Origin of the sequence: Streptomyces sp. NBC_00178 (assembly GCF_036206005.1) — a bacterium.
Classification (GTDB): domain Bacteria; phylum Actinomycetota; class Actinomycetes; order Streptomycetales; family Streptomycetaceae; genus Streptomyces.
Genome location: NZ_CP108143.1, coordinates 5985378 through 6098605 on the forward strand (window position 1 = coordinate 5985378; position 113228 = coordinate 6098605).

A 113228-nucleotide genomic window follows, 5' to 3' on the forward strand; every position below is an offset into this window, starting at 1 on the left:
GGGCGCGCACACCCCGATCCACCACGAGGACGGACGGCCGCTCGTCCGAGTCGCCTGAACCCGCTCGCGCACGGCGGACCACGCGGGGCGGGTTGCCGCCACGGCGGTTTCACGCCAGGGGTACGGCCGTCCGCGGCCATGGATTTACCGGTAAATCAGGTGCATGACATTCTCCCTCTCCTCCGTACCCGGTCGGGCGAGACCCGCTCGCGCGGGACGCAGGGCTCTGCTCCTGGCGACCTCGGTCGCACTCGTGAGCGGCGTCGTGCTTCCGGCGGCGGGCTCCGCCACCGCCGCCTCCCAGCCGCCGTCCGCCGCGGCCCGCCACGGCGCCGAGGTCCGCGACCACACCGTCACCCTGATCACCGGTGACGTCGTCCACTACGCGGACGGACCGGGCGACCGGGACACGGTCACCGTGGACCGCCCGGACGGCGCGCAGGGCGGCGTGCACGTGCGGCAGGCCGGCAAGGACATCCACGTCATCCCCGACGAGGCGGCTCCGCTCCTCGCGGCGGGCAAGCTGGACCGCAGGCTGTTCGACATCACCGCCCTCATCGCGATGGGGTACGACGACCAGCACGCGTCGGGCATCCCGCTGATCGCCACCTACCCGCCGGGCAGGGCCCGTTCGCTGCCCGCCGCCCCTGACGGCAGCAGCACGGTCCGCCGGCTCGAATCGATCGACGGCACGGCACTGAGGGCGGCCAAGGGCGAGGCCCGAGCCTTCTGGAGTGCCATCTCCCGGACGGAGAAGAGCCGTTCACTGGACGGCGGGATGACGAAACTGTGGCTCGACGGCAAGGTCGAGGCCACGCTCAAGGACTCCGTGCCCCAGGTCAACGCCCCCCAGGCGTGGGCGGCCGGCTTCGACGGCAAGGGCACCACCGTCGCCGTGCTGGACACCGGCATCGACGCGGACCACCCCGACGTGAAGGACCGCGTCAGGCAGTCCCGGAGCTTCGTCCCGGGCGAGGAGGTCGACGACGGGAACGGCCACGGCACCCATGTCGCGTCCACCATCGCCGGTTCGGGCGCGGCGTCGGACGGGGTCAACAAGGGGGTCGCCCCCGGCGCGGACCTCATCGTCGGCAAGGTCCTGAGCAACGAGGGGTCCGGCGCGGACTCGGGCATCATCGAGGCCATGGAGTGGGCGAAGGCAGAAGGAGCCGACGTCGTCTCCATGAGCCTCGGCTCCAGCGTCCCCGACGACGGCACCGACCCGATGGCGCAAGCGGTGGACGCACTGTCGGCCGACGGGGGCCCGCTGTTCGTGATCGCCGCCGGCAACGCCTACGGCGCGGGCACGATCGGATCGCCCGGCTCGGCCGCACAGGCCCTCACCGTCGCCGCCGTCGACAAGAGCGACGAACGCGCGGCCTTCTCCTCGATGGGACCGCTGGTCCGGTCGCACGGCCTGAAGCCCGACCTGTCCGCACCCGGCGTGGACATCAACGCCGCGGCGTCGCAGTCGGTCCCGGGCATCGAGGGCATGTACCAGCAGATGTCCGGCACGTCGATGGCGACCCCGCACGTGGCGGGAGCCGCGGCCATCCTGAAGCAGCGTCACCCCGACTGGCCGGGCGGGCGCATCAAGGACGCGCTGATGAGCACGTCGAAGGAACTGCCCGGCTACACGCCGTACGAGCAGGGCACCGGCCGGCTCGACGTGAAGGCCGCGGTCGACACGACGATCGAGGCCACCGGCTCCGTCGCGGTCGCGTCGTACGACTGGCCGCACAGTGCCGACGACGTGGTCGCGGAACGTACCCTCACCTACCGGAACACGGGCGACGAGGACGTCACACTGGACCTGGCGACCGACACGGACGCCGCCGCCTACACCCTGTCCACGCCCGAGCTGAACGTCCCGGCCGGCTCCACCGCGGAGGCCGTCCTCTCGATCGACCCGTCGAAGCTCGCGAACGACACCCGCTTCTCCGGCCAGGTCGTCGCCACCGACGCGTCCGGCGCGATCGCGGCCCACACGGGTTTCGCCGTGAACAAGGAGCAGGAGCTCTACGACCTGACGCTCCGTCTGCGAGACCGCGCGGGGCGGCCGATGGACGGAACCGTGGTCCTCGCCGCGCTCGGCGACACCCAGCTCGGGCTCGTCCAGGTCGCCGGTGAGACGACCCTGCGGCTGCCCCCGGGCAACTACACCGCCTGGACGTCGGCGGACGTCGACGGCGACCGTCCCGACTCGAAGGCCGTCGCGTTCCTCTCGGCCCCCGAGACGATCCTGGACAAGGCCACCACGGTCACCCTCGACGCCTCCAAGGCCCGAAGGATCGCCGTGCGCACCCCGAAGGAGACCGAGACCCGGCAACTGCGCTACGACATGGCCCGCACCTCCCCCGACGGCGTGGTCCAGCGGGACGCCTACCAGATCCCGCTGACCTACGACCAGCTGTGGGCGAGCCCGACGAAGAAGGTCACCCGGGGCGGCTTCAGCTTCCTGACCCGCTGGCGCCAGGGCGAGGAACTGATCGACCTGACGGCCGACGGCCACGACGTCCCGGTCACCGCGCAGGGCGGATCGGCCGTCGCCGAGGACAGCGAGCAGAGACTGACGGCCGTCTTCGCGGGCGACGGCGCCGCCGCGGACTACAAGGGCCGCAGCGCCAGGGGCAGGGCGGTCGTGATCACGCGCAGCGACGCGGTGCCGCCCGCGGACCGCCTGGCGAACGCCCTCGCCGCCGGTGCGAAGGCCCTCCTGGTCGTCAACGACGGCCGCGGGGTCGCGATGGAGTCCTACGCCCCGTGGGGCGAGCAGACCACCATCCCGGTCGCCTCGGTGCAGAGGCTCGCGGGCGCCACCCTCATCGAGGCGGCGCGGCGAGGCAGGCAGGTCACCCTGGACCAGAAGGAGTTCGCGGACTACGTGTACGACCTGGTCGACCGGCACGACGGCACGATCCCGGACCGCCCGCTGACCTTCGCGCCCTCGGCCCGGCAGCTGGCCACCGTGAAGAACACCTTCTACGGCCACAGGGCGACTCTCGGCGGCGGCTACCGCTACGACATCCCGGACTACGGCCCCGGCATCGGCTTCGAGGAGTACGAGAAGTTCCCGGGCACCCGCACCGAATGGGTCACCCCGCTGCCCGGCGCGTCCTTCTGGTACGAGAACCACTCGGTCCTGAACGCCGACGCGAGCGACACCGCCCAGGAGATGCGGAGCGGCGAACTCGACTACGCGGCGGGCCGCACCTACCGCGACGACTGGTTCGCCCCGGTGGTCGCTCCCCGGCTCGGCACCGCCTACTGGGGGCCCTTCCGTACCGCGTACAACGACGTCCAGTTCAACATCACCCCGTGGACCGACTCGGGCGAGGGCCACTCCGGCTCGATGCCCGCCGACGAGTACGACACCACGTCGTACGCCTTCTACCAGGGTGGGAAGCTGGTCAAGAAGGGTGCGGGCAGGGCGGGTAACGCCTGGGACCTGCCGGCCGAGAAGCTGCCGTACCGGCTCGTCATCGACTCGGCGCGGGACGAGGCCACCTGGAAGACCTCGACCCGGACGCACACGGAGTGGAACTTCCTCTCCGGCGCCCTGCCCGAGGGCACCGAACGGGCCGACATCCCGCTGCTCCAGCTCGACTACGACGTGGACACCGACCTCGCGGGCGACGTCAGGGCCGGCACACGGGTCGCGCTCGGACTCGGCTCCGGCACCCAGGCGTGGCTGGACGGCGCGGTCAGGGCCACCGGCGCCACGCTGTCCGTCAGCTACGACGAGGGCCGCACATGGAGCGCGGCGGAGCTGCGCGGGAACTCCCCGGGTCAGTGGACCGCCAAGCTGCGGACGCCCGCGAAGGGCGCCTCCTCGGTGTCGCTCAAGGTCCGTGCCACGGGCCCCGGCGGCCTGGCCGTCGACCAGGAGATCATCAGGGCCTTCGGCCTGAAGTGACCCGCCCGGCGGGCTGATCGAGGGGGTCGCGCGTCCCGGCAGGGGACACGCGACCCCCTCCCTGCCGTGCCGGGCTCACCGGCCGAAGCGCGCTAGACAGTGCCACACCCTCTTGAGGTCCTGCGGGTCGTAGCGGTTCCGGCGGGCGGCCTCGCCTATCACCCGCGCGTCGAGCCGGCCGTCGACCGCGAGCGAGGTGCCCAGTTCGACGTACTGCCGGCCCCGGTACTCCGGGTGACGCTCCAACTCCTCGACGGAAAGCCGGAATCCGCCGTGCCACTCCACCGGACACGGCAGCCGTGACGCGGCCTCCTCCCCTCCGTGCCCCGGAAGCACGGATCCAGGACCAGGGCCTCCACATCGCCGTCGAGCCGCACGGGGCCGTGCACATGCGCCTCGACGTAGTCGTCGAGGGCATCCCGGCCGTCCGCCTCGGCGAGCGTGACGAGCCTGCCGCCGGTGGCCGCCACGCCGAAGTCGGACGGCTCGGCGGCGCTGTCCGGGTAGCAGTAGGTGGACCGAGCCAGCGCCGGGGCGGTCAGCCTCAAGTGAGCGGAGCCGAACCGCGGGGCAGCGCCGAAGGCGTGGCGCCGGAAGTTCAGCGCACCGTAGACCGGACGCTCGTGGGGTGGCGCGGCGTCGTAGGCCCCACGGAAGATGCGGCTCTCCCAGCGCCACCGGTCGCCACCGGGGCGGGCGGTGAGACCGCCGTTGCTCGTGCCGGTCACGAACTGGGACACGTAGAAGCCGTCGCCGGCGAGTCCGTCCAGGACCGTGCGGCCACCGCTGACACGGTCGGGGTGGAAGTTCAGCGTCACCCGCAGGGACGGGTCGAGCGGTTCTCCCCTCGACAACGACGCCACGTGGTCGAGGGCGCGGGCCCGCGCGGGCGGATCGTCGGCGCTCATCGGCACAGTCTGCCCGAGGTCCGGATCCGCCCGCACCGGCCCCCGTCAGCCCCGGCGGGCCGCCCGCGCCTTCGCCTTGCGGCGGGCCACGGTGTACGTGGACCAGTCGCCCCGGTGCCGGTCGCACCGGGACGCGTCGATCATCGCCAGCCGTCGGCAGCGCGTGCCCTTCTGGGTGATTGCTCCGCATGCGGACTGCGTACGAGCCATGTGCGACCGCCCCCTCGTTGCCGCCGGCCCGGTGCCGGCAGGGCCACGATTCCCGAGGACGGGCACGGGCGGAAGGCGCACCCGGGGCGTCCGGGCGCGCTCCGGAGCGCGGGGGCGGGCCGAGAGTGTCGTCGGGGCGGGTCCCCGGGTCAACGGCCGGACTGCAGCGCCGCCCAGGTCTCGGGACCCACGCTGCCGTCGGCGGCGAGACCGCGTGCGCTCTGGTAGGCGCGTACGGCCGCGTCCGTCGCGGCGCCGAAGGCCCCGTCGACGCTCACCGTCCTTCCCAGCGCAGCCGTCAGGGCCCGCTGCACCCGCTTCACGGCGTCCCCGGAGCCGCCCTTGGCCAGCGTCTCGGTGGTGCCGGCGGAGAGCAGGGCGGTCCAGGTCTGCGCGCCGACCACGCCGTCGGCGGTGAGACCGCGCGCGGTCTGGAAGGCCCGGACGGCGCTCGTGGTGGCGGCCCCGAAGGCGCCGTCGACGGCCCCCGCCTCGTAACCCTGCTGGTTGAGCAGTGTCTGGACGGCCTTGACCTGGGCGCCGGCCGAACCCGCCGACTGCGGCGTGTAGGAGCCGAACGTCAGGCCGTCGCTCCCGCTGCTGCCGGCGGCCCCGCCGACCAACTGCATGTAGTAGGTCCAGTTCCAGTGGGCACCGGGGTCGGTGTGGTCGTTCCCGGGGGCCTCGCTGTGCCCGATGACGTGGGACCGGTCCTTGGGGATGCCGTACCGGTCGCAGAGGTACGCGGTCAGGGCGGCGGACGAGCGGTACATCGGGTCGGTGAACCAGGACGCGTCGTCGATGAAGCCCTCGTGCTCGATGCCGAGCGCCGAGGGGTTCGCGGTCTTCGCGTGGTAGGCGGTGTCCTTGTCCCGCACCATCTGGGTGACCTGTCCGTCCGAGGAGCGGACGACGTAGTGGGAGCTGACCTTGGACGTCGCGTTCTGGAACCAGCTGATGGTCCCGGCGTACGAGCCCTGGGCGACGTGGATGACCACCTTGTCGATCGTCGCCGTACGGCCCGTCGCGTAGTTCGCCGAGTTGGCGGCCACCCACAGGGCCGTGGGGTAGTCGGGGCTCTGGGCGGTGACGTCGGCCTTGGCCAGCGGGCCCTTCTCGGGGGCGACCGGGCGCGAGGTGACCGAGACCCGCTCGCCGCCGGGTACGGTCGTCCGCAGGCCCTCGGCGAGGAAGGTGTAGACGGTGTCCGCGTAGAGGGCGGCGATGGAACCCTCGGCGCCGCTGTAGCGGGCGACCGCCGGGTACCAGGCGTTGATGTCGGCCCGCTCGGCCTTGTCCAGGCCCAGCGCGTCGGCGTGGTCCCGCAGCACGGCCGCGCCGCCCAGGATGTTGGTCCCGGTGTCCCGGCGCAGGTCCGCGGTGGACTCGCCCGTCAGCGCGGCGGCCTTTTCGAGCGAATGGCTGACCGGGTTGCTGACGAGGTGCATCACCCCGTAGCCGTTGTCCTGGCTGGGGCGTCCGGCGTGCCCGTCGAGGTGGGATTCGCCGTAGCCGACGGCGGCGAGCAGGTCGCGCGGTACGCCGTACGCCTCGGCCGCCCGGGTCAGGGCGGTGTTCATGGACGTGCCCGCGGGGGCGGCGGTCGCCGGGTGGCCGGTGGCGAGGAGGACGGTGGCCGTGAATGAGGCCAGTACGGCTGCGCGTCCACGGGTGTGGCCGGCGGGACGTCGGGGCATACCTGCTCCTGGTTCGTGGGGGCGACGGGCGACCGCCGGACCGGGGTGGGGTGGGCCGGGGCCGTCGAGCCCGCACAGGCTATGCAGCTGGCCAGGGCATGACAACGACACGGCAGCGTGTCCAACACCCCTTCACTCCAATGGAGTTGAGTGCATCTGAAAGCACCACTCACCCCCGGTGGGCCGCGCCGCTCCGGCGGGGCCGTCACCCTTCTGGAAGGTGACGGTCTCCGTCTGCCCCTACCAGCGGTTCCGGTGCACGACGTCCGCCACGGGGCGGCGCCGGACCGGTCCGAAATTGCCCACCGGCCACCCCACCGGGATGGCGGCGAAGGTGTGCGTGTCCGACGGGATGCCGAGCACCTTCTTCCACTCCTGCTCCAGCATCAGGTGCCAGATGGTCACATTGGCCGCCAGCCCCAGGGCCCGTGCCGCGAGCAGGACGTTCTGGACGCCCGGGTGGACGCAGGAGCCCTCCGCGAGCGCCTGGAACCGTTCCTGCGTGCCGGCCATGTGCTCCAGGCCCGCGGGCCGAGGGACTCGGCGTACGCCGCGAGTCCCTCCTCGCCGAAGCTCGGCTCCGGGAACTCGTAACAGGGGATGATCAGGGCGGGGGTGTCCGCGAAGTGGTCACGCTGGTACTCGATCGCCGCCACCATGCGCCCGTACGCCGCCTCGTCCATGCCGTCCGGTCCGTGCTTGCCGGTCGTCGCGAGATAGGCGTCCACGCACCGCTTCCACAGCGGGGCGAGATCGGCCATCACCGCGCGGTCCGTGACGACGACGTACTCGTAGGCCTGCATGTTGCCGCCGCTCGGAGCCCATACGGCGGCCTGTATGAGCCGGTCGAGCACCTCGTCCGGCACGGGGTCCGGCTTGAGGCGGCGCATGGCGCGCATCGTGGACATCGTGGGGAAGAGGGCGGGCCCGTCCGGGGAAGGCGCGTCGGCGTACACCGTTTCGAAGGTCATGATCGCGGAGTGTACGGCTCAAGGTCCGTTACGGGGAGGGGTGTTGGAGGCGCTCTCCGCCGGTTCCGGAACCGGATTCAGCGGCGCCGCAGCCGTACCACCGGGATCTCGCGGTCGGTCTTCGCGCGGTACTCGGCGTACCGGGGGAAGACCTCCACCAGGTGAGGCCACACCCGTTCCCTCTCCTGGGGCGTGAGCGCCACGGCGAGTGCCGGGAAGCGCTCGGTGCCCACCCGGACACCGACCGCGGGGACGGCCAGGAGGTTCAGGTACCACAGCGGGTGCCGGTCGGAGCCGCCGTTCGACCCGACGATCAGATAGTCGTCCCCGTCGCGCCCGTACATCAGGACGGTGCGCCGCAGGGCGCCCGTGCGCCTGCCGGTGTAGTCCAGCAGCAGGCAGGGCACGCCGAGTTGGGTGGTGCCCTTCGTCCCGCCCGAGGACTCGTACAACTCGGCCTGCCTGGCCACCCAGTTGGCCGGGCTGACCTGTACCTCTTCGTCGTTCCGCGGCTGCGTCATCGCTTCGCCGTCCTCCGGTGCCGTCGTCGTGTCCGTACGTCCGTGCCCATCGTGTCACCCGTCCCCGCCGCGCGTCGGAATCGCACACCTGCCCGCCCTCCCTCCTCACGGGGGAACGGGGGGCGGAGAACCGGCCGCGAAGGCGTATAAAGGGTCCCTCCCGAGCAGCCGGCGTCCCCCGATGGCCCTCACCCACCACGCGGCCGGCGTCACCGCGTACCGAGAGCGGAGGAGCGTCCCCATGAGCACCTCGGAAGAGATCAGCGCCTTGCTCGTCACCAGGTTCGGAACCGATCCGCAGGACATCCGGCCGGAGGTGCCGCTGCGTCAGCTGCGCCTGGACTCCCTCGCCCTGGAGGAGCTCAGGCTGCTCATCGAGGACCGGATGGACATCGACCTGGAGGACGTCGTCCTGTCCTCGCGCGACACGGTCGGCCATCTGGTGGCGGCCGTCACCGGCAAGGCCGGCGCGTGACGGGGCGGGTTCCGTCCGCGCGGCGGCCCGCCAGGCCGGGGAGCGAGCCGTTCAGCGCCGCCGTCACCGGTGTCGGGCTGGTCACCGCCGCCGGAGTGGGAGCCGAGGCGGCCTGGCGCGGGGTGTGCGACACCGCGCTCGCCCCGTCGGTCCCGCACCTCCCCGAACTCGCCGGTCTGCCCTGCGACTTCATGTACACCGTGACCGGCCTGGACACGAAGGCGGTCCTGGGCGTCGCGGTGCAGAGGCTGATGGACCGGTTCTCGCAGCTCGCGGTCGTCGCGGCCCGCGAGGCGGTCGCCGACGCGGGCCTCGACCCATCGGCCTGGGACAGCGGCCGGGTGGCCGTCGTCATCGGTTCCGCCCACGGCGGCCTGCCGTTCTACGACGAGCAGCACACCCTCCTCACCGAGCGCGGCGCACGGCGGGTCTCGCCGAAGCTCGCGCCGCTCAGTGTCGTCAACGGCGCCGCCAGCAGCGTCGCCATGGACCTCGGGGTGCACGGCCCCAGCCAGGCGGTCTCCACGGCCTGCTCGTCGGGGACCGTGGCCATCGGCACCGCCCACCAGATGCTCCGCACCGGTGCCTGCGACATCGTCGTCGCGGGCGGCGCCGAATCGGTCCTGTCCCGCCTGCTGATCGCCAGCGCCTGCCAGATGCGCGCCGTCTCCACCCGCCGCGACGACCCACAGGCAGCCTGCCGCCCCTTCGACACCCACCGTGACGGGTTCGTCGTCGGTGAGGGCGCCGGCCTCCTCGTCATGGAGCACCCCGAGCACGCCCGCGCCCGCGGTGCCACGGTCCGCGCCCACGTCGCCGGCTACGGGGCGTCCAGCGACGCCCACTCCGCCGTCGCCCCGGATCCCGACGGGCTCGGCATCGAGCGGGCCCTGCGCACCGCGCTGGCCGACGCGGACATCGACGCCCCCGAAGTGGGACACGTCAACGCCCACGGCACCTCGACCGTCGCCAACGACATCATCGAGACGACGATGCTCCGCCGGGTCCTCGGCGAAGGCGCCCTCGTCACGTCGACGAAGGCCATGACCGGGCACACCCTGGGGGCCGCCGGAGGCATCGAGACGGCGCTCACCGTCCTCGCGCTGCAGCACCAGACCGTCCCGCCGACCGCCAACCTCGACGCCCCGGACCCCGCGATCCCCGTCGAGGTGGTGAGCAAGGAGGCCCGGCGCGCCACGTTCGAGTGCGCGGTCAAGACGTCGCTGGGCTTCGGCGGCCACAACGCGGCACTCGTGCTCACCAGGGCCTGACAGGAGACGAGGAGCACCATGCCCGAAGAGATCATCCGGTCCTTGACCGTGGACGGAGTGCGCTTCGCCTACCGGGTCATGCCCCGCGATCCGGCCGCGGGCCCACGGCCGGGCACCGAGCCGGTCCTCGTCATCGGAGGGGCGCTGCAGGGCATGTTCGGGTGGCCGCAGATGGACGACCACCTGGGGCCGCTGGCCGACGTGGTGACCGCCGACCTGCCGGGCATGGGCACGGCGGACCCCCTGCCGCCCGGACCCAGCGCCCCGGTCCTGCGCGCGGCGGTCGGCGCGATCGTCGACGACCTCGGGGCGCCGCGGATCAACCTCTTCGGCTTCTCCTACGGGGCCGCCATCGCCTTCGGCTACGCGCAGCACCATCCGGGGCGGGTCGCCCGGCTCGTCCTCGGGGGAGTGCCGGTCCACATCGGTGAGGAGCGCCGCGGCTACTGGCACCGCGCCACAGCGGCCCTGGCGGAAGGTGACGCGGAGCGCTTCGCCTCCCTCGCCGCCGACGGCCTGATGTGCCTGGACCCCGAGCGTCCCGTGCACCGGCGGGAACTGGCGCGGCGTTACGTCCGCCGGTCCTTCCTGCACGCGCTCACCCACTCCGCGCACGCCGCCGACTCGCTGCGGCGGGCGCTGGGTGACCGGCCGGACTTCTCGGGGGGACTCTCGGGCGTACCGGCCCTGGTCTTCGCGGGGGAGCACGACACGGTCACCTCGCCGGCCCTGCAACGGGAGTTCGCGGCCACGATCGAGGGCAGCCGCTTCCTCACCCTGCCGGAGTCCGACCACTGGGTGGTGCTGGAGCGGTCCGACGAGGTCGCCGCCCTGGTGACCCGCTTCTTCACCGGCCGGCCGCTCGAACACGCCGCGGCGCTTCTCCCGCACCAGCACGGCGCGCCCGCCGGCGTGGAGGCGTCCCCCGCGTGACGTCCTGCCACGGGGCCGGAGAGGGTGGCGGCCCCGAGGAGGCCGCCACCCCGGGCATCAGTGCCGGTGCCCGTGGCCCTTCACGTCGATCCGCACGATCTGCGGGTCGTGGTCGCTCGCCTGGTCGGCGAACTCCGCGTTGATGTGCACCACGTCGTAGTCGAAGCGACGCACCGCGGGGCTGGTCAGGATGTGGTCCAGCGTCTGCGAGTTGCCGTCGTACACGTAGCTGTACTGCTCGCCCGCCGGCAGTGTCGTGATCAGCGGCTTGAGCACCTTGCCGGTGGTCAGCGCCTTCATGGTGGGGGAGAACGCGAAGTCGTTCAGGTCGCCCAGGGCGACCACCCGGGCCGACCTGTCCGCCTTCAGCAGTGAGGTGACGAAGGTGTTGACCTCCGCCGCCTGCCGTACGCGCTGCGTCTCGGAGCTGCGTACCGGCTCCTGGTAGCGGCCGTGCAGGGACTGGTCGCCGCCCTTGGACGCGAAGTGGTTCGCGATGACGAAGACCGTCTCACCGCGGAAGCGGAACTCGCCCACCAGCGGCTTGCGACTGCTGTTCCAGGCCGTGTTCGCGGGGTCGATCCGGCCGGGGGAGACGGAGAGGGCGGCGCCCTTCCTGGTCCTGACCGCCGACACCGCGGTCGTGGCGTCACCGCCCGGACGGTCCACGAAGCCGACCCGTCCGGGGTTGAAGAGGAAGACGTTACGGATGTTGCCACCGGGCTCACCGCCGTCCTTGCCGTCCTGCGGGGCCACATAGCGCCAGGAGTAGCGGGGACCGCCCGCCGCGACGATCGCGTCCGTGAACCGCTTCAGCGTCGCCTCGGAGCCGACGGTGCCGTCGTCGACCGCCCCGTTGTCGTCCTGGATCTCCTCCAGCGACACGATGTCGGGGCCCGCGAGAGAGACGGCGACGCCCCGGGCGAGCGTGTCGAACTTCTCCTGCGCGTCGCCCGCGTCCAGGTTCTCCACGTTGTACGTGGCGACGGCGAGTTCCTTGCGCTTCTGCTTCCGCGTCACCTCGCGCTTCAGGCCGTTGTCCTTCAGCGCGCCGAGCTCGGTGGCCTGGACGTTGTAACCGCCGAAGGAGGCGTAGTCGACGACCCCGGTGGTGCTGCCGGTCAGCACGTCGCCCACGTCCGCGACCGGGACGGGCCGGGCCGCGTCCAGCGACATCACCTTGAGACGGCCGGTGTTCTGGTCCTCGTAGGAGGAGTAGAGCGTGCCGCCGCGCCGCGTGGGGTTCTCCCGGGGCTTCACCGTCACCCACACCTCGGCGTAGGCGGTCGTCGCCCCCGTCACCCGGGTGTCGGCCATCGTGACGCGGGCGCCCTCCAGGGACTCGTAGAGGTCCAGGGCGTACGCCGACGGGTCCAGGGCCAGGGCCTCGATCGACCCGCCGCCGGCCGTGGGCACGTAGGCGTCCGGTACCGAGGAGGCGTCGAGCCCGACCGCGGCCGGCAGCGCGTTGCCCGAGGAGAGGACCGTGACGAGCGGGGCGGTGATCTGCGTCAGGGACTGCGCGCCGGTGGCCGGGTAGTACTCGGCGACCTTGCCGCTGACCAGGACCGAGTCGCCGACGGCGACCGAGGGTGCGGCGGAACCGGTGTAGACGAACACGCCCTCGCTGGTGCGCGGGTCGGCGTCCGGCGCGGTGTCCTGGATCCAGAATCCGCGCGAACCGGTGGTGCGTACGCCGGTGACGACGCCGGGCACGCCGGTCACCGGCTGTCCCGCGAGCGGGGAGAGGCGGGTCGTGCCTTGGATGTCGTGCACCCGCACGGTCCCCGGCTCGGTCGGTCCGCCGGGCTCGCCGGGATCCGTGCCGCCGGGGGTCTCGCCGGCCGCGTTGACCGGCGTCGGGGTGCCCGCGGTCAGGTCGGCGGCATTGTCGTCCGTGTCCGCCAGGGACGTGCCGCGTGCCACGGAGGCGGTGGCGGAGGCGCCCGCCGCCGGGCCGCTGCCCTCGCGGACGACCGCGGAGCCGTAGCCCACGAGGTCGACGACGCGGGTGTCGGCCGCACACTCCGCCTGGGTCTTGCAGGTCAGCGGCGTGGTGCCGGAGACGAGCGCGACGGTGCCGCTCGCCGCGGACATCGCGACCGTGCCGGTCGCGTCGGGGGCCGGAAGGGCCACGGTGCCGCCGGTGCCCGCGGCCTGGGCCACGAGGTAGCGGCCGCCGGGTGCGACGGCACCGGACAGTGCGGAGACCTGCCACAGCGAGCCGGCGGAAGGCGTCCCCGGCAGGTACTGCACGCTGAAGCCCGACAGGGCGAAGGTGCTCCCGCCGGCGTTGGCCAGCTCGATGTAGTCACGGGTCAGCGTCGCACCGGAGTTGCCTCCGCCGCCGTACACCTCTGAGATGACGGCCGACGACGACGGTGCCGCGAAGGCGGCGGGCAGGGCGGTCACCGAGAGGGTCACGGCGACGGCGGTGGCCAGCAGGGCGGAGCCGGGTCTGGCTATGTACACGGGAACTGCCCCCAAATGTGTAGTGAGGGGCCAAAAACTATGCGCGTAGACCGGTCGTGGCAAGAGACCCGAGGTTAATTCCGGACGTCATCGCCCGGCTTTCGGACGGGAGTTCGGTCTCGCGTGGTGCCGTCCCGGTGCCCTGGCCGGTGTCGCCCCCGTGTTCACGGGAGCGTCCCCGTGCCCCGGCCGGCGGCGCTCCCCTGTTCACGGGAACGCGCGTGCGCCCTGACGTCACTCGTATGACCAGCGGCGCGCGCCGCGCGGTCGACGGCCGCCCGCTCGACGGCCGCCCGGGGCGGCGGCTGTCCGGTCAGCGGCTCTCGGGGACGCGCGCCGGGTAGACGGCCAGGGAGAACGAGTGCCCGGCCGGGTCGGTGTAGACGCGGACATCGCGCGGGCCGCTGTTGGTGTCGCCCGTGTCCACGGGCCGCGCTCCGAGTCCTATCGCCTCGCGCTCGGCCTCGTCCATGTCGCCCGCGTCCACGAGGATGCGCAGATGGGCCTGCTGGGAGTCCTCCGGGCGCGGCCAACTCGGGGGCGCGTAGCCGTGGTCGCGGCGCACGGCGAGGTGTGTCCCGCTGTTGCCGACGATCTCGACGAAGTCGGGATCGCTGCCGATGCGCGTCTCCGCTTCGAGGAGGGACGCATAGAAGTCCGCGAGCTCCAACGGCTCGGCGCAGTCCAGGACCAGAACGCTCGTTTTCCCGACAGTCATGCTTCTCCGCTACCCCCGATGAGGCGTCACACGCCAGGTCGTCGCCACAACCTGCTTGTCAGATCGCAGAGTTGAGGAGACCAGGGCGGAAAGGGCTGGACGGGCACATCTGATCGTCTTCGCGACTTCAACCCATCGACTTCACCATATCTTCACTGGCAGCATGAAGGGATGACCCCTATAACCAAGGGCGCCAACACCCCCGTGCCCGCGGCCCCGCTCCGTGTGGCGGTCTGCCGCCGTCACGTGCCCGGCGGCCCGGTGGTGGACGCGTCCGTCCTGCTGCTCGACGCGAACGGGAAGGTCCGCGGCGATCGCGACCTGGTCTTCTACAACCAGCCGGTCCATCCGTCGGGCACGGTCCGGCACATGGGCACGGTGGAGGGCGACGGGCGGATCGCCGAGTGGCTGGAGATCGACCTCCCGCGCATCGAGCGGGCGGTGCGGCGACTGGTGGTGGCGGGCTCCTGCGAGGGCGGCGCCTTCGGGCAGGTGGCGGACCTCACCCTGCAGAGCATGGCGCCGGACGGGTCGCCGGTGGTGTCCTACGCGGTCACGGGCGCCTCCACGGAGACGGCCTTCGTCCTGGGTGAGTTCTACCGGCGCGACGGCGGATGGAAGTTCCGGGCCGTGGGCCAGGGGTATGCGTCCGGACTCGCAGGCCTCGCCACGGACTTCGGGATCGCCGTGGCGCAGAGCACCCCCGTGCGGCCCCCGGAACCACCGGCTCCGGCGTCCCCGGCGCCGTCCCCACACGTCCCTGCCCCGCCCCCGCACATCCCGCCTGCGCCCGCCGCGACCCCGCGGCAGTACCCGCCGCAGGTCCCGGTCCCGTTCGCCTTCGGGCCGGAGTTCGCTCCCGTCGTACGCCGGGGCAGCGGCGGCGACGTCGTCACCGTCCACGAGCCCATCGGCCGCGGACCGGTCGTGGTCGAGGCCTGGTACGAGGGCGAGGGCTACTTCGCGGCCCACACACTGGACGCGCGCAACAGGGAGGACGAGCTCCTCTTCAACACGACCGTCCCGGGATTCCGCGGACGGGTGCTCGTCCACCACACGGGTGACCGCGCCCTGCGTCTGCGGGTCGAGGCCGATGCCGCCTGGACCCTGGTCGTCCAGCCGGTGTCCGCCGCCCGGCACCTCACCGACGGCATCCAGGGCAACGGCCCCGAAGTGCTGGTGCACCACGGGACCGCCGCCGACCTGGACGCGGCGCACTTCGGGGACGAGGACGAGGGAGGCTGCTTCGCCCTCTGGTGCGTCGAACCCGCACGGACCCCCGGACCCGACATCGGGGACCTGCTGGTCAACGAGACAGGGGTGGTGCACCACACCGTGCCGATCCCCGACGGCCCGCTGCTGCTGCGGGTCGAGGCGGACGGCCCCTGGTCCTTCGGCCTCCGGCCCCTGCCCGCACCCGACCCGGCCGCGCAGGCGGCGGGCGTCCACACCGGCCGTGGCCGCGGCAAGGTCACGCTCTCCAACCCGGTCCCCGGCCGGCCCGCCCTCCTCGACTACTCCATCGAGAGCGACGGATCGGTGTTCGGCCACACGGTCCGGATCATCGACGAGTACGGCGACGGCGAGCAGCTCCTGCGCGGCAGCGAGGACGGGGCACGGGGCAGGACCCTGCTGTTCCGCAACGGCGAGAGCGAGGTGGTCCTCGGCGTCGAGGGCGCCGGCGACTGGCGGCTGAGCCTGCTCCCCGTCGAGACGGCCCCCGTGCTCACCGGCCCCGCCCAGGGCACCGGCAGCGAGGTGTTCCGCTACGCGGGCCCGCCCGCCCTGCTCGGGCTGCGACGGCTCACCACTGACGAGGGCCGGCTGGCCACCCGCACCGTGCAGGCACACGGCAGGACCGTCGTGTGCGCCGACACCGGCGGCCGCCGCCGCCCCGCCGTCGGACCCCTGTGGGTGTCAGGCGCGGGCCACTGCTACGTCCTGGTCGGCGCCGCGGACCACACCGGCTGGCACATCGAGCCGACGGCCCTTCAGGAGACCCCGGCGTTCGGCCGCTCGGTGTCCGGACACGGGTACGGCGTCGTCCACCACTCCGGGCCGGAGACCGAAGTCATGCTCACGCATGAACCCCGCGGAGGGCTCGACGCGCTCGTCGTCTGGGCACTCGACGAGCGGCTCGAACCCGTGCGCAGGGTGAGCATCGGCGGCGGCCTCCAGCGGCTGCCCACCGGCTACCTCCAGATCAGGACCATGGGCCGCTGGACGTTCGAGGCACGCGGCTGACGGAAGCACGGCGGCGCGGCCCGCGGGCATGACCGGCGTACCGCGCGCTCGGGGCCGTCCCGTCATTCCTGGCCGGCGCGCGACGACGGCTGCGGCACCTCGCCGCGGTGCCGGCGGGACGCCCGGACGGATCCGGTACGCGGACGTCCCTCCGCCGTGCGACGCACCGCGTCCGACGCCGCGCGCTGATCCACCGCGGATCACGGGACATCCCTTAGGGTGCGGACCATGGCAGCGAGCGCGGGGGACCGGGACACCGCCGATTCCGGGCCCGGCCCCTCCGACCCCCGTCGCTGGCGCGCCCTCGCGGTCTGCCTGGTGGCGGGCTTCATGACGCTCCTGGACGTGTCCATCGTCAACGTGGCGCTGCCGTCCATCAAGGAGGGGCTCGACACCCCGGAGTCCGACCTCCAGTGGGTGCTGTCCGGCTACGCCCTCGCCTTCGGGCTGGTCCTCATCCCCGGTGGACGGCTCGGCGACGCCCGGGGCCGCCGCGCCGTGTTCATGGCGGGGCTGACCCTGTTCACCCTGGCGTCGGCCGCCTGCGGCGCCGCCCAGTCCAGCCTGTGGCTCGTCGTCGCACGGCTGCTCCAGGGTGCTGCCGGCGGACTCCTCTCGCCGCAGATCTCCGCGTTGATCCAGCAGATGTTCTCCGGTCGCGAGCGGGGCCGTGCCTTCGGGATGTTCGGGACCGTCGTCGGCATCTCCACCGCGGTCGGCCCCCTCCTCGGCGGGCTCCTGATCCAGATGGCCGGACCGCAGGAGGGCTGGCGGTGGGTGTTCTACGTCAACCTGCCGATCGGAGCCGTCTGCCTCGTGCTGGCCCGGCGGCTGCTTCCGGACACGCCGTCGGCGGGCCGGGTGCGGCCCCGCGACCTGGACCCCGTCGGCGTCCTGCTGCTCGGCAGCGGAGTCCTCGTCCTGCTGCTGCCCTTCGTCCAGGCCCAGCAGTGGCCGGGCGACGGCAAGTGGCTGCTCGTGCCGGTGGCCCTCGTCCTGCTCGCCGCCTTCGTCGCCTGGGAGTCCCGCTGCGCCGGCCGCGGCGTCCAGCCGGTCCTGGATCTGGCGCTGTTCCGGCTGCGGTCCTTCTGGCTCGGCTGCCTGATGATCCTTCTGTACTTCGCGGGATTCACCTCGATCTTCTTCATCAGCACGCTCTACCTCCAGTCCGGGCTGCGCTACAGCGCACTCGAAGCCGGACTCGCCATCACCCCGTTCGCCCTCGGCGCCGGCGGCTCCGCGACCATCGGCGGCCGGCTGGTCGGCCGTTTCGGCCGGCCCCTCATCGTCGTCGGACTCACGATGGTCGCGGCCGGGCTGGGACTCACCGCGCTGGCAGCGCACCTCGTCCCGGGCCGGGGCGCCGGGCTCGCCATGGCCGCGCCGCTGCTGCTGGCGGGCCTGGGCAGCGGACTCGTCATCGCCCCCAACCAGACCCTCACTCTCTCGCGGGTCCCGGTGCGCAACGCCGGAAGCGCCGGCGGCACCCTCCAGACCAGTCAGCGCGTCGGATCGGCCATCGGGATCGCCGCGGTCGGCTCGGTCTTCTTCGCCCGTCTCGGCCCGGGCGACTGGGCGTCGGCGTACGACCACGGGCTCCTCGTCTCGGTCGCCTTCGTGATCGCGGCCCTGATCGTGGCGCTGGCCGACGTGGGAGCGGGCAGGCGGGAGAGGAAACGCGCGGCGGAGCCCGAGGCCCGACACACCGACCAGTCGAGGAGCACACCATGAACGACACGAGCGCCGGGGAGAAGGACGGCAACACCTCGTACGGCCGCAAGCCCTTCAAGCGGTCCCGCAGCCACTTCGCCGACCGGATCACCGCAGACGGCCGCGACGGCTGGCCCGTCGAGGCCGGGCGCTACCGGCTCGTCGTCAGCCGTGCCTGCCCCTGGGCGAGCCGCGCGCTGGTCTCCCGGCGCCTGCTCGGGCTGGAGGACGCCCTCTCACTGGCCGTCACGGACCCGATCCAGGACGACCGCAGCTGGCGCTTCACCCTCGACGAGGGCGGCAGGGACCCCGTGCTCGGGTACCGCTATCTGAGCGAGGCCTACGACGCGCGGGAGCAGGAGTACCCCGGCGGGGTCAGCGTGCCCGCGATCGTCGACGTGCCGACCAGGTCCCTGGTCACCAACGACTTCCAGCAGATCACGCTGGACCTGGCCACGGAATGGACCGCCCTGCACCGGCCCGGCGCACCCGACCTCTACCCGGAGCCGCTGCGCGACGAGATCGACACGGTGATGGAGGGCATCTACCGGGACGTCAACAACGGCGTGTACCGCACCGGGTTCGCCAGCGGACAGGAGGAGTACGAGGCCGCGTTCACCGGCCTGTTCCGGCGCCTCGACCTGGTCTCGGAGCGGCTCGCGGACCGGCGCTACCTCGTGGGCGACACCATCACCGAGGCGGACATCCGGCTGTTCACCACGCTGGTGCGCTTCGACCCCGTCTACCACGGCCACTTCAAGTGCAACCGCGCGAAGCTGGCCGAGGACCCCGTCCTGTGGGCGTACGTCCGCGACCTCTACCAGACCCCCGGCTTCGGCGACACCGTCGACTTCGACCACATCAAGCGGCACTACTACGAGGTGCACACCGGTATCAACCCGACCGGCATCGTGCCCCTCGGGCCGGACCTGTCGGGCTGGCTGACACCGCACCACCGGGAGCAGCTGGGCGGCCGGCCGTTCGGCGACGGGACCCCGCCCGGGCCCGTGCCGGCCGGCGAGGAGGTTCCGGCCGCCGGGCGGCCCTGACCGCGTCACTTCACCCGGGGCGGGGGCTGCGGAGTCCCCGTCGCCAGCGGGCAGCGCGCCAGGACCACACAGCCGACGGCGATCAGGGCCAGCCCGGCCAGCTCGGGCACCAGCCACCACCCGGTGCGGATCGTCTCCCCGAACAGCGTCAGGCCGTACGCCACGCTGATCAGCGCGTCCCCCAGCGTCAGCATCGGCTGCACCGCCACGAGAGTGCCGGCCTGGAGGGCGTTCTGCAGGAGGAACAGGGCGCCCACTCCTGCCACCGCCGTGGCGTAGAGCTGCCACGCGGAGAGCAGGCCGGGTACGCCGTCGGCGTCGAGCCTGCTCATGGCGTCCTTCATCAGCGCGGCGGTCAGGGCGTAGGCGCACGCTGCGGAGAGCCCCAGGAGCGCGCCTCTGGTGTTGCCCGACGTCCTGAGCGCGGTGGCGATCAGGACGGCCTCGAAGACCAGGGTCGCCACGAGGGCGGGGATCCAGGCCGTGTCCCGGACATCCTCGCTGCCGCCGACTGGGGACGCGGAGATCATGCCGATGGCGAGCCCGACCGTCACGGCGGCCACGCCCGCCCAGACGGCACCCGAGAGCCGGCTCCGCAGGACGAAGCCGGCGATCAGCAGGGTCGCGGGCAGCTCGATCACGAAGATCGGCTGGACGACGGCGATGGGCCCCGTGGCCAGCGCCACGGCCTGGCAGATGGCCGCGACGACCACGAGGGCGATCCCGGCCAGCCACACCTTCTGGCGCAGCAGGTGCCGGATGAGTGACAGGTGCATCGCCTCGCTGTCGGGCACGTCGAGGGCGGCACGGCGTTGGAGGACCGAGGCGGAGCCGTTGCTGAGCGCGGTCAGGACGGCGAACAGGACACTGATCACCGCCCCATCATGCGGGCCAGGACCCTCATGTCCGCGGCGCCGCGGACCGCGCGAGTGTCGCCGTTCGCGGACCGCCGCCCCGCGGTCCGCGTAACCTGCCGTCCATGGCCGCCCCCCTTGCTCCCGTGCTCTCCGACCGCGCGCTCAACAGGGCCACGCTGGAACGCCAGTTGCTTCTGAGGCGTTCGCCCGTGCCCGTGAAGGAGGCCGTCGGCGCGCTCGTGGGCCTGCAGGCGCAGAACACCCGGCCCCCGTACTTCCAGCTGTTCGCTCGGCTGGAGGGCTTCGACCCGGCGGAGCTCTCGGGCCTGATGGAGTCCCGCGAGCTGGTCCGGATCGTCACCCTGCGCTCCACCATCCACACCCACACCGCCGAGGACGCGCTCACCCTGCGGCCCCTCGTCCAGCAGGCACGCGACCGGGAGCTGAGCGTGTTCCGGCGCGGGCTCACCGGGGTGGACCTGGACCGGCTGGCGGCGCTCGCCCGCGAGCTGGTCGAGGAGCGGCCGCGCACCATGAAGGAGCTGCGGGAGGCCCTGCTCCGGTCCTGGCCGGACGCCGACCCCAGGGCCCTGGCGGTGGCCGCGCGCTGCCGCCTCCCGCTGGTCCAGGTCACCCCCCGCGGACTGTGGGGTCGCAGCGGCCAGGTCGCCCTGACGACCGCCGAACACTGGCTCGGCAGACCGTCGGAGCAGGCGGCGTCGCCCGACGCCACGGTGCTGCGCTACCTCGGCGCCTTCGGACCGGCGTCGGTGAAGGACATGCAGTCGTGGGCGGGCCTCACCCGTATGCGGGAGGTCTTCGAGCGGCTGCGCCCCCGGCTCGTCACCTTCCGCGACGAGCGCGGAACCGAGCTCTTCGACCTGCCCGACGCCCCCCGCCCCGACCCGCGCACCCCGGCGCCGCCCCGGTTCCTGCCCGAGTTCGACAACGTGCTGCTCGGCCACGCCGACCGGACCCGGATCATCCCGCCCGCCTTCAAGGGGCGCAACGGCGTGGGCAACCAGTCCTACGGGACCGTCCTGGCCGACGGCTTCCTCGCGGCCCTGTGGCGCCTGGACGAGACGGCCGAAGACGCGATCGTCACCGTGCAGGCGCTCGGCCCCCTCACGCGGGCGGTGCGCGAGGAGATCACGCAGGAGGCCGTGGAGATGCTGACGGTGATGTCCACGACCACCGCGTACGACATCCGCTTCGGTACCTTCGTCGACTTCGGCGACTGACACCCGCGAGGGCCCGGCCCGGCACCCGAGAGGGCACCTTGCGCGGAGCGCACGCTGCCGGGGGTGGGCCGGAGGCCGCTCTCAGGGCAGCAGCCCCGCGCGACGCGCGGCCACCACCGCCTCCAGCCGGGTGTGCGCCCCCAGCTTCCGCATCGCCGACCGCAGGTAGCTCTTCACCGTCTCCGGGCGCAGCCCGAGCCGTTCGGCGGCCGCACCGTTGGTCGTGCCCGAGGCGACGCACGCGATCACGTCGATCTCGCGCGGCGCCAGGCGTACCCGCCGGGCCGCGGAGTCCGTGTCCGCCCCCGCCCCGCTCGCCGAGGCGAGCCGGCCGCACACGGCGAGCAGTTCGTCGCGCAGCGCCGGGTCGTGGACCTTCGGGGCCAGCGCACGCAGGTCGCGGTGGGCCTCGCGCACGTCCTCCCAGGTGCCGGGCCGCTCGTCGGGGTCGGAGACCCGCTGACGGGTGGAGGCGAGGAGCCGCCGCACCTCGTCGCGGACGGCCAGGGCCTGCTCCACGTCACGGGCGGCCGACACCGCGACGTCGAACGTGCGGTCCCCGAGGGCGAGGGGCTCGCGCAGCGCCCCGTACAGCACGCCCCGCACCGTACGGCCCACGACGACGGGCACCGCGACGACCGAACGCAGCCCCTCGGCGGCGACCGCCGTGTCGTACTCGTGGCTGATGTGACGGGACGACCGGTAGTCGGTGACCGCGCACGCCCTGGACAGGGCCATCGCCTTGCCCCCGAGCCCGCTGCCCGCCGAGATGACGAGCCCGCGCAGCGCGGGGGTCTGCGCCCCGCTCAGCTCGGCGATCCGCGCGTGGCGGGTGTCCGACAGCAGGCCGCCGAACACCACCGGCAGACCGCTGGCGCGGCGCAGCCTCAGCAGGGCCGCCCGCAGCTCGGTCGCCTCGCCCGTGTCCGGCACGCCGCGCCCCCGCCCTTTCGGCCGTACCCCCGTTCGGGGGTGGTGAGATACAGGTCACTGTTTGCATGATGCTAGAGGACGCGTCCGCGACGAGGAGGGCACATGCCGGCAACGAGTGCGACGGAGACGTTCCGGGCGGCCCGGGACTTCCTGATCGAGCACCGCGAGGACTACACCGCGGCCTGCGAGGGCTTCAGCTGGCCCCGGCCCGACCAGTTCAACTGGGCACTCGACTGGTTCGACGTCATCGCCGAGGGCAACGACCGCACCGCCCTGCACATCGTGGAGGAGGACGGCGGGCGCACCGAGGTCTCGTTCGCCCGCATGGCGACCCGCTCCGCCCAGGCCGCGAACTGGCTTCGTGAGCAGGGCGTGTCCGAGGGCGACCGGATCCTCGTCATGCTCGGCAACCAGGTCGAGCTGTGGGAGACGGCGCTCGCCGCGATGAAGCTGCGCGCCGTCGTCATCCCGGCGACCCCGCTGCTGGGGCCGCTCGACCTGCGCGACCGGGTGGAGCGCGGCCGGGTCCGCCACGTCCTCGCACGGGCCGATGACACCGCGAAGTTCGACGAGGTGCCGGGCGGTTACACGCGGATCGCCGTGGGCGCGGACGTCGACGGCTGGCTCTCCTACGGCGGTGCCGACCACGCGCCGGAGGACTTCACGGCGGACCGGCCCACGGACGCCGACGAGCCCCTCATGCTGTACTTCACCTCAGGGACCACGGCGAGCCCGAAGCTGGTCGAGCACACCCATCTCTCCTATCCGGTCGGCCACCTGTCCACGATGTACTGGATCGGCCTCCGGCCCGGTGACGTGCACCTGAACATCTCCTCGCCCGGCTGGGCGAAGCACGCCTGGTCGAACCTCTTCGCGCCGTGGAGCGCCGAGGCCACCGTCTTCATCTTCAACTACACCCGGTTCGACGCCACCCGGCTGATGGCGGAGATGGACCGCTCGTCCGTGACCAGCTTCTGCGCCCCGCCGACGGTCTGGCGGATGCTCATCCAGGCCGATCTCGGGCAGCTGAAGACACCGCCGCGCGAGGTCGTCGCGGCCGGTGAGCCGCTGAACCCCGAGGTCATCGAAAGCGTCCGGCGGGAGTGGGGTGTGACGATCCGGGACGGTTTCGGCCAGACGGAGACCTCCGTGCAGGTCGCCAACACCCCGGGACAGCTGCTCAAGGCGGGTTCCATGGGGCGGCCCAGCCCCGGCTTCGACGTCGTGCTGCTCGATCCGGTCTCCGGAGAGCCGGGCGCGGCCGAGGGCGAGATCGCGCTCGACCTCTCGCACGCGCCCGTCGGGCTGATGACGGGCTACCACGGTGACCCGGAGCGCACCGCCGAGGCGATGGCGGGCGGCTACTACCGCACCGGCGACATCGGTTCCCGGGACGAGGACGGGTACATCACGTACGTGGGCAGGGCCGACGACGTCTTCAAGGCCTCGGACTACAAGATCTCGCCGTTCGAGCTGGAGAGCGCCCTGCTGGAGCACGAGGCGGTGGCCGAGGCCGCGGTGGTGCCCGCCCCCGACCCCGTCCGGCTCTCCGTCCCGAAGGCGTACGTCGTGCTGGCGGAGGGCTGGGAGCCCGGGCCGGAGACGGCCAAGGCGCTGTTCGCGCACTCGCGGGCGGTCCTCGCCCCGTACAAGCGCGTCCGCCGGCTGGAGTTCGCCGAACTTCCCAAGACCGTCTCCGGAAAGATCCGCAGGATCGAGCTGCGGGAGCGCACCGCCCGGGGCACCGGCACCGAGTACGACGAGGGAGACCTGCGATGAGCGAGCCGTCCTACGCGCACGGCACCGGTGACACCCCGCTGCTCGGCGACACGATCGGGCGGAACCTGGACCGCGCCGTCGCAGCCTTCCCCGAGCGGGAGGCCCTGGTCGACGTGGTGTCCGGACGCCGCTGGACCTACGCGGAGTTCGGGGCCGCTGTGGAGGAACTGGCCCGCGGGCTGATGGCGTCCGGGGTGGCCAAGGGCGACCGGGTGGGCATCTGGGCGGTCAACTGCCCGGAGTGGGTCCTCGTCCAGTACGCGACGGCCCGCATCGGCGCCGTCATGGTCAACATCAACCCGGCCTACCGGGCCCACGAGCTGAAGTACGTGCTCGAACAGGCCGGGATCTCCCTCCTGGTCGCCTCGCTCACCCACCGCACCAGCGACTACCGGGCGCTCGTCGGCCAGGTCCGCGCCGACTGCCCCGCGCTGCGGGCCGTGCACTACATCGGCGACCCGTCCTGGGACGAGCTGACGCGTGCCGCGGACGGGGTGACCGTCGAGCAACTCAGGTCGCGTGAAGCGGAGTTGTCCTGTGACGATCCGATCAACATCCAGTACACCTCCGGCACCACGGGCTTTCCCAAGGGGGCGACGCTCTCCCACCACAACATCCTCAACAACGGTTACTCCGTGGGGGAGATGGTCGCCTACACCGAGCACGACCGGGTCTGCCTGCCGGTGCCGTTCTACCACTGCTTCGGCATGGTCATGGGAAACCTCGGCATCACCTCGCACGGTGCCTGCATCGTGATCCCCGCCCCGTCCTTCGAGCCGGCCGCGGTGCTGGCCGCCGTGCAGCAGGAGCGGTGCACCTCGCTCTACGGGGTGCCCACCATGTTCATCGCGGAGCTGGACCTCCCCGGCTTCTCCTCGTACGACCTCTCCTCGCTCCGCACCGGGATCATGGCCGGATCGCCCTGCCCCGTCGAGGTGATGAAGAGGGTCGTCGCGGAGATGCACATGGAGGAGGTGTCGATCTGCTACGGCATGACGGAGACGTCACCGGTGTCCCTCCAGACGCGCCGGGACGACGATCTGGAGCGCCGTACGGGCACGGTCGGCCGGGTGATGCCGCACATCGAGGTGAAGGTGACCGACCCCGCGACCGGGGTGACGCTGCCGCGCGGTGAGGCCGGGGAGCTGTGCACCCGCGGGTACAGCGTCATGCTGGGTTACTGGGGTCAGCCCGAGCGGACCGCCGAAGTCGTCGACGCGGGGCGGTGGATGCACACGGGGGACCTCGCGGTGATGCGGGAGGACGGATACGTCCAGATCGTCGGCCGGATCAAGGACATGATCATCCGCGGCGGTGAGAACGTCTATCCGCGGGAGATCGAGGAGTTCCTGTACGGCCATCCCAAGATCGCGGACGTGCAGGTGGTGGGCGTGCCCGACGCCGTGTACGGCGAGGAGATCCTGGCCTGCGTGATTCCCCGCGACCCGGCCGACCCGCCGACGCTGGACGAGGTGACCGCCCACTGCCGCGAGCAGTTGGCCCACTACAAGATCCCGCGCGCCCTGCGGATCATGGACGCGTTCCCGATGACGGTGAGCGGGAAGGTCCGGAAGGTCGAACTGCGGGAGGGCTACGGAGCCTGAGGGCCGTCGGGCCGAGGGGTCAGGCGGCTTCGATGACGCCGGAACCGATGCCCTGGGTGGCCGCAGCCCACTCGATGAGCAGTACCTCGTACTCCGCGGCCTCCACCGGCGTCCAGTCCTGGCCCGCTCGCGCGTCGACGAGTGCGCGGATGGCGTCGTTGGCGTCGACGGCGGACGGGTGCGCGGGCTGGGTCAGGAAAACGGGGGTGGAGTGGGTGGCATGCCGAGGAGTTAAGACCATGCCTTCACTCTACGTCCTCACACTGACAACAGACCGAACATATGAGGCCCCGAGGGGTACAGGTGACCGAAATCATCCTGCGGGAATCCGGCGGGTCCGCCGGAAGGCGCGTGGCCTGACGTCTCGTCAGGGACCGGTGCTGATCAACTCGTCGGCCGAGCCGTTCACGGGCTGAGGCGTACCGGTGAGATCCAGGACGAACAGGGGGATGGCGAGCCCGTCGGCCCGTGAGCGCGCCTCGTCGGTGTAGCCGGCCAGCGAGAACAGCACACCGGAGACGGACGAGTTGAGGGCGTTCAGCCATAAGCACTCGACGTCCCGCAACGGGGTCGGCCGGGTCGTCGCGTCGACCTGGGCGATGAGGCCGGCGGCCCTGAGGTCTATCCGGGAGCTGGAGCTGGGCCGCGCTTCGGGCTGCATCACGTCGCGGTAGCCCAGCCACCGCAGGTACAGCGCGGCCGTGCTCACCGCGTCCCTGGCGGTGCGTATCACCAGGGGCCGGAACGACGGACGCGGATGTGCGGCCGTGCGGGGCAGCGGTATGTGCGACGGCCCGGGAGCGGCGGGCGGGGCGGCCCCGTGCGTGGCCACGGGGCGCACGGGGATCCGCAGGACCGCGCCGCAGGGGCAGCAGAGTTCGGGGTGCGGCCACTGGTCGCGCCGCCCGCAGGAGTGGCAGCGCACGTTCACCCAGTCGTCGTCCCAGGTGCGGTGCGTGATGGGCACGGCCGGGGCGCCGCGCATGAGCGGCGGGGCGGTCGGGGCGCCGCAGGGGCAGGGGTAGACCGGCGTGATGTACGCGTGGTCCCGGCGGCAGACGGGGCAGCGCACCGGTACGGACTCCACGTGTGGCCCCTTCCTTCACCGCTTCCGCGGCGGTTGCGTTCCGTACTCCCATCGTCCACCAGGAGCGACCCTCCGGGCAGGGGAACGGCGTACTCCGACGCACCCGGGAGGCCGCGTTCCCGCCCTCTCTTGACGGTTGCGCGAGCCGCCTCTAAGTTGATTCCGTATAGCAGAAGTAAGTTTCCATAATACGGAATTGGCGCTCTCAGGTGGCGCGACAGAGCCCGACTCCACCAGGTCCGAGCAGGAGCACTCATGCCTCGTATGACCGCTGCCCGAGCGGCAGTTGAGATCCTCAAGCGCGAAGGCGTCAGCAACGCGTTCGGTGTGCCCGGTGCGGCGATCAACCCGTTCTACGCGGCTCTCAAGGCGTCCGGCGGGGTGCACCACACCCTCGCCCGCCACGTCGAGGGCGCCTCCCACATGGCCGAGGGATACACGCGTGCCGCGGCCGGGAACATCGGCGTCTGCATCGGCACGTCGGGGCCCGCGGGCACCGACATGATCACCGGCCTGTACTCCGCCATCGCCGACTCCGTGCCGATCCTCTGCATCACCGGCCAGGCGCCGACCGCCGTCCTCCACAAGGAGGACTTCCAGGCCGTCGACATCGCGTCGATCGCCGCGCCGGTGACCAAGGCCGCGACGACCGTCCTGGAGGCCGCGCAGGTCCCGGGCGTCTTCCAGCAGGCCTTCCACCTGATGCGCACGGGCCGGCCCGGACCGGTCCTCATCGACCTGCCGATCGACGTGCAGCTCACCGAGATCGAGTTCGACCCCGAGCTGTACGAGCCGCTGCCCGTACACAAGCCCGCCGCGAGCCGCAGGCAGATCGAGCGGGCCGTCGAGATGCTCGACGCCTCCGAGCGGCCGCTCGTCGTCGCCGGCGGCGGCATCATCAACGCAGACGCCTCCGCACTGCTCGTGGAGTTCGCGGAACTGACCGGTGTGCCGGTCGTCCCCACCCTGATGGGCTGGGGCATCCTCCCCGACGACCACCCGCTGAACGCGGGCATGGTCGGCCTCCAGACCTCGCACCGCTACGGCAACGCGAACTTCCTGGAGTCCGACTTCGTCCTCGGCATCGGCAACCGCTGGGCCAACCGCCACACCGGCAAGCTGGACGTCTACACGAAGGGCCGCACCTTCGTCCACGTGGACATCGAGCCCACCCAGCTGGGCAGGATCTTCGCCCCGGACCTCGGCATCGCCTCCGACGCGAAGGCGGCCCTGGAGCTCTTCGTCGAGGTCGCCAGGGAGCTGAAGGAGGCCGGCCGGCTGAAGGACCGCTCGGCGTGGGCGGCCTCCACACAGGAACGCCGGGCCACGCTCCAGCGCCGTACGCACTTCGACGACGTGCCGCTGAAGCCCCAGCGCGTGTACGAGGAGATGAACCGGGCGTTCGGCCCCGAGACCCGCTACGTCAGCACCATCGGCCTCTCCCAGATCGCCGGGGCGCAGATGCTGCACGTCTACCGGCCGCGCCACTGGATCAACTGCGGCCAGGCCGGCCCGCTCGGCTGGACGATCCCGGCGGCACTGGGTGTCGCCACCGCGGACCCCGACGGCTCCGTCGTCGCCCTCTCCGGCGACTACGACTTCCAGTTCATGCTGGAGGAGCTCGCGGTCGGGGCCCAGCACCGCATCCCGTACGTCCACGTGCTGGTGAACAACTCCTACCTGGGGCTCATCCGGCAGGCGCAGCGCAACTTCGACATCGACTTCCAGGTCAACCTGGAGTTCGAGAACCTCAACTCCCCGGAGCTGGGCGTCTACGGCGTGGACCACGTCAAGGTCGTCGAGGGCCTGGGCTGCAAGGCGATCCGGGTCACCGAGCCCGACCAGCTGCTGCCGGCCTTCGAGGAGGCGAAGAAGCTCGCGGCCGAGCACCGGGTGCCGGTCGTCGTCGAGGCGATCCTGGAGCGGGTCACGAACATCTCGATGAGCGGGACGGACATCGCGTCGGTCAACGAGTTCGAGGACGTCGCGACCGAGCCCGGGCACGCCCCCACGGCGATCCGCCCGCTGACGGTCTCCTGACTCCCCGGCCACCACCGGGCCCGGGGCCCGGTCCGCCCGTCCCCGCGAGGGGCGGAGCGGGCCGGGCCCCGGTGCGTCGACGAGGCAGCCCCGCGGACCGGACGGTCCCGGTGGGGCTCACTCCCAGTCCCGCACGGTCCCGCCGTCCTTGGACACGCTGTAGTAGTCCACCGAGGACAACTCCAGGCGGAACACCATGCCGTGGCGTGCCCGGACATCCGCCACCGTCGTCGACGCCGGCTCGCGCAGGTGCCTGCTCAGCGGAGGATCGCTCGCCGCGGGCGGGCCCGGTTCCTCCGCCCGCGTCGGCGGGTCGCTGCGCGCGGTGTCCCAGGACAGGGTCTGCGAGGGGTCGGACACCTGGACGGGCTCGGGCGTGCCAGGGCCCGTCGGGTTCGGGCCGCGCCCCGCGTAGTACGCGACGAGGCTTCCGCGGTACTCGTCGTGACCGAACGGGACCGTGCCCGCCGCGCCGCCACCGGCGGCCGCCTCGCGGTCGCCCGCCGTGAAGACGCCGTCCAGCACCTGCGCGATCCGCTTCGGGTCCGCCCCGTAGTACGCGGTCACGCGCAGCGTGCACCGGATCCTGTAGCGGTCGTCCTCGGAGGACGAGAGCCAGTCCGCGGCCGTACCGCCCGCGCACGTGTCGTCCAGGGACACGAGGCCGAGCGTGAGGGGCGTCTCCTCGTCGTACGCCCGCACGACGGACCTCAGATGCGCCTCGGCCCCCTCGCGTGAGTGCCTCGCCTGTGTGCTTCCGGCGAGTTCGCGCACCTCCGCGGGATCGGTGGCACGGTCCTGCGCGGAGCAGCCGGTGAGGGCGACGAGGAGTCCGAGCGGGAGCGATAAGGCGGCAGGGGCACGCGTCTTGGTCATGCGGCCAGTCTCGTCGCGGGAGCGGCGGTGTCCATCCGTCCGCGTACTCATCCGGCCGGGCGGGGGCCGGTGAGTCCGCACGCGGAGAGGTCGCGGACGACGACCGGCCGAGCCGTCCGGGAGGCGGGTGGCCCGGTGCGCCTCGTGGAGTACCCCTCGGCACACGGGCGTTCTCGCGCACCACGCGGCGCGGCCGGATCGCGTCCTACCGGACGCGCGTGGGACGGCCTGATCCTGGGCCCATGGGGGACACCGAGAACACTGCGTCCTGCGCGGACCCGCCCGACGACGACTCCGGCCGGCTCACGGCGGCCTGGCAGGTGCTCCTGGAAGGCGCCACCGCCCCGCGGCCCCCGGCGCCGCCCGAGTGCCCGTTCTGCGAGCTGCCGCAGGACCGGTACGCCACGTCGTACACCGGGCACTGGGTTCTCCTCGAACCCGGGATCCGCGTCCCGGCCCACACGGTGCCCCCGCGCCGGCGCTGGATCATCACGTCCACCGGGACGGCCGTGAACCTGTGGGACGCCGAGCCGCTGCCGGGCGCCACGTGCCGCATTCCGCACCGCATCGCATGCCCCCGGCTGGAGCCGGAGGACCACTGGCCCTGGGTGACGGCGCTGCGGCGGCACAATCTGGAGCGCACGCAACGCCTGTTCGAACTGCCCGAGGAGGGTCTCCCGGACGCCGGGTGACCTCGCAGGCGGGCGAACACGAGGACAGGGGTGCGGTGCACGCCGACCGGCGTCCACCGCACCCCTGCCGTTCCCGTTCACAGCGACCGCGGCGGCGGGCCGTGGGCGGGGCGGCCGGCTCCTTCAGGTCTGGAGCGGGCCGCCCGGCCCTTCGCCACCGCACTGGCGTCGTCCGCCGCCGCGGTCCCGTCCTGCCGGTGCCGCGCGCTGCCCCTCATCCGGGTGCGCGGCACGGGCAGGGCCCGGAAAGGAGGCTCAGTCCTCGCGCAGGGCGCGGACCGCCTCCTCCACGCGCTTGCCGTAGTCGGCGTCCGCGGCGTGGAAGTGGGCGAGGTTCTTCTCGATGACGTCGTCACGGGTGACCTGGGAGAGGCCCCCGGCGATGTTGGCGACGAGGCGGTCCTTCTCGTCCGCCGACATCAGCCGGTAGAGCTCGCCGGCCTGGAAGAAGTCGTCGTCCTTCGTGTGGGCCGGCGCCTCGTGCGTGCCCGTCCAGCCGTGGACGGCGAGCGGGGCCGCCAATGCCTGCCCGGTCTGCGCGGGGCCGGCGTACGAGTTGGGCTCGTAGTTCTTGTCCTGGCGCGATCCGCGGCGCGTCGCGTGCAGGCCGTCGCGGCCGTAGTTGTCGACGACCGCCGCCTTCGGCGCGTTGACCGGGAGCTGGGTGTGGTTGATGCCCAGGCGGTAGCGCTGCGCGTCGGCGTAGGCGAACAGCCGGCCCTGGAGCATCTTGTCCGGGGACGGGCCGATGCCGGGCACGAAGTTGTTCGGCGAGAACGCCGCCTGCTCCACCTCGGCGAAGACGTTGTCCGGGTTGCGGTCCAGGACCAGGCGGCCGACGCGCTGGAGCGGGTAGTCGGCGTGCGGCCACACCTTCGTCACGTCGAACGGGTTGAAGCGGTAGTCCGCGGCCTCGGCGGCGGGCATCACCTGGACGTGCAGCGTCCAGGACGGGTTGACGCCCCGCTCGATGGCCTGGAGCAGGTCCGTCTGGTGCGAGTTGGCGTCCTTGCCGACCTGCTCGGCGCCCTGCTCGGCGGAGAGCGAGCGCACGCCCTGGTTGGTCCTGAAGTGGTACTTGACGAAGAAGGCCTCGCCCTTCGCGTTCGTCCACTGGTAGGTGTGCGAGCCGAAGCCGTTCATGTGGCGGTAGGAGGCGGGGATGCCGCGGTCGCCCATGAGCCAGGTGATCTGGTGGGTCGACTCGGGGGAGTTGGCCCAGAAGTCCCAGACGTTGTCCGGCTCCTGACGCCCCGTGAAGGGGTCGCGCTTCTGCGAGTGGATGAAGTCGGGGAACTTCACCGGGTCCTTGATGAAGAAGACCGGCGTGTTGTTGCCGACGAGGTCGTAGTTGCCCTCGTTCGTGTAGAACTTCAGCGCGAAGCCGCGGGGATCGCGTACGGCGTCGGCACCGCCCAGCGAGTCGGCGACCGTGGAGAAGCGGATGAACGTCTCGGTGCGGCGGCCCACCTCGGCGAGGAAGTCGGCGCGGGTGAAGCCGGTGACGTCGTCCGTCACCTCGAAGTAGCCGTACGCACCGGAGCCGCGGGCGTGGACCACGCGCTCCGGGATGCGCTCACGGTTGAAGCGGGCGAGCTTCTCCAGCAGGTGCTGGTCCTGGAGGAGGACCGGCCCGCCGGCACCGGCCGTGGCGGAGTTCTGGTTGTCGGCGACCGGGGCGCCTGACTCGGTCGTGAGCACACGCTGGGACATGGAGGCCTTCCGTACGGGGCTGCTGACGGCTCCAGGAGCGTAGATAGGCCAGGAACGGCGCGTCAACAGTTTGTTGAAATTGGAGGAGTGGATTCCGGGTCGCGGCGGCGCCTGGGCGCGACAGGACAGGTGTCAGCGCCGCCGCGACCCGGAGTTCAGGGGGCCCGGGAGGGGCCGGGGGTCAGACCTGGGGGCCGGAGAGCCGCTCGACCGAGCGCAGCAGTGCCGAGTGGTCCAGCCCGCCGTCGCCCTGGGCGCGCAGCGAGGCGACCAGCTGGGCCACCACGCCGCCGACGGGCAGGGCCGCGCCGACGTTGCGCGCGGCGTCCGTCACGATGCCCATGTCCTTGTGGTGCAGGTCGATCCGGAAGCCCGGAGCGAAGTCGCGCTTGAGGAAGTTGTCCTTCTTGCGCGTCAGGACCGTGGAGCCGGCGAGCCCGCCGTTCAGGACGTCCAGGGCGGCGCTCAGGTCCACGCCCGACTTCTCGAGGAAGACCACGGCCTCCGCGCAGGCCTGGATGTTGACCGCGACGATCAGCTGGTTGGCGGCCTTCACCGTCTGGCCGGAGCCATGGGGGCCGCACAGCGCGATGGTCTTGCCGAGCGCGTCGAGCAGCGGCTTGGCGGCGTCGAAGTCGGTCTGCTCGCCGCCGACCATGATGGACAGGACGGCCTCGATCGCACCCGCCTCGCCGCCGGAGACCGGGGCGTCCAGCACGCGGATGCCCTTCTCCTTCGCCCGTGCGGCCAGGTCCACGGAGGTCTGCGGCGTGATCGACGACATGTCGATCAGCAGGGCGCCCTCGCGGGCGTTCTCCAGGATGCCGTCGGGACCGTACGCGACGGCCTCGACCTGGGGGGACGCCGGGACCATCGTGATGACGACGTCGGCGTCGCGCACCGCCTCGGCGATCGACGCGGCTCCCCGGCCGCCCGCCGCGACGAGCCGGTCGATCTTGTCCTGCTCCAGGGTGTGACCGGTGACCTGGTATCCGGCCTCGACCAGGTTCTCGGACATGGGGGAGCCCATGATGCCGAGCCCGATCCAGGCGACCTTGGGGAGGTTCTTGCTCATGAGGGTGCCTTCCGGTAAGCGTGTGTGCGTGGGGCGGGCGGCGGCCTCAGCGGGCCGGCCGGGCCTCGGCGGGGAGCCAGTCGAAGGCCTCGGCGCTCGGGCGGTCGCCGGGCTTGTACTCCAGGCCGACCCAGCCGTCGTAACCGGCTTCGGTCAGCTCGTCGAGGAGCCGCTCCAGCGGGAGCGAGCCGGTGCCGGGCGCGCCGCGCCCCGGGTTGTCGGCGATCTGGACGTGACCGGTCTTCGCGGCGTACGCCTTGATCACCTGGCTGAGGTCCTCGCCGTTCATCGAGAGGTGGTACAGGTCGAGCAGGAACGCGGTGTTGCCCAGCCCCGTCGCCTCGTTGACGCGGTCGGCCACCTCGACGCCGGCCGGCGCGCTGACCAGCGGGTAGAGGGGCGACTCCGTGTCGTTGAGGGTCTCGATCAGGAGGGTCGCCCCGATCCGGTCGGCCGCGCGGGCGGCCAGGACCAGGTTCTCCAGGGCGAGTTCGTCCTGCGCGGCGGGGTCCACGCCTTCGACGCGGTTGCCGTACAGCGCGTTGAGCGCCCTGCAGCCGACCGAGGCCGCGAAACCGGCCGCCACCTCGATGTTGGCGCGGAAGCGGTCCGACTCCTCGCCGGGCACCGAGGCCGCGCCGCGGTCGGGGCCGGGCAGCCGGCCCGCGTAGAAGTTCAGCCCCACCAGCTGCGTTCCCGCGTCGTCGAGCGCCTTCTTCAGGGCGTCGAGCTCGGCCTGCGCCGGGGTGGGGGTCTCGATCCAGGGCCACCACAGCTCGACCGCGGTGAAGCCAGCCGCGGCGGCGGCCGCCGGGCGCTCCAGGAGCGGGAGTTCGGTGAAGAGGATCGAGAGGTTCACATCGAAGCGCTGGTCCGAGTAACCCATTCTGCGCTCCTTCCGTATCGCGGAAGTTAGTTTCTGCTTAACGGAAGATTGCCCGGCCGGTGGTCCGGCTGTCAAGAGGCCACCCGAATTTCCGGACACACCGGAGCGGGGTGGAGGCCGCCCGGCCCTCCACCCCGCCCCCGCTCACACCTGCCTGGTCAGACGCCCGGCACCGTGTCCCGGAAGGTCGTCCCGGCCGCGCGGTATCCGCTCACCAGAGCCGACACCTGCGCGGGGGAGAGGACCTGGTCCTTGACGTGCAGGACGTAGTCGACCTGCTGGTCGTACGCCCGCGGAGTGGTGCTGCTCTGACCCGCCAGATCGATGAGCCACTGGTTGAAGTTGATCGACATCGGCCGCTCCGGGAGGTAGGACGCCCCGTGCGTGCCGAAGGGCTGCCCGTCCACGTAGTACGTGATCGCGTTGTTGTCGATCGTCACCACCAGGTCGTGCCACCCGGCGTAGCTCTGGCGCGCCTCGCTGTGCTGGTTCACGGCCTCCCACGGGTCGGGCCGGTAGGTCTCCCAGGACGTGGTGTAGAGGATGTTGGACGGCTCGCCCCAGCCGCCGTTGGGCAGGTACTCGAAGTCGTACTCGGCGTAGTCGTCCGCCATCGGCGCCTTGAGGTCGTTGATCGTGAAGAAGGTCTGCACGAGGTGGTCGCCGTCCGGACCGGACTTCGGGGCGTCGCTGAACTTCACCCGGGCCGCGTAGGTGCCGTTGCGGAACTTCGAGGAACGGGTGAGGATCTCCGTCTGCACGGTCGAGGCCCCCGTGCCCGCGGTCGACGTCTCCAGGTTCATGATGGAGTTGCCGCTCTGGTTCGCGAAGGTGACCTTCTCGGGTGCCCACACGGCACCCGGGACACCGGGGCCGCCGGAGTTGGAGCGGACGCTCCAGCCGTTCGCCGCGATCTTCGGATCCGCGTGACCGGAGTAGTTGAAGTCGTCGAACAGCGTGGGCCCGTCGGCCGGCGGGTCGGTGGGCGGATCCGTCGGATCCGTCGGGTCGTTGCCCCCGGGCGCCTCGCCCCACGCCGTGGCGCCGCCCAGCTGGGCGGTGATCCGGGACCAGTCGCCGTAGGTGCTCCGTTCGGGGCCGAAGGAGTAGTCGTCGCTCTGCCGCAGCGTCTGCCAGTCCGCGCGATGGAAGCGCAGCTGCATGTCCCCGGTGTCCGCACCCGGGGCGAGACTGCCCGCACCGCCGGTGAAGGCGATCTCCAGGTAACGGTCAGCGGTGGCCGTCGGGTTGGGCAGGGTCTTGAAGGTCCCGGTGATGTTCCCGCAGCCCTTGACCGCCCACGAGCAGGCGAAGCGGTAGGCGGCCGAGGCCGAATCGGCCTTGAAGTAGTACCGGACCTTCACGTCGGCGAGCGACACGCTCGTGCTGCCGGTGTTGCGGACCTTGAGCCAGGGTTCGCTCTGGTCGGCGGTGGCCCCGGACGCGCTCGTGCGGTACTGGACGGCCAGCCCGCCCGCCGCCGCGGCGGCACCCGCCGTCGTGGGCAGTGCGGCGAGGGCCGTACAGCCCATGGCCAGGGTGACGGCGGCGGCCGCCGCCGCGCGGATACGGCTCCTGCGGAACGTACTCATGGCGATGTTCCTCTCCGGAACGGTGGGAGATCGGGTTAAAGAGGGGGTCGCGCTGTACCCGTCGACGCGGTCGCCAGGGACCGCGCGGTCAGAGGCCGGTACCGGACACCGAGGGCGTCCAGCCGGGCGGTGTGATGGCGCAGGCGCTCGACGAAGCCGGACCAGTCGCCGTGCCCGCCGGACCAGGCGCGGTCCGCCAGTGCGCACAGCCGGGGGTAGGTGAGGTACTCGATGCGGTCCGGCGTCGTCACGTACTCGGTCCACAACTGCGCCTGTGTGCCCAGGACCCGGGACGCCTCGTCGGCCTCCCAGTCCAGCGGCACGGGTTCGTTGGCGTGGACCGCGTGCAGGGGGACCGGGTCGCCCGGCTGGGCCGGGGGCTCGTCCGGATCCGTGGACTGGGCGTAGTCGAGGTAGGTGGAACGGTGGTGCGCGGTCACCACGCGGTGCCCGCGCCGGGCGGCGGTGCGGGCGTGGGCCGGGTCGCGCCAGGTCATCACCGTGAATTCGGGCGGCAGTTCGCTGCCGCTCTCCGCCCAGCCCGTGGGCCGGCGGCCGTGCTCCACCAGGAACGCGCCGATGCGGCCCATGAACCAGCCGTGCAGCTCACCGGGGCCGGCGAGCCCCTCGGCCGCGGCGCGTTCCCGGGCCGCCGGACTGTGCTCCCACTCCGTGGTGGGGCACTCCTCGCCGCCGATGTGGATGTAGGGGGAGGGGAAGACGTCCATGACCTCCTCCAGCACGGCGCGGCAGAAGTCGAAGACCTCCTCGTGCACCCCGAGCACGGTGTCGCAGACACCCCACCTGGTCCAGACGTCGAGCCGGCGCTCCGGGTCGTTGCCCAGCGACGGGTAGGCCGCCAGGGCCGCGCGCACATGACCGGGCATCTCGATCTCCGGCACGACGGTCACCCCGCGCTCCGCCGCGTGGCGGACCAGGCCGCGCAACTCGTCCTTGGTGTACGACCCCCCGTGCGGCACCCCGTCGGACAGGGACTCGGCGCGCAGGCCGCCCACCGAGGTGAGCCGGGGGTACTGGTCCACCGGCATCCGCCAGCCCTGGTCGTCCGTGAGGTGCAGATGGAGGACGTTCAGTTTGTGCAGCGCCATCAGGTCGACGTACCGGTGCAGGTAGGACACCGGCTGGAAGTGCCGGGCGACGTCGAGCATCGCACCCCGCCAGGGGTAGCGGGGCACGTCGCTGATCTCCACGCACGGCAGCTCCCAGGTGGGACGGCACACACCGCCCGACAGCGCCTCCGGCGGCAGAAGCTGACGGATCGTCTGCACCCCCCGGAGGAGCCCGGCGGGCCGGGCGGCGCGCAGCAGAAGGGCCTCGGGTCCGACGGTCAGGCCGTACCCCTCGTCACCGAGCCCGCCGAGGTCCGGGTCGAGGGCCAGGACGACGCGGCCCTCCGCCGACGGCGGCAACGGCAGCCCGGTGGTGGGGCCGAGGAGCGCGCGCAGCAGGTCCGCCGCCCCCTGCGCCCCCGGCAGGGCGCGTACGGACGTGTCTTGGCCGAGGACGAAGCGGCCCGGCCGTGGTGAGACCTTGTGGGGGCGGGGGAGGAGTGAGAGCTCGGGGCGTGCGGGCACGGGGGCCTCCGGTTCGGGGGGTCGGGCGGTTCGCGTGTACGGGTTCGCGGGGGGACGCCCGGCGGGCTCAGCCCTTGACCGCGCCGGCGGCGAAGCCGGAGGTCACATGGCGCTGGAGCAGCAGGAAGATGACGAGCGCGGGCAGGGCGAACAGCGTCGAGGCGGCCATGGTGGCGCCCCAGTCGGTGCCGAAGGTGTTCTGGAACGAGGAGAGCCAGACCGGCAGGGTGCGGTTGTCCTGCTGTTTGATGATCAGGAAGTTGGCGTACGCGAACTCGTTCCAGGCGGTGATGAATCCGAAGAGCGAGGTCGCCATCAGGCCGGGGGCGAGCAGCGGCAGTGCGACCCGGGCGAAGGCGCCGGTCCGGGTGCAGCCGTCGACCTGGGCGGCTTCCTCCAGCTCGGGCGGGATGGTCGCCAGGAAGCCCCGCAGCACCACGATCGTGAACGGCAGGGTGATCATGAAGTAGACGAGGGTGAGGGTCGGCAGCCGGTCGAGCATGTCCGTGTCGCGGGAGATGATGTAGATCGGGATGATCAGCGACTCCCAGGGCGCCATCTGGGCGATGAAGACCAGCAGCATGAACTGCCGCCGGCCCTTCCAGCGCAGCCGGGCGACGGCGAACGACGCCCCGAGGGCCACGACGAGCGAGAGCAGCACCGCGCCCAGGGTGACCAGGACGCTGTTGCGCCAGAAGAGTTCGAAGCCGTCCGCCTGCACGGCCCGCCGGAAGTGGTCCAGTGTCCAGGTGTAGGGCACGAGCCGCGGCTCCGGGGACTGGATGTCCTTGCTCGGTTTGAAGGCCGTGGACACCATCCAGTAGACCGGGAACAGGCAGACCACGACGGTCACGACGGCGGCGGCGTTCAGCGGGATCCGCCGGACGCGGGGACTGAGCTGGGTCATCGCGGGTCGTCCTCCTGGCGGAACATCTGGCGGAAGTAGGCGACCAGCACCCCCGACATCAGCACGACGGTGATCATCGACGCGGCGGAACCCAGGTCGTAGCGCTGGCTCGAGAGTGCCGTCTGCACCGCGTACACCGGCAGGATCGTCGTGGCGTCGCCCGGTCCGCCGCGGGTCATCACCCAGATCTGGACGAAGGCCTTGAAGGTCCAGATGACCTCCAGCGACAGGACGAGCATGAAGATCGGCCGCAGCATCGGGAAGGTGATGGACCGGAAGATCCGGGAACCCGACGCTCCGTCCAGCCGGGCCGACTCGTACAGCTCCGCCGGCACCGTGGTCAGGGCCGAGTAGAGCGTCACCGCCGCGAACGGCACGGACTGCCAGACGATCAGGGCGACCAGGATCGTGAAGGCCGCCGTGCCGTTCGCGAACCACGGGTAGCGGTCGAAGGACTCGAAGCCGAGCGCGGTCAGCAGCTGGTTGACGATGCCGAACTCCGAGTGGAACAGCCACTGGAAGACGGTGGTGGCCGCGACCACCGGCATGGCCCACGCCAGCACCAGCGAGCAGAGCACGACGGTGCGGCCGGCCCGGCGCAGCCGCTCCGTCATCAGCGCGACCAGGGTGGAGATGACCATGATCAGCACGACGTTGACCGCCATGAAGACGAAGGTGCGGCCGGTCACCTCCCAGAAGCGCGGGTCGGACAGCAGCGTCCGGTAGTTGCGCAGCCCCACGAACTCGGCGTCCCCGCTGATCAGCTGACGGAGCCGGAAGTCCTGCAGGGAGATGACCACGGCCCGCACCAGCGGGTAGACGAGCAGGTAGAGCATGCCGCCGATCGCGGGCGCGATCAGCGCGTACGGCCAGAAGCCGTGCGCGGGCCGCGCTGGGCGTCGCCGCGGCGGTTCCGGTGCGGGGTGCCGGACACGTGGCGCGGTCCGTTCACGGACGACCTGCACGGCCGACCTCCTCTCGTCGGTGGAGACCATCGGCCGGGATCAGGAGCCGGCGTTCATGGCGCGGGTGATGTCCTCGGAGGCCTTCGCCGCCTCCTTCGCCGCGTCCCCGCCGGTCAGGACCGCGGTCATGTAGTCCTTGATCGGGTTCTCGGCCTCGACGGCGGCCCAGCCCGGTGTGTTCGGCGTCGCGTGCCCGTTCGCCGCACCGACGGCCATCGCCGACGCGCCGGGGTCCTTCGCCACGGCGGGGGCGAGGGTCGTCCGGTTGGGCACGTAGCTCATGGCCACCGCGAGCTTCTGCTGCCAGGCGTCGCCCGTCAGCTCCTTGATGAACGTCAGCGCCGCCTCCGGGTGGCCCGCCGCGGCGGGGACGACCAGGTCGGAACCGCCCGTGAACACCGCGCCCGGAGTGCCGGCCGTCTTCCCGGGGATGGGGAAGAAGCCCAGCTTGTCCGCGAGCCCGGGATTGTTCTCGGCGACCACCTTGGCCCCGCCCGGCGTGGAGATGACCTGGGCGACCTGCCCCTGCGCCATCACCTCGGCCTGCGGCGGGTCGTCCTCGTCGGAGTCCTTGGGGCCCTTGCCGAGGGCCTGGAGCTGCGCGTAGAAGGCCATGCCCCTTTGGGCCTCCGGCGTGTCGAGCGCACCCTTCCACCGGTCCCCGGACTCCGTGGCGAGGTCGCCGCCCTCGTCCCAGATGAAGCCCGCGAGGGCGTACCAGAGCTGGCCCGGCAGGTAGATGCCCTGCGTACCGCCCTTGTTGAGCTTCGTGGTGGCCGCGATCCACTGCTCGCGCGTGGTGATCGCGGCCGGGTCGACTCCGGCCTTCTCGAACAGGTCCTTCCGGTAGATCACGACGCGGTTGGCCGCGTAGTACGGGATGCCGTACTGCTTCCCGTCGTACGCGCCCGGCTCGGCCAGGCCCTTCAGCCAGTCGTCGCCGTTCAGCTCGTCCTTCTTGTCGCTGAGGTCCAGCAGACCGCCGCTCTCCGCGAACTGGGCCACCTGGGTGTTGCCGGCCTCGATCACGTCCGGGGCGTCGTTGCTCGCCAGGGCGGCGGTGATCTTCTGGCCGATGCCGTCCCACTCCTGGATCTGGATGCGCACGTCGATGTCGGGGTGCGCGGCCTCGAACCCCTTGGTGAACTCCTCCTGGAACGCGGCCGACACGCTGTCGCGCATCAGCCAGACGTCGACCTTCGTGACGCCTCCGGCCTCGTCGGCGGTGTCCCCACCGGAACTGCAGGCACTGAGCGCGGCGGCCGTCACGAGCGCGGACACACCGGCAAGCAAGCGGTACTTCACGGTTCACCTCAACGGGAGCAGGACCTGACCACCTGACCAGTGAAGTCCACTGGACAGCTCACCTCTTGGTGGTGGATGAAGGTGGCATAGACCAATGAGGCCGTCAACCCCCTGTGTAGGAAGGGGATTTCGCGATACCTTGCCGACTGGCGCTGGGCTTCGGAGCGCGGCTGGTTACACTTTGCCTGACCAGTGGCCGTATGGAGCTCAACTGGTAAAGGGAGCGGAACACCGGAAAGGGCCTGCATGAAAGCCGATGTGCCGGGGACGGTGCTCAAGCGTGAACGGACCCGCGACGCGGTCCTCGAACTGATCGAGAGCCGCAGCCCCGGTGACGCGATCCCGTCGGAGCGGGCCCTCTGTGCCCTGCTCGGCGTGTCCAGGCCCACCGTGCGCGCGGCCGTCGACGAGCTGGTCGCGGCCGGACTGCTGGTCCGCGAGCACGGGCGTGGGATGTTCGTCGCGCCGGAGAAGATCACCCAGGAGCTGGTCTCCGCCGACCTCTCCCTGACCCTTCCCAAGGCGGCCGGGGCATGGTCCAGCCGGCTGCTGGAGTTCACCACCCTCCAGGCCGGCGCCCGGGTCGGCCGCAAGCTGCGGATGTCGCCGGCCGAGGAGATCGTCTACGTCGCACGGCTGCGCCTGGTCGACGGCACCCCGATGGCGATCGAGCACCTGCACATCAGGGCCGCGCTGGTGCCGGGCCTGTCGGCCCAGGAGCTGGAGGACGGAGATCTCTACGAGCACCTGCGCCACACCCACGGAGTCCACGTCCGGGAGGCGGTCCAGGCCATCGAGCCCACCGTCGTCACGCGCGCGGAGGCCCAGCTCCTGGAGGTGCCCGAACTGTCGCCGGCGCTGCTCTTCGAGCGTCTGACCTCGGACACCGGCGGGCTGCCCGTGGAATACGTCCACTCGCTCTACCGGGGCGACCGCTACCGGATCGTCTCCCGGCTCGCCCTCGGTCCGGCGGCCGGCGGAGCCCCGCTGGTCAGGGACGGGCACCACCCGGGCATCCCGCCCGGGGACTTCGCGCACGGCGACCCGATCACATCGTCCACCAGGGGGGACATCCAGGCGGCGCCGTGAGCTGCCGGGTGCCCGCGCCGGGCCCCGCGGGGGAGGGTGCTGAGCCCCGGAGGGCCGTGTGGCGGCCGACGGAGCGGGCGGCCCGCACCCGCCCGGACGCCGTTCGCCCACCCCCGGGCCCCAGGCACACGTGACCCTCTGGCCCCCTGCACACGTGCCATAGGGTCGGACCGAGCCGTGCGAGCCGACGGACACGGCGGACATGAGGGAGGCACCGTGCGCTTGAGGGTGGAATTCACCACCGAGCCCTTCGATCTCGACGAGGCACCCGCCCACGCGGTCGTGGCCCGGGAGGTCATCCAGGCGGCCGACCTCGACGCCGTGGACGTCGGCCCCTTCGGGAACACGGCCGAGGGGAGCGCCGACCAGGTCCTCGCGGCCGTGGACTCACTGCTGCGCCGGGCGCTGGCCTCGGGCGCCACCCGGGTGTCCCTCCAGGTCAACGTGATCGGGGAGGACACCCCGTGACCCAGCCGGCCGACCATCCGCTGGTCTCCGCGGTGAAGCCGCTCGTCGACGCCATGGGCGCCGAACTGCTGGATCCCGGGCAGGCCGCCGCCGACGACGTGGTCCTCGCCTGGGAGGGGACGGACGTCGTCGCCGTACGCCTGCCGCAGCTCTCGGAATCGCTGGACCACATCCTCGCCGCGATGGAGCGGCGGCACGGAATGCCGCTCGCCGACCTGGACCGGAAGACCAAGCAGGGTGTGGTGCGCACGCTGGAGGCACGCGGTGCCTTCTCCGTGCGGCACGGTGTCGAGACGGTGGCCGGAGCCCTCGGCGTCAGCCGTTTCACCGTCTACAACTATCTGAACCGGGACAACTCGACCAAGGGCGAGTAGCCGAGCGCAATGCGGGTCGATGCCGTCGTCCGGGGACTCGGGCGGCGGCATCATCTGTTCGTGGAATTTCAACAAACTGTTGACGTGGTGTTGCGAAGGGCGTTAGCTATCCGCAGCCCGACAACGCACAGCGAAAAACAGCCACGGAGGCTCCCGTGACTTCGAGCTCCACACCGGGCCTGGCCCGGTTCAACACCCTGGCGGCCGGCGAGGCCACAGCCGCGCTGCACGAGGTGTGTGCCAGTGCGGCGTGGGGGGACTTCGTCCTCGCCCACCGGCCCTACGCCGACGTGGACGCCCTGCTCCTTGCGAGTGACGCCGCAACGGCCGACCTCTCGGCGCAGGACCTGGCCGAAGCGATGGCGGGCCACCCGCCGATCGGCCGCCCGAAGCCCGGGGACCCGGCCTCCGCCCGTGAGCAGCGGGGGATGGCCGGTGCGTCCGAGGAGCTCAGGACCGAGATGCTCGAACTGAACCTGGCCTACCAGGAGAGGTTCGGACACGTCTTCCTGATCTGTGCCACCGGAGCCACCGGTGAGCAGATGCGCGACGCGGTGAAGTCCAGGATCGGGAACTCGCCCGGTGAGGAGCGCGGACACGTCCGCACCGAACTGGGCAAGATCAACCGCATCCGCCTGACCCGCCTCGTGCAGGACCCCCCAGAACAAGGAGCGTGACGGTCGTGAGCACCGACACCACCGCATCCGTGTCCACCCACATCCTGGACACCAGCACCGGCCGCCCCGCCGAAGCCGTCACCGTCTCCCTCGCCGCACGCGGCGGCGGCGACTACGTGACGCTCGGCGGATCCGCGACCGACGCGGACGGGCGCTGCAAGGACCTGCCGGCCCTGCCGGAGGGCACCACCCACGTACGGCTCGCGTTCGACACCGAGTCCTACTTCACAGCCAAGAAGCAAGCCGAGGCGCAGCAGGACGCCCCCCGCGTAAGGGACAGCGGCGCGTTCTTCCCGGAGGTGGCGATCACGTTCGCCGTCACCCCGGGCGAGCATTTCCACGTACCGCTGCTGCTCAACCCGTTCGGCTACTCCGTTTACCGAGGGAGCTAGCAGACAATGCCCACGATTCTCGGCCAGAACCAGTACGGCAAAGCAGAGAACCGCGTCGTCAGGATCACGCGGGACGGCGACACCCACCACATCAAGGACCTCAACGTCTCGGTCGCCCTCTCCGGCGACATGGACGACGTCCACTACTCCGGCTCCAACGCCAACGTCCTGCCGACGGACACCACCAAGAACACGGTGTTCGCCTTCGCCAAGGAACACGGCATCGAGTCGGCCGAGCAGTTCGGCATCCACCTCGCGCGGCACTTCGTCACCTCGCAGGAGCCGATCGAGGTCGCCCGGATCCGGATCGAGGAGTACGGCTGGGAGCGCATCGCGACCTCCGACGGCAACTCGAAGTTCATCGGCGCGGACGAGGTCAAGCACTCCTTCGTCCGCAAGGGCCAGGAGACCCGGGTCACCCAGGTCACCTTCGACGGGACGAGGTGGGAGGTCGTCTCCGGCCTCAAGGACCTCACCGTCATGAACTCCACCAACTCGGAGTTCTGGGGTTACGTCAAGGACAAGTACACGACGCTGAAGGAGGCGTACGACCGCATCCTCGCGACCGACGTCTCCGCCCGGTGGCGCTACAACTGGACCAGCGACGAGGAGCGCATGCCCAACTGGGAGAAGTCCTACGAGCAGACGCGCAAGCACATGCTCCAGGCCTTCGCCGAGACGTACTCCCTCTCGCTCCAGCAGACCCTGTACCAGATGGGTTCGCGCATCATCAACAACCGCAGCGAGATCGACGAGATCCGATTCTCCCTGCCGAACAACCACCACTTCCTCGTCGACCTGGAGCCCTTCGGCCTCAAGAACGACAACGAGGTCTACTTCGCGGCCGACCGGCCCTACGGCCTCATCGAGGCGACGGTGCTCCGGGACGGCGTCGAGCCGAAGATCCCGGTCGACATGACCAACCTCTGACGCGGAACTGAACCGGCCCCCGCCCGCAGCCGGGCGGGGCCCGGTCATCCCGGAGGGAACTCCCATGGCACAGCCTGCAACGGGGCCGGCGAAAGGCCCGTGTACCGCACCACCGACCGCTGCCGACAGGGCAGTTCACCCGGTCGACGAAAAGCTCCCCCTCGCGCGGCTCGTCCCCGCCGCGCTCCAGCACATCGCCGCCATGTACGCGGGCGTCGTCACCCCTCCGCTCATCATCGGGCAGGCCGTCGGCCTCGGCACGGCCGGCATGACCCGGCTCATCGCGGCGAGCCTCCTGGTCGCCGGGCTCGCCACCCTCCTGCAGACCATCGGGGCCCGCCACTTCGCCGGGAACCGGCTGCCGTTCGTCAACGCGGCGTCCTCCGCGGGCATCGCGCCGATGCTCGCCATCGCCGAGACCAGCGCGCCGGGCCACCAACTCCCCTCGATCTACGGGGCCGTGATCGTCGCCGGTGTCTTCTGCCTCGCCGTCGGACCCTTCTTCGGGAGGCTGCTGCGCTTCTTCCCGCCGCTCGTCACCGGCGTCGTGATCACCCTCATCGGCGTCACTCTGATGCCCGTACCCGTCGGCTGGGCGCAAGGGGGCGACGCGACCGCGGACGACTTCGGTGACATGAAGTTCCTGGGCCTGGCCGCCTTCACCCTCGTCGTGATCCTGCTGATCCAGCGCTTCGGGCGGGGCTTCGTGAAGCAGACCGCCCTGCTGGCCGGCATGTTCGCCGGCACCCTGGCCGCCGTACCCTTCGGACTCGCCGACTTCTCCGCCCTCGGGTCCGCCCCCGTGGCCGCCCTGCCCACCCCCTTCGCCTTCGGCGCGCCCGAGTTCCGTCCCGCCGCGATCCTCTCCCTCTGCATCGTGATGCTCGTGCTCATGACGGAGTCCTCCGCCGGCATGCTCGCCCTCGGCGAGATCTGCGACCGGCGCACCGACGGGGCCACCATCACGCGCGGGCTGCGCACCGACGGCATCGCCACCCTCCTCGGCCCCGTCTTCGGAGGCTTCCCGACCAGCGCGTTCGCGCAGAACGTCGGCGTCGTGTCCCTGACCCGGGTGCGCAGCCGCTACGTCGTCGCCGCGGCCGGGGGTGCCCTGCTGGTGCTGGGGGCCTTCCCCGTGCTCGGAGCGGTCGTCTCGCTCGTGCCGATGCCCGTGCTCGGCGGCGCCGGCATCGTCCTGTTCGGCTCGATCGCCGTGAGCGGCATCCGGACCCTGGCCGAGGCCGGGCTCGACGACAGCTCCAACATCGTCCTCGTGGCGGTGGCACTCGGCGCGGGCATCATCCCGCTCGCGGCCCCCGCCTTCTACGCCGGATTCCCCTCCTGGGCACAGACCGTGCTGGGCTCGGGAATCAGCGCGGGAGCGCTCGTCGCGGTCCTGCTCAACCTGTTCTTCCACCATCTCGGCACCCACAGCCGTCCCGCTGTGGCACTCAAATCCTCCTAGGGTCCTGCCGTGCCCACATCGCCGCAGACAGAAGAAGGAAGCGCCATGGCAGCCTCGGCAGACCCCAGGCCCACGCAACGCATCGTCATCGAGAACTGCTCGATCGCCACGGTCGACGCCCACGACACGGAGTACGCCTCGGGGCACGTCGTCGTGGCGGGCAACCGCATCGAGTCCGTCGGCGCGGGGAACGCGCCGCAGCAACTCGCCGACGTCGTACGCCGGATCGACGGCACCGGGCACCTCGTCACACCCGGTCTGGTCAACACCCACCACCACTTCTACCAGTGGATCACCCGGGGCCTCGCGACCGACCACAACCTCTTCGACTGGCTGGTCGCGCTCTACCCGACGTGGGCGCGCATCGACGAGCCGATGGCCCGGGCCGCCGCACAGGGCTCCCTCGCCATGATGGCCCGAGGCGGTGTCACCACCGCGATGGACCACCACTACGTGTACCCCCGCGGTTCCGGCGACCTGTCCGGCGCGATCATCGGCGCGGCCCGCGACATGGGCGTGCGCTTCACCCTCGCCCGCGGCTCCATGGACCGCAGCGAGAAGGACGGCGGCCTGCCGCCGGACTTCGCCGTCGAGAGCCTCGACGGCGCCCTCGCGGCGACCGAGGCGACCATCGACGCGCACCACGACGCCTCCTTCGACGCGATGACGCGGATCGCCGTGGCGCCCTGCTCGCCGTTCTCCGTTTCGACCGAACTTCTGCGACAGGGAGCCGAGTTGGCGCGCCGCCGCGGGGTGCGGCTGCACACGCACGGTTCGGAGACCGTCGAGGAGGAACAGTTCTGCAAGGAACTGTTCGGCATGGGCCCGACCGACTACTTCGAGTCCACCGGCTGGCTCGGCGACGACGTGTGGATGGCGCACTGCGTCCACATGAACGACTCGGACATCGCCGCCTTCGCCCGCACCGGCACCGGCGTCGCCCACTGCCCGTCCTCCAACGCCCGCCTCGCCGCCGGCATCGCGCGCGTCCCCGACATGCTCGCCGCCGGTGTCCCGGTCGGACTCGGCGTCGACGGCACCGCCTCCAACGAGTCCGGCGAGCTGCACACCGAACTGCGCAACGCCCTCCTCATCAACCGCCTCGGCGCCCACCGCGAGAAGGCCCTCAACGCGCGCCAGGCGCTGCGGCTGGGCACCCACGGCGGAGCCAGGGTCCTGGGCCGCGCCGACGAGATCGGCTCGCTGGAGCCGGGCAAGCTCGCCGACCTGGTGCTGTGGAAGCTCGACACCCTGGCCCACGCCTCGATCGCCGACCCGGTGACCGCGCTCGTCTTCGGCGCCGCGGCCCCCGTGACCCTCTCCCTCGTCGACGGCAGGCCCGTGGTCGAGGACAACCGCCTCGTCACCGCCGACGAGGACGCGATCGCCCGTGCCACCCGCGACGAGGCCAGGCGCCTCGCGCAGATCGCCGCCGGGGCCTGACGCCCCGCACCCCCATGAACAGGCCGGCCGAGGGGGACGGCCCTCGGCCGGCCGCTGTGGACCGCACCGGCCCGCAGCAGCCCGGTCCGGTACGCGTACGAGCCGTACGCGCACCCGGCCGGGTGTGCCCGAAGCTGCCCGCACCAGCTGCACGACCTGCACCAACGCACCACTCAGCACCACCTCCCTGACACCCACGTCGCCGACGTGTACCCGACCGGAGGAAGCCGTGGCAGCTACGCCCAGGTTTCGCAAGAACGCAGTCGAAGGAAAAGCGGCCGGAGCACGCGCGGCCGACGAACCCGGCCGGAAGCATCCGGTCGACGAGAAGCTCCCACCCGTCAGGATGTTCACCAGCGGCCTCCAGCACGTGGCCGCCATGTACGCGGGCGTGGTGGCCCCGCCCATGATCGTGGGTCCCGCGGTCGGCCTCAGCACCAAGGAGACCGCCTTCCTGATGGGGGCGAGCCTCTTCACCGCGGGGATAGCCACCCTGCTCCAGACCCTCGGCTTCTGGCGCATAGGCGCGCGGCTGCCGTTCGTCAACGGCGTCTCGTTCGCCGGGGTCACCCCGATGGTCGCGATAGGCAAGGACCGGGGGCACGACGGCATCGCCGTCATCTTCGGCGCGATCATCGTCGCCGGCCTGCTCGGCTTCCTGCTCGCCCCGTACTTCTGCAAACTGGTGCGGTTCTTCCCGCCCGTCGTCACCGGAACCGTGATCACCCTGATCGGTGTGTCGCTGCTGCCGGTGGCCTTCAACTGGTCGCAGGGCGGCAACGCCACCGCCGACGACTACGGCTCGATGACCAACATCACCATGGCCGCCGTCACCCTCGTGATCGTGCTCGCCCTGCGCAAACTGCTGCGCGGCTTCCTCCAGCAGATCGCGATCCTGCTCGGACTCGTCGTCGGCACCCTGATCGCGATCCCTGCGGGCATCACCGACTTCGGGGCCCTCGGCGACGCCGACGTGGTCGGATTCCCGACGCCCTTCCACTTCGGCGCGCCGCAGTTCGAGATCGCGGCGATCGTCTCCATGTGCATCGTGATGCTCGTCTGCATGACCGAGTCCACCGCCGACATGCTGGCTCTCGGCAAGATCGTGGGCCGCCCGGCCGACGAGCGGACCATCGAGGGCGGCCTGCGCGCCGACACCCTGGGCAGCGCCCTCAGCCCGCTCTTCAACGGCTTCATGTGCAGCGCGTTCGCCCAGAACATCGGGCTGGTCGCCATGACCAAGGTCCGCAGCAGGTTCGTCGTCGCCGCGGGCGGGGTCATCCTGGTGCTGCTGGGGCTGGTCCCCGTCGCCGCGTCCGTCATCGCCCTCGTCCCGCTGCCCGTCCTCGGCGGCGCCGGGATCGTGCTCTTCGGGTCGGTCGCCGCGAGCGGCGTCCAGACCCTCGCGACCGCGGCCCTGGAGAAGGGCGAGAACGCCCTGATCGTCGCCGCGGCCGTCGGCGTCGGCCTCATACCGATCGCCGCGCCGGACTTCTACCACGCCTTCCCCGAGGACATGCTCGTGGTCCTGGACTCGGGCATCTCCACCGGCTGCGTCGTGGCGATCGTCCTGAACCTGGCCTTCAACCACTGGGGCCGGAAGCCGGAGGAGGAGCCGGAGGCGGAAGCGGGGGCCGGCGCCCAGCCGAAGGACCCGATGGCGCTGCCCGTGGCCCACTGACCCGCCGGCGTCAGCCGATGGGGAAGGCGTCGCCACTGACCCACCGGCGCGCGTGCACGGACCCCGGGTGGGGACCGCGCACGCGCGCCGGGCCGCCGGCGTCAGCCGATGTGGAAGGCGTCGCCGTAGACGTGCCAGTCCAGCGGCGGGTCGAGGTTCAGATTGCCCGCGCGCAGGAAGACGCGCTGGGCCGTGTCCACCCGGCTGGTGTCCGAGTGGGCCTCCTCCTGCTTCATCGCCCAGACCCGCGCGTCCAGGAACGCGTCGAGGTAGGCGACCTCGTCACCGCCCTGCGACGGCGGCCGGGCCTGAGCCGAAGCCCTCTGCCGGATGGCCCAGAATCCCGTGCTGTCGCCGCCGCCCCCGTGCATGACGATGGCGTCGTAGTACGCGAACTGGCCCAGCGTCCCGATGCCGTCGGCCTTGCCCTGCTGCACCGCAGGGTCGAAGTACACCCGGTCGCGCTCGTCGTTCTGCGCCTGCTGGAAGGCGGGGTCCGAAGCCGCCCTGGCCCATGCCCCGGTGAACCCGGGGTCGAGACCGTCGTGCGAATCGGTGCCGTCCACCTCGCGCAGGGCCGGCAGGTAGCGGGCCAGGGGGTTGCCGGGGACGCGCTGGGTGTACAGCTCGACCAGGTCGAGCATGTCTCCGGTGCCGGAGCAGAAGCCGATGATGCCGGCGGTGTATCCGCGGCCGTCGTCGATGTCCTCGATGTAGCCGTACTGGCCCTTCCAGTCCAGCGACGAGTTCTCGGCGCTGGACACCAGCTGCATGGCGATGTCCTTCTTCGCGGGGTCGTCGAGTCCGGTCGCGGCTGCCTCCAGGTGTGATGCGGCCAGATGTGACACCGCCGGCGTGGGGGCGCCGGCCTGGGCGCTCGCCGGGATCGCGGTGAAGGCCAGCCCGAGGGCCAGCGCGGCGATTCCGGCGCTACGGGTGAGTCGGGTGGTGCGACGCGAGGTGCTGGCGTGGGGGTGATGCACCGGTCCTCCAACAGGAGTTCGTCGTTCCGATGGTCTGTTAGGAAACTTTCCTACCAGAGGTCGGAGCGCGTGGTAACCCCCTGCGCACGTACGGACTTCGGTGGTCAGTTCCCGTCGATGTGGAAGCGCTCCCCGTAGACCTTCCACGTCAGTGGGGTCTCCAACTGCAGTTTCCCCTGACGGACGAAGACGCGTTGCGCGGTCTCCACCCTGCTGGTGTCACTGTGCGAGGGTTCCTTGCGGATTGCGTCCACCCGGGCGTCGAGGAAGGCGTTCAGATACGCCTCCTCGTCCCCGCCCTCGGCCGGTGTGTCCCGCACGGCGAGGGCCCGCGCGCGTATCGTGCGGAAGCCGACCGTGCCCGCGGAGTCGGCGCCGCCGTGCATCACATAGGCGTCGTAGTAGATGAACTGCCCCAGCGCGCTGAGCCCGTCGGCCTCGGCCCGTTCGACCGCGGGGCCGAAGTAGGAGTGGTCCCGCTCGGCGTCCTGGGCCGCCCGGAAGAGCGGATCGCCCGCCGCCTTCGCCCACGCGGCGGTGTAGGCGTCGCCCAGCCCGTCGTGCGAGTCGCTGCCCCGGACCGCGCGCAGGGCGGGCAGGAAGGGCTCCAGCGCGTTGCCCGGACGCTTCGCCGTGTACCGCTCGACCACCTTCAGCATGTCTCCGGTGCCGGAGCAGAAGCCGATGATGCCGGCGGTGTAGCCGCGGCCGTCGTCGATGTCCTCGATGTAGCCGTACTGGCCCTTCCAGTCCAGCGTCGAGTTCTCGGCGCTCGACACCAGCCGCATCGCGATGTCCTTCTTCGCGGGGTCGTCGAGCCCCTTCTCCGAGGAGCCGGGGCCGGGGGCGGAACAGCCGGCCAGGACGAGGGCCGCGGCCGCGGCGAGGACGAGACGTCTGTGCTTCACACACCAAGCGTGCCAGGTCGGGGGGCCGGGGCCGTCCGGGGTCCGGCGCCTGTAGCGTTCGGGATATGGAAGATCAGTCTGTTGTGGACGTCGGCGACGTACGGCTGGCGTACCGGACGTGGGGCGACCCGTTCGGCTCACCCGTCGTCCTGTTGCACGGCCTGGGCGGCTCGTCCCTGAGCTGGGAGGCGGTGGGCGGCCTGCTCGGCGAGGAGTGGCGGGTGTACGCCGTCGACCTGCGCGGCCACGGCGGGAGCGACTGGCCCGACGAGTACGGCCTCGAGCAGATGCGGGACGACGTCCTGGAGTTCCTCGACGCCTGCGAGCTCGACCGCGTCGGCCTCGTCGGCCACTCGATGGGCGGGGTGGTCGCCTACCTGCTCGCGGAGGAGTACGCGGACCGCGTCGAGCGGCTGGTGCTGGTGGAGACCCCGCCGCCGTTCCCGGGACGACCGGCCGACGGCGGTCGCCCGGGCGGGCCGGTGGACTACGACGAGAACGCCGTGGACGAGGTCAGGGCCCAGGTCGCCGACCCCGATCCCCGGTGGGCGGAGGAGCTCGGCCAGATCGTCTCCCCGACGATGATGATCGCGGGTGGCCCGGAGAGCAGCATGCCGCAGGACAGGCTCGCGGACATGGCCTCGCTCATCCCGGACTGCCGGCTCATCACCCTGGGTGGCGGTCACCACGTGCACAAGGCGCATGCCGACCAGGTGGCCCAGCAGATCAGCGAGTTCTTCACCAGCTGACGGCTGCCCCGGGGCGCACCGGCTCGTCCGCGGCCACCCGGGCCGCCGGCGGGTTCGCCGACGGCCCGGGTCCGGCCGCGCCAGGGCGCGTCCTCAAGGGCGACGCGGCGCGCGGCACGCCCTGCCCGGCCGGTGTCACGTCGTGGTTGCCGGCCTGGAAGCCGGTGTCACGTCGGTGCCGGGCGGGGGACCGGGGGCACGGCGTCGTGCCGTGCCGGTGTCACCTCCCGGCTCCGTGCGCGCCGGTGTCACATCGTCATGCCGGAGTGCATGCCCTTCTTCCCGCCCGCGCCCATGGCCCCGTTCATGCCCATCGACATGGCGTGGATCTCGTGGACCGCCGGCGGCATGATCACGAACGGCCGCATCATGCCCTCGTCCTCGTGGGAGAGGATGTGGCAGTGGTACATCACCTTGCCGGTCTGGTCGGCGAGGCGCCCGGCCACCGTGACGAGGCTGTTGGCGGTCACCGTGATGGTGTCCTTCCAGCCCGACTCCTCGGGTGCGACGGGCATCTGCGCACCGAGGGTCAGGGGCTTCCTCGTCCGGCCCGCGGAGACGTCCAGGCCCGAACCGTCCACGGCCCGGCGCTCGATGACCTGGAAGTTCATCAGGTGGATGTGCATCGGGTGGTAGATCGGCAGATCCGCCGGACCCGCGCTGATGAAGTGCCACTTCTCCCAGGTGCCGGCGGCCGCGAAGAAGGTGGTGGTGTCCTCGAACACGGCACCGGTGCGGCGCAGCGTCCGGGTCCCGCCCGCCATCTCGATCTGCACGATGCCGTCCCCGGACGGAGTGTCCGACGCCACCTCCTGCATCTCCCAGAGCTGGGGCATCCCGCCGGTGCTGTCGAAGGCCGTCATGACGAACCGCTCGGTGGCGTCCGGCGGAACGTCGGACGCCTTGAGCCGGCGGAACGTCGGACGCCTTGAGCCGGCGGAACGATCCTGACAACGTTGTCGGAACGCGGGTCGGCGCGTGCCGCTTCCTGTCGACACGGAACTGCATGACCTCGGGGTGCGGAATGGCGAAGTCCGGAAGGGGTGCTCCGGCCTGCTGTCCCGGGATCGTGTTGACGAGCTTGAGCCGCTTCCCGGGGAACGCGGCGAAGTCGATCACGATGTCCGCTCGCTCCGCGGGGGAGAGGGAGATCGCTTCTTCGACGGTCTGCGGCTTACCCAGCAGGCCCATGTCGGTGCCGATCAGCTTCATGGCGCCGGGCACGGCCTTGCCGGTCTCCTCGTCGACGACGACGAGCCGGAAGATGCGGGTGTCCGAGGTGTTGACGACCCGGAAGCGGTAGGCGCGGGCCTCCACGTCCAGGTGCGGCCAGACCACGCCGTTGACCAGGGTGAAGGGGGCGAGGACGGACAACGCCGAAGGCAGCGTGCCGGGTTCGGGGGCTGCGGGCCCGCCGATGATCCGCTTGAAGATGACCTGGCCGTTGAGGCGTCCCCCGGCGTCCGTGTCGAAGTTGACGTCCTGGATCGCCAGCGGGATCTCGTAGTCGCCGCGGGGCAGGTCCAGCCGGGACTCCTCCTTGTCGCGGACGATGTAGTTGCCCACCAGGCCCGCGGTCACGTTGAGTGCGGTCACCGCCATGGCATGGTCGTGGTAGAAGAGGTGCGTCGCCGCCTGGTCGTTGGCGTATTCGGCCAACTGCGTGGATCCGGGGCCGACTCCGTACTCCGCGGCGCCGTCATTGATGGCGTTCTGGTGTCCGCCGTGCAGGTGCACCGTCGTCCACGCGGTGAGCTTGTCGATCTCGGGGCGGGGGTACGAGCCCTGCGTACCCGGGCGGTTGTAGGGCAGCAGGCCGGGGCCGGGGCCCTCGCCGTGCACCCAGACGGCCTTCACGGGCATGGTGCCGGACAGCTTGTTGTTCCACGCGATGCGGAACGTGTGTCCGCGCCGTGCCTCGATGGTCGGGCCGGGGAAGTGCCCCTTGTAGGTCCACAGGCGCGTGGTGGGCATCTGCGAGTGCAGCCGGACCCGGGCCTCGACGAGGTCGATCTCGGTGATGCTCTTCTTCCCCGGTCTCAGCGTCGGGGGTATGCGCAGCGGGTCCTTGAACGGGGTCAGCGTCGGGTGCGTCGGCTCGTTCACCCCGGGAAGGGTGTTGGCTGCCAGCACCGCGTCGTCGCCGGTGTCGTTCGAGCGGAGGATGCCGGTTCCGGCTACGGCGACGGCTGCCGTAGTGAAGCCGGCCATGCCCAGAATGGACCGCCTGGACGTGCCAGTCATCTGTGTACGTGTCCTAGATCAATAGTCGGTGCGTGTGAACGCACCCGTGCGGTAGCCGTCATGGGCGCAGCGCCGGGCTTGGCGGTGCGGCAGGGAAGGGGCGGCTCGCGTCACCACAGGGGTGCGTGGTGCGGCCTGCCCGGCGAACGATGCCGGATTTGCGCGTTGATTATGCGATTTTCCGGGTTCCGTTCGGGGGGAAGTAGAACACAGTGATGTTGAACGTGCAAATAAAGTGCGGCTTTCGTGGAGCCGGCCCCGTGCCTCCCGTGCCCCCGGTGGCGGCGGGGTGGCCGGGGTCCGGACGGGTCTGGGGAACGTTTCGATCCGCCCTCTTGTCCGCACCCCCGCCCGCATGGGATATAGGTCTGGACCATTGCTGTCGGATGGAAGGCATCACCGTGCAACGCCCCCACGCACGCACCGCGTTGACCTGTTCCACCGCGCTGCTCATAGCCGCGCTCACCTCCTGCTCGGGGTCCGCCGAAGCGGACACCCGGAAGCCGACCGCCCCCCGGGGGGTGACCGCGCAGGCCGGCAGCGCGACCACCGCCCACGTCATGTGGGAGCGCGCCTCGGACGACAAGGGGATCACCGGCTACGACGTGTACCGCGAAGGCGAGAAGGTCGCCACGGTGCCCGCCGCGAAGCTGATGACCGACGTCGACGGCCTGACCGCCTCGACCGCGTACACCTTCACGGTCCGGGCCCGCGACGCCGCGGGGAACCTCTCCGACCCGAGCGTCGCCGTCCCCGTCACCACGCCCGCCCCGACCCCCGCGGACGAGGAACCCCCCACGGCACCCGTCACGTTGCGCGGAAGGGCGGACGGCAGCCGGACGGTCACGCTCTCCTGGGGTGGTTCGACCGACGACGTGGGCGTGACGTCGTACGACATCTATCAGGAGGACGCCAGGATCCACAGCGTTTCCGGGACGCGGACGACGGCCCGGCTCACCGGGCTGCGGCCCGGCACGGTCTACACGTTCACCGTGCGGGCCCGGGACGCGGCGGACACCTCGTCACCGGACAGCGACGCCCTCGACCTCACCACCCCGTCCGCCCCCGGCGCCCCCGCCAGTACGGCGCCCACCGGCCTGCGCGCCGGGACGAAGCCGCACGGCAAGGAGTTCCTGGTCGACCTCTCCTGGGACCAGCCGGACACGGGCGGCACGATCCCCGCGTACCAGCTGTTCCTGAACGGGAGGATGACGACCACGATCGTCTGGGGCGGCACACCGCCCGTGGGGCGGGCGGCCTACCGGCTCACCCTCGCCGACCCGCCGGGCACCCGCTACTCCCTCAAGATCCGCCCCAAGCTGCCGGACGGGACGTGGGGGGACTTCTCGGCACAGCGCACGGTGGTGCTGCCCGGCTGAGGCCGGCCGGGGCGGCCGGGTGGTGACTACCGGTGCCGGTTCCGCAGCACTCCCGCGAACAGGAAGGCGAGCAGTCCGGCGAGCGGAACCACGAGCAGTCCCACCCGCAGGCTCGTCGCGTCCGTGACCAGGCCGACGACCGGCGGTGAGGCGAGGAAGCCCAGGCGCATCAGCCAGGACACGATCGCCAGCCCCGAACCGGGCTTCAGGCCGGGCAGTTCGTCGGCCTCGTGCATCGCCGCGGGCACCAGGGTCGCCACGCCGAATCCGGCCGCGGCGAAGCCGAGCACGGTGCCGGGCACCGTCGGCACGGCCAGGGCCAGCCCCATGCCGCCCGCGGCGACGATCCCGCCGGCCCGTGCCACGGTGCGCTGGCCGAACCGGTCGACGAGCCTGTCGCCGATGCTGCGGCCGATGAACTGCGCCCCCACCAGGGCGATGTAGCCGAAGGCGGCCAGGGTCACCGACGCGTGCAGCGAGCCGGACAGGTAGAGCGTCGCCCAGGAACTGCCCGCGTCCTCGACCAGAGTCCCGGCGGTGGCGATCAGGACCAGTGCGGTCAGCACCCACACGGTGCGTCCCCGCGTGGCGACCGCCGTCGTCGCCGGCTCCGGGGAGCCGTCGGTGGCGGGCTCGGACACCGGCTCGGTGTCGGGGCCGGAGAGGCAGTACCGCAGGGCCACGCATGCCGCGACGGCGAAGACGACGGCCGAGAGGGTCAGGTGCTGCCCGCGCGAGAGGCCGAGGGCGATGGCGGCCGCCGCCATGGAACCGCCGGTGACGGCGCCGATGGACCAGATCGCGTGGAACGAGTTGATGATGGAGCGCCCGTAGCGGCGCTGCACGCGCAGGCCGTGGGCGTTCTGCGCGACGTCCGTGATCGCGTCCATCGCACCGGCCACGAAGAGCGCCCCGGCGAACAGCACCACGGAGTCCGCCAGGCCGGCCGCCAGGATCCCGGCCCCGGTCACGAGCGTCCCGGCCACCGCGGCCCGGGCCGACCCGAGCCGCCGGACGACCACTCCGGCGGCCAGCCCCGCGGCGATGGCCCCGGCGGGGAAAGCGGCGACGGCCAGCCCGTAGGCGGCGTTGCTCAGACCGAGGTCCGCCTTGATCTGGGGATACCGGGGCAGGAGGTTGGCGAACAGGGCCCCGTTGGTGAAGAACAGCACGGCAACGGCGATGCGGGCATGCCGATCGGCCGTGGCCGGCCGACTCAGTACGTCGACAGTCATGCGGGGAGCCTATAGGGCGAGCGTACGAACGTACACTCCAGGTCGCACACCATTGTCGGGGCGGTCCGTACGGGCGCCGTGGTCTGGGGCGCCGTGGACCCGCGGGGCGCCGCGATGCCTGAGCGTCCCCTTCCCCTGTACGTCGGAATCCCGGAACGCCGGAGCCCCGCACACGGGAGCGCCGCACCTCCGCCCGTCGCCCGGCGGTGATGCGGCGCTCCGTGCCGTGTGGGTCAGCGCAGCTGCTCGTACGCCGGCAGCGTCAGGAAGTCCGCGTAGTCCTGGTCCAGGGAGACCTGGAGCAGGAGGTCGTGGGCCTGCTGCCACTTGCCGGCCTCGAAGGCCTCGTCGCCGATCTCCGCGCGGATCGCGACCAGTTCCTCGGCGGCGACCTTGCGGGCCAGGTCCGCCGTGGCGTGCTCACCGTTCTCGAAGACCACGTCCGCGTTGATCCACTGCCAGATCTGCGAGCGAGAGATCTCGGCGGTGGCCGCGTCCTCCATCAGGTTGAAGATGGCGACCGCGCCCATGCCCCGCAGCCACGCCTCGATGTACCGGATGCCGACCGCGACGGCGTTGCGCAGACCGTCGTACGAGGGCTTCGCGTCCAGGGTGTCGATGGCGATCAGGTCGCCGGCCGCCACCGAGACGTCCTCGCGCAGGCGCTCCTTCTGGTTCGGCTTGTCGCCGAGGACCGCGTCGAAGGAGGCCATGGCGATCGGGACGAGGTCCGGGTGGGCCACCCAGGATCCGTCGAAGCCGTCGTTCGCCTCGCGGTCCTTGTCGGCCCTGACCTTCTCGAAGGCGACCTTGTTGACCTCGGCGTCGCGCCGTGACGGGATGAAGGCCGCCATGCCGCCGATGGCGTGCGCGCCGCGCTTGTGGCAGGTGCGGACCAGGAGTTCGGTGTACGCCCGCATGAAGGGGGCGGTCATCGTGACCAGGTTGCGGTCCGGCAGGACGAACTTCGCGCCGCCGTCGCGGAAGTTCTTGACGATGGAGAAGAGGTAGTCCCAGCGGCCCGCGTTCAGCCCGGAGGCGTGGTCGCGGAGCTCGTACAGGATCTCCTCCATCTCGTACGCGGCGGTGATCGTCTCGATCAGGACCGTCGCGCGGACCGTGCCCTGAGGGATGCCGACGTAGTCCTGGGCGAAGACGAAGATGTCGTTCCAGAGGCGTGCCTCCAGGTGTGACTCCGTCTTCGGCAGGTAGAAGTACGGGCCCTTGCCGAGGTCGATCAGGCGCTGGGCGTTGTGGAAGAAGTAGAGGCCGAAGTCGACCAGCGCGCCGGGCACCGGGGTGCCGTCGAGCTGGAGGTGGCGTTCGTCCAGGTGCCAGCCGCGCGGGCGCGTGACGACGGTCGCGAGCTCGTCGGCGGGCTTCAGCGCGTAGGACTTGCCCGACTTCGGGTCGGTGAAGTCGATGGTCCGGTTGTACGCGTCGATCAGATTGAGCTGGCCGGTGATCACATTCTCCCACGTGGGGGCGGACGCGTCCTCGAAATCGGCGAGCCAGACCTTGGCGCCCGAGTTCAGGGCGTTGATGGTCATCTTGCGGTCGGTCGGGCCGGTGATCTCGACCCGGCGGTCGTCCAGCGCGGCCGGGGCCGGGGCGACCTTCCAGGTGTCGTCCACTCGGACCGCTTCCGTCTCCGGCAGGAAGTCCAGGGTGGAGGTGCGGGCGATCTCGGCCCGGCGCTCGCCCCGGCGGGCGAGCAGCTCGTCACGCCGGGGCGTGAACTGCCTGTGCAGCTCGGCCACGAACGCGAGGGCCGCATCGGTCAGGACCTCGTCCTGCCTCGGCAGGGGCTCGGCGTCGACGATGGCCAGCGGGGACGGCGCTGGTGCGGACATGAGCTGTCACTCCTTCAGCGGGGCGGCGCGGGCGACGTCCCACGGCCGCCGGGTCGCCTGATGTGGCACGGAGTGCCATGGCTCCGGGATACGGCCGTGGGTGCCGTCCTGGTGCGGAAGCGGCGCGTCATCGGTGTCGCGTGCTTCTGATCAGTGGATATTAGTTTCCTCATGGTGGAAGTTCAATGGTTTGTTGATGTCGAGATTCTCCGGGTCGACAGAGATGCCGGTCGGGCGCGGCCCGATGGCGCGCCGTGCCAGGCCGTGCGCGGTGTGCTCCCGCACGCCGCGCCGGGCTCCACGGGGCTGCGCGAGATGCCCGGCGTTCTCGGTCGCGGTGCTCACGCGAGGTGTCTGAGGTCCTCGGTCGTGTCGATGTCGTACGCCTCGGCCACGTCGGAGCACTCGACGAGGGTGAGGGCGTCGCGATGCGCCTGCAGGTAGGTCCGCGCTCCCTGGTCGCCGACCGCGCCGGCCGTGATGTCCGCCCATCGGTCGGCACCGAACAGCACCGGATGGCCGCGCTTCCCGTCGTACGAGGCGGCCGCCAGGGTCATCCGTGAGCGGTAGGCCGAGAGGACCCGGGCCACCGCCTCCGGTCCGATGCCGGGCTGGTCCACGAGGAGCACGAGTGCCGCGTCCGCCTCCAGTCCGCCGAGGTCGCCCAGTCCTGCCCGGAGGGACGATCCCATGCCCTCCTCCCAGAGCGCGTTCACCGTCACCGAGCACGCGGACAGGTCCGCCCGCGCCCGCACCTCCTCCGCGGCGGCGCCCAGCACCACGCGGACGGGTCCGCACCCGCCGTTGCGCAGGGAGCGGACCGCATGCTCGACGAGGGGGCGGCCGCGGTGTTCCAGCAGCGCCTTCGGCCGTCCGCCCAGGCGCCGCCCGCCGCCCGCCGCGAGCAGCACCCCGGCGATCACGGGAATCCGTTGTGTGTGAGCCATGCGCCCTGGATACCACTGTGCCGCTCGGGTCCGCGTAAGGGGCGTCACCCCTCAGGGGGACTGGTGATCCGCGTCAGGAGAGTGGCGCGCGTCACCTTTCATAGCGTTAACTGACGGACACGCCCAGGCATTTGGCCACGGTGGGGGGCGGTTCGACACACCGGCACGAAGATGTGCGAGGGGGAGTGCTTTGTTGCGAAGCGTGGGGCAGGAGCGGTTGACCGGTAGCGGTGGGGACCCGAGGGCCGTGGAGTTGCGTACCGCCGTCTCCAGGCTCCGCCGTGAGCTGGCCGGCCACCGGGCCGAGTTCCCGGACCGGGGCATCGCCGAGGACGAGCTGGCCGCGCTGGACTCGATGGCGGCCGGCGGCGCACCCGAGGTTCCCCGGTTACGCCGCTCCCTGCTGCTGGTCGCCGGGGCCATCGGCTCGGTCAGCGCACTGGCCCCGGGGCTGCGCGATGTACGGAACGCCGTCGATCTCTTCGGGGAACCCCCGAGGAGCTGACCGGCGGTCGACGCCTTGGGAGTCCCCGGGATCTGACCGGCGGTCGACGACTTCGGGGACTCCCCGGGATCTGCCGCCTGACGCCGTCCGTTGCCCGGGAGCGCCGTGAGGTGGCGTCAGGAAGTGGGTCCGCTGCTCGCCAGGGCCTCGGACAGCTCCTTCGCGATCTGCTGCAGGATCGGCACGATCCGCTCGGTCGCCGTCTCGGTCACCCGGCCCGCGGGCCCCGAGATCGAGATGGCCGCCGAGGTGGGGGAGTCGGGCACCGGGACCGCGAGGCAGCGGACCCCGATCTCCTGCTCGTTGTCGTCCACGGCGTAACCCGCCCTGCGCACCTGCTCCAGGGCGTCGAGGAAGCCGTCCGGCGTGGTGATCGTCTTCTCGGTGGCGGCCGGCATGCCCGTGCGGGCCAGCAGGGCGCGCACCTCGTCGGCCGGGGTGTGCGCCAGGAGCGCCTTGCCGACGCCGGTGGAGTGCGGGAGCACCCGGCGGCCCACCTCGGTGAACATCCGCATCGAGTGCTTCGACGGCACCTGGGCGACGTACACGATCTCGTCGCCGTCGAGCAGTGCCATGTTCGCCGTCTCGCCGGTCTCCTCGACCAGGCGCTGGAGGTAGGGCCGTGCCCACGTGCCCAGCAGGCGTGACGCGGACTCGCCGAGCCGGATCAGGCGCGGGCCGAGGGCGTAGCGCCGGTTGGGCTGCTGGCGTACGTATCCGCACACGACGAGGGTGCGCATGAGCCGGTGGATGGTGGGCAGAGGCAGGCCACTGCTCGCGGAGAGCTCGCTGAGTCCGACCTCGCCCCCGGCGTCCGCCATGCGCTCCAGGAGATCGAAGGCGCGCTCGAGGGACTGGACCCCGCCACTGGGACCGGCGGGCTTGGGGTCGGAAGTGCTGGCGTGGGACGGCGGCACGTCAACGGTCCTTTCGAAGCGGAGGCAAGGCAGCAGCCTACCGGGCCGTTCCCGATCGGCCCACTGCTCCCGGTGCGGCGTCCTTGCCGGTCAGGACCTGTTTTGTCCTGGTGTCGACGGTCCGGCGCGCGTTCGGTCCGAAGCCGGGTGACGCCTCTCCTGGCCCATTCTACGTTCCGTCTGGCGAAAATGAACTTCTACTTCGTGGAAATATCCAATCGGTGCGGTGCGCCTCCCCGGCCGCCGCCCGGCGGGGGCGGCAAGGTCTTGACGGGTCGCCTCCCCGAGTGAAGACTCCTTCAACAGTTCGTTGAAATTCTTGCGTGAGGAGCACAGGTGCCCGGTGTGGACACGAAGCTGGTACTCCGCTCGACGCGTGTCGTCACCCCCGAGGGAACCCGCGCCGCGTCGGTGACCGTCGCGGACGGCGAGATCGAGGCCGTCCTGCCTTACGACGCGGTGGTGCCGGACGGTGCCCGCGTCGAGGACTTCGGTGACCACGTCCTCCTGCCGGGGCTGGTCGACACGCACGTGCATGTGAATGATCCTGGTCGTAGTGAGTGGGAGGGTTTCTGGACTGCGACGCGTGCGGCTGCCGCGGGCGGTGTCACGACGCTCGTGGACATGCCGTTGAACTCGCTTCCGCCGACCACCACCGTGGAGCACTTGAGGGTGAAGCGGGAGGTCGCCCGGTCGAAGGCGCACGTCGATGTCGGTTTCTGGGGTGGTGCGCTGCCGGGCAACGTGAAGGATCTGCGCCCGTTGTCCGAGGCGGGGGTCTTCGGGTTCAAGTGTTTCCTGTCGCCGTCGGGGGTGGAGGAGTTCCCGGAGCTGGATCAGGAGCAGTTGGCGCGGTCGATGGCCGAGATCGCGGGGTTCGGTGGTCTGCTGATCGTGCATGCCGAGGATCCCCGCCATCTGGCGGATGCCCCGCAGAAGGGCGGGGGGAGGTACGCGGATTTCCTGGCGTCGCGTCCGCGTGAGGCGGAGAACGCGGCGATCGAGGGGCTGATCGGGCACGCGAGGCGGTTGAACGCCCGGGTGCATGTGCTGCACCTGTCCTCCAGTGACGCCCTGCCGCTGATCGCGGCCGCCAAGAGTGAGGGTGTGCGCGTCACGGTGGAGTCGTGCCCGCACTTCCTCACCTTGACCGCGGAGGAAGTCCCGGACGGGGCGACGGAGTTCAAGTGCTGCCCGCCCATCCGTGAGGCCGTCAACCAGGACGCCCTCTGGGACGGGCTCGCCGACGGCACCATCGACTGCATCGTCTCCGACCACTCCCCGTCGACCGTGGATCTGAAGACACCCGACTTCGCGTCGGCCTGGGGCGGGATCTCCTCCCTCCAGCTCGGCCTGCCGGCCATCTGGACCGAGGCACGCCGGCGCGGACACACCCTGGACGACGTCGCCCGCTGGATGTCCACCGCACCGGCCGCAATCGCCGGACTGACCCGCAAGGGCGCCATCGAACCCGGCCGGGACGCCGACTTCGCCGTGCTGGACCCCGACGCCACCTTCACCGTCGACCCCGCCGGACTCCACCACCGCAACCAGGTCACCGCCTACGCCGGACGGACACTCCACGGTGTCGTCACCTCCACCTGGCTGCGCGGGGAGCGCATCGTCGCGGACGGCGAACTCGCCGCACCGGCCGGCCGTCTCCTGGAGAGGAACCACTGACCATGACCGCGACACCGCGCTTCACCGGCGACGCGAACCCGTACGCGGGCGGCGACCCCTACGCCGACTACCGCACCGCCGACCTCCCCTTCACCGCGCTCGTCGACCTCGCCGACCGGCGCCTGGGCGGCGGCGTCATCGCCGCCAACGACGAGTTCTTCGCCGAGCGCGAGAACATGCTCAAGCCGGAGCCGGCGGAATTCGACCCGGAGCGCTTCGGGCACAAGGGCAAGATCATGGACGGCTGGGAGACCCGCCGCAGGCGCGGTACCAGCGCCGCCGAACCGCACCCCACCGACACGGACCACGACTGGGCCCTCGTGCGCCTCGGAGCGCCGGGCGTCGTACGCGGAATCGTCATCGACACCGCTCACTTCCGCGGCAACTACCCGCAGTCCGTCTCCGTCGAGGCGGCCTCGCTGCCCGGCTCCCCGTCCCCCGAGGACCTCCTGGCCCCCGGAGTGGAATGGACCACCCTGGTGCCGCGTACGCCCGTCGGCGGACACGCGGCCAACGGCTTCGCGGTCGACGCCGGCAGGCGCTTCACCCATCTGCGCGTCAACCAGCACCCCGACGGCGGCATCGCCCGGCTGCGGGTCCACGGTGAGGTCGCCCCCGACCCTGCCTGGCTTGCCGCCCTCGGAACCTTCGACGTCGTCGCCCTGGAGAACGGCGGGCAGGTGGAAGATGCCTCCGACCGCTTCTACTCCCCGGCGACCAACACCATCGCGCCGGGCCGCTCCCGCAAGATGGATGACGGCTGGGAGACCCGCCGCCGCAGGGACAAGGGCAACGACTGGATCCGCTACCGCCTGGCCGAGGAGTCCGAGATCCGGGCACTGGAGATCGACACGGCCTACCTGAAGGGCAACGCGGCAGGCTGGGCCGCGGTCTCCGTGAGCGAGGGGGAGGGCGCGCCGTGGACCGAACTGCTGCCCCGCACCCGGCTGCAGCCGGACACGAACCACCGGTTCGTGCTCCCCGGGCCGGTGCGCGGCCGCCACGTCCGGATCGACATCTTCCCGGACGGCGGGATCTCGCGGCTGCGGCTCTTCGGCTCGCTCACCGAGGAGGGTGCGGCGCGGCTGACCGCCCGTCATGAGGAGCTCGGCGGGTAGCGGACCGGGGGCCGGTGCGCCGGTTCGTGCCCGCCCTGCGGGCATATGGGACCCTGGCCGGAACGCCGCCCACCGACCTGGAGACGCCATGATCTTCATCGCCGTCAAGTTCACCGTGCGTACCGCCGAGCGGGACAACTGGCTCCCGGCCGTCGAGGAATTCACCCTGGCCACCCGCCAGGAGCCGGGCAACCTCTTCTTCGACTGGTCCTACAGCGTCGAGAACCCGGACCAGTTCGTCCTGCTCGAAGCGTTCGCCTCGCAGGAGGCGGGCGTGGCGCACGTGAACTCGGAGCACTTCAAGGCGGCGATCGACACCATGTCCGATCTCGTCACCGAGGTTCCGGAGATCATCAACGTCGACGTGCCCGGCGACGACTGGTCCCGGATGACGGAGGTCACCCCGCGCAACCGGTGACCCCGGGCGCTCGCGGCGGACCGGCCCGGCGGCCCCGGCCATGGGCCGCCGGACCCGTCAGAACTCCTCGTGCGTGTCGGGGTCCCCGCCGAAGCGGTGCGGGGGCCTGGCCCCGATGAGGCCGAGTTCCCGCTGTGTGAGTTCGAAGCCGAACAGGTCCAGGTTCTCCCGCTGCCTCCCAGGGTCCGCCGACTTGGGGATCGGCACCGCGCCCAGCTGGGTGTGCCACCTCAGCACCACCTGGCCGGGCGTCACGCCGTGGGCGTTCGCCGCCGCGACCACCTCGGGGGTCTCCAGGACCTCGCGCCCCCGGGCCAGCGGGCTCCAGCTCTCCGTGACGATGCCCTTCGCGGTGTGCACGGCCCGCAGCTCCTCCTGCGGGAGCAGGGGGTGCATCTCGATCTGGTTCACCTCCGGCAGCACGCCCGTCTCGCGCTCCAGCCGGTCCAGGTGGGCCGCGGTGAAGTTGGAGACGCCGATCGAGCGGACGAGACCGTCCTGGCGGAGCTTGATCATGGCCTTCCAGGTGTCCACGTACCTGTCCACCCGGGGCAGCGGCCAGTGGATGAGGTAGAGGTCGACGTACTCCAGCCCCAGGTTGCTCCGGGACTCCTCGAACGAGGCCAGTGTCTCCTCGTAGCCGTGGTGCCTGCCCGGGACCTTCGTCGTGACGAACAGTTCCCGCCTCGGTACCCCCGCGCGGGCGATGCCGCGGCCCGTGCCCCGCTCGTTGCCGTAGTTCAGTGCCGTGTCCACGAGCCGGTAGCCGAGCCCCAGTGCTCCCGCCACGGCCTCCTCCGCGTCCCTGTCGTCCAGTGGCCAGGTGCCGAGGCCCACCGCGGGGACGGTGCTTCCGTCGTGGAGGTTGCGGACCGGGGGCGGTGTCTGGCTCATGGTCTCCCGTTTCGTTCGCGTGCACGTCCTCGCCAGCCTAGGTCCGGCCGCCGGGCGGCGCGGTGCGGGGCGCCGCCGCCCGCCGGGCGCACCGACGGCTTCCGCCCGACAGTGGGGTCATGACGGGCGCGGGCGCGCGGACCGCCGTACGCGCGGCAGCGAGGTGAAGGAGCAGGACCATGGCGAAGCTGACGTTCACCACGTTCGTGTCACTCGACGGCGTGACGCAGGCCCCGGGCGGGCCGGACGAGGACACCACCGGGGGATTCGAGTACGGCGGGTGGCTGGCGCCGTTCGCCGACGCGGACATGCAAGCCTTCATCACCGAGGTCTTCGACCGCTCGGGTGCCTATCTCCTGGGGCGGCGCACGTACGACATCTTCGCCTCCTACTGGCCCCGGGTCACCGATCCGGAGGACCCGGTCGCCTCCCGGCTCAACACCCTGCCCAAGCACGTCGTGTCCACCACCCTGGCCGACCCGGCCTGGGAGAACACGACCGTCATCGCGCGGGACGTGCCCGCCGAGGTCGCCCGGCTGAAGGAACGGACGGAGGAGGGCGACGTGCAGATCCACGGCAGCGGCGCCCTCGTGCGCTCCCTCATGGCACACGGTCTGATCGACGAGTACAACCTGATCGTCCACCCGGTCTACCTGGGGGCGGGCCGGCGGCTCTTCCCCGAGGGCGGACCTCCGACAGCGTTCGAACTTCTGGACGCCAGGACCACCGGGAGCGGCATCACCATCCAGACGTACCGGGCCGGGGGCCGCGCGCGGTTCGGGACCTTCGAGCGCGACCTCTGAGCAGCGTACGGGCGGTCCGGCCGCCGCCCTCCCGCGGTTCGGGGGAGCGTCTCAGGGGGCCGGCGGGAGAAGTGCCGGGTCGGGGGCGGCGGCGCGCAGCCGGCCCAGGATCGCCCGGGCGGCCTTCGTGTAGCCGGGGCTGTTGTTGTGCAGGACCGACTCCGCGTTGGCGAGCTCCATGAACGCGATGAGCTCGAAGGCGAGTTGCGAGACGTCGGTGTCCGCCGCGAGCTCGCCCCGCACCCTGGCCTCCTCGACCGTCTCCTCCACGAAGGTGACCCAGCCGGTCTGCGTGGAGGCCAGCGCGTCGTGCACCTTTCCCTCGCGCGAGTCGAACTCGGCGATCGTGGCGTAGAAGAAGCAGCCGCCGCTGAACACCCGGCGCTGCGAGTAGGAGAGCCAGCTCTCGCACATGCGCCAGACGCGGCCGAGCCCCGGTGGCGCCGCGCGGGTCGGTGTCAGCACGTGCTCGACGAAGACACTCACGGCGGCGCGGACGGTGGCGAGCTGCAGTTCCTCCTTGGAGCCGAACAGGGCGAACACACCGCTCTTGCTGAGCTTGAGCTCGGTGGCCAGCCGGCCGAGCGACAGACCCTCCAGCCCCTCGGTCGAGGCGACGTGGACCGCGCGCCCCAGTACCAGTTGCCTGGTCAGGTTCCCCCGCTCGACCCGTCCGTCCAGCCGCGCAACACCCATGTGCCCAACTCCGTGTGTCCGAGCATCCCAAGGCCGACATTCTAGGAGGAGCCGCCACCGCCGTGAGACCGGTTCGGGCCCGCGACAACCCCCCTGGGCCGCACCCCGGGCCATCCTTCGATCGGCGGTTCCCGAGGCGTCCGTACGTTCGGTACGGTGATCGCCCCCCCGTGCGAGCCGGCGAAGTCTCCACACCGATCCCGCTGTGGAGAACCAGGAGAACAAGGTGTCCTCTGCCGTCCTGCCCGCCCCCGCCCCCGCCCCCTCGCGCCGCGTGTTCGTGGCCGACCTTCCGCTCCTGCTCGTCGCCGCGGTATGGGGCGGCAGCTACCTCGCGGCCAAGGGCATCACCACGCCCCACACCGTGGCCGGCGTCCTCGTCCTGCGCTTCGCGATCGTGCTGCCGGTCCTGGCCGTCGCCGGGTGGCGCGGGCTGCGCACCCTGCGGGCGGCCCAGTGGCGCGGTGCGGGCCTCCTGGGTCTCGTCCTGGCAGCGATCTTCCTGCTGGAGACGTACGGCGTCGTCCACACGTCGGCGACCAACGCCGGACTCATCATCAGCCTCACCATGATCTTCACCCCCCTCGCGGAGGCCGCGGTGACCCGGGTCCGCCCGCCGGGCCCCTTCCTCGCGGCCGCCGGCCTCTCCGTCGCGGGCGTGGTGCTGCTGACCCAGGGCGGCGGCTTCACCCGCCCCACGGCGGGGGACCTCCTGATGCTGCTCGCCGCGCTCGCCCGGACCGTGCACGTCCTGGTCATGGCCCGGCTCAAGGCGGTCCAGGACGCCGGCGCGCTGTCCCTGACCACCGTGCAGCTCGGCAGCGCCGTCGCCGTCTTCGCGGTACTGGCGGCCGCCCCGGGCACCGGTGAGGCACCCTGGACCGTGGCGGCGGGGTTCGGGGCCGCCGAATGGAGCGGGCTGGTCTTCCTCTCGCTCCTCTGCACGCTGTTCGCGTTCTTCGTGCAGATGTGGTCGGTACGCCGTACCTCGCCGTCCCGGGTGAGCCTCCTGCTCGGCACGGAGCCCCTCTGGGCCGCCGCGGCCGGCATCGCGATCGGCGGCGAACGCCTCGGCGCCCCCGGGCTGCTGGGCGCCGTGCTCGTGCTGGCGGGCACCACGTGGGGACGCCGTCACACCGGCGTCACGTCCTGATCGAGTCCATCGCGACCACCGGGGTCGCGCGGCCACGTCCTGATCGAGCCCATCGCGACCACCGGGGTCGCGCCGTCACGTCCTGATCGAGTCCGCCGCGATCATCACGGCCGCGCCGGTCACGACCAGCACGATGCTGACGAAGATCGCGTAGCCGTCGAGGGCGTCGAGTCGCGCCACGACCGCCCACAGCCGGAACCAGCCGGTCCACTCGTGCAGCAGCCCTGCCGCACCCTGCGCGAACACGAGGAACCCGACCGTCTCCACGAATCTCTTCATGGCCCGAGCCTGGCGCGGCCCGTCGCGCGCCCGCGTCCGCCATCGGTCTGCGGGCCCCCGGCGAAAGTCTCGGATCGTGCGACTTTGGTGTCTGCCCGGCCCGCAACCGTCGTTTCGTGTCCTCCGTCTGAGTAGATTCGTCGACATGACACGCACGGAGTACCGCTGGCTGCTGCCCTCGGCCCTGGCCGACGACGAGCTGCCCGGCGACCGGGGCAGAGCGCGCCGGACCGTGCGGGACTGGGCCGTCGACCTCACGGCCTTCCTCTGCGCCGCCGGCATCGGGGTGCTCGCCCTCGCGGCGATCGAGGCCGATCCGACCACGTCCGACAGCGTGGTCTTCGCCGACTCGCTCATCGGCGCCGCGGCCTGCTGCGGACTGTGGCTGCGGCGCAGGTGGCCCGTCGGCGTGGCGGCGGCGCTGACCGCCGTCAGTCTCATCGAGCCCGCGGCGGCCGGTGCCACGCTGGTCGGCCTGTTCAGCCTGGCCGTGCACCGGCCGTTCCGGCCGGTCGCCGTCGTCGGCGCGGCCGCCCTCGCCATCACGCCCCTCCAGCCGATGCTGCGGCCGGACCCCCAGACCTCCTTCGTCGTCTCCGTGGTCATCGGTGTCCTGCTGATCCTCCTCGTCCTCAGCTGGGGCATGGCCATACGCTCACGGCGCCAGCTGGTCGTGTCCCTGCGCGAGCGGGCACGCCGGGCCGAGACCGAGGCGGCGCTCCGCGCGGAGCAGGCGCAGCGGCTGGCCCGTGAGGCCATCGCCCGGGAGATGCACGACGTCCTCGCCCACCGGCTGACCCTCCTCAGCGTCCACGCCGGCGCCCTCGAATTCCGGCCCGACGCACCACCGGCCGAGGTGGGCCGGGCCGCCGGAGTCATCCGGGACAGCGCCCACGAGGCCCTCCAGGACCTGCGCGAGATCATCGGCGTCCTGCGCGCCCCCGGGGAGGGCGACGAGGGGAACAGGCCGCAGCCCACCCTGGTGACGCTCGACGCCCTCATCGAGGAGTCCCGCGCGGCCGGCATGGAAGTCGTCCTGGACAACGGCGTGACCGAGCCGGCCCGGGCTCCGGCCGCCACCGGGCGCACCGTCTACCGCATCGCGCAGGAAGCCCTGACCAACGCCCGCAAACACGCGCCGGGCGCCCCGGTGAGCGTCACCGTGACCGGCGGTCCCGGTGACGGACTGACCATCGAGGTCGGCAACCCCGCCCCCGGCACCGCCTTCGAACCGGTCCCCGGATCCGGCCAGGGGCTCATCGGCCTGACCGAGCGCGCGACCCTCGCGGGCGGAAGCCTCGACCACGGTTCCCGGCCCGACGGCGGTTTCACCGTGCGCGCCCGGCTACCGTGGCCCGCATGAGCACTCCCACGCCCCCGGAGGCGCCACCGGTCCGGCTCGTCGTCGTCGACGACGACCCGCTCGTGCGGGCCGGGCTCGCCCTCATGCTCGGCGGGTCCGAGGGCATCCTGCTGGTAGGGGAGGGCGCGGACGGCACCGAGGTCGAGGCGCTGGTCGACCGGGTGCACCCGGACGTCGTGCTCATGGACATCCGGATGCCCGGAATGGACGGCCTCGCGGCGACGGAGGCCCTGCGGAGCAGGCCCGGCGCCCCCGAGGTCGTCGTCCTCACCACCTTCCACGCCGACGAGCAGGTGCTGCGCGCCATCCGCGCAGGCGCCGCGGGCTTCGTCCTGAAGGACACCCCGCCCGCGCAGATCGTCGACGCGGTCCGGCGGGTCGCCGCCGGGGAGCCCGTCCTGTCGCCCGCCGTCACCCGCCGGCTCATGGCCCGCGCGGCGGGGGACCCCGCGGACGACGGCAGGGCCCGCAGAGCCCGTGCGCGTAACAGGTTCGCCGGACTCGGCGAGCGCGAGCAGGACGTCGCGGCCGCCGTCGGGCGCGGCAGCTCCAACGCGGAGATCGCCGCCGAACTCCACCTCAGCGTCGCCACCGTCAAGACGCACGTCTCCCGCATCCTCGCCAGGCTCGGCCTCAACAACCGTGTGCAGATCGCCCTGTTGGTGCACGACGCGGAACTCCTCCACGAGGACGAGGACGAAGCGCGGGGCACCGGCCTAGGCTGAACGCGTCGGACCGGTGGAGGGGGCTGCACGGGGTGTCAGTGGTCGATCTGCGCGGGGCGCGGGACTTCGGCGCGAACCCGTATCCGTACTACGCGAAGCTGAGGGCCGGGGGACCGGTGCACGCGGTCCGGACGGAGGAGTTCGAGCGGATCTGGATGATCGTCGGTTACGAGGAGGCCCGCGCGGCCCTCGCCGACCAGCGGTTCAGCAAGGACTGGCGCACCGCCGACCTGTGGACCGTGTCCAGCAATCCGATCAACGCGAACATGCTGGAGATGGACGCCCCGCACCACACCCGGCTGCGCAGGCTGGTGGCCCGGGAGTTCACCGCCCGGCGGATCGAGGCCATGCGCCCCAGGGTCGAGGAGATCACCGCGCGCCTCCTCGACGCGATGGTGCCCGCGGGGAGCGCCGACCTGATCGACGCCTTCGCCTTCCCGCTGCCGATGACCGTGATCTGCGAACTGCTGGGCGTCCCCGGCATGGACCGGGATGCCTTCCGCCGGCTGTCCAACGCCATCCTGGCCCCCGTCTCCCCGGAGAAGGAGGGCGAGGCGGTGCACGCGATGGGCGCCTACCTCGTGGAGTTGACCGAGGACAAGCGCCGCGCACCGGGCGACGACCTCATGAGCGCCCTGATCCAGGCGCGTGACGACGACGGCGACCGCCTTTCGCCGGACGAGCTGATCGGCATGGCCTTTCTGCTCCTGGTCGCGGGCCACGAGACGACCGTCAACCTCATCTCCAACGGTGTACGCGCGCTCCTCGACCACCCGGAGCAACTGGCGCTGCTCCGCACCCGGCCGGAGCTGATCGACGGCGCGGTCGAGGAAATGCTCCGCTACGACGGCCCCGTCGGGACGGCGACCTTCCGCTTCACCCGCGAACCCGTCCCCGTCGGCCCCGTCCTCATCCCGAAGGGCGAGGCGGTACTGGTCGCCCTCGGCTCCGGTGACCGCGACCCGGGACGCTACCCGGACCCGGACACCTTCGACATCCGGCGGGGCGCACAGGGGCACCTGGCGTTCGGGCACGGCATCCACTTCTGCCTGGGCGCCCCGCTGGCCCGGATGGAGGGCAGGATCGCGATCGCCGCGCTGCTGGAGCGGTGCCCCGGGCTCGCCCGCGACCCGGAGGGCGGTGAGCCCGACTGGCTGCCCGGGCTGCTGCTGCGGGGAGTCCGTCGTCTGCCGGTCCGCTGGTGAGGCGGCACGGCCATCACGCGCGATCTCTCCACCCGGCCTGCCTGAGGGGAACCACGTGACCACGGACACCACGAACACCACGGACGCCACGGACAGCCTGCTCGACCTCGGCGCCCTCGGCGACGACTTCACCCGCGACCCGTACCCCGTCTACGCGCGGTTGCGCGCCCTCGGGCCCGTGCACCGGGTCCGCATCCCGGAGGGCGCGACGGCCTGGCTCGTCGTCGGATACGACGCGGGGCGCGCCCTCCTCGCCGACCGGCGGCTCTCCAAGGAGTGGCACCGGGCGTCACCCGCGCTCGGAATCGGCAAGGTGTCCGCCGGCACGTCCATGCTGAGCTCCGACGCCCCGGCCCACACCCGCCTGCGCAGGCTCGTGGCCCGGGAGTTCACCGCCCGCCGGATCGAGCGACTGGCGCCCCGGATCCAGGAGACGACGGACGCCCTGCTCGACACCATGCTCGACGGTCCGGGCCGGAGCGCCGACCTGGTCGAGTCCCTGTCGTTCCCGTTGCCGATGGCCGTCATCTGCGAACTGCTCGGCGTGCCGTCCCTGGACCGGCACGCCTTCCGCGCGTGGTCGGGCACGGCGGTCTCCTCGCTGGACGCGGAGGCGCGGGGCCGTGCCACCGCCGCCATGACGGAGTACCTCGGCGAACTGCTCGCGGACAAGCGCGCGGCCCCCGGCGACGACCTGATGAGCGCGCTGATCGGCACTTCGGACGACGACGGCGACCGGCTCTCCGCCGACGAACTCCTCGGCATGGCCTGGCTGCTGCTCGTCGCCGGGCACGAGACGACGGTCAACCTCCTCACCAACGCCGTCCTGAGCCTGCTCACCCACCCCCGCCAACTGGAGCTCCTGCGCGCCGACTTCGGTCTCCTCGACAACGCGGTCGAGGAGACGCTGCGCTACGAGGGCCCCGTCGAGACACCCACGTACCGCTTCACCACCGAGCCGCTCGACGTCGCCGGCACGGTGATCCCCGGCGGCGGCGAGCTCGTCCTCGTCGCCTTGGCCGACTGCGACCGGGACCCGGCGCGCTACCCGGACCCCGGCCGCTTCGACATCACCCGGGACGCGGGCGGGCACGTCGCCTTCGGGCACGGCATCCACTACTGCCTGGGCGCGGCCCTCGCCCGCACGGAGGCCAGCATCGCGCTGGGATCCCTGCTGGAGCGATGCCCGGAACTGCGGCTCGACACCGACCCGGCCGCGCTCCCGTGGCGTACGGGCATGCTGATCCGGGGGCCGCTGAAACTGCCGGTCGCCTGGTAGCGGCGCCTCAGACGCCGGGGATCTCCGTCATCCGGACGGGGCGGTGCTCACGGCGCGACAGCTCGCACGCCTCGGCGACGCGCAGCGCGTGCAGCGCCTCGCGGCCGTCGCACGGGTTCGCGCGTTCCCCGCGCACCACGCCGAGGAACGCGTCCAGCTCGGCCGCGTACGCCGGGGCGAACCGCTCCAGGAAGCCCGGCCACGGCTTCGCCGGGGCGGGCGGGCCGGACGGCTCCGCGGACGTGAGGGGGGTGCGGTCGCCGAGACCGACGGCGATCTGGTCCAGCTCGCCCGCCAGTTCCATGCGCACGTCGTAACCGGCGCCGTTGCAGCGGGTGGCGGTCGCGGTGGCGAGCGTGCCGTCGTCCAGCGTCAGCAGCGCCGCCGCCGTGTCCACGTCGCCGGCCGCGCGGAACATGGCGGGGCCCGCGTCCGACCCGGTGGCGTACACCTCCGTCACCTCACGGCCCGTCACCCAGCGCAGGATGTCGAAGTCGTGGACGAGGCAGTCCCTGAACAGCCCTCCGGAGAGCGGGAGATAGGCGGCGGGCGGGGGAGCGGGGTCGGAGGTCGACGCCCGTACGGTGTGCAGCCGGCCCAGGGCCCCGCTCCGCACCGCGGTCCGCGCGGCGGCGTACCCCGCGTCGAACCTGCGCATGAATCCCAGCTGGAGGACGCTCCCCGCACGCTCGACCTCGTGCAGAGCGCCCAGGGTTCCCCGCAGGTCCAGCGCGACCGGCTTCTCGCAGAAGGCGGGCAGGCCCGCACGCGCCGCCCGTCCGATGAGATCCGCGTGGGCCGAGGTCGCCGAGGTGATCACCACGGCGTCGACCCCCGCGCCGAAGACGTCCTCGGCGGAGGCGAGTGCGCCGGCGCCGGTGCGCTCCGCGACCTCCGCGGCCCGGACGGCATCGGGGTCGGCGACCACGAGGGAACCGACGCCCGGGTGGCGTGCCAGGACGCCCGCGTGGAAGGAACCGATCCTGCCCGTGCCGATGAGTCCGATGCGCATGGACCCAACGTGCCGCCCTGCCGACGCACTGTCAACTATATGTCCTGACAAACCGGGGGGTGCGGCGCGAACGCACGCGGTACGCTCCCTGCCGTGCCCAGACCCGCCGCCGACTCCGCCGCCCTGGGGCTAGGCGTGGACCGCACCAGCCCCGTGCCGCTCTACCACCAACTGGCCCAGCAACTGGAGGCGGCCGTCGAGCAGGGCCGGCTCGCGCCCGGCAGCCTCCTCGGCAACGAACTCGAGCTCGCCGCCCGGCTCGGGCTCTCCCGGCCCACCGTCCGCCAGGCGATCCAGTCGCTCGTCGACAAGGGCCTCATGGTGCGCCGACGCGGTGTCGGAACCCAGATCGTGCACAGCCGCATCAGGCGCCCACTCGAGCTGAGCAGCCTGTACGACGACCTGGAGACCGCCGGCCGGCAGCCCACCACCCGGGTCCTGCGCAACACGGTCGAGCCGGCCGGGCCGGAGGTCGCGGCAGCGCTCGGTGTCGACGAGGGACGTGACGTGCATCTCGTCGAGCGGGTGCGGTACGCGAACGGCGAGCCCGTGGCCCTGCTGCGCAACCACCTCCCGCCGCGGCTGCTCGACCTCGGCTCCGCGCGGCTGGAGGCGACCGGCCTCTACCGGATGATGCGCGGCGCGGGGATCACCCTGCACAGCGCCCGCCAGACCATCGGCGCCCGGGCCGCCACCGCCGATGAGGGCGAAGCCCTGTCGGAACCGGTGGGGGCCCCGCTGCTCACGATGGAACGCACCACCTTCGACGACGGCGGCCGGGCGGTCGAGTTCGGCTCACACGTCTACCGGGCCTCGCGGTACACCTTCGAGTTCCAGCTGCTCGTGCGCCCCTGAACCGCTCCGGGCGGCTCCGCGCCGGAATGTTCGGACACAAGCATTGACGAGGTCATGCTAGATCGCTAGAACGTCGTGAGGGCGCGGCCCGCGCCCCTGCCGGGCCACGCCGGTCCGGGCTCGGGGATACTTGGCCCGGCCGGGCGGCGAGTCCGCTCTCCCGGTCTCACCAGGCAGCACAGCGAGCAGCACTAGAAGGGCACGGCGTCGTGGCAAGGGTTCGGACAGGGGTACGCGCGATGGGCGCCGTGCTGGCAGCGGTACTGGCGGCCTCCCTCGCGGGATGCAGCAGCACCGGCGGCAAGCGGGCGGAGGAGCGCGCGGCCAGGCAGGCCGCCGAGGGTCGGTCCGCGGTGAACACGCCCCGCTGGACGTTCGCCATGGTCACCCACTCGGGTGACGGCGACACCTTCTGGGACATCGTCCAGAGCGGTGCCGAGATGGCGGCCCGCAAGGACAACATCAACTTCCTGTACTCGCACAGCGCCGAGGGGCAGCAGCAGGCCGAGCTCGTCCAGACCGCGATCGACAAGAAGGTCGACGGCCTGGTCGTCTCGCTCGCCAAGCCCGACTCGCTGAAGGCGGTCGTGGCCAAGGCCGTCAAGGCGGGCATCCCCGTGATCACGGTGAACTCCGGATCGGCCGAGTCCAAGGCATTCGGCGCGCTCACCCACATCGGCCAGGACGAGTCCATCGCGGGCGAGGCCGTCGGGGACGAGCTCGGCAAGCGTGGCCGGAAGAAGGCGCTGTGCGTCCTGCACGAGCAGGGCAACGTCGGCCACGAGCAGCGGTGCGCCGGGGCCAAGAAGACCTTCGACGGGACGATGGAGAACCTCTACGTCGACGGCACGAACCTGCCCGACGTCCAGGCGTCCATCGAGGCCAAGCTCGGCGCGGACAAGAGCATCGACGCCGTCGTCACGCTCGGCGCCCCCTTCGCCGCCGCGGCCGTCAAGGCGAAGAAGACCGCGGGCAGCAAGGCCGAGATCGACACCTTCGACCTCAACGCGAGCGTCGCCGCCGGACTGCAGGACGACTCGCTGGGCTTCGCCGTCGACCAGCAGCCCTACCTCCAGGGCTACGAGGCCGTCGACCTGCTCTGGCTCTACCGCTACAACCAGAACGTGCTCGGCGGCGGCCTGCCCGTCCTGACCGGCCCGCAGATCATCACCGCCGACGACGCCGACGCCCTGGCGGAGTACGCGAAGCGGGGAACCCGATGACCGCGACCGGTCAACCGACGGTGCCCCGTACCGACGAACGCCTGCTCCACACCTCGATGCTGCGCAAGCTGCTCGGCCGGCCCGAGCTCGGCTCGGTCGTCGGGGCCGTGGCCGTCTTCCTGTTCTTCGCGATCGTGGCCGACAGCTTCCTGCGGCCGTCCAGCCTGGGCACCGTCCTGTACGCGGCCTCGACCATCGGCATCATGGCCGTACCGGTGGCCCTGCTGATGATCGGCGGCGAGTTCGACCTCTCCGCCGGTGTGATGGTGACCAGCTCGGCGCTGATCTCGTCGATCTTCAGCTACCAGCTGACCGCCAACGTCTGGACGGGCGTCTTCGTCTCGCTGCTCGTCACCCTCGGCTTCGGCGCATTCAACGGCTTCATGCTGACCCGCACCAAACTCCCGAGCTTCATCATCACGCTCGGCACGTTCCTGATGCTGACCGGGCTCAACCTGGGCTTCACCAAGCTCCTCAGCGACACGGTCTCGACCAAGGCCATCGGCGACATGGAGGGCTTCGATTCGGCCCGCAAGGTCTTCGCGTCCTACCTCACCATCGGCGGCGTCGAGCTGAAGGTCACCATCCTGTGGTGGGTGGTGCTCATCGCCGTCGCCACCTGGATCCTGATCCGCACCCGCTTCGGGAACTGGATCTTCGCGGTCGGCGGCCAGGCCGACGCGGCCCGCGCGGTCGGTGTCCCGGTGATCCGCACCCGCATCGGGCTCTATCTCGGTGTCGCCTTCGCCGCCTGGATCTCCGGGCAGCACCTGCTGTTCTCCTACGACGTCGTGCAGTCCGGCGAAGGCGTCGGCAACGAGCTGATCTACATCATCGCGGCCGTCATCGGCGGCTGCCTGATCACCGGCGGCTACGGCTCCGGCATCGGATCGGCCATCGGCGCCCTCATCTTCGGCATGACCAGCAAGGGCATCGTGTACGCGGAGTGGAACCCCGACTGGTTCAAGTTCTTCCTGGGGGCGATGCTGCTCCTGGCCACCCTGCTCAACGCATGGGTACGCAAGCGCGCGGAGGCGACGACATGACGGCCACCCAGGCGCCCGCACCCCGGGACCCGGCCGGTCCGGCGCTGATCCAGCTCGACGACGTCAGCAAGTTCTACGGCAACATCAAGGCGCTGGAGGACGTCTCGCTGGAGGTCCGGGCGGGGGAGATCTCCTGCGTCCTCGGTGACAACGGCGCGGGCAAGTCGACCCTCATCAAGATCATCGCGGGCCTCCACAAGCACGACGCGGGAACCTTCCTCATCGAGGGGCAGGAGACGACCCTCGCCAATCCGCGCGACGCGCTGGACCGGGGCATCGCCACCGTCTACCAGGACCTCGCCGTCGTGCCGCTCATGCCGGTCTGGCGCAACTTCTTCCTGGGCTCGGAGCCGACGAAGGGCACAGGCCCCCTCAAGCGCCTCGACGTCCGTCGGATGCGCGAGACGACGCGTGCGGAACTGCTGCGCATGGGCATCGACCTGCGTGACGTCGACCAGCCCATCGGCACCCTCTCCGGCGGCGAGCGCCAGTGCGTCGCCATCGCCCGCGCCGTGTACTTCGGTGCCAAGGTCCTCGTCCTGGACGAGCCGACCGCGGCGCTCGGCGTCAAGCAGTCGGGGGTCGTCCTCAAGTACGTCGCGGCCGCCAGGGACGCCGGGCTCGGCGTGGTTCTCATCACGCACAACCCGCATCACGCCTATCTGGTCGGCGACCGGTTCGTCCTGCTCAAGCGGGGCGCGATGTCCGGCAGCCACACCAGGGACGACGTCACCCTGGACGAGCTGACCCGCCAGATGGCCGGTGGGAGCGAGCTCGAAGAGCTCAGCCACGAGCTCGAGCGGGCTCCGGCCCCGGACCTCCACGGGCCCCGCCGGACCGGGGAAGACGCCCCTTAAGTCACGTCCCGTACCCCGCGCCCCTGACCCGGAGACCGGCTCCAGGGGCGCGGGAATGGCAGAATCGTGCACGGTGGACGCCGTCCGCCGCCGGACCGAACACCGACCGGCCCCCCGACCTGCGCAGGGACGATGAGCACGTACCGCGACTTCACACACCGCGGCTCCGCCCGCGCCACCGTCCTGCGGACCGTCGGCACCAAGGAGAGGCGCTCGCACCTCACGGCGCCCCGCGTCCCCACGGTCGGCATCGACATCGGCGGGACGAAGGTGATGGCGGGCGTCGTGGACGCCGACGGCAACATCCTGGAGACGCTCCGCACGGAGACTCCGGACAAGTCCAAGAGCCCCAAGGTCGTCGAGGACACCATCGTCGAGCTGGTCCTGGACCTCTCCGACCGGCACGACGTGCACGCCGTCGGCATCGGCGCCGCGGGCTGGGTCGACGCGGACCGCTCCAAGGTGCTCTTCGCACCGCACCTCGCCTGGCGCGACGAACCCCTCCGGGACGCCATCGCCTCCCGGCTCGTCGTCCCCGTCATGGTCGACAACGACGCCAACACGGCGGCCTGGGCCGAATGGCGCTTCGGCGCCGGACGCGGCGAGGACCACCTGGTCATGATCACGCTGGGCACGGGCATCGGCGGTGCCATCCTTGAGGACGGCCACGTCAAGCGCGGCAAGTACGGCGTCGCCGGTGAGTTCGGCCACATGCAGGTCGTGCCCGGCGGCCACCGCTGCCCCTGTGGGAACCGCGGCTGCTGGGAGCAGTACAGCTCGGGCAACGCCCTGGTGCGCGAGGCCAGGGAACTGGCCGCGGCGGACTCCCCGGTGGCCCACGGCCTCATCGAGCGGGTCAAGGGCAACATCCCCGAGATCACCGGGCCCCTCATCACCGAACTCGCCCGCGAGGGCGACGCGATGTGCGTGGAGCTGCTCCAGGACATCGGGCAGTGGCTCGGCGTGGGCATCGCCAACCTCGCCGCCGCGCTGGACCCCTCGTGCTTCGTCATCGGCGGCGGGGTCAGCGCTGCCGACGACCTGCTGATCGGTCCGGCCCGGGACGCCTTCAAGCGCCACCTCACGGGCCGCGGCTACCGCCCCGAGGCGCGGATCGCGAAGGCGCAGCTCGGCCCCGAGGCCGGTATGGTCGGTGCCGCCGACCTCGCGCGCCTGGTCGCCCGGCGCTTCCGCCGGACGAACCGCCGCCGGGTCGAGCGCTACGAGCGCTACGCCCAGTTCTACGACCAGGCCGCCAGCACCATCAGGAACTCGCGCGGCACCCGCAGCTCCGACGACTGACCGGCCGCCGCACGACGCGGCGCTCCCGGCCACCCGCACTCCGCACCGCAGCTTCGAGGGATCACCGACCATGACCGCAGCCGAGCACCACATCGTGCCGCGCCAGCCCCCTTCGTCGGGCGACGCGGGGTCCTCCGGGCCGGCGGGCACCCCGGGCTCCCCGGATCCCGCCGGGGGCGACGACGGGACGCCTCCGCAGGACCGGCGCCGGGTCATGCGCCGCCGCCTGATCACGCTCACCATCATCGTGCTGCTGATCGGCATCCCGGCCGGCTATCTGGTGATCTCGGCCGGCCAGAGCCGCCGCTCCGGCAAGGACAAGGAGGCGGAGGCCGCGGCCCAGGGGCTGCGCGAGGACTGGCCGTCCGGCATGCAGCGCCGCATCTTCGAACTGCCTGTCCCGGGCAACGCGGTCGGGGTCCAGTACTACGAGACCAACAACTGGAAAGCCAGCCGGATGTACGTCAAGTTCCGTACGACCTCCGCCGGCCTCGACCGTTTCCTCAGCGGCGTCGGAACAGGCCGCGCGGCGCTGGAGACCGGCAAGGTCACGATCGGCGCGCGGGACCTCAAGGTCACCGGGTGGATCTTCGGACCGGGCGTCGACTGGGCGGGCACGGTCCACAGGAACAAGGACCCGCGCCCCACCCAGAACATCACCGTCAACATGACGGATCCGGCGGCTCCCGTCGTCTACGTGGTGTCCGCGGCGACCCCCTGACGGGGAGCGGGCGGGGCGCTCATTACCCTGGAGCGAGTGAGTGACGTGAGCGAGACGACCCCGCAGCCCGCCCGGCCCCCGCGGACGGCGCACCCCGAGCCCCTCCAGGGCGAGGTGATCCGGCAGCTGCCCCAGGCGCCCGGACCCGTACCGGGACAGCCGTACGCGCAGGCCCCCCACGCCGTCCACGGCCCGCCGCCACAGATGACCGACCCGCTGTCGCAGCCCCCGGCCGGCCGGCCCGGCCCCCACGCGGCCGACCCCGCGTCGTCGTCCCAGGTGACCGCGCAGTTCCCGCAGGCGGTCCCCGGACCGCACCACGGCGGGCCCGAGGCCGGCGACGGGTCCCGGCCCGGCTTCACCCCGCAGGGGCCCCAGGCGGGCTTCGTGCCGCAGCGCCCGGAACCCGGTTTCGCGCCGGCCTCGCAGCCCGGTTTCGTCCCGCAGGGACAGCAGGCCCCGCAGCCCGATTTCGCCCCGGCTCCGCAAACCCCGCAGCCCGGTTTCGCCGCCCCGGCTCCGCAGGCCCCGCAGCCCGGTTTCGCCCCGCAGGGCGACCACCCCGGGCCCGCCGCCGCGCGGGCTCCGCAGCCCGGGCAGGCACAGCAGGCCCCGCGGGCCTCGCAGCCGGGCTTCGCCCCGGCTCCGCAGGCCCCGCAGCCCGGTTTCGCCCCGGCTCCGCAGGCCCCCGAGGCCCCGCAGCCCGGTTTCGCCCCGCAGGGCGACCACCCCGGGCCCGCCGCCGCGCGGGCTCCGCAGCCCGGGCAGGCCCCGCGGGCCTCGCAGCCCGGCCGCCTGCTCCAGTACCGCTTCGACGGACCGGAGGACGCCCCCGTCCTCGTCATCGGGCCGTCCCTCGGCACCACCTGGCACATGTGGGACCGCCAGATACCCGAGCTCTCGCAGCACTGGAGGATCTTCCGCTACGACCTGCCCGGCCACGGCGGAGCCCCCGCGCACCCCGCCGCCGCCGTCAGCGACCTCGCCGACCGGCTGCTCGCCACGCTGGACAGCGTCGGCGTCCAGCGCTTCGGTTACGCGGGCTGCTCCATCGGCGGTGCGGTCGGGGCCGACCTCGCCCTGCGCCACCCCCACCGGATCGCCGCGCTCGCGCTCGTCGCCGCCTCACCGCGCTTCGGCACCGCCGACGAGTTCCGGCAGCGCGGGGTGATCGTCCGCAGCAACGGCCTGGAGCCGATCGCCCGCACCTCCCCGGAGCGCTGGTTCACCCCCGGCTTCGCGGCCGCCCAGCCCGCCATCGTCGAGTGGGCCGTCCAGATGGTCCGCACCACCGACCCCGGCTGCTACATCGCCTCCTGCGAGGCCCTGGCCGCCTTCGACATCCGTACGGAACTCTCCCGCATCGGGGTCCCGACGCTCGTGCTCGTGGGAGCGGACGACAAGGTCACCGGCCCCGCCGAGGCCCGGAACCTGGTCGCGGGCATCCCGGACGCCCGTCTCGCCCTCGTGCCCGGAGCCTCGCACCTCGCGCCCGTCGAGCAGCCGGCCGCGGTCACCGACCTGCTGTTCATGCACTTCTCGACGGCCTGGCAGGACACCCTGGCCTCGATCCCCGTCCCGCCGTCCCCCGCCTTCACGGCCCCGTTCGCCCCCGTCGTGCCCGTCGCGGAGATCGCCTCGGCCGGCGAACTGCCCGACGCCTCCACGACGGGCCGCGGCGATGCGCGCGAGCGCGGCATGAAGGTCCGGCGCGAGGTGCTGGGGGACGCCCACGTCGACGCCGCGACGGCCGCGTCCGACGGCTTCACCGACGACTTCGAGGAGCTCCTCACCCGTTACGCCTGGGGGGAGATCTGGTCCAGGGAGGGCCTCGACCGCCGCGCCCGCAGCTGTGTCACCCTCACCGCCGTCGTCGCCTCCGGCCACCTCGGCGGGCTCGCCCAGCACGTCAGGGCGGCCCTGCGCAACGGGCTCACCCCCGTCGAGATCAAGGAAGTCCTGCTCCAGACCGCCGTCTACTGCGGCATTCCGGCGGCCGGTGCCGCGTTCGAGATCGCGCAGTCCGTCATCCAGGAGGAAACCACCCCGCCCGCGTAGCAGGATGGGGACATGAACGCTTCGCCTCTGACGCTCACCAAGAAGACCCACTCGTGCGTCCGCCTGGAGCGGGACGGGCAGTCGCTCGTGATCGACCCGGGCGGGTTCACCGAGGACGACGCCCTCGTCGGTGCCGACGCGATCCTGGTGACGCACGAACACCCGGACCACTTCGACGAGGCGCGCCTGCGTGCCGCACTCGAGGCCGATCCGGGACTGCGGCTGTGGACCCTGCGCAGTGTGGCCGAGCGACTGTCCACCGCGTTCCCGGGACGGGTGCACACCGTGGGGCACGGCGACGGCTTCGCCGCCGCCGGATTCGACGTACAGGTGCACGGCGAACTGCACGCGGTGATCCACCCGGACATTCCCAGGATCACCAACATCGGCTTCCTCGTGGACGGTTCGGTCTTCCATCCCGGCGACGCGCTCACCGTGCCGGACCGGCCGGTGGACACGCTGATGCTGCCGGTGATGGCCCCCTGGAACAAGATCTCGGAGGTCATCGACTACGTACGCGAGGTCAAGCCGCGCCGAGCCATCGACATCCACGACGCGCTGCTCACCGATCTCGCCCGCCCGATCTACGACACGCAGATCGGATCGCTGGGCGGCACGGACCACGGGCGGCTGACACCGGGCGACGCGACCCGTCTCTGACCCGGCTGTCAGTGGGAGCGGCTAGGTTTACCGCATGCGCATCGCCACCTGGAACGTCAACTCGATCACCGCCCGGCTTCCCAGGCTCCTGGCCTGGCTGGAGAGCAGCGGCACCGACGTGCTGTGCATCCAGGAGACCAAGTGCACGCTCGAACAGTTCCCCGCCGAAGCCCTGCGCGAGGCGGGTTACGAGTCCGCGGTCAACGCCACGGGCCGGTGGAACGGCGTGGCGCTGCTCTCCCGGGTGGGCCTCGCCGACGTCGTGACCGGCCTGCCCGGCGGCCCCGACTACGAGGGCGTGCAGGAGCCGAGGGCGGTCTCGGCGACCTGCGGGCCCGTCCGTGTCTGGTCCGTCTACGTGCCCAACGGCCGCGAGGTCGCCCACGAGCACTACGGCTACAAGCTGCGCTGGCTCGAAGCCCTGCGGGAGGCCGTCGCGGGGGACGCGGCGGGAGCGCTGCCCTTCGCCGTCCTCGGCGACTACAACATCGCGCCCACCGACGAGGACGTCTGGGACCCGGCCGTCTTCGAGGGGGCCACTCATGTCACCCCCGCCGAGCGGGACGCGCTCGCCGCACTCCGCGAGCAGGGGCTCTCGGACGTGGTGCCGCGCCCCCTCAAGTACGACCGCCCGTACTCCTACTGGGACTACCGACAGCTCGCCTTCCCGAAGAACAGGGGCATGCGCATCGACCTGGTCTACGGCAACGCCCCCTTCGCGGCGGCGGTCAAGGACAGTTACGTCGACCGCGAGGAGCGCAAGGGCAAGGGAGCGTCCGACCACGCCCCGGTGGTCGTCGACCTCGACGTCTGACGGGCCCGGAGCCGGTTCCGAGGAACCGGCTCCACCGGACGACGTGCTCTCTACGGAGCCGGTTTCGTGCGCAGCAGATGCGGCGCGCGTTCCGCGACGGCCCGCATCACCTCGCGCTTGGAGGGGTTGACCATGGAATACCCCGCGACGGTGACCGTGGGCACCGTCTCGTTGCCGTCGGCGACCGAGCGGACGAAGGCCGCCGCGTCCTCGTCGCGCCAGATGTTCACCTCGGTGTAGGTCAGCCCGGAGAAGCGGAGGCGCAGCCGCAGCTTCATGCAGTAGGGACAACCGGGCCGCCAGTGGACGACCATGCCGTCGCGGTCCTCTGCCATCGGATGCCCTTCGGATCGTGTGCTGCGCGGCGACTCGCGCCTCCGGTCACCCACAGCCAACCGTCCGCACCTGCCGTGCGCAAGCCTCGGAGGACGCTGCCGGACGGCGGGGCCGGATTCCGTGGCACCGCACGGTGCCGGACCCGCGGGCCGGCACCGTGCGGCCCGCACCGTGCGCCGGGCACCGGGACGGGTCAGTGCACGGAGAATCCGCCGTCGACGAAGAGGGACTGGCCTGTCACATAGGCCGAGGCGGCGCTCGCCAGGAACACGGCGGCGCCCGCGAAGTCCGCCGCGAGCCCGTTGCGGCCCACCATGGTGCGGGCGGCCAGCGCGGCCACCCGTTCCGGGTCCGACGACAGCCGCGCGTTGAGCGGGGTCATGACGAAACCCGGCACCAGTGTGTTGCAGGTGACGCCGTGCGGTGACCAGGCCTCGGCCTGCGAACGCGCCAGCGATTCCAGCGCGCCCTTCGAGACGCCGTACGCGCCGCTCTGCACGAAGGCGCGGTGCGCCTGCTGCGACGTGATGTGGATGATGCGGCCGAACCCCCGCTCGGCCATGCCGGGACCGAAGCGCCGTCCGAGCAGGTAGGGCGCCTTGAGGTTGACCGTCATCGTGGTGTCCCAGACGTCCTCCTCCAACTCGCTCATCGGGGGACGCAGATTGATGCCCGCGGAGTTCACGAGGATGTCGGGCTCGCCGAAGGCGGCCGCCGACGCCTCCGCCGCGGTCCGGACCCCTTCACTCGTCCCGAGGTCCGCACTCACCCATGCCGCCCGGCACCCTTCGGCGGTGAGTTCCTCCACGGTCCGTTCCAGCTCCGCCTCCCGGCGCGCCACGACCACCACACGCGCGCCCGCGTGCGCGAGCGCACCGGCGATGCCGCGGCCGATGCCGGAGCTGCCGCCGGTCACCAGGGCGACTTTGCCCTCCAGCGAGAAGAGTTCGGAGAGATAGTTCTGCGAGGTCATCCTCGTAGCCTAGGGAGACGACCGGTCCTGCTCCGGGCCGGGGTGGCGGCCGTCGTCGCCGCGCGGTGGGGACGGCTGCGGGGGCACTTCGGCCCTCAGCGCACTTCGCCGCGGACGCTGCCGCCGCCGATGCCGTCGACAAACGTCACGTAGGCGGGCGTGAACGTACCCTTCCCCGTCACGGTGCCCGTCACGTTCTCACCGGGTGCAAGCTCGACCGTGGCGATCCGGTTCTCGTCCACGGCGGGTTCGGCAGGGTGCTTGCTGCCGTCGGTGCCCGTGAGGGAGAAGTACAGAGGGTCGACGCCGATGACGGTCCCTCCGTTGTTCGTGACCGTCACCCGCACGCTCGTGTAGTCGGTGCCGTCGGCGAGGGCGCTGCCGTGGAAGCCGGTTCTCGTCACCGCGAGGGTGACGGGCCCGGCGGCGGGACGGGACGTCGCCTGCCCCTCCGGCTCCGCGTCGCTGTCGTTGCCCGCCGCGGCGGCGGAAGCGGTGGCGGCCGGCTCGGGGCCGCGCGGTGCGGGGTCCTCGCCGCCTCCGAGCAGGGCCGCACTGCCGATGGCGAAGACGAGGACGAGCCCGACGACTCCGAGGCAGCTGAAGCCGACGATCCTCCCTGCACGCCGTCCTTCCTGCCGACGGGGCCGCTGAGGCGCCTGTGGCAGCGGACCTCCGTCCGGCTGCTGCGAACGGCCGGGCTGCGGCTCCTGATGCGACATGTGCCCCCCCAAGGACGGATCACCGGGCAAGACCGTAGCGGCGTGGCGCACGGCAGGGGAGGCCGGTGTTCCGTTGGTGACGGAGCTGTGACCGAGCCGTGGCGATGACGGGCGGAGGAGGGCCCCGCCCGTCGGAACGGCCGTCGTGCCCGGCGCTCCGGGTCTCGTCCTGGGGCTCTCCGGCATACCCTGCAACCAGGAACGACCGACCGAGCGTCGAACCGGTGTACACGCCGTGCGTGGCGGGAGCATCCGATCCGGCCCCCTGACGCCCCGTGCGTCCAGGGCCGTCGTCCACACCCCCCGGGGCGCGGCCTCCCGCAGCCGGATTTGTGTCATGGTGATCCTGAAGGCGGCGCTTCAGAGGGAGTTGTTCCCGTGGGCGACGGGGAGCGAGTGGGAGTCGACGGAGAGATGGTCATGGAGAAGACAGGCACGCCGGGACCGGCTTCGGCCGGGATGCGGGCCGGACACCGACCGCCCGCTTCTTCGCACGGTCCGAGAAACGACGCCGACGCACCCTGGGGGACCCGGTCATGAACATTCGCTTCCTGGACAACTGGCGGAAACGGCACGGCGGTACGCAGGCGGCGGCGCTCAAGGAAGCCGTCAGGACCGATCCGGAGGGCGTGGCGGAGCTGCTCGCGGAGTGCGAGCTGCTGCGTGCACGCGCGGGACAGTGCGGACTCGAACTGGACGACAGCCCGGGCTCGTTGTCCGCGCTCGACCAGTTGCCGCCGATCTGGCGCGACGACCCGGAGGAGCTGCCCTGGGTGGGCAACGACGCGGGCCTCTACCTCGGCACCGTGCTGGTGCGCACCGTTCCCGGCGCCGCGTGGGACATCCTGGCCGGCGGACGGCCCGTGGTGCGGCTGGCATCGGGGCGGGAGATCGACGTCGTCGCCGCGGGTCTCGACTGGGCGGTCTCCGGAAGTCCCGAGCTCTCCGAGATGTACGCGGAGTCGGCCGAGAGCGGCCCGGAGGTCAAAGCGCGATAAACAGCCTTATCCGCGGCCGGTGCGTGTCGGCCCGGAGCGTGTGTCCGCCCCGGATAGTTTGCGCTGACCTCGACACCGTCGACAAGTGGGTAGGGCAGCGTATGGCCGTCGATCCGTTGATCGAACTGCGGGACGTCAACAAGTACTTCGGGAAGTTGCACGTACTGCGGGACATCAATCTCACCGTCGGCCGCGGGGAGGTGGTGGTGGTCATCGGCCCCTCCGGATCGGGCAAGTCGACCCTCTGCCGGACGATCAACAGACTCGAGACGATCGAGTCCGGCCGTATCACCATCGACGGCAGACCGCTCCCCGAGGAGGGTAAGGGTCTCGCCCAGCTCCGGGCCGAAGTCGGCATGGTCTTCCAGTCGTTCAACCTCTTCGCCCACAAGACCGTGCTGGCGAACGTGACCCTCGCCCAGCTCAAGGTCCGCAAGCGGAAGAAGGACGAGGCCGACCAGCGCTCCCGGGAACTCCTGGAGCGCGTCGGCCTCGCCTCGCAGGCGGACAAGCTCCCCGCGCAGCTCTCCGGAGGACAGCAGCAGCGCGTCGCCATCGCACGCGCCCTCGCCATGGACCCCAAGGCGCTCCTCTTCGACGAGCCGACCTCCGCGCTCGACCCCGAGATGATCAACGAGGTCCTGGAGGTCATGCGGCAACTCGCGCGCGAGGGCATGACCATGGTCGTCGTCACGCACGAGATGGGGTTCGCCCGTTCCGCGGCCAACCGTGTGGTCTTCATGTCCGACGGCGCCGTCATCGAGGACCGCACACCGGAGGACTTCTTCACCGCCCCGGAGAGCGACCGCGCCAAGGACTTCCTGTCCAAGATCCTCAAGCACTGACGGGGGCACCGTGTTGCGTACGAGGAACATCGCGGCCGCGCTGGTCTGCCTCCTGCTCGCCGTGCTCGCCGTGGGGTGCGGCAGGGAGGGCAGCCCCCCGGTCAAGGGGCCGAAGGCGGGCGCACTGCCCCGGTACGCCGTCGACACCGGATTCCGGCTCCCGGAGTCCAGGACGTGGACGCAGGCCGAGAAGCGCGGCTACCTTCGCGTCGGGGTCAAGGAAGACCAGCCGTACCTCGGTGAGAAGGACCCGGCCACCGGCGTCTACTCCGGCTTCGACATCGAGATCGCCCGCATGATGGCGGCCTCCCTCGGCTTCGAGCCGGGCACGATCCGCTTCCGGACCATCGCCTCCGCGAACCGGGAGACGGCACTCCAGAACGGCCAGATCGACTACTACGTCGGCACCTACACGATCAACGACATGCGCAAGAAGCTCGTCGGCTTCGCCGGGCCCTACTACATGGCCGGCCAGGGGCTGCTGGTCCGCACCGACGAGAACGACATCCACGGCCCGCAGGACCTGGGGGGCAAGACCGTGTGCTCGGCCGCCGGATCGACCCCGTACCAGCGCATCGCCGCCGACTACCCGAAGGCGGACCTGGTCGCCTACGACACGTACTCGATCTGCGTCGACAACCTGCTGACCTTCCAGGTCGACGCCGTCACCACCGACGACGCCATCCTCCTCGGCTTCGCGGCCAAGGCGCCGGACGAGATGAAGGTGGTCGGCAAGCCCTTCTCCGAGGAGCCCTACGGCATCGGCGTACCGCGCGGCGACACCGCGCTGCGCCTCGCACTCGACGACGCGCTGGAGGCGAACGAGAAGAACGGCAACTGGAAGAAGGCGTTCGAAGCCACCCTGGGCCTCTCCGGGGTACCCGCGCCGACCCCGCCGCCCATCGACCGCTACCCGGCGAACTGAGGGGCCCCGCCACCACCATGGACGTACTGACAGACAACTTCTCGCTCTACGCCAAGGGATTCCTGGGCACCCTGGAGCTCACCGTCTACGCCTCGATCCTGGCCCTGCTGCTCGGCTTCGTCATGGCCTCCTTCCGGGTGGCCCCCGTCGGCTCGCTCCGCGTGATCGGCACCGTCTGGGTCGCGGTGCTGCGCAACACGCCGCTGACCCTGCTGTTCTTCGCCGTGCTCCTCGGCCTGCCGCGCTTCGGACTCGTGCTGCCCTTCCAGGTGTTCGCGGTCCTCGCCCTCGGCTGCTACACCTCCGCGTTCATCTGCGAGGCCCTGCGCTCCGGGATCAACACCGTGCCCACCGGCCAGGGCGAGGCGGCGCGCAGCCTCGGCATGTCCTTCGGGCAGACGCTGGGCAGCGTGGTGCTGCCCCAGGCGTTCCGCTCGGTGATCCCACCGGTGGGATCGACGCTCATCGCCCTCGCCAAGAACTCGGCGATCGCGGGGGCGTTCAGCGTCACCGAACTGCTGGGCACCTACAAGACCCTCAACGAACTCGGCTACAACATCATCTGGACCTTCGTCTGGATCGCCGTCGGCTACCTCATCATCACCCTCGCGATCAGTGCGCTCTTCAACCTGATGGAGAAGCGCTGGGGGGTCGCCCGATGACCCGTTCCACCGCTTCGGCCTCCGCGCTCTACGACATCCCGGGGCCGGCGACGCGCAAGCGCCACCGCGTCTACGGCATCGCCGCGACGGCCGTGATCATCGCCCTGCTCGGCTGGATCCTCTACCTGCTCTTCGACACGAACCAGTTCACCAGCCAGAAGTGGACGCCCTTCATCTACGTGGGCATCCAGGAACTGCTGCTGCGCGGACTCGGCAACACGCTCAAGGCCTTCGCCATCGCCGCGGTCCTCTCCCTGGCACTGGGGGCTCTGCTCGCGGTCGGGCGGCTGTCCGACCACCGGCCGGTGCGCTGGCTCGCGACCCTGCTGGTCGAGTTCTTCCGGGCGATGCCGGTGCTGGTGATGATCTTCTTCATCTTCGTGGCCCTCAAGGTCCAGCCCCTGCCGGCGCTCGTGGCGGGGCTGACCCTCTACAACGGGTCGGTGCTCGCCGAGGTCTTCCGTACGGGCATCAACTCCGTGGAGCGCGGGCAGCGTGAGGCGGCGTACGCCCTCGGGATGCGGAAGACCCAGGTCACCTCGCACGTACTGGCGCCGCAGGCGGTCCGCGCGATGCTGCCGACGATCATCAGCCAGCTGGTCGTCGCGCTCAAGGACACCTCGCTCGGCTATCTGATCACCTACGAGGAGTTCCTCCACGCCGGGAAGCTCATCGCCTCGAACCTCGACTACGGGCTGCCGTTCATCCCCGTGGTCATGGTGATCTCACCCATCTACATCGGGATGTGCATGCTGCTCTCCTGGTTCGCCACGTGGGTGGCGAAACGCGAGCGCCGCGACCCCAAGGCGGAGGGAGCGGGCGTGACTCCCGCCGAGCCGGGGCCGTTGCTGCCGGGAGTCCGCTAGCCGTCGGCCGGACCCGCCCGGCAGCAGCCGGTGATCACCCCTCGCACCGGGGCACGGGAGACGACCCGTGCCCGTTCCGGGGAGAAGGTCAGCTGCGTGCCGGCCGGGAGCGGCCGGAGTGATGAGGACCGGCACCGCCGGTCACCAGGGCGGCGCGGGACCGGGAGCCGTCGGCGCGGGGCCCTCCGCTCCGACGGCGAACAGCCGACCCGATGCCCGCCGCACAGAGGATGAGGGGGCGTTGCCGACCAGTTTCCGCATTCACCCGGCCCCGCGTCGCACGCACCGGCGACGCGGGGCCGCAGACACCCCGCAGCCCTCGGTCCCGCTCAGGACGAGCCCGACAGTCCCTCGAGTACGCCGACGATCTCCTCCGTGGTGACGATGGAGTGGGCGAACGTGGGACCGTTCAACTCGTGTGCGGCATACATCATCTCGGCGGAGAACGCCGCGGTGGCGTCCCGCACGAGCGTCACGTGGAATCCGAGTTCCATCGCGAACCGGCCCGTCGACTCGATGCAGGTGTTCGCGAGCACACCGATCAGGATCACATGGCTGATGTCGTGCTGCTGGAGCAGCAGGTTCAGGTCCGTGTTGGCGAACCCGCTCTGGGACCAGTGCTCGTGGGCGACGAGCTCACCCTCCTGAGGCTGGAAGTCCGGGTGGAACGTCCCGCCCCAGGTGCCGAGGGCGAAGCTGTGCTTCTTCTGGATCGCCCGGTGCGTCGGGTTCGGGTACGACCAGCTGTCGTAGTCACCGGGCTGCCAGCGGCGGTGCGGGACGAACACCACACGCACGTCCGATCCGCGTGCGGCGGCGACGACGGAACGCAGGTGGTCGACGAGGCCGACGTCCAGGGCCACCGGCGCGAGCCGCTCCCAGTTGAGGCCGCCCTCGGATATGAAGTCGTTGTACGGGTCGACCAGCAGTACAGCAGTGTGCCGGGGGTCGTAGGTCTCGGACACGGGCTTCTCCTCATCGTCCGGATGATGAGCGGCGGACCCGTGGCGGGACCGCCGCACGGTGTGGCCCGGTGGACCGCCCCGGACCTCGGCTGGTCGGGCCCGGCGAGGGGGAACGGCTCGGGCGAGGTGAGGGGGCGCCGGGGGCTGTCCTCGGCGCCCCGGAAAGCGGAGCAGCGTCCGGGACCGGTGCCGGTGACCGGATTTCCGGAGGATTCGCGCGTCGAATCCGTACGCCTGACTTTCCGGGCGGGATCTCTCACCCGCGTGTGTTCCGCGTCAGGCAATCGTCGCACGAGGCGCCGTCCGCTGCCAGGTCTATCCGTTGTACCGGCCCCTCGGCGTCGTGCCCTTGCGCGCAATGACGTCTCGTCTCCGCGTGCAATCCCGGGAAGGGTTTTGCCGTCCGCTCGTCCACTGCCTCGCCGGGGCACGCTGAATCAGTTCCGGAGCGCCGTCGGCGTAGTGTCGTAATGTGACCGAGGATGCTGCGGGGACGGTGCCGGATTGCGCGTACGAAAAGGCGACCGAAATCCACGGTCTGCGGTTCCCGTCCACCGCGGGAGAGCGACCGGCCGGGGCCGGATACCGCCACGAATCTCCGGAGGAGCTGAGCCCCTGTGCTGGACATCGCCGAGGAGCTGTCCCGCTGGTGCGAGCGGGGCCTTCCGTTCGCCGTGGCCACCGTTGTCTCCACCGGCGGCAGTGCTCCGCGGCAGCCCGGGGCTGCCCTCGCCGTCGACGACGCCGGGAACGTGATCGGCAGCGTGTCCGGGGGATGTGTCGAGGGGGCCGTCTACGACCTGTGTGTGCAGGCGCTGTCCGGCGAGGGCCCCGCCACCGTCCACGAGGAGTTCGGCTACTCCGACGAGGACGCCTTCTCGGTCGGCCTGACGTGCGGCGGCCGGATCGGCATCCTGGTCCAGAGGATCAACCCGTGCGAGCGCCCGGAACTCGTGCACGCGCTGGCCGCCTCCGTCGCCCGAGAGGCGGCGGCCGTGGCCCGGATCGTCGCCGGCCCCGCCGAACTCCTGGGCCGGGCGTTGCTGGTCCGGCCCGACGGTTCCCACGAGGGCGGCCTCGGTGACGCCGGGCGTGACCGCACCGCCGTGCGGGGCGCGGCCGCGATGCTCGCCGCCGGCCGTACCGGCACGCTCGTCGTCGGCGCCGACGGCAGCCGCTGCGGGACGCCGCTGACCCTCCTGGTGGAGTCCAGCGTGCCGCCGCCCCGGCTCCTGGTCTTCGGCGCGATCGACTTCGCCGCGGCCCTGGTCCGCGCGGGGACGTTCCTCGGCTACCGGGTCACCGTCTGCGACGCCCGGCCGGTGTTCGTGACCCGGCTGCGGTTCCCCGACGCCGACGAGATCGTCGTGGACTGGCCGCACCGGTATCTCGACCAGGAGGCGGCGGCGGACCGGGTGGACGGACGCACCGCGATCTGCGTGCTCACCCACGATGCGAAGTTCGACGTCCCCCTGCTGGAACTGGCCCTCCGCATGCCGGTCGCCTACATCGGTGCGATGGGTTCGCGGCGTACCCACCTCGACCGTCTCGACCGTCTGCGCGAGGCGGGCCTGACCGAGGCGGAACTGGCGCGCATGCATTCCCCGATCGGCCTCGACCTCGGCGCCCGCACACCGGAGGAGACCGCGCTGTCGATCGCCGCGGAGATCGTCGCCCACCGCTACGGCGGCTCCGGCGCCCACCTCAGCGGGGCCTCCACGCCCATCCACCGGGCCGTGTGAAGCCCTCCGCCTCTCCGGACCGCCCTCCCCGGGAGCGAGTGCGGTCCGGAGAGGCAAGCAGATGCGACGAAGCCCTGAGGCTCGTACCGTTGCCGTACGAGTAATTCCGTGTGCGGTAAACGAGTGCGGCCCCGCATCGCCGATCGCGTCGACGATGTCGCCGCAGTCGGGTGAATGGGCGTCGCCGAACCGAAAGTGTGCGTCGTGCTGAGGAGCCTGACGGCAGAATTCCCTCACTCCTTTGTGCGGCGTCCGGTCCTCACCGGGGTCGGGTGACGGCGGGGCGCCCATTCGAAGCGTCGCTGAAAAGCAGGTCTCATTTCGCAGTGGTACCGGAGACGAGGTGCAATGACATCGCGAGCGGAACCCACCGATTCGCAGTCCGTCCCGCAGGCAGAGTTCGCGCTGAGGGTCAACGGCGAGGAACACAGCCTGCGCACGGACTGCCGGGTCACCCTATTGGACGCACTGCGTGACAAGCTGGGTCTCACCGGCACGAAAAAGGGCTGTGACCAGGGCACATGTGGGGCATGCACCGTGCACGTGGACGACAAGCGCGTGCTGTCCTGCCTGACGCTGGCGGCGCAGTGCGACGGGCGCGAGGTGACCACGGTGGAAGGACTCGCGGACGGCGAGACACCGCATCCCCTGCAGGCCGCGTTCCTCAAGCACGACGGATACCAGTGCGGGTACTGCACACCGGGCCAGATCATGTCCGCCCTCGGGCTGCTGTCCGAGGGACGGGCCGGTTCGCCCGACGAGATCCGCGAGTACATGAGCGGCAACATCTGCCGGTGCGGTGCCTACCAGAACATCGTCGCCGCGATCCAGGAAGTGGCCGGTGATCACGAATGAGGCCGTTCGACTACGTCCAGGTACGCGAGGTGGCCACGGCCGTGGCCGAGGCCGGCGCGGACAGCGACGCCAGCTTCCTCGCAGGGGGCACGACCCAGCTCGACCTGATGAAGGACGGGGTGCTGCGGCCCGGCCGGCTGATCGACATCACACGTCTGCCACTCGGAGAGGTCGAACTCAGGGGCGGAAGCCTCTTCGTGGGGGCGCTCGTCACGATGGAGGAACTCGCGGCCGACCCCGTCGTCACCGAGCGCCTGCCGCTGGTACGGGAGGCGCTCCTGCGCAGTGCCTCGGTCCAGCTGCGCAACATGGCGACGATCGGCGGGAACCTCCTGCAGCGCACCCGCTGCCGGTACTTCCGCGATCCGTCGGTGGCGGCCTGCAACAAGCGCGAGCCCGGCACGGGATGCGCCGCCCTGACCGGTGCGCACCGTACGCACGCGGTCCTCGGGACGAGTGACCACTGCATCGCCACGAGCCCCTCCGACGTCGCCGTCGCGCTCATCGCCCTCGACGCGGTGATCCACGCCAGCGGCCGGGACGGGGACCGCACGGTCCCGCTCACCGGCTTCTACCGGCCCCCGGGGGACACCCCGGACGTGGAGAACGTGCTGAAGCCCGGCGAGCTCATCACGGCGATCGAGGTGCCGCTCCTGCCGGAAGGGGCACGCTCGGACTACCTCAAGGTGCGTGACCGGGCGAGCTACGAGTTCGCGCTGGCGTCCGCCGCGGTCGCGGTGGTGCTGGACGGCGCGCAGGTCATGACCTCGGCACGGGTGGGTCTGGGAGGGGTCGCCACGCATCCGTGGCGCGCCCTGGAGGCGGAGGAGATCCTGACCGGCGCCGCGGCGAGCACCGACGTGTTCCGCGCGGCCGCGCGTGCCGCGCTGTCCGGGGCCCAGCCCCGTCCTCAGAACGCCTTCAAGGTGGAACTCGCGCAGCGCACGCTGGTCCGTGCGCTGGAGACAGTCACGGGAGTCAGCTCATGACGACGACCTCTCACCCCCTCCTCGGTCCGGGGATCAACCGTGTCGAGGGGCCGCTGAAAGTGGCCGGCAAGGCCGACTACCCCAACGACTACGAGTATCCCGGCATGGTGCACGCCGTGCTGGTGCGGAGCACGGTCGCGGCCGGCCGCATCACCGCCATCGACACCGCGGCCGCGGAACGGGCCCCCGGGGTCGTCAAGGTGATCACGCACCACAACGCCGGACTTCTGGAGCGGGCCCCTGTCACGCCGCTGGGCGTGTCACCGCCGGCGCCGCTCCAGGACGACGTGCTCCTCCACTACGGCCAGCACGTGGCCGTGGTCGTGGCGGAGACCTTCGAAGAGGCCACCGAGGCCGCCAACCTCGTCCGGGTGGAATACGCCCCGGGCGAGGCCGTCCTGGACCTGGAGGACCCGCGCGCCGAGCGCCGGAGCAACCCCTGGAAACGTGACGTGGACAGAGGTGACCCCGCCGCCGCGCTGGCCGACGCCGAGGTGACGATCGACCGCACCTACACCACGGTCGACAACACGAACAACCCGATGGGTCCGCTCACCACCGTCGCCCGGTGGGAGGGCGACACGCTGTTCGTCAACAACTCGACGCAGTGGCCGACGCTCGAGCGCACGTCGCTGGCCGCGGTCTTCGGCCTTCCCGAGGAGTCCGTGCACGTCATCGCCCCCTACGTCGGGGGAGGGTTCGGCGCGGGCCTCCGGGTATGGGCCCACGTGGTCCTGACGGCCCTCGCCGCGCGGGAGACGGGGCGCCCGGTGAAGCTGGTGCTCACGCGGCCCCAGATGTTCACGGCCTGCGGGCACCGGCCCAAGGGGAAGCAGCGCCTGCGGATCGGCGCCACGCGTTCCGGTGAGCTCGTGGCCATCGAGCACGACGCGCTCACGTCGACCGCGATGGACGACGACAACTTCGAGCCGACCGCGACCGCTTCGGGTACCTCGTACGCCTGCCCCAACGTCTCGACGAGGGACGTCCAGGCGCGCCTCAACATCCCGGTGCCCAACTCCATGCGCGGCCCGGGTGCGACCACCGGCAACTACGCACTGGAGTGCGCGATGGACGAGCTCGCGGTCGAGCTCGGTATGGACCCACTGGAGCTGCGCCTGCGCAACGACGCCGCCGTGCACCCGCAGTTGGGGCTGCCCTGGTCCAGCCGGGCGCACAAGGAGTGCCTCGAACACGGCGCCGAACTCTTCGGATGGTCGCGGCGCACCCCCGAACCGGGCTCCATGCGCCAGGGCAACCTGCTCGTGGGCTACGGCCTGGCCGCCGCCAGCTACCCGTGGTTCCGCGCGCGTTGCGAGGCGCGCGCCACGATCCGCCGGGACGGGACCGCCTACGTGCGCAGCGCCGGAACGGAGATCGGCAACGGCGCGTACACCGTCTTCACCCAGCTGTCGGCCGAACTGCTCGGCCTGGACGTCGGGCAGGTCACCTTCGGGCTGGGCGACGGCTCCATGCCCTTCGCCCCCCAGACGGGCGGCTCGGGCTTGACGGGCTCCATCGGCAGCGCCGTGTACGAGGCGTGCCGTCGGCTCATCGGGGACGTTCTGGAACTGACGGCGAACGACGCGGACTCGCCCCTGCGGGGGTGCACGGTCGACGACGTCGACGTCGACGGCGGCTACATCCGCCGGCGCGACGACCGCTCGAAGGGCGAGTCGTACGCGGAGATCCTCGGGCGGCATGCCGTCGAGGAGCTGACCGCGGACGGCGAGAGCACTCCCGCGCAGCCGCAGGACCTGGGTATGGCGCCGGCCGGTGCGTTCGGAGCGAAGTTCGTCGAGGTCCACGTCGACCGCGACCTCGGGCGGCTGCGGGTGGCCCGCGCGCTCTCCGTCATCGACGGCGGCCGCATCCTCAACGAGAAGACGGCCGCCAGCCAGATCATCGGCGGAACGGTGGGCGGCATCGGGATGGCCCTGTTCGAGGAGGCCATCAGCGACGACGTCACGGGACGCGTCGCCAACGCCACGCTCGGCGACTACATCGTGCCGGTCAACGCCGACGTCCCCGACATGCAGGTCGCCTTCGTCGGCTCGTACGACCGGGCCAACCCCATCGGCACCAAGGGCATCGGAGAGATCGGCATCGTCGGCATCGCCCCCGCGATCGCCAACGCGGTCTTCCACGCCACCGGGCGGCGCATCCGCTCGCTTCCCATCACCATGGACCAGCTGCTGTGAGCGGCGGAGGACACCGTGACACCTGACGAACTGCGCGCCGCCCTGGTCGGCGCGTGGCGCCTCGTGTCCTACGAGGCCCGCAGCGTCGACGGCGGGGAGGTCGTGCGCCCCTTCGGGGACCGGCCGCTCGGTCTCATCATCTATTCGGCCGACGGCTACATGTCGGCCCAGATCACGCGGCCGGACCGGCCCCTGTTCGAGACGGACCGGCTGGAGTCGGGCCGCCCGGAGGAGCTGACCGAAGCGGCCCGCAACTACCTGGCCTACGCCGGGCCGTTCCGTGTCCCGGACGACACGACCGTCATCCACGACGTCGCGCTGAGCCTGTTCCCGAACTGGATGGGAGGGGCGCAGTTGCGCGTGGCGCGACTGGACGGTGAGGTGCTGCAACTGGCCCTGGCCACCCCCACGCGTATCTGGGGGGAGATGCGGACCGGCGTGCTGACCTGGGAACGGGTGGGCCGCGCGGGCGACTGACGCCGTGCGGTGGGGTCCGGCAAGCGCGCAACGTGAACGTCGCGTGAAAGTACGGGCTTTGACGGACCGTGCTGTGATGCGCGGTTCCGCCGTGCGATCGGCCGGGGGAGCACCCGCGTGAGTGAGCCGGGGTGACGAGGCGACGTGCCGTGTCACCCCGGCCTCTCCGTGGGTGCCTGTCGGTGGAGGAGCGGGCCCGGGGCCCTTCGGCCCCCTAAGAGGGCCCGCTCGCACCCGAGTCGGCGAGCACCCGCGAGCGAGGCAGTCCGTTCGCACACACGGGCGAGGCGGTCCTGACGGGCCGGGCGGTGCGGCGCTACCCTGCGCGGACGATCCTTCACTGGAGGTACGGATGCGTCGTTCCGTCGGCCGGAATGTGTCGTTCCTGAGCGTGATCGTCGTCCTGGGCTCGTTCGGTGCCGCCGCTCCCGCGGCTTCGGCACCCCCGGTGCCGCCCCCCAAGTCGCCGGTCGCGGTGGGTTACGGGGGAGCCGTGTCGAGCGTCGACGCGGACGCGTCCGCCGCGGGCATCGAGGTCCTGCGCCACGGGGGAAACGCCGTCGACGCGGCCGTCGCCACCGCGGCGGCCCTGGGGGTGACCGAGCCCTACTCGGCGGGAATCGGCGGGGGCGGCTACTTCGTCCACTACGACGCCGCGACCCGCACCGTCCGGACGATCGACGGGCGTGAGACCGCCCCCAGGAGCGCCGACGCCTCGCTGTTCCAGGAGAACGGGGTGCCGATCCCCTTCAACGACGCCGTCACCAGCGGCCTCGGGGTCGGCACCCCCGGCACTCCCGCCACCTGGCAGAAGGCCCTCGACGCCTGGGGGAGCAAGCCGCTCGGAAAGCTCCTCGAACCCGCCGAGCGGCTGGCCCGCGACGGTTTCACGGTGGACGAGACCTTCCGTGCGCAGACGGCCGCCAACCAGGCGCGCTTCGCCGACTTCCCCGCGAGCGCCGAGCTCTTCCTGCCCGGCGGACAGCCGCCGGCGGCCGGCTCGGTCTTCAGGAACGCCGATCTCGCCCGGACCTACCGCACCCTCGGGCGCAGGGGAGTCGACGAGCTGTACCGGGGCGCTCTGGCGCGGGACATCGTCTCGACGGTGCGCAAGCCCCCCGTGGACCCGGCGGCGACACGGGTGGTGCGCCCGGGAGACCTGACGACCGGTGACTTGAAGGCATACCGTGCGCTGCACCGGGCTCCCACCCGCGTCGGCTACCGGGGACTCGACGTGTACGGCATGGCGCCTTCGTCGTCCGGCGGGACGAGCGTGGGCGAGGCACTCAACATCCTGGAGTCCACCGACCTCTCGAAGGCCGGTGGGACGCGTTACCTCCACCGGCTCATCGAGGCGAGCCGCATCGCCTTCGCCGACCGGGGACGGTGGGTCGGCGATCCGGCGTTCGAGGACGTCCCCACCCGTGAACTGCTCGGGCAGCGCTTCGCCGACTCGCGGGCCTGCCTCATCAAGGACGACGCCGTCCTGACCAGCCCCCTCGCGCCAGGTGATCCCCGTGATCCCGCGCGGTGCGCGTGGGGGGAGGGGGCGGCCCCGACGACGTACGAGGGTGAGAACACGACCCACCTGACCACGGCCGACCGGTGGGGCAACGTCGTCGCCTACACCCTGACGATCGAGTCGACGGGCGGCAGCGGCATCACCGTGCCCGGGCGCGGCTTCCTGCTCAACAACGAGCTGACCGACTTCTCCTTCGCCCCGGCGAACCCGGCGGTCCACGACCCGAACCTCCCGGGTCCCGCCAAGCGCCCGCGCTCGTCCATCTCGCCGACCGTCGTGCTGGAACACGGAAAGCCCGTGCTGGCCCTCGGCTCACCCGGCGGCGCCACGATCATCACGACCGTCCTGCAGACGCTGACCGGCCATCTGGACCGGGGTCTTCCGCTGGTCGAGGCCATCGCGGCGCCCCGTGCCAGCCAGCGCAACTCGCCGACCACCGAGATCGAGCCCGGCCTGTGGAACAGCCCGGTGCGGGCGGAGCTGGAGGCACTCGGCCACGTCTTCAAGGCGAACCCGGAGATCGGTGCGGCCACCGGTGTCCAGCGGCTGCCGGACGGACGCTGGCTGGCGGCCGCGGAAAAGGTGCGGCGCGGCGGTGGCTCGGCCATGGTGGTGCATCCGAGCGGGCGTTCCTGACGGCCCGCCGCTCCTGGGCCCCGGGGCCGGTACGGCGCGACTGCGCGTTCCGCCGGCCCCGACGCCCTCGCGGCGGCCCGGCCCGTGGGGCGCCGCGTCGGCCGGGACGGGCCCGCCTGGGCCCTCCGTGTCGAGTGAAAGGCGTCTCCACGGTGCGTACGCGCATGCTCGCCCTCGCCGCCGCCTCGGGCGCGGCCGTCCTGGCCGCAGCGGCTCTGCCCGCCTCCGCCCCGCCCGCGCGGGCTTCAGGAGCTCCGAGCGAGGGTGCGGTCGGGGCCGCCGAACTGCTGGCCCGGGTGAAGACCTGCGACCGGATCTCGCACGGGAAGTACCGGACGGACCAGGGGAGCCCGGCTGAGATCCCCGTGTGCGGGACGAAGCGCGCCGTGTTCTGGACCGCCGACATGGACATCGACTGCGACGGCCGTGTCACCGCCGTCTGCAACAGGAAGACGGACCCCGCCTTCCAGGCCGGGACGGCGTTCCAGACGTCGGCGGGCAGACCCCTGGACTCCAGCGCGCTGCCCTACGTCGTCGTACCCGGCCCGGGTCCGCTGTGGAAGTACGCCTACCACGGGATCAAGGGCGGTTCCGTGGCCGCCGTCGTGTACGGCGACAAGGTCGTGTACGCCGTGGTCGGTGACACGGGGCCGACCGGGATCATCGGGGAGGCGTCGTACGCCGCGGCCAAGAGGCTCGGGATCGACCCCGACCCGAAGAGCGGCGGGACGGCGTCCGGCGTCACGTACATCCTGTTCCGCGACTCCCGGGTCTCACCCATCGAGGACCACGAGGCGGCCGTCGCGGAGGGCGAGGCCCTCGCCGCGGAATTCGTGGCCGGCGGCTGACGGACCGCCGCGGTCTCGGGGCCGCGCACCACCGCCGGTGCCGCGGCACCTCGATCAGGATGACGGCAGCCGTCCAATTACTATACCGATCGGGTCGGTATTAGAATGACGGCATGGTACGAAACCCACTGACACCCGAGGAGCGCCTGCGCGGTGAGCGCCTCGGTGAACTGCTGCGCGAGGCGCGCGGCGGACGCAGCATGGTCGCCGTCGCCGCCGACGCGGGCATCTCCGCCGAGACGCTCCGCAAGATCGAGACGGGCCGGGCACCCACGCCCGCGTTCTTCACGGTGGCCGCCCTCGCGGGAGCCCTCGGGCTGTCGATGGACGAGCTGCTGCCGCGTGTCCTCGCGGTGCCCGCACCGGACACCGGGAGCCTGCCGCTCACCGCGTAGGGCGGGTAGGGTCGCGCCCGTGACCCTCCAGGACTTCGCCCGCAGTGAGTACGTCAGCCTGACCACCTACCGGAAGAACGGCACACCCGTCGCCACCCCCGTGTGGGCCGCGGCGGACGACGGCGTGCTGTACGTCTGGACCCGGTCCGACAGCTGGAAGGTCAAGAGGCTGCGCAACGACAGCCGGGTGCTCGTCACGGTCTGCGACGTCCGCGGCCGGATCGAGGAGGGCGCGCCCAGCGCCGAGGGGACCGCGCGGCTGCTCGACGGCGAAGGGACCCGCACGGTGCGCGGGTTGCTGGCCCGCAAGTACACCTGGAAGTTCTGGCTGGTGGACTGGCCGGCGATGGTCGCCCGCCTCGGCAAGCGGCCCCACACCGGCATCGCCGTCACCTTCTGACCGGGGTGCCGGGTCGTTCGGCACTTCGGACGCAGCGCGCCGGAAAAGCGCGCGTAGTCCCGTCGTAACACACCTGCGGTCGAATGCCTGCGGACTGGAGGGCTCCAGTCGGGCGGCCGGCGAGGGCGACGGTGACAGTGCATCAACATGCAGTGGAGATAAGGGCGTTCGCGCATTACCTACGAGATCTGGCGGCGCTGCTCGATGCCCGCCGGGGGTGGTACGCGGTCTTCCGTACGCGCGATCCCGAGGGCATGCACGCCTGCTTCGAGGGCTCCGAGGTGCCGCCCTGGGACGTGGTCGAATCGCTGCTCCAGGATCTCGCCGGGCTGCGGGGCGCCGCGTCCGCCACCGAGGAATCCGCCCGGGCCGCCGCTCTGTGGACCGCGTCCGTCGCCGCGCACGACGGGCGCCCGGGCGGAAGGGAGGCGCTCGCCGGACGGCTCGGCGTGATGCTCCGTGAACAGGCGTGTGCGGCCTGGCGGTTACGGGAGACCGCAGGCGACGAGGACACCGGCCTGGTGGCCTGGGCGCGGGACGACCACGCCCGCGCCTCGGCCCGCTGCGCGGAACTGCGGAACAGGCTCGCGGCGTTGGAACGGGCCGTGGCCGAAAGGCGGTTCGACGCCCAGGACGTCGAAGGCGCGGAAGCGGACGTCGAGGCCGTGACCGCCGCTCCCCGTGCGCCGTCAGAGGCTCCGGCGGGCGGGACGGGCCCCGGTGCGGGGAAGAGGGCGGGAGCCAGGCGGAGGACATCGCGCGGGGCGCGCTTCGCGGGGCTCGACATCGAGGACGAGACGGAGGCGAACCCGGTCCCGGCGGGTACGGCCGAACCGTCGGCGCCCCCGCCGGGCGCGGCCCGTCCACGCGGGGCCCGCTTCGGCGGTGCTCCGGCCGGGGACGGCGCCCGGCGACCGGCCCGGCCCGCCGCCGGCCCCGAGGCGAGGCGCGCCGCACAGGACGCCGCCGCTCTGCTCGTACGGCTGCGCGCGGACGGCCGAAGCGGAGAGGCGCACGCCGTGCTCTGCGAGGCGGCCGGCCGGCCCGCCGCGCACCTGCCGGTACTCGCCGACGCCCTGGACGCGGCCGGGCTCACGGCCGACCTGGCCACCCTGCTGTGGGAGGTGTCCTCCCTGCCGCCCGCCGAACTCGTCGCGGCAGCGGGCGCGCTGGCGGCAGCCGGCCGGACGGAGGACTGCGGGCATGCGCTGCGGCAGGGCGTGGCGCGCCCCGCCGGGGAGATCGCCGATGCCGCGGTCGCGCTCGGCCGGGCGGGTCTCGAACCCCAGGCGCGGGCGCTGCTGGGCGCGTTCGTCCGGGCGCGCAGCCCGCAGGACGCGGCGCGCGTCGCGGAGGTCGGCCCGCGCCAACTCGTCCCCCAACTGCTCGCAGCCGCCCGCGAGGTGTCGGCCGCGCGGGAACGGGACCTGGTCCACGCGCTGCGGGTCGCGGGTATCGCGGCGCCTTGAGCGCTGTCCCGTGGCCCCCTGGCGGGGCGTGCGGCGACGGCCACGGCGCCTCGCAGCGCCGTCGGGACGCCCGAACCCCTCCCGCAGGCGGACGTCCCCGCGCCGTGCGAGGCGCCGCACCCCACGCCGCGCGCCGATCGCACCGCCCGGCCCCTCGACGGACAGCGGGGGGAGCGGAAACGCACCGCCGCGAGTCCGATGTGCGGCCTCCGGGCCGTCCGGGTGGCCCGATGGTGCAGGATCGCAGCATGGCGGACGTACCGGGGACGATCGACCTGAGCGAACACGAACTGCGCGAGATCGCGGGGTACGCGGCCGACTGCGCGCGCAGGACGCTGTCCGTCTTCGAGCGGAGCCGTCCCGCCGACGCGCGCCCGCGCGAAGCCGTCGAGGCGGCGGACGCCTTCGCCGCGGGCGGACGGCGCACCCGCGAACTGCGTGACCGCGCGTGGGCCGCCCACCGTGCCGCGCGGGAGGCGGAGCGGGGCGCGGCAGCCGATGCCGCCCGCGCGGCGGGACACGCGGCGGCCGCCGCCTACCTCCACCCGAGGGCGAGCGCGCACCAGGTGAGACACGTCCTCGGCGCGGCCGCCCACGCCGCGCGGGCGGAGGAACTGGCGTCCGGGGACGGCGCGAAGGTCGTCTCCCGCGCCGTCGCCCGGGCCCGCGATCACGCACCGGCCGCGGTCGTCGCCGTCCTGGGACGCCTGCCCGCTGCGCCTGCCGGGGGCGGGCGCGTGGGGCAGATCGTCCGTGACCTGGACGCAGCGCTCCGCGCCTGACGGGGCGCCCCCTCAATCCGCCGCCGGGCGGGCTGCGGGTTCCTGCGGCTGTGGCCCATGCATGTCGCCAGTGCGCACGGACTTGCGGAGAGAAATCTCCGCGTACCCCCTAGGGTCGGTCGAGGCATAACCACACAAGTGGTACATGTCCCCCCAGTGAAGTGGAGGCACCATGCTTACGCAGGAGATCACTCTCACCGCGACCCCGGCCCAGACCACCACGCTGAGCGCCCTGATGGCGGAGCCCGAGGCGGTCGTCAGTGACGCCCCGCTCTACACCCCCGAAGCGGCGGGCTTCCTGCTCGCGCTTCTCCTCCTTTCTCCCAAGGAGCCGAAGGAGTCCCGGGGCAAGTGAGTTCCCACTCCGCTTTCGCCGAGGCGGCTGACGCCCTGGCAGGCAGCGTCCTCGGTGCCCTGAGCGGTACCGGGGGCGCTGTGCAGCCGGCGCGGTTCGTCGACGACGCCCCCGACACCCTCGCGGCGCTGGCCGCCGTCCGGGTCCTGGGGGCCGACCTGTTCAGCCCTCACCTGCTCACCGGGCAGCCCTTCGAGACGCAGGACGCCGCCGTGGTCGCCAAGGCGTTCGACGCCTTCCCCGCGTCCGACACCACCGAGGAGCCGGTAGTCGCCCTGCGGGACCACGCCACCGCCGTCCTGCTCGCGCGCCTCTCCGGTGACGACACGCTGCGTGCCCTCGCCGCCGAGCCGCAGGACACCGCGCGGTGCGCCGACGCGGGGGACTGGAGCGCATGGTCCGTCCGCATGGCCCAGCTCGCGCCGCTCGCCACGGCCGGACTCGACGGCCCCGTGCACGAGGCCGCCCGGCGCGGAGCCCTGCCGCTGAGCCGGGGCGTCAGCCGCTCCATCCTGCGGCGCGACTTCCCCACCGCCGTACGCCTCGTCCGCTGGCTCGCGTGGCTCCGGCACGAGGGCGCGGCCCTCCCGCTGGACCCCGACATCGCGGCGGAGCACGTGCGACTGGTGGGCGGCGCGGGCCCGCGCACCGCGCTGGACCTGGCGATCGCCCGTCACTTCCTCGAATCCCGGCCCGGCACACCCCCTGAGGCGGCACGCACATGACGACGATCCCCGAGCCCGTCACCCGGGCGGCGCGCAGCATGGCGGACAGGGCCCTGTCGTGGCTGCACGCCAACCGGGACCTCGGTGGGCTCCCTCCCGGCACCACCGAGACGATGGCCGACCCCGACAGCGTCTACAAGCCCCTCGGGGAGACCACGCTCGCCGCTTCCCTCATCCTCCGCGACGGCGTCGCCGGTCCCGGACGCCTGGCCGCCGCCCAGAGCCTCATGGACTTCACCTGGGAGCAGTTCCGCCAGGGCGACATGATCTACGAACGCCAGCTCCGCCACACGCTGATGACGGACCCGCTGGAGATGTACGCCCCCTTCGTGCGCTGCGGCTACCGTCACGCCGAGCTCGACCGGCTCCTCGCCCACCGGTCCCGCATGCGTTCGGTGCACAGCGTCGAGGTGCTGCCCAACCGCAGGCTCGCCGTCGCCAACGCCGCCCGGGTCGTCGGACTCGACCACCCCGACGACCCGAAGGCCCTCGCCGCCGCCACCTGGCTCGGGGCGAGGCCGGAACCGTGGGCCATGAACTGGATCACCGCCTACGCGGTGACGCACACGGTCTTCCACCTCACCGACTGGGGCGGGAACCCAGGCGGTCTGCCGCCCGAACTCGCCGACTACGTACGCACCTGGCTCCCCGTGTGGATCGACGTCTGGAGTGAGGTGGGCCAGTGGGACCTCGTGACGGAACTGCTGGTCGTCGGCGCCTCGATCGAGGACCCGTACTGCCGGCCTGAGGACTGGGAGGCCGTCGCGGCGCTCCAGCACGAGGACGGTCTCGTACCCCGCGACAGCGACCCCGTCGACGACGATCCTCAGCAGCGGTTCACCGACCACCAGCACACGGTCGTGGTCGCCGCAGTCGCCGGTTCCGTCGCGCTCGCCCGGGCGGCCGGTCAGAGGTGAAGGCGTGACGCCACCCCCGCTCAGCGCGCGCCTGAGGCCCCTTCTGACGTCCGCCGACGGTCCGGCGACCGTGGTCGCCGCCGTGCGGGGAGCCGAGCGCGCGGTGCTCTGCCGCGGACCGGTGGACGAGAACAGCCGGTTCGAGACGGGCTCGCTGACCAAGACGTTCACCGCCCTGCTGCTCGCCGAACTGGCCGCTCGGGGCGAAGTCCGTTACGGCGACCGGGCCGACCGCTACCTCCCCTTCCGGCTGCCCGGACCGCCCTTCACCCTCCTGCACCTGGCCACCCACACCTCCGGCCTCCCCCGGCTGCCCCCGGGGCTGCTGGCCCGGGCGGTCCGCAGCGGGTGGCTCAGCAACCCGTACGCCGGCTTCACCGAAGGCGACCTGCTCGCCTCGCTGCGCCGCACCCGGCTCCGCCACCGGCCCGGCACCCGTGTGCTGTACTCCAACTTCGGCGGGGCCCTGCTCGGCCATGTCCTCGCCAGGGCGGCGGGTGGCGACGGCGGCGACTACGCCGCGCTGCTGGCCGACCGCATCACCGGGCCGCTCGGCCTGTCCCGCACCGACTGTGACCCCAACAGGCCACAGGTGACCGGACATTGGCACGGCCGTGCCCGCCCCGTGATGCTGATGCCGGGACTGGCCGCCGCGGGCGCCGTGCGCTCCAGCGCCCGCGACCTGCTGCGCCTCCTGGGGCTCCTGCTCGACCCCGGCTCCGTACCCGATCCGTTCCTGCGCACGGCGCTCACGGAGGTCCAGCGGCCCCGGCTCGGTGTCCCGCGGACCGGTTCGCGCGTCTGCCTCGTCTGGAACCTCCGCCCACGTCCCGACGGCGCACTGCTCCACCACTCCGGGGGGACGCGCGGATTCACGGCGTTCGCGGGGTTCCTCCCGGCCTCCGGCACGGCACTCGTCGCGCTGACGAACTCCGCCCCGACCCCCCTCGCGCCCTTCGTCCAGGCCGCCTACAGCGCCCTGGGCGCACTGGGCCGGGGGCCCGCCGGCGCAGATGGACCGCTCGGGTGTGAAACATGATCGACTCCGCCGGTTCACGGCGATGGTCTTGCCCCGCTGTGTGACGGGGCTTACGTTCTCCTCCTATGCACCGTGTCTACGGGCGTAGAGAACGCGTAGAGGCTCTCTGACGCCGCGTCGAAGGAGCAGCTCATGTCCCACGTCGTACGCGCCGCACTCGTCCAGGCGACCTGGACAGGCGACACCGAATCCATGATCGCCAAGCATGAGGAACACGCTCGCGAGGCAGCCCGGCAGGGCGCGCGGATCATCGGGTTCCAGGAGGTGTTCAACGCCCCCTACTTCTGCCAGGTGCAGGAACCCGAGCACTACCGCTGGGCCGAACCCGTGCCGGACGGTCCGACGGTCCGGCGCATGCAGGACCTGGCCCGCGAGACCGGCATGGTGATCGTGGTGCCGGTCTTCGAGATCGAGCAGTCCGGCTTCTACTACAACACCGCGGCCGTGATCGACGCCGACGGCTCGTACCTCGGCAAGTACCGCAAGCACCACATCCCGCAGGTCAAGGGGTTCTGGGAGAAGTACTACTTCAAGCCCGGCAACGCCGGCTGGCCGGTCTTCGACACAGCCGTCGGCAAGGTGGGCGTCTACATCTGCTACGACCGGCACTTCCCCGAAGGGTGGCGCCAACTCGGACTCAACGGAGCTCAGTTGGTCTACAACCCGTCGGCGACCTCACGGGGCCTCTCCGGCCATCTATGGCAGCTGGAACAGCCCGCGTCGGCCGTCGCCAACGAGTACTTCGTCGCCGCGATCAACCGCGTAGGCCAGGAGGAGTACGGCGACAACGACTTCTACGGCACCAGCTACTTCGTCGACCCGCGGGGACAGTTCGTCGGGGACGTCGCCAGCGACAAGGAGGAGGAACTCCTCGTGCGCGACCTCGACTTCGGACTGATCGAGGAAGTCCGCACGCAGTGGGCCTTCTACCGGGACCGAAGGCCCGACGCGTACGAGGGGCTGGTGGAGCCGTGACCGGGCTGCACGAGCGCCACCTCGCCGTCAGCCCCGCATGGCTGGCGCTCTACTACCGGCAGCCGCTCGAACTCACCCACGGCGAGGGCCGCCACGTCTGGGACGCGGACGGCAACCGCTACCTCGACTTCTTCGGCGGCATCCTCACCACGATGACGGCGCACGCCCTGCCCGAGGTGACCAAGGCCGTCACCGAGCAGGCCGGCCGCCTGATCCACTCCTCGACCCTCTACCTGAACCGCCCGATGGTCGAGCTGGCCGAGCGCATCGCCACACTCTCCGGAATCCCCGACGCCCGGGTCTTCTTCACCACCTCGGGCACCGAGGCGAACGACGCCGCCCTGCTGCTCGCCACCGCCTACCGCGGGTCGAACCAGATCCTGGCGATGCGCAACAGCTACCACGGCAGGTCCTTCTCGGCGGTGTCCATCACGGGCAACAAGGGCTGGTCGCCGACCACCCTGTCCCCGCTGCAGACGCTGTACGTCCACGGCGGGGTCCGCAGCCGCGGACCGTACGCCGAGCTGAGCGACGAGCGGTTCATCAAGGCGTGCGTCGCCGACCTGGAGGACCTGCTCGGGCACACCCGGGAACCAGCGGCGCTGATCGCCGAACCCGTCCAGGGTGTCGGCGGCTTCACCGCGCCCCCGGACGGTCTCTACGCCGCGTTCCGTGAAGTCCTCGACCGGCACGGCATCCTGTGGATCTCCGACGAGGTGCAGACCGGCTGGGGCCGCACCGGAGACCACTTCTGGGGCTGGCAGGCACACGCCGAGAACGGGCCGCCCGACATCATCACCTTCGCCAAGGGCATCGGCAACGGCATGTCCATCGGGGGAGTCGTCGCCCGGGCCGACGTCATGAACTGTCTCGACGCCAACTCCATCTCGACGTTCGGCGGATCCCCGGTCACCATGGCCGCCGGGCTCGCGAACCTCTCGTACCTCCTGGAGCACGACCTCCAGGGCAACGCCCGGCGGGTCGGCGGGCTGCTCATCGAGCGGCTCCGCGCCGTCGGCGCGGCATCGGAGGCCGTGAAGGAGGTACGCGGCCGGGGCCTCATGATCGGTATCGAGCTGGTGAAGCCCGGCACCGACGAGGCGAACCCGGAGGCGGCCGCCGCAGTCCTGGAGGCGGCACGCGCCGGCGGGCTGCTCCTCGGCAAGGGCGGTGGTCACAACACCAGCGTCCTGCGCATCGCGCCACCGCTGTCGCTCACCGTCGCCGAGGCCGAGGAGGGCGCGGCGATCCTCGCCGACGCCCTCCACGCGGCGATCTGACGGCAGAGCCCCGCGGCAGGCGCCCCTGCCGCGGGGCGCACCGCGTCCACGTACGTCATCGAGCAACCGGTCGACGGGTACAGGCCCGTTCCGCCACCGCGAGGAGGGGCACATGAGCCGCACCGTCATCCACGGCGGACTCGTCGTCACCGCGTCCGACGAGATCCACGCCGACGTCCTCGTCGAGGGCGGACGCATCGCCGCCCTCGCCGCCCACGGCACCGAGGCCGCCGCGAGCTGGAGCGCCGACCGCAGGATCGACGCCACGGGGAAGTACGTCATCCCGGGCGGCGTCGACGCGCACACGCACATGGAGATGCCCTTCGGCGGGACCTACGCCGCCGACACCTTCGAGACGGGTACCCGGGCCGCTGCCTGGGGCGGGACCACGACGATCGTCGACTTCGCCATCCAGAGCGTGGGCCGCTCGCTGCAGGAGGGGCTCGACACCTGGCACGGGAAGGCCGACGGCAACTGCGCCGTCGACTACGCCTTCCACATGATCATGTCGGACGTGAACGCCTCCTCCCTCAAGGAGATGGACCGCCTGGTGGCGGAAGGCGTCACCTCGTTCAAGTTGTTCATGGCCTACCCCGGCGTGTTCTACAGCGACGACGGTCAGATCCTCCGGGCCATGCAGCGCGCCTCCGGCAACGGCGGTCTGGTCATGATGCACGCGGAGAACGGCATCGCCATCGACGTCCTGGTCGAACAGGCGCTGGCCGAGGGGCGCACCGACCCGCGCTACCACGGCGACGTCCGCAAGGTGGCGCTGGAGGCCGAGGCCACGCACCGCGCCGTCCAGCTCGCCCGGGTCGCGGGATCACCGCTGTACGTCGTGCACGTCTCCGCCGACGAGGCCGTCGCGGAGATCGCGGACGCCCGCCACAAGGGCCTCCCGGTCTTCGGGGAGACCTGCCCGCAGTACCTCTTCCTCTCCACGGACAACCTCGCCGAGCCCGGCTTCGAAGGGGCGAAGTACGTCTGCTCGACCCCGCTCCGCCCCCGGGAACACCAGGAGGCGCTCTGGCGCGGGCTCCGCAACAACGAACTGCAGGTCGTCTCCACGGACCACTGCCCGTTCTGCTTCTCCGGCCAGAAGGAGATGGGGCGCGGCGACTTCTCGAAGATCCCCAACGGCATGCCGGGCGTCGAGAACCGGCTGGACCTCCTCCACCAGGCCGTCGTGGACGGCCACATCTCCCGCAGGCGGTGGATCGAGATCGCCTGCGCCTCCCCGGCCAGGATGTTCGGGCTCTACCCGAAGAAGGGCACCATCGCACCGGGCGCCGACGCCGACATCGTCGTCTACGACCCCGCCGCGGAGCAGACCATCTCCGCCCAGACGCACCACATGAACGTCGACTACTCCGCCTACGAGGGCAAGCGGGTGACGGGACGGGTGGAGACGGTCCTCTCGCGCGGAGTGCCCGTGATCGAGGACCGCGCCTACGTCGGCCACGCGGGCCACGGGACGTATCTGCCGCGGGGGACCTGCCAGTACCTGTGACGCGCCGGCGGGGCGGCGGACGCCGACGCGGTGCCGGGGTCCGCCGCCCCCCGGAGCGGGACGACGTGCCACTGCTTCCCGGGCTGCTTCGGGCCGGGCTACTTCGGGTCGCGGTTGTACAGCGAGGTGGACCAGAAGTAGCCGAGCGCGGCCAGCCCCAGGCACCAGGCGACGGCGATCCACCCGTTGTCGCCGATCTCCGTGCCGAGGAGCAGTCCGCGCAGGGTCTCGATGGCGGGGGTGAAGGGCTGGTACTCGGCGACCGGCTGGAACCAGCCGGGCATCGCGTCGAGCGGGACGAAGGCGCTGGAGAGCAGCGGCAGGACCATCAGCGGCATGGCGTTGTTGCTCGCGGCCTCGACGTTCGGGCTGGACAGGCCCATCCCGACCGCGATCCAGGTCAGCGCCAGGGAGACGAGCGTGAGCAGGCCCAGGGCCAGCAGCCACTCCACGGCGGTGGCGTCGGTGGATCTGAAGCCGATGGCCACCGCGACGGCCCCTACGGTGACGACGCTCATCATGCACTGCAGGACGCTGCCGACGACGTGCCCGATCAGCACGGAGCCGCGGTGGATCGCCATCGTGCGGAAGCGCGCGATGATCCCCTCGGTCATGTCCATGGACACCGACACCGCACTGCCGATCGTGGTGCCGCCGATGGTCAGCAGCAGGATGCCCGGAACGATGTACGAGAGGTACTCGGACCGGTCCGAGTTGCCGCCGCCGATGCCCGCGCTCATGGTGTCTCCGAAGATATAGACGAAGAGCAGGAGCAGCATGACGGGGGTGAGCAGCAGGTTCAGCGTCAGCGACGGGTAGCGGCGCACGTGCAGCAGGTTGCGGCGCAGCATGGTGGCCGAGTCGCGGGCGGCGAGGGTGAGGCTGCTCATCGGGCGTTCTCCTTGGTCGCGTTGGGCTGGTGGGGGTTGGTCTGTGTGGGGAGGGTGGGGGTGGTGAGGGCGAAGAAGACGTCGTCGAGGTCGGGGGTGTGGACGGTGAGTTCGTCGGCGTGGATGTGGTGGGTGTCGAGGCGGTCGAGGATGGTGCGCAGGTCGTGCTGGGTGCCGTTGGAGGGGAGGGTGAGGGTGAGGGCTTCGTCGTCGTGGGTGGTGGGGGTGAGGGTGGCGACGGCGGTCCGGTAGGCGGTGGGATCGGTGAAGCGGAGTCGGACGTGGCCGCCGGGGATGAGGCGTTTGAGTTCGGCGGGGGTGCCTTCGGCGGCGATGGTGCCGTTGTGGAGTACGGCGATGCGGTCGGCGAGTTCGTCGGCTTCCTGGAGGTACTGGGTGGTGAGCAGGACGGTGACGCCGTCGGTGACGAGGTGTCGGATGATCTGCCACATGGTGTGGCGGCTGCGGGGGTCGAGGCCGGTGGTGGGTTCGTCGAGGAAGATGACGCGGGGGCTGCCGACGAGGGTCATGGCGATGTCGAGGCGTCGTTTCATGCCGCCGGAGTAGGTGGAGGCGGGTTTCTTCGCGGCGTCGGTGAGGTCGAAGCGTTCGAGGAGTTCGGTGGCGACGCGGCGTCCTTCGGCCTTGGGCAGGTGGTGCAGGTCGGCCATGAGGAGCATGTTCTCCTCGCCGGTGATGAGCCCGTCGACGGCGGAGAACTGACCGGTCACCCCGATCGCCGCACGCACACCGTCCGGTGACGTGGCGATGTCGTGGCCCGCGACCTGGGCCTGTCCGCCGTCGGCGCCGATGAGCGTGGAGAGGATCTTGACGGCGGTGGTCTTGCCGGCCCCGTTCGGGCCGAGGAGCGCGAACACGGAACCGGTCGGGATGCGCAGATCGATGCCGTCGAGCACCGTCCTGTCGCCGTACGACTTGCGCAGTCCCACGGCGGAGACGGCGGGTGGAACGGGGTGACCGTCCGCAATGTTGGATGTGTGCATGACAGAACTGGGCATGTGGCCCTCCGGGGCGAAAGCGGCAGGCGAGGTCTGTGAGTCGGCGGCGAACCCCTCGTGGGGCTCAGGCCTTGGCGCGGCGGATGTCGATGTTCCCGAACCGGGTGCGGGCGTGGACCTTGACGGTGTCCTCGGTCGTTTCGGGCGTCTCGGACGCGGTGAGGGTGTTGCGCACCTGTCCGGCGCCGGAACTCGCGTCGATCCACGCTGCCGTGCCCTCCCGGACCCCGACCTCGATGGCACCGTAGGAGGTCTCCAGCTGAACCGTGCCGCGCGCCACCTCGCCCACGCGCAGCGTGCCGTGCGCCGTGGTCGCGGTGACCGAGTCCCCGGCGCGCCGGACCTCGATGTCGCCGTTGGCGCCGCTCACCCGCAGCTCACCGGTCGCGACGTCGACGGTCGTGCTGCCGTGCGAGTTCTTCAGGACGGCGGGGCCGTCGACGAGGCCGACGCGCAGACTGCCGGAGCTGGTGGTGATCTCTGCCGCGCCGTCCACCCTGTCCACGGTGATGGAGCCGTGCGACGCGGTCAGCTTCAGCCGGCCCGTGGTGTCGAGGCGTACGTCGCCGGACGATGTCTTCACGCGGACCTCGCCGAGCCGGCCGTCACCGACGACCTGGGTCCAGGAGCCCGTCACGTCGACGCTCGACCCCGCCGGCAGTTCCACCGACACGTCGACCGTGCCTGTGCGGCCGAACAGGTTGCCCTTGGGGGTCCTGATGTTCAGGGTTCCGTTCGCGCAGGTTACCTCGGTCTGCTCGGCCGCCCGAACGTCCTGGTCCCGCTTCGGGTCGCGGGGCAGTACCTCGACGACGGTGTCGAGGCGGTCGCCCGCGGTGAATCCGATGGAGCCGGCGTGCACGTGCGCCGTGGCCGAGATGGGCGCGGGAGTGTCGTAAGAAGGCATGGCTGTACCGTCCTGTGTGGTTTCGAAGCATTCCTGCTGGTGGGAGGGGTGCGGGTGATGGCGCTGCGGGAGCGGGTGTGCGACTAGCGCACCCAGCCCGTGAAGCTCTGGCCGACGGTCCGGGTCTTCTCCGTCGCGCGGGGCCGGGCCCCGCCGTCCACCGCTGCCGACACCGCCCGCACCAGCCACGCGTTGACCGACAGGCCCTCGCGGCCCGCGGCCTCCTCGGCGCGGGCCTTGAGGTGGGTGGGCAGGCGCAGATTGACGCGGGCGGTGCCGCCTTCGTCGCCGTCGACGGGCGACGCGGCCTGGAGCGGTTCGGCGGGCGCGGCCGGCTGCGGGGCGCCGCTCTCGGAGGGCGGCCGTGTCACCACGAAGTCGGGGTCCAGTCCGCGCAGTCGTACGTCGACCGAGCCCGGGGCGAGTTCGCGGGTGATCTCGTCCGTCGCGGCGGACAGCACGTTCAGCATGGCCAGCCGGGTCGCCGACTCCAGGGGGGCGGTGAGCCGCTCCGCCAGCGCGCGGGCTTCGTCGCCGCCGGCCTCAGCGGCCACCGCGAGTTCGCGGCGGAGGGTCTCGACATACGGGGTCAGGTCCATGGCGCCATCATGGCACCATTTTGGCGCCATGTGCAAGCTCTGCGGCGCGGGGCCGGGAGTCGCGTCGTCGCCTGCCCCTCTGGCCTGCGATTATGGAGTGCTGCTTGATGGTGTGAGCGCCTCCTCTCTCCTTCGATCGAGGGATTCGGGTCGCATGGTGGCGCCGAATGGCGCCACGTGGCACATCCTTCGCGCCGTGTGGTGCCATGTGGTGCCACATGAGGGCCGGAAGGGTCCCGGACGCACCGAACCGGATCCGCGACGGGCGGATCCGGTTCGGGAGGCGGGACGCGGGAGCGTCGTGACTACTCCTGCACGAACGCCAGCAGGTCGGGGTTGAGGACCTCCGGGTGCGTCGAGAGCATGCCGTGGGGGTAGCCCTCGTAGCTCTTCAACCGGCCGTTGGGCAGCAGCTTCGCGGAGAGGGGGCCGGCGTCCTCGTACGGCACGATCTGGTCGTCGGTGCCGTGGGCGACGAGGACCGGCACGTCGATCTTCTTGAGGTCCTCGGTGAAGTCGGTCTCCGAGAAGGCCTTGATGCACTCGTAGTGGGCGTTGGCCGCGCCCCGCATGCCCTGTCGCCACCAGTTGTCGATGAGCCCCTGCGACACCTTGGCGCCCGGCCGGTTGAATCCGTAGAACGGGCCCGTGGGCAGCTCGATGTAGAACTGGGCGCGGTTGGCGGCGAGCGTGGCGCGGAAGCCGTCGAAGACCTCGATCGGCAGCCCGCCCGGATTCGACTCGGACTTCACCATGACCGGC

Annotated in this window: 105 protein-coding genes and 3 pseudogenes (2 of these 108 cut by a window edge); 66 read left to right on the forward strand and 42 right to left on the reverse strand. The window is 71.8% G+C overall.

Annotated features, from left to right (window positions below; all coding sequences use genetic code 11):
* Positions 1-58: the end of an XdhC/CoxI family protein gene (locus OHT61_RS26135; RefSeq protein WP_329041570.1), read on the forward strand. It extends 1082 nt beyond the left edge of the window; the window shows 58 of its 1140 coding nt (coding positions 1083-1140); its start codon lies beyond the left edge, outside the window; it ends in the stop codon at positions 56-58.
* A 105-nt stretch (positions 59-163) separates the two neighbouring features.
* Positions 164-3916 carry a S8 family serine peptidase gene (locus OHT61_RS26140; protein WP_329041571.1) on the forward strand — a complete coding sequence of 1251 codons (3753 nt, stop codon included), beginning with the start codon at positions 164-166 and terminating at the stop codon, positions 3914-3916.
* A 75-nt stretch (positions 3917-3991) separates the two neighbouring features.
* Here OHT61_RS26140 and OHT61_RS26145 read toward each other — a convergent pair.
* The 5 genes and pseudogenes from OHT61_RS26145 to OHT61_RS26165 form a co-directional block, all read right to left on the reverse strand.
* A pseudogene (locus tag OHT61_RS26145) lies at positions 3992-4824 on the reverse strand (DUF3626 domain-containing protein).
* Positions 4825-4869: 45 nt separating this feature from the next.
* A complete protein-coding gene (locus OHT61_RS26150; protein WP_329041573.1) occupies positions 4870-5034 on the reverse strand; it encodes a hypothetical protein in 165 nt (54 codons plus the stop codon).
* Positions 5035-5183: 149 nt separating this feature from the next.
* On the reverse strand, positions 5184-6731 hold the full coding sequence (locus OHT61_RS26155; RefSeq protein WP_329041574.1) for a peptidoglycan-binding protein: 1548 nt from the start codon (positions 6729-6731) through the stop codon (positions 5184-5186).
* A gap of 240 nt (positions 6732-6971) precedes the next feature.
* Positions 6972-7702, reverse strand: a pseudogene (locus OHT61_RS26160) (nitroreductase family protein).
* Between the two features lie 77 nt (positions 7703-7779).
* Entirely contained in the window at positions 7780-8223 is a 444-nt protein-coding gene (locus OHT61_RS26165) for a nitroreductase family deazaflavin-dependent oxidoreductase (RefSeq protein WP_329041575.1), read from the reverse strand.
* 241 nt (positions 8224-8464) lie between these two features.
* Between OHT61_RS26165 and OHT61_RS26170 the strand changes: the two genes are divergently transcribed.
* The 3 genes from OHT61_RS26170 to OHT61_RS26180 are packed head-to-tail and all read left to right on the forward strand — an operon-like array spanning position 8465 to position 10902.
* Positions 8465-8698, forward strand: coding sequence for an acyl carrier protein (locus OHT61_RS26170; protein WP_329041576.1), 234 nt, complete (start codon positions 8465-8467; stop codon positions 8696-8698).
* Positions 8695-9969 carry a beta-ketoacyl-[acyl-carrier-protein] synthase family protein gene (locus tag OHT61_RS26175; protein WP_329041577.1) on the forward strand — a complete coding sequence of 425 codons (1275 nt, stop codon included), beginning with the start codon at positions 8695-8697 and terminating at the stop codon, positions 9967-9969. The genes OHT61_RS26170 and OHT61_RS26175 overlap by 4 nt, the downstream gene beginning before the upstream one ends.
* An 18-nt stretch (positions 9970-9987) precedes the next feature.
* The gene (locus OHT61_RS26180) at positions 9988-10902 is read left to right on the forward strand and encodes an alpha/beta fold hydrolase (RefSeq protein WP_329041578.1); all 915 of its coding nucleotides are present in this window, start codon (positions 9988-9990) and stop codon (positions 10900-10902) included.
* Between the two features lie 57 nt (positions 10903-10959).
* Here the strand turns inward: OHT61_RS26180 and OHT61_RS26185 are convergent, their stop codons facing one another.
* Positions 10960-13374 carry an endonuclease/exonuclease/phosphatase family protein gene (locus OHT61_RS26185; RefSeq protein ID WP_329041580.1) on the reverse strand — a complete coding sequence of 805 codons (2415 nt, stop codon included), beginning with the start codon at positions 13372-13374 and terminating at the stop codon, positions 10960-10962.
* Between the two features lie 313 nt (positions 13375-13687).
* The gene (locus tag OHT61_RS26190; protein ID WP_329041581.1) at positions 13688-14092 is read right to left on the reverse strand and encodes a VOC family protein; all 405 of its coding nucleotides are present in this window, start codon (positions 14090-14092) and stop codon (positions 13688-13690) included.
* A gap of 171 nt (positions 14093-14263) precedes the next feature.
* Between OHT61_RS26190 and OHT61_RS26195 the strand changes: the two genes are divergently transcribed.
* The 3 genes from OHT61_RS26195 (at position 14264) to OHT61_RS26205 (ending at position 19095) form a co-directional block, all read left to right on the forward strand.
* On the forward strand, positions 14264-16336 hold the full coding sequence (locus OHT61_RS26195) for a TerD family protein (protein WP_329041583.1): 2073 nt from the start codon (positions 14264-14266) through the stop codon (positions 16334-16336).
* 228 nt (positions 16337-16564) lie between these two features.
* On the forward strand, positions 16565-18067 hold the full coding sequence (locus OHT61_RS26200) for an MFS transporter (protein ID WP_329041584.1): 1503 nt from the start codon (positions 16565-16567) through the stop codon (positions 18065-18067).
* Positions 18064-19095, forward strand: a complete 1032-nt coding sequence (locus OHT61_RS26205; protein ID WP_329041585.1) for a glutathione S-transferase family protein — start codon at positions 18064-18066, stop codon at positions 19093-19095. The genes OHT61_RS26200 and OHT61_RS26205 overlap by 4 nt, the downstream gene beginning before the upstream one ends.
* Positions 19096-19100: 5 nt before the next feature.
* On the opposite strand, the gene OHT61_RS26210 is transcribed toward OHT61_RS26205, so the two are convergent.
* Positions 19101-19970, reverse strand: coding sequence for a DMT family transporter (locus OHT61_RS26210; protein WP_329041586.1), 870 nt, complete (start codon positions 19968-19970; stop codon positions 19101-19103).
* 104 nt (positions 19971-20074) lie between these two features.
* On the opposite strand from OHT61_RS26210, the gene OHT61_RS26215 reads away from it, so the two are divergent.
* On the forward strand, positions 20075-21193 hold the full coding sequence (locus OHT61_RS26215) for a winged helix DNA-binding domain-containing protein (protein ID WP_329041587.1): 1119 nt from the start codon (positions 20075-20077) through the stop codon (positions 21191-21193).
* Positions 21194-21274: 81 nt separating this feature from the next.
* On the opposite strand, the gene OHT61_RS26220 is transcribed toward OHT61_RS26215, so the two are convergent.
* Positions 21275-22126 carry a response regulator transcription factor gene (locus OHT61_RS26220; RefSeq protein WP_329041588.1) on the reverse strand — a complete coding sequence of 284 codons (852 nt, stop codon included), beginning with the start codon at positions 22124-22126 and terminating at the stop codon, positions 21275-21277.
* Positions 22127-22228: 102 nt separating this feature from the next.
* Here OHT61_RS26220 and OHT61_RS26225 point away from each other — a divergent pair, with 102 nt between their 5' ends.
* Both OHT61_RS26225 and OHT61_RS26230 read left to right on the forward strand, forming a co-directional pair.
* On the forward strand, positions 22229-23905 hold the full coding sequence (locus OHT61_RS26225; protein WP_329041589.1) for an AMP-binding protein: 1677 nt from the start codon (positions 22229-22231) through the stop codon (positions 23903-23905).
* A complete protein-coding gene (locus OHT61_RS26230; protein ID WP_329041590.1) occupies positions 23902-25509 on the forward strand; it encodes an AMP-binding protein in 1608 nt (535 codons plus the stop codon). Before OHT61_RS26225 ends, OHT61_RS26230 begins: the two co-directional genes overlap by 4 nt.
* 19 nt (positions 25510-25528) lie before the next feature.
* Here OHT61_RS26230 and OHT61_RS26235 read toward each other — a convergent pair whose 3' ends face one another.
* Both OHT61_RS26235 and OHT61_RS26240 read right to left on the reverse strand, forming a co-directional pair.
* Positions 25529-25750 (reverse strand): hypothetical protein, encoded by a 222-nt coding sequence (locus tag OHT61_RS26235; protein WP_329041591.1) that lies wholly within the window; start codon positions 25748-25750, stop codon positions 25529-25531.
* 126 nt (positions 25751-25876) lie between these two features.
* On the reverse strand, positions 25877-26596 hold the full coding sequence (locus tag OHT61_RS26240) for a hypothetical protein (protein ID WP_329041592.1): 720 nt from the start codon (positions 26594-26596) through the stop codon (positions 25877-25879).
* 255 nt (positions 26597-26851) lie between these two features.
* Here OHT61_RS26240 and gcl point away from each other — a divergent pair, with 255 nt between their 5' ends.
* Complete coding sequence (gcl, locus tag OHT61_RS26245) at positions 26852-28636, forward strand: glyoxylate carboligase (protein WP_329041593.1); 1785 nt, start codon at positions 26852-26854, stop codon at positions 28634-28636.
* A gap of 117 nt (positions 28637-28753) precedes the next feature.
* Here gcl and OHT61_RS26250 read toward each other — a convergent pair whose 3' ends face one another.
* On the reverse strand, positions 28754-29512 hold the full coding sequence (locus OHT61_RS26250) for a hypothetical protein (protein ID WP_329041594.1): 759 nt from the start codon (positions 29510-29512) through the stop codon (positions 28754-28756).
* A 242-nt stretch (positions 29513-29754) separates the two neighbouring features.
* Between OHT61_RS26250 and OHT61_RS26255 the strand changes: the two genes are divergently transcribed.
* Complete coding sequence (locus OHT61_RS26255) at positions 29755-30204, forward strand: DUF6083 domain-containing protein (RefSeq protein WP_329041595.1); 450 nt, start codon at positions 29755-29757, stop codon at positions 30202-30204.
* A gap of 255 nt (positions 30205-30459) precedes the next feature.
* Here OHT61_RS26255 and OHT61_RS26260 read toward each other — a convergent pair whose 3' ends face one another.
* The 8 genes from OHT61_RS26260 to OHT61_RS26295 all read right to left on the reverse strand — a co-directional run bounded on the left by OHT61_RS26260 (position 30460) and on the right by OHT61_RS26295 (position 40242).
* Positions 30460-31917, reverse strand: coding sequence for a catalase (locus tag OHT61_RS26260; protein ID WP_329041597.1), 1458 nt, complete (start codon positions 31915-31917; stop codon positions 30460-30462).
* Positions 31918-32098: 181 nt separating this feature from the next.
* On the reverse strand, positions 32099-32992 hold the full coding sequence (locus OHT61_RS26265; RefSeq protein ID WP_329041599.1) for a 2-hydroxy-3-oxopropionate reductase: 894 nt from the start codon (positions 32990-32992) through the stop codon (positions 32099-32101).
* Between the two features lie 46 nt (positions 32993-33038).
* Complete coding sequence (locus OHT61_RS26270) at positions 33039-33878, reverse strand: TIM barrel protein (protein WP_329041601.1); 840 nt, start codon at positions 33876-33878, stop codon at positions 33039-33041.
* Positions 33879-34036: 158 nt separating this feature from the next.
* A complete protein-coding gene (locus OHT61_RS26275; RefSeq protein WP_329041602.1) occupies positions 34037-35470 on the reverse strand; it encodes a cellulose binding domain-containing protein in 1434 nt (477 codons plus the stop codon).
* Positions 35471-35505: 35 nt separating this feature from the next.
* Positions 35506-37065 carry a beta-N-acetylhexosaminidase gene (locus OHT61_RS26280; protein WP_329041603.1) on the reverse strand — a complete coding sequence of 520 codons (1560 nt, stop codon included), beginning with the start codon at positions 37063-37065 and terminating at the stop codon, positions 35506-35508.
* Positions 37066-37132: 67 nt separating this feature from the next.
* Positions 37133-37972 carry a carbohydrate ABC transporter permease gene (locus OHT61_RS26285; RefSeq protein WP_329041604.1) on the reverse strand — a complete coding sequence of 280 codons (840 nt, stop codon included), beginning with the start codon at positions 37970-37972 and terminating at the stop codon, positions 37133-37135.
* Entirely contained in the window at positions 37969-38937 is a 969-nt protein-coding gene (locus OHT61_RS26290) for a carbohydrate ABC transporter permease (RefSeq protein ID WP_329041605.1), read from the reverse strand. Before OHT61_RS26290 ends, OHT61_RS26285 begins: the two co-directional genes overlap by 4 nt.
* A 39-nt stretch (positions 38938-38976) precedes the next feature.
* Complete coding sequence (locus OHT61_RS26295) at positions 38977-40242, reverse strand: extracellular solute-binding protein (protein WP_329041607.1); 1266 nt, start codon at positions 40240-40242, stop codon at positions 38977-38979.
* A 246-nt stretch (positions 40243-40488) separates the two neighbouring features.
* Between OHT61_RS26295 and OHT61_RS26300 the strand changes: the two genes are divergently transcribed.
* The 9 genes from OHT61_RS26300 to OHT61_RS26340 all read left to right on the forward strand — a co-directional run bounded on the left by OHT61_RS26300 (position 40489) and on the right by OHT61_RS26340 (position 48761).
* The gene (locus OHT61_RS26300; protein WP_329041608.1) at positions 40489-41331 is read left to right on the forward strand and encodes a GntR family transcriptional regulator; all 843 of its coding nucleotides are present in this window, start codon (positions 40489-40491) and stop codon (positions 41329-41331) included.
* Between the two features lie 216 nt (positions 41332-41547).
* Positions 41548-41799, forward strand: coding sequence for a thiamine-binding protein (locus OHT61_RS26305; RefSeq protein ID WP_329041610.1), 252 nt, complete (start codon positions 41548-41550; stop codon positions 41797-41799).
* Positions 41796-42173, forward strand: coding sequence for a helix-turn-helix domain-containing protein (locus tag OHT61_RS26310; protein WP_329041611.1), 378 nt, complete (start codon positions 41796-41798; stop codon positions 42171-42173). Before OHT61_RS26305 ends, OHT61_RS26310 begins: the two co-directional genes overlap by 4 nt.
* 155 nt (positions 42174-42328) lie before the next feature.
* Positions 42329-42850 (forward strand): 2-oxo-4-hydroxy-4-carboxy-5-ureidoimidazoline decarboxylase, encoded by a 522-nt coding sequence (gene uraD, locus OHT61_RS26315; protein WP_329041613.1) that lies wholly within the window; start codon positions 42329-42331, stop codon positions 42848-42850.
* A 5-nt stretch (positions 42851-42855) separates the two neighbouring features.
* Complete coding sequence (uraH, locus tag OHT61_RS26320; protein ID WP_329041614.1) at positions 42856-43242, forward strand: hydroxyisourate hydrolase; 387 nt, start codon at positions 42856-42858, stop codon at positions 43240-43242.
* Between the two features lie 6 nt (positions 43243-43248).
* Entirely contained in the window at positions 43249-44172 is a 924-nt protein-coding gene (pucL, locus tag OHT61_RS26325) for a factor-independent urate hydroxylase (protein ID WP_329041615.1), read from the forward strand.
* Positions 44173-44236: 64 nt separating this feature from the next.
* Positions 44237-45637, forward strand: coding sequence for a nucleobase:cation symporter-2 family protein (locus OHT61_RS26330; protein WP_329041616.1), 1401 nt, complete (start codon positions 44237-44239; stop codon positions 45635-45637).
* A gap of 45 nt (positions 45638-45682) precedes the next feature.
* Complete coding sequence (locus tag OHT61_RS26335) at positions 45683-47080, forward strand: 8-oxoguanine deaminase (RefSeq protein ID WP_329041617.1); 1398 nt, start codon at positions 45683-45685, stop codon at positions 47078-47080.
* 229 nt (positions 47081-47309) lie between these two features.
* Positions 47310-48761 (forward strand): nucleobase:cation symporter-2 family protein, encoded by a 1452-nt coding sequence (locus tag OHT61_RS26340; protein ID WP_329041619.1) that lies wholly within the window; start codon positions 47310-47312, stop codon positions 48759-48761.
* Between the two features lie 101 nt (positions 48762-48862).
* Here the strand turns inward: OHT61_RS26340 and OHT61_RS26345 are convergent, their stop codons facing one another.
* Together OHT61_RS26345 and OHT61_RS26350 are read right to left on the reverse strand one after the other, a co-directional pair.
* Positions 48863-49744, reverse strand: a complete 882-nt coding sequence (locus OHT61_RS26345; protein ID WP_329041620.1) for a chitosanase — start codon at positions 49742-49744, stop codon at positions 48863-48865.
* A gap of 104 nt (positions 49745-49848) precedes the next feature.
* A complete protein-coding gene (locus OHT61_RS26350; protein WP_443049534.1) occupies positions 49849-50652 on the reverse strand; it encodes a chitosanase in 804 nt (267 codons plus the stop codon).
* Between the two features lie 65 nt (positions 50653-50717).
* Between OHT61_RS26350 and OHT61_RS26355 the strand changes: the two genes are divergently transcribed.
* On the forward strand, positions 50718-51401 hold the full coding sequence (locus OHT61_RS26355) for an alpha/beta fold hydrolase (RefSeq protein ID WP_329041622.1): 684 nt from the start codon (positions 50718-50720) through the stop codon (positions 51399-51401).
* Positions 51402-51649: 248 nt separating this feature from the next.
* Here the strand turns inward: OHT61_RS26355 and OHT61_RS26360 are convergent, their stop codons facing one another.
* Complete coding sequence (locus OHT61_RS26360) at positions 51650-52264, reverse strand: multicopper oxidase domain-containing protein (RefSeq protein WP_329041623.1); 615 nt, start codon at positions 52262-52264, stop codon at positions 51650-51652.
* 733 nt (positions 52265-52997) lie between these two features.
* A pseudogene (locus OHT61_RS26365) lies at positions 52998-53645 on the reverse strand (multicopper oxidase domain-containing protein); the annotation flags it as partial.
* A 386-nt stretch (positions 53646-54031) separates the two neighbouring features.
* On the opposite strand from OHT61_RS26365, the gene OHT61_RS26370 reads away from it, so the two are divergent.
* The gene (locus tag OHT61_RS26370; RefSeq protein ID WP_329041624.1) at positions 54032-55024 is read left to right on the forward strand and encodes a fibronectin type III domain-containing protein; all 993 of its coding nucleotides are present in this window, start codon (positions 54032-54034) and stop codon (positions 55022-55024) included.
* 26 nt (positions 55025-55050) lie between these two features.
* Here the strand turns inward: OHT61_RS26370 and OHT61_RS26375 are convergent, their stop codons facing one another.
* The 4 genes from OHT61_RS26375 to OHT61_RS26390 form a co-directional block, all read right to left on the reverse strand.
* Positions 55051-56259 carry an MFS transporter gene (locus OHT61_RS26375; RefSeq protein ID WP_329041627.1) on the reverse strand — a complete coding sequence of 403 codons (1209 nt, stop codon included), beginning with the start codon at positions 56257-56259 and terminating at the stop codon, positions 55051-55053.
* A 233-nt stretch (positions 56260-56492) separates the two neighbouring features.
* The gene (gene aceB, locus OHT61_RS26380; protein WP_329041628.1) at positions 56493-58112 is read right to left on the reverse strand and encodes a malate synthase A; all 1620 of its coding nucleotides are present in this window, start codon (positions 58110-58112) and stop codon (positions 56493-56495) included.
* 150 nt (positions 58113-58262) lie between these two features.
* The gene (locus OHT61_RS26385) at positions 58263-58457 is read right to left on the reverse strand and encodes a hypothetical protein (RefSeq protein ID WP_329041630.1); all 195 of its coding nucleotides are present in this window, start codon (positions 58455-58457) and stop codon (positions 58263-58265) included.
* Complete coding sequence (locus OHT61_RS26390; RefSeq protein ID WP_329041631.1) at positions 58454-59059, reverse strand: nucleotidyltransferase family protein; 606 nt, start codon at positions 59057-59059, stop codon at positions 58454-58456. Before OHT61_RS26390 ends, OHT61_RS26385 begins: the two co-directional genes overlap by 4 nt.
* A gap of 202 nt (positions 59060-59261) precedes the next feature.
* Between OHT61_RS26390 and OHT61_RS26395 the strand changes: the two genes are divergently transcribed.
* The gene (locus OHT61_RS26395; RefSeq protein WP_329043395.1) at positions 59262-59564 is read left to right on the forward strand and encodes a DUF5955 family protein; all 303 of its coding nucleotides are present in this window, start codon (positions 59262-59264) and stop codon (positions 59562-59564) included.
* A gap of 116 nt (positions 59565-59680) precedes the next feature.
* Here OHT61_RS26395 and OHT61_RS26400 read toward each other — a convergent pair whose 3' ends face one another.
* A complete protein-coding gene (locus OHT61_RS26400; RefSeq protein ID WP_329041632.1) occupies positions 59681-60481 on the reverse strand; it encodes an IclR family transcriptional regulator in 801 nt (266 codons plus the stop codon).
* Positions 60482-60817: 336 nt separating this feature from the next.
* On the opposite strand from OHT61_RS26400, the gene allB reads away from it, so the two are divergent.
* From allB to OHT61_RS26415, 3 genes are all read left to right on the forward strand, one after another.
* Positions 60818-62161: an allantoinase AllB gene (gene allB / locus OHT61_RS26405; protein ID WP_329041633.1), complete on the forward strand. Its 1344-nt coding sequence runs from the start codon at positions 60818-60820 to the stop codon at positions 62159-62161.
* 2 nt (positions 62162-62163) lie between these two features.
* The gene (gene alc / locus OHT61_RS26410; RefSeq protein WP_329041634.1) at positions 62164-63279 is read left to right on the forward strand and encodes an allantoicase; all 1116 of its coding nucleotides are present in this window, start codon (positions 62164-62166) and stop codon (positions 63277-63279) included.
* Between the two features lie 88 nt (positions 63280-63367).
* Entirely contained in the window at positions 63368-63697 is a 330-nt protein-coding gene (locus OHT61_RS26415) for a putative quinol monooxygenase (protein WP_329041635.1), read from the forward strand.
* Between the two features lie 57 nt (positions 63698-63754).
* Here the strand turns inward: OHT61_RS26415 and OHT61_RS26420 are convergent, their stop codons facing one another.
* A complete protein-coding gene (locus OHT61_RS26420; protein ID WP_329041636.1) occupies positions 63755-64591 on the reverse strand; it encodes an aldo/keto reductase in 837 nt (278 codons plus the stop codon).
* Between the two features lie 179 nt (positions 64592-64770).
* Between OHT61_RS26420 and OHT61_RS26425 the strand changes: the two genes are divergently transcribed.
* On the forward strand, positions 64771-65394 hold the full coding sequence (locus OHT61_RS26425; protein ID WP_329041637.1) for a dihydrofolate reductase family protein: 624 nt from the start codon (positions 64771-64773) through the stop codon (positions 65392-65394).
* Between the two features lie 51 nt (positions 65395-65445).
* Here OHT61_RS26425 and OHT61_RS26430 read toward each other — a convergent pair whose 3' ends face one another.
* The gene (locus OHT61_RS26430; RefSeq protein WP_329041638.1) at positions 65446-66090 is read right to left on the reverse strand and encodes a TetR/AcrR family transcriptional regulator; all 645 of its coding nucleotides are present in this window, start codon (positions 66088-66090) and stop codon (positions 65446-65448) included.
* A gap of 226 nt (positions 66091-66316) precedes the next feature.
* Here OHT61_RS26430 and OHT61_RS26435 point away from each other — a divergent pair, with 226 nt between their 5' ends.
* Positions 66317-67243 carry a DMT family transporter gene (locus OHT61_RS26435; protein WP_329041639.1) on the forward strand — a complete coding sequence of 309 codons (927 nt, stop codon included), beginning with the start codon at positions 66317-66319 and terminating at the stop codon, positions 67241-67243.
* 75 nt (positions 67244-67318) lie between these two features.
* Here the strand turns inward: OHT61_RS26435 and OHT61_RS26440 are convergent, their stop codons facing one another.
* Positions 67319-67522 carry a hypothetical protein gene (locus tag OHT61_RS26440; protein ID WP_329041641.1) on the reverse strand — a complete coding sequence of 68 codons (204 nt, stop codon included), beginning with the start codon at positions 67520-67522 and terminating at the stop codon, positions 67319-67321.
* A gap of 145 nt (positions 67523-67667) precedes the next feature.
* Here OHT61_RS26440 and OHT61_RS26445 point away from each other — a divergent pair, with 145 nt between their 5' ends.
* From OHT61_RS26445 to OHT61_RS26460, 4 genes are read left to right on the forward strand one after another with little or no spacing between them, the layout of a single operon-like run.
* The gene (locus OHT61_RS26445; RefSeq protein WP_329041642.1) at positions 67668-68885 is read left to right on the forward strand and encodes a sensor histidine kinase; all 1218 of its coding nucleotides are present in this window, start codon (positions 67668-67670) and stop codon (positions 68883-68885) included.
* Positions 68882-69610, forward strand: coding sequence for a response regulator transcription factor (locus OHT61_RS26450; RefSeq protein WP_329041644.1), 729 nt, complete (start codon positions 68882-68884; stop codon positions 69608-69610). Before OHT61_RS26445 ends, OHT61_RS26450 begins: the two co-directional genes overlap by 4 nt.
* 32 nt (positions 69611-69642) lie before the next feature.
* Positions 69643-70815: a cytochrome P450 family protein gene (locus OHT61_RS26455; protein ID WP_329041646.1), complete on the forward strand. Its 1173-nt coding sequence runs from the start codon at positions 69643-69645 to the stop codon at positions 70813-70815.
* A 55-nt stretch (positions 70816-70870) separates the two neighbouring features.
* A complete protein-coding gene (locus tag OHT61_RS26460) occupies positions 70871-72094 on the forward strand; it encodes a cytochrome P450 family protein (protein ID WP_329041647.1) in 1224 nt (407 codons plus the stop codon).
* Positions 72095-72101: 7 nt separating this feature from the next.
* Here OHT61_RS26460 and OHT61_RS26465 read toward each other — a convergent pair whose 3' ends face one another.
* A complete protein-coding gene (locus OHT61_RS26465; RefSeq protein ID WP_329041648.1) occupies positions 72102-73106 on the reverse strand; it encodes a Gfo/Idh/MocA family protein in 1005 nt (334 codons plus the stop codon).
* A 93-nt stretch (positions 73107-73199) separates the two neighbouring features.
* On the opposite strand from OHT61_RS26465, the gene OHT61_RS26470 reads away from it, so the two are divergent.
* The 9 genes from OHT61_RS26470 (at position 73200) to OHT61_RS26510 (ending at position 82642) form a co-directional block, all read left to right on the forward strand.
* Positions 73200-73961, forward strand: a complete 762-nt coding sequence (locus OHT61_RS26470) for a GntR family transcriptional regulator (RefSeq protein WP_329041649.1) — start codon at positions 73200-73202, stop codon at positions 73959-73961.
* Between the two features lie 209 nt (positions 73962-74170).
* The gene (locus tag OHT61_RS26475; RefSeq protein ID WP_443049535.1) at positions 74171-75184 is read left to right on the forward strand and encodes a substrate-binding domain-containing protein; all 1014 of its coding nucleotides are present in this window, start codon (positions 74171-74173) and stop codon (positions 75182-75184) included.
* Entirely contained in the window at positions 75181-76230 is a 1050-nt protein-coding gene (locus OHT61_RS26480; protein WP_329041651.1) for an ABC transporter permease, read from the forward strand. Before OHT61_RS26475 ends, OHT61_RS26480 begins: the two co-directional genes overlap by 4 nt.
* Positions 76227-77087: an ATP-binding cassette domain-containing protein gene (locus tag OHT61_RS26485; protein ID WP_329041653.1), complete on the forward strand. Its 861-nt coding sequence runs from the start codon at positions 76227-76229 to the stop codon at positions 77085-77087. Before OHT61_RS26480 ends, OHT61_RS26485 begins: the two co-directional genes overlap by 4 nt.
* Before the next feature lie 132 nt (positions 77088-77219).
* The gene (locus OHT61_RS26490; protein WP_329041654.1) at positions 77220-78389 is read left to right on the forward strand and encodes an ROK family glucokinase; all 1170 of its coding nucleotides are present in this window, start codon (positions 77220-77222) and stop codon (positions 78387-78389) included.
* A gap of 70 nt (positions 78390-78459) precedes the next feature.
* The gene (locus OHT61_RS26495) at positions 78460-79110 is read left to right on the forward strand and encodes a hypothetical protein (RefSeq protein WP_329041655.1); all 651 of its coding nucleotides are present in this window, start codon (positions 78460-78462) and stop codon (positions 79108-79110) included.
* Between the two features lie 795 nt (positions 79111-79905).
* The gene (gene pcaDC, locus OHT61_RS26500; RefSeq protein ID WP_329043396.1) at positions 79906-81168 is read left to right on the forward strand and encodes a bifunctional 3-oxoadipate enol-lactonase/4-carboxymuconolactone decarboxylase PcaDC; all 1263 of its coding nucleotides are present in this window, start codon (positions 79906-79908) and stop codon (positions 81166-81168) included.
* 12 nt (positions 81169-81180) lie between these two features.
* The gene (locus OHT61_RS26505) at positions 81181-81828 is read left to right on the forward strand and encodes an MBL fold metallo-hydrolase (RefSeq protein ID WP_329041656.1); all 648 of its coding nucleotides are present in this window, start codon (positions 81181-81183) and stop codon (positions 81826-81828) included.
* Positions 81829-81862: 34 nt separating this feature from the next.
* Positions 81863-82642, forward strand: a complete 780-nt coding sequence (locus OHT61_RS26510; RefSeq protein ID WP_329041657.1) for an exodeoxyribonuclease III — start codon at positions 81863-81865, stop codon at positions 82640-82642.
* Between the two features lie 50 nt (positions 82643-82692).
* On the opposite strand, the gene OHT61_RS26515 is transcribed toward OHT61_RS26510, so the two are convergent.
* The 3 genes from OHT61_RS26515 to OHT61_RS26525 form a co-directional block, all read right to left on the reverse strand.
* A complete protein-coding gene (locus OHT61_RS26515) occupies positions 82693-82977 on the reverse strand; it encodes a glutaredoxin domain-containing protein (protein WP_329041658.1) in 285 nt (94 codons plus the stop codon).
* Between the two features lie 194 nt (positions 82978-83171).
* Positions 83172-83951 carry an SDR family NAD(P)-dependent oxidoreductase gene (locus tag OHT61_RS26520; protein ID WP_329041659.1) on the reverse strand — a complete coding sequence of 260 codons (780 nt, stop codon included), beginning with the start codon at positions 83949-83951 and terminating at the stop codon, positions 83172-83174.
* 95 nt (positions 83952-84046) lie between these two features.
* Complete coding sequence (locus tag OHT61_RS26525; RefSeq protein ID WP_329041660.1) at positions 84047-84673, reverse strand: DUF4352 domain-containing protein; 627 nt, start codon at positions 84671-84673, stop codon at positions 84047-84049.
* A gap of 536 nt (positions 84674-85209) precedes the next feature.
* On the opposite strand from OHT61_RS26525, the gene OHT61_RS26530 reads away from it, so the two are divergent.
* From OHT61_RS26530 to OHT61_RS26550, 5 genes are all read left to right on the forward strand, one after another.
* On the forward strand, positions 85210-85671 hold the full coding sequence (locus tag OHT61_RS26530) for a DUF6278 family protein (RefSeq protein ID WP_329041662.1): 462 nt from the start codon (positions 85210-85212) through the stop codon (positions 85669-85671).
* A 101-nt stretch (positions 85672-85772) separates the two neighbouring features.
* Positions 85773-86516: an amino acid ABC transporter ATP-binding protein gene (locus OHT61_RS26535; protein WP_329041664.1), complete on the forward strand. Its 744-nt coding sequence runs from the start codon at positions 85773-85775 to the stop codon at positions 86514-86516.
* 10 nt (positions 86517-86526) lie between these two features.
* Positions 86527-87441, forward strand: a complete 915-nt coding sequence (locus tag OHT61_RS26540) for a glutamate ABC transporter substrate-binding protein (RefSeq protein ID WP_329041666.1) — start codon at positions 86527-86529, stop codon at positions 87439-87441.
* Between the two features lie 17 nt (positions 87442-87458).
* Entirely contained in the window at positions 87459-88103 is a 645-nt protein-coding gene (locus tag OHT61_RS26545) for an amino acid ABC transporter permease (protein WP_329041667.1), read from the forward strand.
* On the forward strand, positions 88100-88969 hold the full coding sequence (locus tag OHT61_RS26550) for an amino acid ABC transporter permease (protein WP_329041668.1): 870 nt from the start codon (positions 88100-88102) through the stop codon (positions 88967-88969). The genes OHT61_RS26545 and OHT61_RS26550 overlap by 4 nt, the downstream gene beginning before the upstream one ends.
* A 329-nt stretch (positions 88970-89298) precedes the next feature.
* Here the strand turns inward: OHT61_RS26550 and OHT61_RS26555 are convergent, their stop codons facing one another.
* Entirely contained in the window at positions 89299-89934 is a 636-nt protein-coding gene (locus tag OHT61_RS26555) for a cysteine hydrolase (RefSeq protein ID WP_329041669.1), read from the reverse strand.
* A gap of 617 nt (positions 89935-90551) precedes the next feature.
* On the opposite strand from OHT61_RS26555, the gene OHT61_RS26560 reads away from it, so the two are divergent.
* The 18 genes from OHT61_RS26560 to hydA all read left to right on the forward strand — a co-directional run bounded on the left by OHT61_RS26560 (position 90552) and on the right by hydA (position 109051).
* Complete coding sequence (locus OHT61_RS26560; protein ID WP_329041670.1) at positions 90552-91676, forward strand: XdhC/CoxI family protein; 1125 nt, start codon at positions 90552-90554, stop codon at positions 91674-91676.
* Positions 91677-92024: 348 nt separating this feature from the next.
* On the forward strand, positions 92025-92531 hold the full coding sequence (locus OHT61_RS26565; RefSeq protein WP_329041671.1) for a (2Fe-2S)-binding protein: 507 nt from the start codon (positions 92025-92027) through the stop codon (positions 92529-92531).
* Complete coding sequence (locus tag OHT61_RS26570; RefSeq protein WP_329041672.1) at positions 92528-93520, forward strand: FAD binding domain-containing protein; 993 nt, start codon at positions 92528-92530, stop codon at positions 93518-93520. The genes OHT61_RS26565 and OHT61_RS26570 overlap by 4 nt, the downstream gene beginning before the upstream one ends.
* Complete coding sequence (locus tag OHT61_RS26575; RefSeq protein ID WP_329041673.1) at positions 93517-95721, forward strand: xanthine dehydrogenase family protein molybdopterin-binding subunit; 2205 nt, start codon at positions 93517-93519, stop codon at positions 95719-95721. The genes OHT61_RS26570 and OHT61_RS26575 overlap by 4 nt, the downstream gene beginning before the upstream one ends.
* Positions 95722-95736: 15 nt before the next feature.
* Complete coding sequence (locus tag OHT61_RS26580) at positions 95737-96198, forward strand: lipocalin-like domain-containing protein (protein ID WP_329041674.1); 462 nt, start codon at positions 95737-95739, stop codon at positions 96196-96198.
* 352 nt (positions 96199-96550) lie between these two features.
* Positions 96551-98356, forward strand: coding sequence for a gamma-glutamyltransferase (gene ggt, locus OHT61_RS26585; protein WP_329041676.1), 1806 nt, complete (start codon positions 96551-96553; stop codon positions 98354-98356).
* Positions 98357-98508: 152 nt separating this feature from the next.
* Positions 98509-99204, forward strand: a complete 696-nt coding sequence (locus OHT61_RS26590; RefSeq protein ID WP_329041678.1) for a glycoside hydrolase family 75 protein — start codon at positions 98509-98511, stop codon at positions 99202-99204.
* Between the two features lie 113 nt (positions 99205-99317).
* Positions 99318-99599 (forward strand): helix-turn-helix domain-containing protein, encoded by a 282-nt coding sequence (locus tag OHT61_RS26595; RefSeq protein ID WP_329041679.1) that lies wholly within the window; start codon positions 99318-99320, stop codon positions 99597-99599.
* 19 nt (positions 99600-99618) lie between these two features.
* Complete coding sequence (locus OHT61_RS26600) at positions 99619-99999, forward strand: PPOX class F420-dependent oxidoreductase (RefSeq protein WP_329041680.1); 381 nt, start codon at positions 99619-99621, stop codon at positions 99997-99999.
* Positions 100000-100082: 83 nt separating this feature from the next.
* A complete protein-coding gene (locus OHT61_RS26605) occupies positions 100083-101468 on the forward strand; it encodes a hypothetical protein (protein ID WP_443049538.1) in 1386 nt (461 codons plus the stop codon).
* A 248-nt stretch (positions 101469-101716) separates the two neighbouring features.
* Entirely contained in the window at positions 101717-102250 is a 534-nt protein-coding gene (locus OHT61_RS26610) for a putative immunity protein (protein WP_329041684.1), read from the forward strand.
* Positions 102251-102422: 172 nt separating this feature from the next.
* Positions 102423-102605 carry a hypothetical protein gene (locus tag OHT61_RS26615; RefSeq protein ID WP_327112877.1) on the forward strand — a complete coding sequence of 61 codons (183 nt, stop codon included), beginning with the start codon at positions 102423-102425 and terminating at the stop codon, positions 102603-102605.
* Positions 102602-103330 carry a hypothetical protein gene (locus tag OHT61_RS26620; RefSeq protein ID WP_329041686.1) on the forward strand — a complete coding sequence of 243 codons (729 nt, stop codon included), beginning with the start codon at positions 102602-102604 and terminating at the stop codon, positions 103328-103330. Before OHT61_RS26615 ends, OHT61_RS26620 begins: the two co-directional genes overlap by 4 nt.
* Complete coding sequence (locus OHT61_RS26625; RefSeq protein WP_329041687.1) at positions 103327-104247, forward strand: DUF6895 family protein; 921 nt, start codon at positions 103327-103329, stop codon at positions 104245-104247. Before OHT61_RS26620 ends, OHT61_RS26625 begins: the two co-directional genes overlap by 4 nt.
* Before the next feature lie 4 nt (positions 104248-104251).
* A complete protein-coding gene (locus OHT61_RS26630) occupies positions 104252-105286 on the forward strand; it encodes a serine hydrolase domain-containing protein (protein ID WP_329041690.1) in 1035 nt (344 codons plus the stop codon).
* A gap of 132 nt (positions 105287-105418) precedes the next feature.
* A complete protein-coding gene (locus OHT61_RS26635) occupies positions 105419-106261 on the forward strand; it encodes a nitrilase-related carbon-nitrogen hydrolase (protein ID WP_329041691.1) in 843 nt (280 codons plus the stop codon).
* Complete coding sequence (locus OHT61_RS26640; RefSeq protein WP_329041692.1) at positions 106258-107541, forward strand: aspartate aminotransferase family protein; 1284 nt, start codon at positions 106258-106260, stop codon at positions 107539-107541. The genes OHT61_RS26635 and OHT61_RS26640 overlap by 4 nt, the downstream gene beginning before the upstream one ends.
* Positions 107542-107653: 112 nt before the next feature.
* Positions 107654-109051, forward strand: coding sequence for a dihydropyrimidinase (gene hydA, locus OHT61_RS26645; RefSeq protein ID WP_329041694.1), 1398 nt, complete (start codon positions 107654-107656; stop codon positions 109049-109051).
* A 98-nt stretch (positions 109052-109149) separates the two neighbouring features.
* Here hydA and OHT61_RS26650 read toward each other — a convergent pair whose 3' ends face one another.
* The 5 genes from OHT61_RS26650 to OHT61_RS26670 all read right to left on the reverse strand — a co-directional run.
* The gene (locus OHT61_RS26650) at positions 109150-109941 is read right to left on the reverse strand and encodes an ABC transporter permease (RefSeq protein WP_329041696.1); all 792 of its coding nucleotides are present in this window, start codon (positions 109939-109941) and stop codon (positions 109150-109152) included.
* Positions 109938-110960, reverse strand: coding sequence for an ATP-binding cassette domain-containing protein (locus OHT61_RS26655; protein WP_329041698.1), 1023 nt, complete (start codon positions 110958-110960; stop codon positions 109938-109940). Before OHT61_RS26655 ends, OHT61_RS26650 begins: the two co-directional genes overlap by 4 nt.
* Before the next feature lie 64 nt (positions 110961-111024).
* Positions 111025-111867: a DUF4097 family beta strand repeat-containing protein gene (locus OHT61_RS26660; RefSeq protein ID WP_329041699.1), complete on the reverse strand. Its 843-nt coding sequence runs from the start codon at positions 111865-111867 to the stop codon at positions 111025-111027.
* Positions 111868-111950: 83 nt separating this feature from the next.
* Positions 111951-112466, reverse strand: coding sequence for a hypothetical protein (locus OHT61_RS26665; protein ID WP_329041700.1), 516 nt, complete (start codon positions 112464-112466; stop codon positions 111951-111953).
* Between the two features lie 305 nt (positions 112467-112771).
* Positions 112772-113228 carry the 3' portion of an alpha/beta fold hydrolase gene (locus tag OHT61_RS26670; RefSeq protein ID WP_329041701.1) on the reverse strand. Its footprint extends 374 nt past the window's final position, so 457 of the gene's 831 nt are visible here — the last part of the coding sequence; the start codon falls outside the window, past its right edge; the stop codon is at positions 112772-112774.

What these genes read in the sequence shown, in the direction of transcription:
- OHT61_RS26140 (WP_329041571.1), top strand. Translation starts at nt 164, where the DNA reads ATGACATTCTCCCTCTCCTCCGTACCCGGTCGGGCGAGACCCGCTCGC.
- OHT61_RS26150 (WP_329041573.1), bottom strand. Translation starts at nt 5,034, where the DNA reads ATGGCTCGTACGCAGTCCGCATGCGGAGCAATCACCCAGAAGGGCACG.
- OHT61_RS26155 (WP_329041574.1), bottom strand. Translation starts at nt 6,731, where the DNA reads ATGCCCCGACGTCCCGCCGGCCACACCCGTGGACGCGCAGCCGTACTG.
- OHT61_RS26165 (WP_329041575.1), bottom strand. Translation starts at nt 8,223, where the DNA reads ATGACGCAGCCGCGGAACGACGAAGAGGTACAGGTCAGCCCGGCCAAC.
- OHT61_RS26170 (WP_329041576.1), top strand. Translation starts at nt 8,465, where the DNA reads ATGAGCACCTCGGAAGAGATCAGCGCCTTGCTCGTCACCAGGTTCGGA.
- OHT61_RS26180 (WP_329041578.1), top strand. Translation starts at nt 9,988, where the DNA reads ATGCCCGAAGAGATCATCCGGTCCTTGACCGTGGACGGAGTGCGCTTC.
- OHT61_RS26190 (WP_329041581.1), bottom strand. Translation starts at nt 14,092, where the DNA reads ATGACTGTCGGGAAAACGAGCGTTCTGGTCCTGGACTGCGCCGAGCCG.
- OHT61_RS26195 (WP_329041583.1), top strand. Translation starts at nt 14,264, where the DNA reads ATGACCCCTATAACCAAGGGCGCCAACACCCCCGTGCCCGCGGCCCCG.
- OHT61_RS26200 (WP_329041584.1), top strand. Translation starts at nt 16,565, where the DNA reads ATGGCAGCGAGCGCGGGGGACCGGGACACCGCCGATTCCGGGCCCGGC.
- OHT61_RS26205 (WP_329041585.1), top strand. Translation starts at nt 18,064, where the DNA reads ATGAACGACACGAGCGCCGGGGAGAAGGACGGCAACACCTCGTACGGC.
- OHT61_RS26215 (WP_329041587.1), top strand. Translation starts at nt 20,075, where the DNA reads ATGGCCGCCCCCCTTGCTCCCGTGCTCTCCGACCGCGCGCTCAACAGG.
- OHT61_RS26225 (WP_329041589.1), top strand. Translation starts at nt 22,229, where the DNA reads ATGCCGGCAACGAGTGCGACGGAGACGTTCCGGGCGGCCCGGGACTTC.
- OHT61_RS26230 (WP_329041590.1), top strand. Translation starts at nt 23,902, where the DNA reads ATGAGCGAGCCGTCCTACGCGCACGGCACCGGTGACACCCCGCTGCTC.
- OHT61_RS26235 (WP_329041591.1), bottom strand. Translation starts at nt 25,750, where the DNA reads ATGGTCTTAACTCCTCGGCATGCCACCCACTCCACCCCCGTTTTCCTG.
- gcl (WP_329041593.1), top strand. Translation starts at nt 26,852, where the DNA reads ATGCCTCGTATGACCGCTGCCCGAGCGGCAGTTGAGATCCTCAAGCGC.
- OHT61_RS26250 (WP_329041594.1), bottom strand. Translation starts at nt 29,512, where the DNA reads ATGACCAAGACGCGTGCCCCTGCCGCCTTATCGCTCCCGCTCGGACTC.
- OHT61_RS26255 (WP_329041595.1), top strand. Translation starts at nt 29,755, where the DNA reads ATGGGGGACACCGAGAACACTGCGTCCTGCGCGGACCCGCCCGACGAC.
- OHT61_RS26260 (WP_329041597.1), bottom strand. Translation starts at nt 31,917, where the DNA reads ATGTCCCAGCGTGTGCTCACGACCGAGTCAGGCGCCCCGGTCGCCGAC.
- OHT61_RS26265 (WP_329041599.1), bottom strand. Translation starts at nt 32,992, where the DNA reads ATGAGCAAGAACCTCCCCAAGGTCGCCTGGATCGGGCTCGGCATCATG.
- OHT61_RS26270 (WP_329041601.1), bottom strand. Translation starts at nt 33,878, where the DNA reads ATGGGTTACTCGGACCAGCGCTTCGATGTGAACCTCTCGATCCTCTTC.
- OHT61_RS26275 (WP_329041602.1), bottom strand. Translation starts at nt 35,470, where the DNA reads ATGAGTACGTTCCGCAGGAGCCGTATCCGCGCGGCGGCGGCCGCCGCC.
- OHT61_RS26285 (WP_329041604.1), bottom strand. Translation starts at nt 37,972, where the DNA reads ATGACCCAGCTCAGTCCCCGCGTCCGGCGGATCCCGCTGAACGCCGCC.
- OHT61_RS26300 (WP_329041608.1), top strand. Translation starts at nt 40,489, where the DNA reads ATGAAAGCCGATGTGCCGGGGACGGTGCTCAAGCGTGAACGGACCCGC.
- pucL (WP_329041615.1), top strand. Translation starts at nt 43,249, where the DNA reads ATGCCCACGATTCTCGGCCAGAACCAGTACGGCAAAGCAGAGAACCGC.
- OHT61_RS26330 (WP_329041616.1), top strand. Translation starts at nt 44,237, where the DNA reads ATGGCACAGCCTGCAACGGGGCCGGCGAAAGGCCCGTGTACCGCACCA.
- OHT61_RS26335 (WP_329041617.1), top strand. Translation starts at nt 45,683, where the DNA reads ATGGCAGCCTCGGCAGACCCCAGGCCCACGCAACGCATCGTCATCGAG.
- OHT61_RS26355 (WP_329041622.1), top strand. Translation starts at nt 50,718, where the DNA reads ATGGAAGATCAGTCTGTTGTGGACGTCGGCGACGTACGGCTGGCGTAC.
- OHT61_RS26360 (WP_329041623.1), bottom strand. Translation starts at nt 52,264, where the DNA reads ATGACGGCCTTCGACAGCACCGGCGGGATGCCCCAGCTCTGGGAGATG.
- OHT61_RS26370 (WP_329041624.1), top strand. Translation starts at nt 54,032, where the DNA reads ATGGAAGGCATCACCGTGCAACGCCCCCACGCACGCACCGCGTTGACC.
- OHT61_RS26375 (WP_329041627.1), bottom strand. Translation starts at nt 56,259, where the DNA reads ATGACTGTCGACGTACTGAGTCGGCCGGCCACGGCCGATCGGCATGCC.
- aceB (WP_329041628.1), bottom strand. Translation starts at nt 58,112, where the DNA reads ATGTCCGCACCAGCGCCGTCCCCGCTGGCCATCGTCGACGCCGAGCCC.
- OHT61_RS26390 (WP_329041631.1), bottom strand. Translation starts at nt 59,059, where the DNA reads ATGGCTCACACACAACGGATTCCCGTGATCGCCGGGGTGCTGCTCGCG.
- alc (WP_329041634.1), top strand. Translation starts at nt 62,164, where the DNA reads ATGACCGCGACACCGCGCTTCACCGGCGACGCGAACCCGTACGCGGGC.
- OHT61_RS26415 (WP_329041635.1), top strand. Translation starts at nt 63,368, where the DNA reads ATGATCTTCATCGCCGTCAAGTTCACCGTGCGTACCGCCGAGCGGGAC.
- OHT61_RS26420 (WP_329041636.1), bottom strand. Translation starts at nt 64,591, where the DNA reads ATGAGCCAGACACCGCCCCCGGTCCGCAACCTCCACGACGGAAGCACC.
- OHT61_RS26425 (WP_329041637.1), top strand. Translation starts at nt 64,771, where the DNA reads ATGGCGAAGCTGACGTTCACCACGTTCGTGTCACTCGACGGCGTGACG.
- OHT61_RS26430 (WP_329041638.1), bottom strand. Translation starts at nt 66,090, where the DNA reads ATGGGTGTTGCGCGGCTGGACGGACGGGTCGAGCGGGGGAACCTGACC.
- OHT61_RS26440 (WP_329041641.1), bottom strand. Translation starts at nt 67,522, where the DNA reads ATGAAGAGATTCGTGGAGACGGTCGGGTTCCTCGTGTTCGCGCAGGGT.
- OHT61_RS26445 (WP_329041642.1), top strand. Translation starts at nt 67,668, where the DNA reads ATGACACGCACGGAGTACCGCTGGCTGCTGCCCTCGGCCCTGGCCGAC.
- OHT61_RS26450 (WP_329041644.1), top strand. Translation starts at nt 68,882, where the DNA reads ATGAGCACTCCCACGCCCCCGGAGGCGCCACCGGTCCGGCTCGTCGTC.
- OHT61_RS26465 (WP_329041648.1), bottom strand. Translation starts at nt 73,106, where the DNA reads ATGCGCATCGGACTCATCGGCACGGGCAGGATCGGTTCCTTCCACGCG.
- OHT61_RS26480 (WP_329041651.1), top strand. Translation starts at nt 75,181, where the DNA reads ATGACCGCGACCGGTCAACCGACGGTGCCCCGTACCGACGAACGCCTG.
- OHT61_RS26485 (WP_329041653.1), top strand. Translation starts at nt 76,227, where the DNA reads ATGACGGCCACCCAGGCGCCCGCACCCCGGGACCCGGCCGGTCCGGCG.
- OHT61_RS26490 (WP_329041654.1), top strand. Translation starts at nt 77,220, where the DNA reads ATGAGCACGTACCGCGACTTCACACACCGCGGCTCCGCCCGCGCCACC.
- OHT61_RS26495 (WP_329041655.1), top strand. Translation starts at nt 78,460, where the DNA reads ATGACCGCAGCCGAGCACCACATCGTGCCGCGCCAGCCCCCTTCGTCG.
- OHT61_RS26505 (WP_329041656.1), top strand. Translation starts at nt 81,181, where the DNA reads ATGAACGCTTCGCCTCTGACGCTCACCAAGAAGACCCACTCGTGCGTC.
- OHT61_RS26510 (WP_329041657.1), top strand. Translation starts at nt 81,863, where the DNA reads ATGCGCATCGCCACCTGGAACGTCAACTCGATCACCGCCCGGCTTCCC.
- OHT61_RS26515 (WP_329041658.1), bottom strand. Translation starts at nt 82,977, where the DNA reads ATGGCAGAGGACCGCGACGGCATGGTCGTCCACTGGCGGCCCGGTTGT.
- OHT61_RS26520 (WP_329041659.1), bottom strand. Translation starts at nt 83,951, where the DNA reads ATGACCTCGCAGAACTATCTCTCCGAACTCTTCTCGCTGGAGGGCAAA.
- OHT61_RS26525 (WP_329041660.1), bottom strand. Translation starts at nt 84,673, where the DNA reads ATGTCGCATCAGGAGCCGCAGCCCGGCCGTTCGCAGCAGCCGGACGGA.
- OHT61_RS26530 (WP_329041662.1), top strand. Translation starts at nt 85,210, where the DNA reads ATGAACATTCGCTTCCTGGACAACTGGCGGAAACGGCACGGCGGTACG.
- OHT61_RS26535 (WP_329041664.1), top strand. Translation starts at nt 85,773, where the DNA reads ATGGCCGTCGATCCGTTGATCGAACTGCGGGACGTCAACAAGTACTTC.
- OHT61_RS26545 (WP_329041667.1), top strand. Translation starts at nt 87,459, where the DNA reads ATGGACGTACTGACAGACAACTTCTCGCTCTACGCCAAGGGATTCCTG.
- OHT61_RS26550 (WP_329041668.1), top strand. Translation starts at nt 88,100, where the DNA reads ATGACCCGTTCCACCGCTTCGGCCTCCGCGCTCTACGACATCCCGGGG.
- OHT61_RS26565 (WP_329041671.1), top strand. Translation starts at nt 92,025, where the DNA reads ATGACATCGCGAGCGGAACCCACCGATTCGCAGTCCGTCCCGCAGGCA.
- OHT61_RS26570 (WP_329041672.1), top strand. Translation starts at nt 92,528, where the DNA reads ATGAGGCCGTTCGACTACGTCCAGGTACGCGAGGTGGCCACGGCCGTG.
- OHT61_RS26575 (WP_329041673.1), top strand. Translation starts at nt 93,517, where the DNA reads ATGACGACGACCTCTCACCCCCTCCTCGGTCCGGGGATCAACCGTGTC.
- ggt (WP_329041676.1), top strand. Translation starts at nt 96,551, where the DNA reads ATGCGTCGTTCCGTCGGCCGGAATGTGTCGTTCCTGAGCGTGATCGTC.
- OHT61_RS26595 (WP_329041679.1), top strand. Translation starts at nt 99,318, where the DNA reads ATGGTACGAAACCCACTGACACCCGAGGAGCGCCTGCGCGGTGAGCGC.
- OHT61_RS26605 (WP_443049538.1), top strand. Translation starts at nt 100,083, where the DNA reads ATGCCTGCGGACTGGAGGGCTCCAGTCGGGCGGCCGGCGAGGGCGACG.
- OHT61_RS26610 (WP_329041684.1), top strand. Translation starts at nt 101,717, where the DNA reads ATGGCGGACGTACCGGGGACGATCGACCTGAGCGAACACGAACTGCGC.
- OHT61_RS26615 (WP_327112877.1), top strand. Translation starts at nt 102,423, where the DNA reads ATGCTTACGCAGGAGATCACTCTCACCGCGACCCCGGCCCAGACCACC.
- OHT61_RS26625 (WP_329041687.1), top strand. Translation starts at nt 103,327, where the DNA reads ATGACGACGATCCCCGAGCCCGTCACCCGGGCGGCGCGCAGCATGGCG.
- OHT61_RS26635 (WP_329041691.1), top strand. Translation starts at nt 105,419, where the DNA reads ATGTCCCACGTCGTACGCGCCGCACTCGTCCAGGCGACCTGGACAGGC.
- hydA (WP_329041694.1), top strand. Translation starts at nt 107,654, where the DNA reads ATGAGCCGCACCGTCATCCACGGCGGACTCGTCGTCACCGCGTCCGAC.
- OHT61_RS26650 (WP_329041696.1), bottom strand. Translation starts at nt 109,941, where the DNA reads ATGAGCAGCCTCACCCTCGCCGCCCGCGACTCGGCCACCATGCTGCGC.
- OHT61_RS26655 (WP_329041698.1), bottom strand. Translation starts at nt 110,960, where the DNA reads ATGCCCAGTTCTGTCATGCACACATCCAACATTGCGGACGGTCACCCC.
- OHT61_RS26660 (WP_329041699.1), bottom strand. Translation starts at nt 111,867, where the DNA reads ATGCCTTCTTACGACACTCCCGCGCCCATCTCGGCCACGGCGCACGTG.
- OHT61_RS26665 (WP_329041700.1), bottom strand. Translation starts at nt 112,466, where the DNA reads ATGGACCTGACCCCGTATGTCGAGACCCTCCGCCGCGAACTCGCGGTG.